This window comes from Vibrio sp. 2134-1, assembly GCF_033339495.1.
In genome coordinates this window covers 1-115,343 of sequence record NZ_JAWOUS010000001.1, presented here as the reverse complement: position 1 = coordinate 115,343, position 115,343 = coordinate 1, and the positions used below count along the sequence as shown (strand labels likewise).

The following is a 115,343-nucleotide window of genomic DNA, read 5'->3' as shown; positions in this document are numbered from 1 at the left end:
GGGTAACCATGAGACAAGTCCGACTCTAAAATTGAACCATCAGCAAACACCGCTTGTAGCGACAAAACATGATCGGATGTTTTTCCGTATTTCAGAGAACCTTGACCAGAAGCATCGGTGTTGACCATGCCGCCAATCGTTGCACGGTTACTGGTAGATAAGTCTGGAGAGAAGAAGTAGCCATAAGGACGAACAGCGTCATTTAACTGGTCTTTCACTACACCAGTTTGTACACGAACCCAGCCTTCTTTCTCATTAATCTCAAGCACTTTGTTCATGTGACGAGACATATCCACCACAATACCTTTGGTTAGCGACTGACCATTGGTCCCTGTGCCGCCACCACGAGGTGAAAAGGTAATTCGTTCGTACTTTTCTTTATTGCTCAGTTTCCCGAGGAGAGAAACATCTTCAGTCGTTTTGGGATGAACGACAGACTGAGGAAGTTGCTGGTAAACACTGTTGTCAGTGGCAACCGCTAGTCGGCTTGAATATTGGCTTTCGATATCGCCAGTGAATCCGGCGTGCTCAAGCTCTTTCAGAAAACTAAGAACAAGAGGATCGACATCAGTTTGCGAGTGTAATCTTGGTAACATTTGCTTCCTGCCCCTACGACGCTGATCCGATCAGCTGCGGGTTGTGTAATTATTTGCTCACTTCTCATACAAATTGGCGCTAAGCGAAAAAAAACACCACAAAAGAGTTAGTGAAGTAATATTCTTTGAATTTCGTCACTTTACAACATTTAAAAAGACGAGCAAATCAGAATCTCGATACAATAATTAAACTTATGCTTTATTTTTTCACGCTTGATGCCTTACATTGGGGAACGAATCGCGTTTCTAGATGAGTTTTCAGAATGAAAAAAAATAAAATTGTGACCACTGAAGATATCCTTCTCAAACTTTGCCAGTCTGTTTCTGGCGTACTTACTTCGGCGACATCTTCTCAAGTAAATTATTCAGCAATGGTGCAAAAAATCCACAAGACTAGCCTCAAACCAGATTTTGGCTGTTTTGTTCTGTTTGATGGCGGATTTACCGGGCTAGTTGTGATTAATTTTACGGCAAAAGCCGCACTGGAGATCTACACCAACTACATGCGTAATATGGGCATGCCAGAAGAAGAGCTGGCAATATCTCATACTTCTGACGAGGTAGGCGATGTTCTGGGTGAACTCATGAATCAACTGGTCGGAGACTTCACTAATAAAATTCGTAAAGACCTGCAAACGAACATCACACAAAACCAACCAAAAATGCTGGCGCTGAATAAGCAAGTTATCTTACAAGTTGATACCAACCTTGACCGCCCTCAAGCGCGCAGAGTGACATTCTCCACCGAAAACAACAATATTTTCTATCTCGAGCTAGCAATGGATAAAACTGAGTTCATCCAACTGGAAGAGTTTGAAGTTGCTGAAGACGAAAACCCAGACGACATTTTAGAGGCAACACGTAAACAGTTGGCTGAGAAAGAATCTAAATCGTCGGGATCAAACGATGATGCCGATGACTTGCTCAACCAGCTCGGGTTGTAATTCTAACGAATCTTAATGAAGAATGGCTTCTTAGACACAAGTACGACTTCATACTGATTACGACGAACTAAAACGCCAGCCTCGCTTAATGCGAGGCTTCTTTTTATGTGCAGAAATTATCTTCAGTCCCACCTTGTATTTCGTTTTTATGTCAAAAAAGGTAATATGTCTGACTTCATAAATTTTCTGCTTTCGTTACTGGTTGTCGATGGATAAACAAAAAGCTCTGAAAAAAATCGCCAAGTGCTTAGAACTGGGCAATTCCGCTAATGTTAATGAGGCTGCCAATGCTATCAAAATGGCACATCGCCTCATGCTTAAATATGGTCTCGATAAAGACGATATTGAGTTCATCAGAATGGGAAAAACACAATCTTCTCATCTGCTACCAGCGAACATCAGTTCTACCATATTGCGAGTGATTCGCGGCATTAACACAAAATTCGGTGTCGAAGCAGTATTGTTGAATCACAAAGGGCTCAAACGTGTCGAATTTATCGGTGAAGCAGATCGCGCTATTTTTGCTGCATTTGCTTTCGATATTGTTTATCGCGAGATGAACGAAAGTACCGGACAATTCCGAAACAGCTTTGCTGGCACCGGCACCTCTTCTCAGGAAGTGACTCGCCGTGTGAACTCATTTGTATCTGGCTGGGTGGAAGGCGCGATTGAAAAATTGCCAATTATTTCTCCAGATGAAGAGTCGGCCAATAAAATTAATGACTATATTGATAAAGAATTCCAAAACATTGACCGCGAAACGTTCAAGAAGCAATTGAAAGAAGCGATGAAAAACCTAACTGAAGACTACGAAGTGGGCTTAAAGAAAGGTAGAAAGGTTTCAGTTAACCGTGGAGTGGGCGGCGAACAAGCACGTAAAATGTTGGGCGATTCATCGAAATAGCCAGAATAGTAAAGGATTCACATAAGCAGCAATGACTTCGATGTCTATGGGGCTTACTTTGAGAGCTTTGGCAGTATTGATAGGAATTTTCTTACATAAACTCTTATCAATCTTACTTTCTCATAACAAATATTAATGCTTGTTTATTCATAATTCGCATCCCATTATGAGGCATGGTTTCGCCTCAGTTTTATACGGAGATTTTCCCTTGAAAAAGATGCCTATTGCACTAGCTCTAGTGCTAGCTCTTACTGGCTGTCAAGCCACTCAACGCCAAAATGCAACAACGGGTGAATACGAAACTAACTCCACCACGCAAGGCGCGCTTATTGGTGCGATCGCTGGCGCAGCAATCGGCCTAGCAACGGGTGATGATGCTAAAGAACGTCGTCAGCATGCACTCATTGGTGCAGCCGCAGGCGGAGCGACTGGCGCTGGCGTTGGTTACTACTTTGACCAACAAGAAGCGGAATTACGTCGCGCTTTGCTAAACTCTGGCGTACAAGTTCAGCGTGTTGGTGAAAATCAGCTTTTACTGCGTATGGAAAACGGTATCGGCTTCTCTTCAAGCTCTTACCAGCTTGATGCTAGCATCCATAATACTCTACGTGGTGTTGCTCGCATCCTAGTTGAGTACCCAGATACCAGTCTCGTTATTGATGGTTACACGGATAGCACAGGCAGTGAGTCATACAACCAAACATTGTCAGAGCGCCGTGCAGAGTCCGTACGTCAATTCCTAGTATCTCAAAACGTTGCACCTGGTCGTGCAATTGCACGCGGCTACGGCGAACGTAACCCAATTTGCTCAAACCAAACTTCTGAAGGTCGTGCGTGCAACCGTCGTGTTGAAATCCAGATCTTGCCACTGAAGTAATTTGGTTGCACCATAACGGTAATAATAAAAAATTACCGGAGCAGGCCTAACCATTATCGTTAGGCCTGACATATTAATGTCTGTCAAAACGTCTGCCCTACTCTGCTTATTTAGCCTCAGCTTTTCTGGCTACTCACTTGCCTCTCAAGCTCCAAATGACCCCATCGAACAATACGAGTACGCACAACAATTATTGGCATCAAACAAAGCTGAAGCCTCACCAGAAACGCGCTACTGGCTAGAGCAATCCGCCAACCAAGGTTACCTCCCTGCGCAAAAACAGCTCGCGAACGACTTTGCTAAAGGGATAAATGGCGAAAAAAATGAAACACAAGCGTTATATTGGCTAACCTCTATCGCACTCAATGACCCAACCGATCGTGGCTTTCTTCTCGCCGATTTTATTCAGCGCAATCCAGATAAGGTCACAACTGCTCAATTGACTGAAGCCTTGTATCAAATGGCTTCTCAGCATAATCCAGCAGCAGAACAAGCTTATAATCAACTGTTAGAGCAGCGCTTCAACCAACTGCGAGCTAAACAAGTCTCGCAAATAAAGTCGCTCGATAAAAAGGCTGAGCAAGCACAGGAAGAGAAAAGCACAGTTGCAAACCCCAAAGTTGAACACTCGCAGTTTTTATGGCTGATCTGGCTAGCGGCGATACTCATCATCAGCGGCTTAAGTTTTCTCGTAATCAAGAAACTTAAGCAGAATAGAAAAGCGCTTGAAGCCAAAGAGGAAAGCCAAAATCAACGAATGGCGAAAAAAATAAAAGAGCTAGAGTTTACGAACAAGCAACTGAAACGCCAGCTAGAGAAAGTATTCAAAGAATTTAAGAAATCCAAAACCCAGGCAGAGAACCATAAGCTAAGCGTCGCGTGTGCTATGTTTGGCTACACACCACAACACATCCCTGATTTACAAGCAATCAAGCTACGCTATAGACAGCTATCAAAGCTTTATCATCCTGACACAAGAGGCAGTGAAGAAGAAATGAAGCGACTCAATCATGCCTTTAAGCTCGTCTCACAAAATGTTACAAAACAGTAAAAATAGGTCAGGATACTTTGGCTAGCATGCTTTTAGACCTATATAATCAAGCGCCGCAATCGATCTCCCTCTCAAACAAATTAACAGACATTTAACTTAAGTCGCGCTTTTATGCCATAATGCCCGGCGCAAAATAACACCTAACGACTCAAATTAATCTAGGTGGGGAGAAAATCAATGTTCACTGAAGAAGGCACCTGTGATTGGTGTAAAAAACCTAGCCTTGTAACTCGTCACGATTATTTAGATGGCAAGCACCACTGCTCATGTAAAGCTTGTTACGACATGGCGAAAATCGACGTGCGCCTATTTAACCAAGGCGAATTACAAATGCGCGAACGCTTGCAACGAGCGAGCTAAGCAAGACGGAATCAACGGAACTGATTTTCAAAGGCGCCTTTTAAGGCGCTTTTTTGATCGGCCAAGCCCTATTTCCAATCTCTATCTCGTATTCCCTCCTATCTTACATAGCATGTCGCATCGGTTATCAGCCCTCTTCCACTGTATACAAACCACTGTCCGTGAAAAACACCTGTATATACAGTAGTAAACCCCTGTATGTCTCTCGTCCAACTTTCTACTCACCTCACATTTTTAAATTGATGTTAGACATATCAGAAATGAAAAATAAACAAATGAATTCAATTACTTAAAGTAAAATCCTTTTATTTCCTTCTCAAAAAACCGCAAATAACTTTTGAGAAACTTGTTGATCAGGTCGCCAAAACAAACTACTGTATACACATACAGCATGTATAAAGGAACAGTAAGATGCAGTTACAAAGTCAATCTCATACATACTCTCGCTACAACGTATTGGCACAAGCAACTAAGCCCATGGCCGTTTCGGATCAGCTTCTATCTAAGCTGGCTGTTTTATCGCAGCAGAAACAATGGATTTTGTTTACAGCAGACTGCCCTCGTCCAGACTTTGAACAACTCACTACTTCTAATATTTGCTGTAAAAACGTTATTCAAATGAAGCCCTCTCAACAGCTTTCAGAAGTCGAGATCGTGATAAAAGCTATTCAGTCTGGTAACGCTAGCGCTGTCGTCGCATCGAACAAGATTGCCCTAATGAATCAATCAATGCTTCGCGATATTGCTCAACGTTATCAGTGTGAAGTCTTTTTCGTCGAAGGCAGAGTTAATAAGTACCACTAACAAGATCGACGTTATCCATCCTGCATCTCGCCTCCTTTTTAAGGGGGTATTTTTTTGTATTAAAGAAAACAGGCAAACGTTTGCTTTTTCTCTGGCGAGTTAAAATAGTTCTGGTATGATGCCCACATTCGATTTATTCAGCGCCCACATTTTGCTGAATATCTTCTCTTTCTGACGTTTGATTAAGATGATAGGAATGTCGCAATGAGCCTTGCTAATCAAGTACTTGCCGTCAATGACGACCTGCCAATTCGCACCCATAAACCCGTTCATAGTGGAAAAGTTCGTTCAGTTTACTGGTTAACTGAAGAAGACAGCGCCCGACTGATCAAAGAAAAAGGATACAATGTCGCTCCAGATGCGCCTTTGGCTATCATGGTGATTAGCGACCGAATCTCTGCATTCGATTGTATTTGGCATGCTGAAGGTGGTCTTAATGGTGTCCCGGGTAAAGGGGCTGCGCTTAATGCGATTTCTAATCACTGGTTCAAACTGTTCAAAGAAAATGGCTTAGCAGATAGCCATATTCTAGACATTCCTCACCCTTTTGTTTGGATTGTACAAAAAGTCAAACCGGTAAAAATCGAAGCCATCTGCCGCAAATACATCACGGGTTCGATGTGGCGCGCTTACGCAAATGGCGAGCGCGAGTTTTGTGGAATCCAACTTCCTGAAGGGTTAGAAAAAGACAAAGCACTGCCAGAGTTGCTAATGACCCCATCCACAAAAGGCATTCTAAAAGGCATTCCCGGTGTGCCAGAAGCGGATGACGTTAATATTACTCGTCAAAATATCGTAGACAACTACGAAGCATTTAACTTCTCAAGTGCGGACGATATCGCACTCTACGAAAAACTGCTGAAAGAAGGCTTTAACGTTATCAGCCAAGCATTAGAAACAATTGACCAAATCTTTGTCGATACCAAATTCGAATTTGGTTATGTTCATGATGCTGCTGGCAATGAAAAGCTGATTTACATGGATGAAGTGGGTACACCAGACTCATCTCGTATATGGGATGCTAAAGAGTACCAAGCAGGTCACATCGTAGAGAACTCAAAAGAAGGTTTCCGCCAGTTCCTACTTAACCACTTCCCTGACCCAGATATCTTGCTAAATAAAGAACGTATGCCAGAGCGTGAAGCACTCGCTCGTGATAATGCTTTACCCGTCGAATCTTTGATGGCGATTTCGAGCACCTACATTGGTATTGCCGAGAAGATTACAGGCAAGCCGATTCATTTGAGTGAGAATCCGAAAGCGGAAATCATCGAAGTTCTGAGCAAAGAATACGGATTGATTGACTAGCACTGTCGCTAGATTGCTAAACGCTTTCCAATAAAAAGTCCGCACTAGCTTGCGGACTTTTTTCGTATTAGGCTCAGTTTAGCCGATATTTAACGTAGTGCCATCTGTTGTGGAGGCTGACTTGGTCGTCACCTGATATGTTTTGTCTTTAATCGTTGATACGAAATACCAGGTCGACTCTGCCTTGCCGGGCGTAAAAGTAACGCGCATAAAGCCACGCTGTTTGATGTCTGCCCACTGTAATTCTGACACTAAGTGCGGCAGCGTGTATTCCATTTGAGCGATCGCGACAGGGTCTAACGCGAGGTAGGCCTCTAACCCAGGGGAACTCACAGAGCTAGTCGCAAACTCTACCCCGATAGGATGCTTAGATACGTCTTTAAGCTCACTTGCCCATGCGTTGTGCGTATCTCCGGCCAAGCAGACAAAGTTACCACTGCTGGCTTTGACCAGTTGATAAACTTTCTCTCGCTCAACGTAGTAGCCATCCCATGCATCTAGGTTATATGGCAAAGCAATGGTATCTAAACTTGGGTCAGAGAGATAACCCGTAATCGCAGAGTTTACCGCTAATAACGCCTCTGTTTTTTGTTCTTCAGTGGCAGTAAACAATTGAAACATCGCGGTCATAACCGAACTTGGCAACTCCATACGAGACATTAACACTTGTTGCCCTAGCACATTCCAAGTTGCGTCGTGCGTACTGAACGCATCCATCAGCCAAGCGAGTTGGTCACCGCCTAACAGCTCTCGGTCTTGACTACGCGACTGGGCAACTAAACCGCCAATAGCTTCCATCGTTGGTGAGCTGAGCGAGAAATAATCCAACGGTTTATCACGCCCCACAAGTCGCGTGTCGAGCATCATCAAATTGACTAAACTTCCAAACGAAAACTGACGGTAAATCAGCATGTTTGAGAAAGTGTTTTCACGAACGGGCAACCATTCTGTCCACGCGGCAGCCGCAGCTGCACGACGATCATTAAAACTGCCTTCCTCTTCTTGATGGTTTTCCGCACCATTTTTCCAAGTATCATTTGCAAGCTCATGGTCATCCCAGACAGCAATCATTGGTAGGCTCGCATGTAACGCTTGCAGATCAGCATCTTGGCGATATTGCGCATACCGTTTTCGGTAATCATCTAAGGTAATGCATTCAGTGCCTTTGCTTGGCTCTCGCCCTAGATCCTCAGCATCTTCAATAGCGTAGCCACCAGCACCATACTCATAAATGTAATCACCGAGATGAAGCACCACATCAAACGGGTCTTGCTCATGTTGATTTAAGATCTCTCGATACACATGGAAATAGCCAGCAGGATAGTTTGCACAAGAAACAACCGCCATGGATGCCTTTTCTACACCATCCTCTGGTAATGTTTGCGTTTGCCCGACTTCGCTAGTGACATCTCCAACCATGAATCGATAGTAGTAGCGAGAATTTGCGTTGAGATTTTGAACATCGACTTTTACCGTGAAATCTCGGCTCGTGTCTGTGGCAAAAGTGCCACTTTGCACGATATCAGTAAAATTTTCGTTAGATGAAACTTGCCAGCTTACATCTGCGTAGCTCGCTGAGGTTGTAACACGAGTCCAAATAATTACTTGTGTTTGAGTAGGATCTCCACTCGCCACTCCGTGCTCAAAGGTAACCGCAACAGATTCACTAGCATCGCTACCACAGCCCACCAGCCCGGTAACAATCGCCGTTGAAGAGGCAGCTTTCATAAAGTCTCGACGAGACAAAGACATATTGACTTCCTTTCTTATTGTGTTTGTTTTTATGCCCAAATGACGTGGTGACTCGATCATCCTTGTGTGCCAATAAGGGACGTTAATTCGAACTTACAGTACCAACCACTTAGTCGGTAATTTGTCCTAAAAACACAAAGTTAGAAGCTAGTTATGACAATTGCATTTCCAAACGTTACATTTTTGTTAATTTAAGTGCAAATACTCTATATTCATCACACTTCCAAGACCTGTGACAAAAACCTCAAAATAAAAAAGCGACCTACTTTGAGGTCGCTTTTCATTGCACTATTGTTAAGTGGTACATCGATGAAGTGGAAATGCTCAGCCTAAAACTTGATGTTAAGGACATCTTGTTCTGACGTATCCACCTTCAACTGACTGCGAGATTCTATGTACTCGATTTGCTGAACATCGAGCGAATATGGCATAACGACTCGCAATTCATTGATCCCTTCATGTTTAGCTAGCTGGGTTAAGCGGACCAAATTGGATTCATCACTTTTACGAGAAGACATCGATTTTAATGCGGCATCCCACAACCGATCTTCAGGCTTGCTCAATTCCGCAATGTTCTGTTTCCACATCAAACCGAAAATAGGCGCGATGGTGGCAAATGCCTCTAAAAAGGTCCATTTCTTACTACCTGTCGCTCCTAAAAAGCTAGTGTAGTCGAATTCAATGCACGTCTTTCCTTGTTGATCCATTCTATGCCCCCGACACTCGAAAATGAGATATACCAAATATCGTTCAACTGTTTTGATATAGCAATGGGATATAAAACATTCGTCTTTTATGCCCTAATTTACATACAAAAGGAAATATTAAAACCAGCTTTGTAACAACTGATGTACAGCTTCGCCATATATAAGCATTCAATTGATTAATATTTCAATTAAGAAACTAAAAACAACACACAAGTAACGCTATCAATATGAAATAATTATAGATTCACCAAGAAAATATCAATTCTTGTCACAACGTCATCCGCCGACCTACTTCACATCAATCACTCGACTGGCCTTTTTATACTGTATCTTCCAACCAGCCCAGCGTGGCAGCTCCCAACGCTTCGGGTCTCCCTTACGGTTTCCCTCTCGATAAACGACCTGTACCAGCTTGCGAGACGCGTAATACTCGACATCTAGTTGGAGTTCTGGCAGCGAAAGTTCTAAAGGGTACTGCTCCGTGAAATCGTCGTATTCCCATTCTGGAACACCGTTAAATGTTAAGTCTTCTGGTTCAAACAACGCCATATCATCGATATTTTCAACGCCTAATGTTTCCAACTGATCCTTTAACCAGCTAGAAAATGTCAAGGAGGCCAAGCCGTTAACCTCTTCTCCTTCGGCATTAAGGCCCAATGCGTTATAGAGCTTCCAGTGTTGTATTTGCTGTTTTCTTTGAGAAGCAAAACCTGGTAACAGTGTCTCGTCTTCTATCATTTCGACAATAGACTGAACAGCAACATCACCTTTTAACGCTTGATGTTCAGTACAGATTGTTCGCCCGGCGTAGACCAAATGCATCGTTGCTCTTGGGGTCTCCTCTTCATAATTCGTCTCACCTTGTTGCCACTCCCCCACCTCAAGTTCGCGTAATAACGTCAGGGGAATAGGCATCATAACCGATGCGAGGTTTAGTGTTTGCTTAACACCTCGTCCTGGCACGCTATGGCTGTCTAGCACGATTGCCGCTTCTTCTTTGTCAGGAAAGCGGCTGTTACGCCCAACCAGCATCTCGACTACGCCATTTCCTAGAGCATCCCTTCGACGAGCTCGTCGGACAAACACAAGCTCAGGGTGCAATGAGGCGATGGAGAAAAAGAGCGCTTCACGTTTATATCGAGAGGCAACGTCAAGTTCCGGCAATTCAAACACTTCTCGCATTTGTTTCGCTAAACCTTGTGCCTCTTCGAGCGCGCTAGCATCAATGATAATGCCTGAGAGTTGCTCCCCCCGAACCAAACGGATCAGTAAAGAGGCATCACATCCGTATGGCTCATCTTGAGATAGAAGCTCAGCGACTTCACCACTTTGTCGCTGATAGAGCTGCGCAGGCACAGATAAGGCGGCAGCCAAATCAATCATTGCTTCCTTCTCTGGCTTCGCTTGAATTCTGGTAACGAGATCGGCAAACAGTGCATCAATAGGTAGTGGATATACTTTTCTCCCGTGCTGCGTGACATTGCCATCCTCATCAATCGCTTCCATGGATAACAACGTCGAATGAGATGCCTCTAGCGAATTTGGGGGAATTGAGTCGAGAAAATCGAGTGTTGAGAGACGGTACCCACAACAAGCCGCTGCCAGCATGGGCTCGACGAGCTCTTCTCTGTGTAATTCTGGAGGTGTCACCAACTCTAAAGGCGCGTGCTCACCATATAGACGAATACAAGCCCCTTCGGTAACGCGACCAGCTCGCCCCATTCGCTGCGCGGCACTGGCCTTAGAAATGTTGGTTAATGTCAGTGCTGTACGTCCATTTCGTTGTACAGTTCTGCGCTCTAAACCACTATCGATTACCACACGGATATTAGGAATGGTCAGAGAGGTTTCCGCGACGTTGGTTGCCAATACGACTTTCCGTTGCTTTTGTACCGTCAGCGCACGATGTCGTTCTTCATCACTGACCGAGGCATGAAGTTTAACCACCATGACATCACTGCTGCTTTGTAGCATCTGCGCGCATTGGGCGATCTCTTTACGTCCTGGGAGAAAAACAAGAATATCGCCATCTTCATCTTCCAGTGCTTCTTTTACCGCTCCGACAACCTCCTGTTCACATCCCTTTTTGTTCGGTAAATAGCGGCTGTCTGTAGAACGATGTGTCACCGTGACTGGAAAGCAACGTCCCTCCGAACTCAGGCGCTTAGCATTCAGGTAACGAGCAAGCTTTTCGCCTTCTAAGGTAGCGGAAGTGACGATCAATCGATGTTGATTTTCTTGCTTCAAAATGGCGGTTAATAGATCAATATCCCAGCGTCGCTCGTGAAATTCGTCCACTATCACGACATCAAAGTCTGCTAGCTTGTTTTCCGAAAACCAACGCAGTGCAACCCCCGGAGTCACAAATACAACTTCGGTTTTTTCATCAAAGTAGGCATGAAGCTTGATCGCGTAACCGACTTTGCGACCTATTGGCTCTCCAGATTGCTCCGCAAGAAATTCAGCCAGCGAGGTACAAGCAATTCGACGTGGTTCAATAACCAGAACGCGTCCGTGTTTTGCCGCCCACATGGGCAAGCGGGTAGATTTACCCGACCCGGTTTCGGCTTCCACCACAAGATGGTTAAGGCTTACATGATGGTCAAACTCGGCTTGCAGGCTGTCGATAGGTAGTTGAAACATAGAAATTGGATTTGATTTGATGATGCAAAACATTATACCCAAGTAAAAAAATCCTGCTTTAGGTATCTCTAAACAACCAATATTGCCGATATTTTCGTCGGTATCTGAATTTTTTTGCGACATTACATTGATGTGCATCAACGCATGTTTACAACTAAATAGTGAACCCGTTAAAATTTGGTGCGCATCCTTCAACCCTACATAAGGCACCCAATGAACAACGATAAACGCCCACTATATATTCCATATGCGGGTCCGGCTCTTTTAGCAACCCCTCTTTTGAACAAAGGCAGTGCATTCTCTGCTGAAGAACGTAGTTCATTCAACTTAGAAGGTCTGCTTCCAGAGTCGACCGAAACTATCCAAGAGCAGGTGGAACGTGCCTACCAGCAATACAAAAGTTTCGAAAGCGATATGGATAAGCACATTTATCTGCGTAATATCCAAGACACCAACGAAACATTGTATTACCGCCTAGTGCAAAATCACATTTCTGAGATGATGCCTATCATCTACACACCGACTGTTGGCGCAGCATGTGAAAACTTCTCTAACATTTACCGTCGTGGTCGCGGTCTGTTCATTTCATACCCAAACCGTGACCGTATTGACGACTTGCTGAACAACGCAGCAAACCACAACGTTAAAGTGATTGTTGTGACAGATGGCGAACGTATCCTTGGCTTGGGTGACCAAGGTATCGGCGGCATGGGTATTCCTATCGGTAAACTGTCACTATATACCGCGTGTGGTGGTATCAGCCCTGCTTACACGCTACCAATCGTGCTTGATGTGGGTACCAATAACCCGCAACGCTTAGCTGATCCGATGTACATGGGTTGGCGTCATCCTCGTATTACGGGTGCAGAATACGATGCATTTGTAGAAGAGTTTATCCAAGCGGTACAGCGCCGTTGGCCTGATGCTTTGATCCAGTTCGAAGACTTTGCTCAGAAAAATGCGATGCCTCTTCTAGAGCGTTACAAAGACCGCGTGTGTTGCTTCAATGATGATATTCAGGGTACTGCTGCTGTTACTGTTGGCTCTCTACTTGCAGCTTGTAAAGCAGCAGGAACTCAGCTTTCTAAACAACGTATTACCTTTCTAGGCGCAGGGTCTGCTGGTTGTGGTATCGCAGAAGCGATCATCGCACAAATGGTATCGGAAGGAATTTCTGACGAGCAAGCTCGCTCGCAAGTTTACATGGTTGACCGTTGGGGTCTGTTACAAGAAGGCATGCCTAACCTTCTTGATTTCCAACAACGCTTGGTGCAAAAGCATACCAATACGAAAGAGTGGGAAAATGAAGGAAATGGCTTCTCACTACTCGATGTAATGCGTAACGCGAAGCCAACGGTACTAATTGGTGTTTCTGGTGCTCCTGGCCTATTTAGCCAAGAAGTCATCGAAGAAATGCATAAACACTGTAAGCGTCCGATTGTCTTCCCACTGTCGAACCCAACAAGCCGCGTGGAAGCGACACCGAACGACATCATTCGTTGGACAAATGGTGAAGCACTGGTTGCAACAGGTAGCCCATTTGAGCCAGTGGTTCATGAAGGTCGCACTTACCCTATTGCACAATGTAACAACAGCTACATCTTCCCAGGCATTGGCCTTGGTGTACTTGCTGTCAATGCAAAACGTGTCACTGACGAGATGCTAATGGAATCAAGTCGCGCGTTAGCAACATGTTCTCCTCTAGCAATCAACGGTCGTGGGGCTCTACTTCCACCACTAGAAGAGATCCACTTAGTATCGAAAAAAATCGCATTTGCCGTTGGTAAAAAGGCAATTGAACAAGGTGTCGCATTAGAAATTACTGATGAAGCATTGAACGTGGCGATTGAACAGTCGTTCTGGCAACCTGTTTACCGCCGCTACAAACGCACTGCGTTCTAAGCTTGAGACAATTCGTTTAATAATTAGCCCCTACCATGTAGGGGCTTTTATTTTTTTATCATCCTAACCAGATTTTGGCATAAATGGGCTTCTCTCTTTTTGTTTCTATCAGATATGATGAGAACTACATTTTTAGTTAAGGATATAAAACGTTTTGTTGTTTTCTCGCATAAGATCAAAGTGGAAGCTGAAATTTTCCTGGAAGCGATTTGCTTTGATTTTGTCGATCTCTGCACTTAGTCTGCTTGTTTCTGTTATTGCCATCGACCGATGGGTGGTTTTACAAGCCAAAGAGAGCATTTTCACTGAATACGAGCAAATCCCTCAACATGAGGTTGCCGTAGTTCTTGGTACCAGTAAGTACATCGGAAAGATCCTCAACACTTACTACACTCATCGCATTAATGCGGCGATTGAGCTTTACAACCAAGGCAAAGTAAAACAGTTTTTATTGAGTGGCGATAACGCCCACCGTTCATACAACGAACCGTGGACAATGAAACGCGATTTACTTAAAGCAGGCGTGCCTGAAGAAGTGATTCACCTTGATTATGCTGGCTTTCGTACCTTAGATTCGATTGTACGAGCTAAAAAAATTTTTGCTTCGGAGCGATTTCTGATTGTGACTCAGCGCTTTCACTGTGAACGCGCACTGTTCATCGCTGATGCTTACAGCATTGATGCGCAGTGTCTCGCGGTAGCAGGGCCGACGGCCAACAAGCAAAAAACATCGATGCGTGTTCGAGAACTGCTAGCCCGTGTGAAAGCGTTTTTAGACCTGTATATTATCAATACGCAGCCTAAGTTTCTTGGCCCTCAAGAACCTATCGTTGCAGTAAAAGAACCAAATAAAACAGCTAACGAGCCCCTTCAAGTCCCCGTCGAATAGAGGAATAACGTGGCTCATAAGCCTAGTAACAGCCTAGTAACATTTCTATAAAACAAATGGGTAGTTTTCTACCCATTTCCAATTCTCAACATCACACTTTCTAATTTGCTCTACGATTCAGGCAAAACTCTTTTTCGCATTCAAAGTAACATTTCATCAATAAATAACTACAAGTCAGTTACTTTGCCATAAAAAACCGACAAAAGGCAATGCAAAAGGAGCACTACCCATGACCGCACTCGCTGTGACATTGAAGAATTGGTTCTTCACTCGCAACAGCATGATTTTGAACGCGAATATCCTATTGTTCATTATCTTGTTTAATACCTTACCCTTTGAACCACAAGTAGTAACCGGCCTGAGCATCTTAGTTTTTGTTGCTATTCTGTGGCTAACCGAAGCGATTCACGTCAGCATTACTGCGCTGCTCATACCACTACTTGCGGTATTTTTGGGTGTGTTCAACACTCAAGCCGCACTGAATAACTTTTCCAACTCCATCATTTTTCTATTTTTGGGTGGTTTTGCACTAGCTGCGGCTCTACATAAACAAAAGTTAGATCAAGCGATTGCAGATAAAGTACTATTGCTGGCAAGAGGAAAAATGTCTGTCGCTGTATTCATGCTATTTGGTGTGAGTGCTGGCCTGTCAATGTGGATTTCAAACACCGCCACCGCCGCGATGATGTTACCGCTTGTGCTGGGTGTGATGACAAAGCTAGACGCCAAGAAAAACCACAACACCTTTTTGTTCGTTCTACTCGGTATCGCTTACAGTGCTTCAATTGGTGGTATTGCAACACTGGTTGGTAGCCCACCAAACGCAATTGCAGCAGCTGAAGTTGGCCTTAGCTTCACTGAATGGATGAAGTTTGGTGTACCTATTTCCCTAGTATTAATGCCAATCGCTATCCTCGTATTGTACACGATGACTAAGCCTGACCTTAGCCACAAGTTTGACCTTGACCATCAACCAGTCGAATGGACAAACGGCAAAATGATTACGTTGGCGATTTTCTTACTGACCGTGACGTTGTGGATATTCAGTAAGCCTATTAACGCTATGCTGGGTGGCTTCGCGAAGTTCGATACTCTTGTAGCTATTGGCGCCATCCTTCTACTTGGTGCTTCTCGCGCCGTCGAGTGGAAAGATATCGAGAAAACAACCGACTGGGGTGTGTTAATCCTATTTGGTGGTGGTATCTGTCTGAGTAACGTCCTAAAAGCAACCGGAACAAGCGTATTTTTGGCTCATAGCTTGTCAGGCTTCCTTGAGCAAGCCGGTATTCTCTTAACGATTCTTGCAGTGGTTGCTTTTGTTGTCTTCTTAACTGAGTTTGCGAGTAACACCGCCAGTGCTGCACTACTTGTCCCTGTATTTGCGACCATTGCAGAAGCCTTAGGCATGTCTCCGGTTATTCTTTCTGCACTGATTGCCGTCGCTGCATCTTGTGCATTTATGTTACCAGTTGCAACACCTCCAAACGCGATTGTGTTCGGTACGGGTCATATCAAGCAAAAAGAAATGATGCGAATTGGTTTCGTATTAAACATTGCGTGTATTGCTGCACTAACGCTCTTCGCTTGGTTGTTCTGGTAAAAATAGCAAGTTCGATTAGCACTACACTGCTGCTCACGGTAATCGTATCGATAACCCAAACTTCCCCCCTAAGTGGTGTTCAGCAGTTTCCCTCTTGGTGGCCAGTTGGCCACCTTTTTTCTTTCCTTTCAGTGAACGGCTATCAGGCTTGCTTCTTTTCGCAAGCAAGTAAACCATAATGAGCTTCCACTCGGTTGCGGCCATTGCGCTTCGCCTGATACAACACTTCGTCAGCTCTCGCCATGGTTTCTGAGACGCGTTCATTCTGCATTTGGGCAACGCCAATACTGCAAGTTAATGAATCACCGTGCACCCACAAATGATCCTCCACATTTTTGCGAATCATTTCTGCCTTCTCTAACGCTTGTTCAATATTGGTATCAGGGCAAAATACGACAAACTCTTCGCCGCCCCAACGAACGAGTCGATCGTCTGAGTAAATAGAAGTCGCTACCACCATGACAAATTCGCGCAATATGTCATCCCCCATTTGGTGCCCAAATTTGTCGTTCATTTTTTTAAACTTATCCAAGTCCAAATAGAGAATACTGAAGGTGTTATGCCCCCAGCGAACCTGACGAGATTGTTGTTCCAGCCAGTGTTGCACAGCATATCGGTTCATCGCGCCCGTCAAAGCATCTCGATGCGCTAACTCTGCAAACTCATAGTTTTGAGCTCGCAAAGTATCATTCACCTTTTCCAAATGACGGTGACGCTTTTGCGCTTTTTCATAAGCCACTCTATTTTTTCGTAACTCATGCAGTGAAAAAGCCAGTCCAAGCGCCATCCAAGAGAGTAATAATGCATACAACAATGTTTCTTGCGCAAGGTAAGCGCCTTCAAACTCAATTTTATCAATCACAATTCTATGTTTACCAAGTGCCGCACCAGACCCAGTTGCAATATCAATACGTGTGATGTTTGAAAATTCAGGTGCAGAGTGCTCAATCGCGACTCCGTTATCTGCTAACCACCAGGTCATCACCTGAAGATTTTTAATCGGAATTTCGACAATATCGCTCGAACCCGACGGAGAAAACTGCATGCCATTATATTTAATGGTGTACTCGTCGTCCGGCTTGGAATACTCAGAATTATAATTGCGAAGATACAAACGTAGGTCGTGGCTAGGGTTAGCCCCTATTCCTGCCTCTTCATATCGCACCTTCAATCGAATCGTATGGTAGTTGGAAAGGTCAATACCCTGTGTTGGCGTTGCTGAATCGGTATAAACCGAGATTCCGCAGTAAGGCCAAGCATACGAGCTCTGCTTTAGTTCACAGCTAAGGACTAGGCTTTGCCGATCGTATGTGATATCTGCATCACTCACACCTCCTTCACTGGCATCTTTAGTTGCATAGATATTGAAATGCTCAGGTGTAATGGTCAGCTTTCGCGTATCGCCAAGCACACTATAAAGGGCAACCAAACTGATAGTGCAAATAGAAAGAGCAAAGATAAAGTTATGGATCCACTTCATGGGCAAGTGACCTGCTGAGATTATACAATACGTGGGGTTCAATAATTTCAAAAATGAAATCAAGGTGATTTATCAAGAAATAAAATCGCTTTTTCATTCAATTCTTAGTTTCGACACATGGTAACGGATTTTGAACCGTTATCACGTTTTAAAATTTCTAAAAAGTGCAGCCCAACTTCTATTTGCGAAGCATTTCACAGCCATAATTTTTAGAAAATAAAACACGATGCATAATAATTTAGTGCAAGACATTTACTTTAAAGCTCCTGTCAACCCTGCATCTCTTCTCCACTTCAGTATATACTGTGCAAAAACACAATAATGAGTAATGTCATGTCATTAATTGCAACTGGCACGCTAAACAAAATGCGTGCTTCTCTGGAAGGTGCCGTCAACTACCGTCTTCCTGTCGGTGAGGAAGAGATCGACTTAACTCCTTTTCTGGGTAAAACGCTCACACTGACTCACACTGGCAATATTTTTTGTTGCTCATGTGGAAAGAAAACGAAAAAGAGTTATTCGCAAGGCCACTGTTTTGTATGCATGAAAAAGCTAGCAAGCTGCGACATGTGTATCATGAAGCCAGAGACCTGCCACTACGATCAAGGGACTTGTCGCGAACCACAATGGGGTGAAGATAATTGCATGGTGGATCACTTTGTCTACCTGTCCAACACATCCAGCTTAAAAGTTGGTATTACTCGTCATACTCAAATCCCGACTCGTTGGATTGACCAAGGCGCGACTCAGGGCTTGCCAATTTTTAAAGTAAAAACTCGCCATATCTCCGGTTTAATTGAAGTTGAACTGGCGAAACATATCGCAGACAAGACCAATTGGCGCACACTGCTTAAAGGTGACGGTGAACCTATGGCATTGCAGGACCGTTTTGCTGAGCTATTGCCTTTAGTCGAAGAGAAAATTGCCGAGATAAAACAGCAATTCGGCGAAGATGCCATTGAAGTATTAAACGAAAGCATTACCGACCTTAGCTACCCGGTACAACGGCACCCAACGAAGATCACTTCGCATAACTTCGATAAAAACCCGGTTGTTACTGGCACTTTGCAAGGCATCAAAGGTCAATACCTCATCTTTGATACCGGCGTTATTAATGTAAGAAAATTCACTTCCTATGAAGTTGAAGTTAGTGCGTAATCGCTTGCAGAACGCGTTGATTCAAATAAAAACGAAAAAAGCTCGAGTTTGACCCGAGCTTTTGTTTTTCTATCAGGAAGAAATCGTTAGTTATGCGTCAAGGATGCTTTCAAGCACATCGAATAACATATCGACTTCTTCTATTGTGTTGTAATGCATACAACCAATTCGCACTACACCACCCGATTCTTCTAAACCAAGTTGACGAACTAAGCCCAACGCATAAAAGTGACCATTCCATACACAAATGTTATGTTCACCCAGTGTTTTCGCGATGAACTCTGGAGAATATCGGTCAAACGTTAGCGCAAAAGTTGGCGTGCGGAGTTGGCTATCTTCCTTTGCGATACCGAATAGATTGACACCATCTAATGCATTCAAACGCTGTAAGAAACGCTCACTCAAGCGCTGCTCATGTTGTTCATACAGTTGGTAGCTTTGCTCCAATCGTTGGCGAAGAGGTAAACCGACTTCACCAAATTGAGCCAGATACTCAACCGCAGAAACGACACCAGCAAGACCTTCAAAACTTTGCGTTCCTGTTTCAAATCGACCTGGGCCTATATTAGTGGCAGGCTCGACTTTGTAAGGGCGAATACTGTGGAGCCACTGATCGGCTATGTAAGCAATACCAACGTGCGGTCCGAAAAACTTGTAAGCTGAGCAAGCTAAAAAGTCACAACCTAACGCTTGAACATCAACCAAATGATGAGGCGCATAATGGACGGCATCCACATAAACTTGTGCCCCAACATTGTGCGCCATGCTGACTACTTGCTGTACATCCACAATAGAGCCCGTCGTGTTCGATGCATAAGTCACAGCGACAAGGCGCGTTTTATCAGAAAGAAGGCGGCTTAAATGCTCCATATCCAGCGTACAATCTTCTTCGTTGATACGAACTTGATGAACCGTAACGCCTTTATCTTCTGCCGCTTGCTGCCAGCTGGATACATTTGAATAGTGATCCAAAGCGGAAACAATGATCTCATCTCCTGCTTGCCAATCTCGACTAATCGCGCGACTAAGCTGAAAGGTTAGTGAGGTCATATTGGCACCGAAGACAATATTGCCAGATGAAGGGGCATTAAGTAGAACCTGAGCCGACTCACGCGCATTTTGCATTACGTCAACGGTCACTTGGCTAGAAAAATAATGCCCGCCTAAGTTAGCGTTGAAACGACCTAAATACCCTACCATGCTGTCTAGTACTGATTGAGGCACTTGTGAACCACCTGGACCATCAAAAAACGTCACGGGCTTGTCGTTGTGGTATTGAGCCAACGCCGGAAATTGCTCTCTGATCTGATTAAGATTGAAGTTCATTACGCTTATCCGTAGCAGTGAGTACAAATACATCCATATGGCCCGCTTCGTCATCAATAACAGAGCGGATTGGGCACGCGTTATGCCACAGCTTGCTATCAGCCAAGATTGCGACCTCTCCGGTTTCTAGCACTTTACGGAAAAATGGGGCTTGGTTATGGCTGCTGTACAGCATGATGTCGCCACCGATGATGTTATGGCGTCCCACACCAACCATTGCAATGTGATCAAAACCGTCTTGGTGCACACCTTCAGGTGCTACTTGGGTTTCTTCTTCCAGTGCCCTGATACGGATTTGGTGAATTTCTATTTCTTGACCGTTTGGCAGATGATTCGCATTGACAAACAATTCACACATTTCTCGAAAGCCATCGCTGGTAAGAATATCCTTCTCAATTGGCTCGAATTGTCTTACAACATCACCTTGAAATCGGTTGATATCAGAGGATTGAACAAAGCTATTTTTATTTAAGTCGATGACTTTGCCGTTATCAAAACCAACCACAGAATAACGTCGTAGTCGATACTGACCATCTGCATGTTCGGTACGAGGCAGTTCTTCAAACGATGGGGAAAGCTGCTCAATTGCTGCCATGCTGAGCTGTGTTAAATGTAGAGTATTCTCACGTGAATGTAACATCATTTGCTCCTTTAATGAGGCACATTAATTAACATTTAATTTACACACTAGGTTACGCAAATATTCTGCAATTACCAGTTTTTAACGTTGATAGCTTCAACAAAACGACGAAAACAACATAACAAACCAAACCAAGCCACAAAAACAGAGCCATGTTTCAGTTTTACGCTTTGACAATATTTGAAACTAGACTTCTCTACTACGAATAGAATTTTATGCTAGAAGTCAACGTTCTCAATCAATATTTAGTGGGTTCTAATCTATAACCAATTATTCGATCACAATCGTTGTTTATGCTTTTAAAGCACTAAGAATTTCCATACAATCGAGGGAAATGTTACGCCCTTTTTGGAGCCATAATGAGCGACGTAAAACACTGTAAATTATTAATTCTTGGTTCTGGTCCTGCAGGATACACAGCTGCCGTCTACGCAGCGCGTGCAAACTTAAACCCTGTGCTTGTGACGGGAATGCAACAAGGTGGTCAGCTAACCACCACAACTGAAGTTGAAAACTGGCCAGGCGATGCTGAGGGACTGACAGGTCCAGCATTGATGGATCGCATGAAAGAACACGCCGAGCGTTTCGAAACTGAAATCGTATTTGATCACATCAATGAAGTAGAGCTATCACAACGCCCATTTCGTTTAAAAGGCGACTCAGGTGAGTACACTTGTGATGCCTTAATCATATCTACCGGCGCATCAGCAAAATACCTTGGCCTTGAGTCTGAAGAAGCATTTAAAGGTCGCGGCGTTTCTGCTTGTGCAACCTGTGACGGTTTCTTCTACCGTAATCAGAAAGTTGCAGTTGTGGGCGGTGGTAACACGGCTGTTGAAGAAGCGCTATACCTATCTAACATTGCGTCAGAAGTTCACCTGATCCACCGCCGCGATTCATTCCGCGCAGAGAAGATCCTTGTGAAACGTCTGATGGATAAAGTTGAAAGCGGTAATATCGTTCTTCATACCGATCGCACTCTCGATGAAGTACTGGGAGACGATATGGGCGTAACGGGCGTCCGCATTAAAGACGTGAACAGCGGTGCGACAGAAGATATCGATGTAATGGGTGCATTCATCGCAATTGGCCACCAGCCAAACACACAAATCTTTGAAGGCCAAGTAGACATGAAAGATGGCTACATCATCGTTCAATCAGGTCTTGAAGGCAACGCAACACAAACTAGTATCGAAGGTGTATTTGCAGCTGGCGACGTAATGGACCACAACTACCGTCAAGCGATCACCTCTGCAGGTACAGGTTGTATGGCTGCATTAGATGCTGAACGTTTCTTAGACTCACTTGGTGACAAATAACTTTTCACATTTGTGTCATATCCTTAAAGCCCAGCGGTATTCCCGCTGGGTTTTCTTTTGTATACTACCGCCTCATTAAAACAATTATCATTAAGCCTTCACGATGGATAAGAAAAAGCAAAGCAGCTTGAATAAGTGGCTGAAGCAACAAAGTAAGTTAGCCAAGCGCTGGCTTATGATTGCGATAGGCCTAGGCGTACTTTCAAGCATGTTTTTATTGGCTCAAGCAGCCCTGCTCGCCTCCATTCTGCACCAGTTAATCATTGACCAAGTCGACAAAGCCGACCTCATCTGGCATTTTGTTGGGCTCGGTGGCACGGTTATCGGTCGAGCTGCTTGTACCTGGGGTCGAGAGCTTGCCGGTTACCGTTGCGGGGAGCAAATTCGAGTTTATATTCGCCAACTCATTTTAGATAAAGTTCATAAACTTGGGCCAGCTTACATCAAAGGCAAACCTGCTGGCAGTTGGGCAACGCTCATCTTAGAGCAGGTAGAAGATATGCAAGATTTCTTCTCACGCTACTTGCCTCAAATGTCATTATCGGTACTAGTGCCTTTCATCATTTTGGTTGTCGTATTCCCAGTAAACTGGGCAGCAGGCTTGATCTTCCTGGTCACTGCACCACTAGTGCCTATTTTCATGGCACTGGTTGGGATGAAAGCCGCAGAAGCAAACCGTAAAAACTTTAAAGCGATGCAGCGTTTGTCGGGTCACTTTTATGACCGCTTGCAAGCAATGACAACCATTCGCTTATTCGATAGAACAAAATCTGAAACTGAGACGCTAAAGGGTGCTTCAGAAGTCTTTCGTACTCGTACCATGGACGTTCTGAAAATCGCGTTTCTGTCTTCTGCGGTGTTAGAGTTTTTCACTTCTATTTCTATCGCAATTACCGCTGTCTACTTTGGCTTTAGTTATATCGGGGAGCTGGACTTCGGCTACTACGGCACAGGTGTTACGCTCTTTGCTGGTTTGTTCATTCTGATTCTTGCGCCAGAGTTTTATCAGCCATTACGTGATTTGGGCACGTTCTATCATGCGAAACAGCAAGCGGTTGGCGCAGCAGAAAGCATTGTCGAGTTTCTGGGTTTGGAAGTCGATCAAATCAAAGATGGTACCCAAGCGTTAGATAAAAACAGCCCTATCCATATTGAAGCGGACCAGTTAACCATTTTTAGTCCGGAAGGTAAGCAGCTCGCAGGTCCCCTATCCTTCTCTCTTGAAGCCAACAAAAGTACGGCTTTAGTTGGACCAAGTGGCGCAGGCAAAACAAGCTTGGTAAACACCATCCTCGGTTTCATGCCTTATCAAGGTAGCTTGAAGATTAATGGTTGTGAATTGTCGCGACTGGATCTAGCCACATGGCGAGAGGCAGTAAGCTGGATTGGTCAAAACCCGATACTATTACACGGTAGCATTCAAGATAACATCACACTAGGTAAGCACAATATTCAGGATGCAGACGTACATTCTGTGTTGAATGACTCTCACGCTGCTGAATTTGTTGAAATGCATGGGTTGGATTATCCGATATCTGATCGTTCTGGTGGTTTATCTGTCGGCCAAGCGCAGCGTTTAGCACTGGCTCGCGCCATGCTACAAAATGGTCGTTTTTGGTTATTAGATGAACCAACCGCAAGCTTAGATGCTCGCAGTGAAAAACTCGTGATGGAAGGCATTAACAAGTATGCGCATGCCACAACGAATTTGATGATTACTCACCAACTTGCGCCTTTACAAAACGTATCGCAAATTCTTGTTATGCAGGACGGCCAGATTGTTCAACGTGGTGATTACGCCACACTGTCGACAGAATATGGCTTATTTAAAGACATGTTGGAAGCGAACCTCGCACAACGTGAAACAGACAAGGGGAACTTAGATGCGTGATTTACTCCCTTATCTAAAACTCTATAAGAAACACTGGTTTGGTCTTTCGCTAGGTATGCTACTGGCATTTCTGACCTTAGCGGCGTCTATTGGCTTATTAACGCTATCAGGTTGGTTTATTTCAGCCGCAGCGGTGGCAGGCTTGACGGTTGCTCGTGAGACCTTCAACTACATGTTACCAGGTGCCGGGGTACGCGGCACTGCAATGGCTCGAACCGCAGGTCGATGGGGAGAACGTGTCGTTAGCCACAATGCAACGTTCAAGCTGCTTACCGATCTACGTATCTTCTTCTTTAAGAAACTTGCACCACTGATTCCGGGTCGTGTTTCTACGATGCGTGATGCCGATCTGCTCAACCGCCTAGTAGCGGACGTAGACGCGATGGATCACGTTTACCTTCGACTTATCAGCCCTGTCGTGATTGGTATTTTTGGCATATTGAGTTTAACGGCTGTCCTGGCTTTCTTTGATTGGCATCTCGCCCTACTGCTTGGCTCGATTCTTACCGTCATGTTGTTTGTATGGCCAGTACTGTTCTATAAACTGGGTAAAAACAATGGCGAGAAGCTCACTCATCATAAAGCGCAATTGCGAGTGGCGACACTGGACTGGCTTCAAGGCTACAGTGAACTGAGTATCTTTGGAGCAGAAGAACGTTATCGTAATCTCATTCTAGAGAAGCAGAAGCAGTTGCTGTCTAACCAATTTGTGAACGCGAATTTAACGGGCATGGCTTCAGGCCTGCTTATGCTGGTGAACGGCCTTACACTGGTTGTGATGCTTTGGTTTTCTGCAGACGGCGTAGGTGGTCGTGCTCCTGATCCTTGGATTGCGCTGTTTGCGTTTGCAACCATGGCGAGCTTTGAGATTCTGATGCCTATCGCGGGCGCATTCCAGTATCTTGGTCAAACGTTGACCTCTGCTCGTCGTTTAAATGAAGTAATTTTGGCTGAACCTGACGTTGTCTTCCCTGAGCAGTCGAAACATAAAGACACAACGTTAGACATTGAATTCGACAACATAGATTTTACTTACCCTGACGGTCAGCAAAAGGTACTGAAAGACTTGTCACTCTCACTACCGTTGGGCACTAAAACTGCAATTGTAGGTCAAACAGGTTCAGGTAAATCAACACTGATTCAGCTTCTTTGCCGCTACTGGGATGTTAACCAAGGTGAAGTTCGAATCGGTGGTACAAAACTGCAAGATTGGAGCGAGTCGGACCTGCGAGCAGCAATGACTGTGGTCAGTCAACGCGTAGATGTACTAAACGGGACACTACGTGACAACTTACTCATGGCCGCGCCGGATGCAAGTGATGAGCAACTGTCTACTATTTTACAAAAAGTCGAGCTTGGCGGACTTCTTGAAGAGCCGGGTTTAGACGCTTGGTTAGGCGACGGCGGTCGTCAGTTATCTGGTGGTGAGAAACGTCGAATCGGTATTGCTCGAGCATTGCTACGTGATGCCCCAATCCTACTCTTAGATGAACCGACTGAAGGCCTCGATAAGCGTACGGAACAAAAAGTGATGGCGCTTTTCAATGAACACTTTGCTAATAAGACAGTAGTATTCATTACACACCGACTGATAGAGTTAGAAAGTATGGATAGCATCTGTTTGATGGAACAAGGTGAGATCATCGAACAAGGCGACCATCCAACGCTACTCGCTCAAAAAGGTCGTTACTACCAGCTATTACAATCTCTATAATTCGATTTTCAGTGACGAGAAGGGCTCATCAAACGATGAGCCCTTTTGTTATTCCTGTATTATTAGTTACCTAATTAAGCACGTATACAGTGCTGATTTACCGACCAGATTTTTTGAGATAAGCCGCCATTTCATCTTCCGGAACCATGCCCCCACCTGTTGCCCAAACAAGATGTGTTGCGTTTTTGAGTTTTTCTTCGTCAAATTTCATTCGAGACTGATAAGCATGGTTATTCGAGACGTGCACTGCCCCAATCATACCGGCTAATGCAGAAGGCTCTAGATTAATACCTTCCAGTTCACTTAACTCACCCAAGTGGTGATACATACGAGCGTCATCAATGGTGTAAAAACCATCAAGTAGCCTTTCCATCGCTCTTCCGACAAATCCCGAGGCACGACCTACTGCCAAACCATCAGCGGCGGTGATGTTATCGATACCCAAATCTTGTACCGAAATATCGTCATGCAAGCCTGTATGTACGCCCAACAGCATGCACGGTGAGTGCGTTGGCTCTGCGAAAATACAGTGGACATGCTCGCCAAATGCTACCTTCAAGCCAAATGCCACGCCACCAGGCCCGCCGCCAACACCACAAGGAAGATAAACAAACAATGGATGATGCTCATCAACCACGATTCCCAAGTCATCAAATTGCTGCTTAAGACGCTCACCCGCAACAGAGTAACCTAGAAACAGCGTCCGTGAGTTTTCATCATCGATAAAGAAACAGTTGGGATCTTTTTCTGCCTCTTTACGACCTTGCTCGACAGCAATACCATAATCTTCTTGGTGCTCTACGACATTAACACCATGCGACCGGAGCTTATTTTTCTTCCATTCCCGCGCATCCGCAGACATGTGGACTGAAACTGAAAAACCCAGCTTCGCACTCATGATGCCGATGGACATACCAAGATTGCCGGTTGAGCCAACCGCAATACTGTACTGCTTAAAAAACTGCCGAAACTCATTGCTGAACAATTTTCTGTAATCATCGTTTTCACAGAGCAAGCCGGCTTCAAACGCCAACTTTTCTGCATGAGTGAGCACTTCATAAATACCACCTCTCGCTTTGATCGAACCAGAAATTGGCAAATGACTGTCTTTTTTGAGCATTAAATGGCCCAATATTGGTGTGTCGTATTGCTGCTCCAAACGCACTTTCATATTGGGAATATCCACCACTGGGGACTCAATAATGCCACGCGACGTTTCCGTTTCGGGAAACGCCTTCATCAAATAAGGCGCAAATCGTGTTAGCCGTTCACTCGCAACTTGAATATCTTGTTCACCTAACCCGACATGAGGTAAGCCTTCCTCCAAGGAAGTGATATGGGGGTTAAACCAACAAACCTCTTCAAGATCAATAAGTGCTGCCAAGAGTGGGAACTGCTTAGTCAGCGCTTCAATATTTGCCTTGGTCATTTTACCTTCCTGGAATGATGTGAGTTGAGATAAACAAAAGCGCCGCAATAGCGACGCTTTGGAGAACAACTATCAGTTTGAGCTTACGCGTAGTTTTTCTCAAACTCTTGCATGAAGTCTACTAACGCTTGAACACCTTCTAGCGGCATTGCGTTATAAATGGATGCTCGCATACCACCAACTGCTCGGTGACCTTTTAGCGCTTTCAGCCCTTTAGAGTCTGCTAGCTCAAGGAAGGTTGCATCTAGTTCAGGCTTAGCAAGTTGAAATGGCACGTTCATCAAAGAACGGTTTGCTGAGTGCACGCCATTACGGTAGAAATCAGACTGATCGATGTAATCATACAGTAGCGCGGCTTTAGCGCGGTTCACTTGCTCAATTGCTTTTACTCCACCCTGTGCCTTCAGCCATTTGAAAACAAGACCAGACAAGTACCATGCAAAGGTTGGTGGCGTGTTGAACATTGATTCTTTTTCTGCCAAAACAGTGTAATCCAAAATACTTGGTAGTACCTGCTTCGCCATACCTAATAAATCATCGCGCACGATAGCAATAGCAATGCCGGAAGGACCAATATTTTTCTGAGCGCCCGCGTAAATCACACCGTATTTCGACACATCAATTTCACGAGAAAGAATTGTCGAAGACATGTCAGCAACAATCGGTTTGTCGGTGATAGGAAGATCGTTAATCTCAATACCATCAATGGTCTCATTTGGACAGAAGTGAACGTAAGCCGCTTCTGGAGCAATTTTCCATTCACTTGCAGGTAGAACCGCGACTTTCCCGTTGATTTCTGTTCTTGCATCAAACACGTCTGGTTCGCAGTATTTTTTCGCTTCAGCTACCGCGCTTTCAGCCCAATAACCACCATCGATGTAAGTTGCCGTATCGGCATCACCAAGTAAGTTTAGAGGAACAGCAGCAAACTGAGCACGAGCACCACCTTGGCAGAACAGCACTTTATAGTTGTCCGGAATATTCAGAAGATCACGTAAATCCTGCTCGGCTTCTTCTGCAACTTTGATGAACTCTTTGCTTCGGTGGCTGATTTCCATGACCGAAGTACCAAGGCCTTGCCAATCGATTAGTTCCTGTTGTGCTTGCTGCATAACTGCTTTAGGCAGACCTGCTGGCCCTGCACTGAAGTTAAATACGTTGTCCGTATTTTGTTCCATGATGCTCATTGCTCCTGCTATGTAAATATTACGAAATTAATATCACGTTTTCGCAGTGATAAAAACAAGAAAAGAGGTCTTACGACCTCTTTTTAAAGACTAAGCGTTGAATTGGAACAAATTCGCAACAACACGAATTACTGTTGTTGCATCAAAGCAGGCATAAGTAGAGCCACCAATGGGAACTCATGCCCATTTTCGAACTTCAATTTGCCTTCACCAATTTCTGCTTTTAATTGATAACCGCCCTCTACTTTTTCGATCAACTCCATAATAAGGAGCTCATCAATCCCTTCTTGAATAAATGGGTAATGCGTTACTAATTCATCAGAGAAGTAAGTGCTAAGTTCACCAGTAGTGGCCGTCACCAACTTCATTGGATCTTGAGTAATATGCTCAGTACCTTCAGGGATGGATAGTTGCCACTCATTGTGGAACTTGCCGTCACCGAACGCGAGTGAAAGCTCGTTCACGGATAAATCAAAACCTTTGCTAAACAGCGTATCGACATGCGGCAATAAATTCGCAATTTCCTGCTCATCTAGCATAGGAGAGCTTTGATAGATAGACATAATTTGATCAAAAGACTGGCTATCCACATCTGCAATTGAGAAATCCAACTTAAAGTTATCGACATCCGTCCCATCAGTTAAACGTAGTTTCTTAGCATCTAGGTTTAATTGACTGTTCAGCTTATCACCAGACTCACTCATCGTAGTGTTACCACGGTAGCTCGCATTTTCAATCAAAAAGACAGGCGTTAAGTTCGCATCAACCACATCTAGCTTCTCTAGAGAGAAAGATTGCTCGCCTAACCAGTAGCCTTTTGCTTGCTTTCCTTTACCTTGCCCTGTCAATGCATTCAGATGAAGCTCTTCACCGTTTTCAAAATCCACTTGAACAGAAGGAACGGAAACTTGGTAATTGAGATCACCCAATACCGTCACATCACCTGTTACTTTTGCAGGGCTTGTAGAAACAGAAACACCTTGCGCTTCGTTACGATAATGCCAACTGTCTAGGTCGAGGATAAATGCTGTATTGCCATTTAGTTGAGTTTGGCTATGCATCGTGAGAGGCAAAAAGTCATTGTCCACCAATTTTGAATCAGCTGTTAGGCTTGTTAGACCGTGGCTAACATCACTGGTTACGTCAAACGTCGTTGGCATACCATCACGCTCTAGCTGCGTTTTAAGCTCAGGATCAACAACTGAATAACGAGTCAGCACGACTGAAGACAAATAGCCACGCTGATACTCGACCACTTCGCCTTTAATCATTTCATCATTCATATTGGTAATACCATCTTCAATGATGGACTGACCAATTTGTCCGACAGCCAATGGCCAACACAGCGCTAATGAGATAGCACCACCAATGGCGCCGATTTTTTTAAGATTTTGCATAACGTCACTTATTAGATATTTTCGGTCAGTCTACCCCAAACCACCTGCGGAGAAAACATTGAGACAAATCAGACTATTGATGCTTATTCTAGTCCATTAATCAGGAATCATACTTGGCTCCCACTCATCATGTCCTTTTATTGTTAAAGTTTGCGTGGCGAAGTTTTAACCGGAGCTAAAACATCTGTGAATCGTTATGCTGTGTTGTGTCTCGACAACAACCCAATCAGTGCTGAACAATTTCGATTGGAGCTGTCTGCCTTCTCAAGTAAGTTTGATATTTTTTCTGTCGAATCGATAGAAGAGGCTCAAAGCGCTTTAGAGTATCTAGAAGAAAGAGAACAGACTGTTGCTTTAGTTATAGCGAGCCATCACGCTCACTTTAACGGCGTGGATTTTCTTATTGGTTTAGACCGGATGCCGCATACCGAGCAAGCAAGAAAAATTCTGATTAGCTGCTCGTCTGATATAGAGGCAATTCTCACTGCCGTTAATGAGGGCAGGCTCGACCACTGCCTCACTAAACCTTTGCCAGATCACGTCTTATTTAACACAGTGCAAAAAGAGCTGACCCAATTTATCTTGCGAAATGGCAAAGAAGACCTGCTAAGTTACAGTCAGATATTGGATCATCACAGCTTGTTGCGAGCGCACATCAATAACCAGATGAGCCATTATCAAGCCGGATTCTTACACGACTACCACTCGATGTCTGATGCCGAGTTAGCCGAGCAAGTGATCTCCGCTCTCCAGCAATTTTTCAAAGACAATGACGAAACAAGAGCGTGCCGTACATACTCACCTGAACACTTATTAACCGTGGAAGGCGAGCCAAATTGCTTTTTGTGGTTTATCACCGAAGGTGAAGTGGCTCTGTACAAGCGCGATGAGCAAGGCATGCAGCGAGAGGTTGTACGCCATAACAAAGGGAATATTGTCGGAGGCATGTCGTTTGTTACTGGGGAATGTTCTTTCTCGACAGCTCTAACACTAACCAAAACAGAAGTTATCAAACTCGATCGCAACGTATTCAATAAAGTGATGCAAAGCGACTCAAACTTACTGCCTCTTTTTACAAACTTGCTTTTACGCCACTTCAACCGCCGATTGCAAAGAAGCATCAACACCAAACTGCAACTTCAAAAAACGCTCGAATCTTTAGAATCAGCCCACCAGCAGCTCATTGAAAGAGAAAAAATGGCGATGCTTGGTCAATTGGTTGCGGGAGTGGCCCACGAACTAAACAATCCAGTAGCCGCGATATTAAGGGGCGTAGAGAATTTAACGCATACGCTAGAACGATTACTTAACGATGCGCCCAGTTCCGATATACAAAGCAAAGGCATTGAATTACTGAACAAAGCGCAAACCTCAAAACCCGCTTCAACCGCCGAGCTCAGATCACGCGTAAAAGCGCTTAGCCATACACTTCCAGACCGAGCATTAGCAAAGAAAGTGGTGAGCCTTGGTTTAGAATCCGATCAAGAGCTACTTACCCAACTAACGAGAAAGCAGCAAGCGTCTTATCATGCTCTCAATACACTAGAGCAATACCACAAAGCAGGTTCTACACTTCGCTCAATTAATGTCTGTGCAGCACGAATTGCTGATATGGTAAAAAGCCTGAAAGGATATGCTCGGTCAGATGATGAGACCCTGCACTATGCCGATATTCATGAGGGTATTGAAGACACCTTGGTGATTTTCGAGAACAAATTAAAAATGCACCAAGTTTCAACCGACTATGCAAACTTGCCTTCCATCCTTTGTCAACCGATCGCACTCCAACAGGTGTGGACGAATTTGGTCTCTAACGCCATTGACGCATTTCCAGAAAAAGGGGTGTTAAACATACAAACACGCCTTGTAGAAAAAGAGCACACAAATTATGCCGTTATCTCATTTGAAGATAATGGATGTGGCATTCCTGAGTCGCAAAGAGACGCCATTTTCGAGCTAAACTTCACCACAAAAAAAGAAGGTAACTTTGGCTTAGGCATCGGGCTGTCCATCTGCCAGCAAATCGTAACAGCACACAGAGGGTGGATTGACGTCGAATCAGAGATCGGCCAGTTCACACGAATGACCGTCTGGTTACCAGTCATCGAAGAAGGAGATGAAACATGACCAAGTATCTAATTTTATGTGTCGATGACGAACGAGAAGTCTTGGATAGCGTGCTCCAAGATCTTGCTCCCTTCGAGGAGAACTTTGTTGTCGAAGGAGCGGAATCAGTGACTGAAGCTCGGCAAGTGATTGAGGAGATGGCGGAAGAAGAAGTTCAGCTTGCTCTCATTTTATGTGACCACATTATGCCGGAACAAACTGGGATCAGCTTCCTAATCGAACTCAGTCAAAATGGTGACACAAAAGCAGCGCGCAAAGTTTTACTCACAGGACAAGCCGGTTTGGAAGACACCGTAGAAGCCGTAAATAACGCGAGTCTCGATTATTACATTGCCAAACCTTGGAAAGGCGAAGCATTGAGAAAGGCAATCGTGTCTCAGCTTACCGCGTTTGTGATTGAGAATGATGATAACCTGCTATCCTGGACTCAAATCCTTGATTCTGAGGCAATCCTCAACGCCATGGCAAAAAGAAGAGCAAGCTTTGGCGAGTAATAAAGTGTTTAATTCTAACTTGAACTCAACGATGGTCATTGAACCACCTTACCTCGCATAGTAGAACGAGGTTAGAAAAACATCGTTACTTGTCCGAGTGAAATTCTCGGACACTACGTATATGGCGTAGTTTTTGCTTAAACCAAGGAACTATTAAGTTAATTGACAAAACATCGACACATTTTTGTTGGTCGTGGACCTTCCTTTTTATTATGATGTCGGACAAATCAGATTACGGTTCAAGTGGTTGCTTGAATCCATGGAAATAATGAACAAGGTTTATCGTTAGTTATGCGTAAAACACTATTAGCCGCTGCCTTACTAGTGGCATCAAGCCATGCCCTAGCTGCAAACGATCGCAATGCGCCAGCAACTATGAGCAACTTTAGCTACGACTATTTCGAAGCACGTATTGGCGCAAGTCCTGTGACATTTGGTGCTGGATTCAGCAAATCAATTCACCCGAACGCGCATGTTATTGCTCGTATTGACTCTGAGTTTGAAAGTGATTTTGACTCAGCTGCAGGCTTTGGCTTCCATTCTCCGCTAAACAACTGGGCAGATCTTACTGGTGAAATGCTAATGCGCGTTGTGCAACCTTCGAATGAGAGCAGCACAGATGTTGGTATGGAGCTGAACTTAGGTGTTCGCCAATGGTTGGGCCCTCAATTAGAAGTAGGCGGCAAAGTCGGCTACGTTTCTATCGATAACGATGACGATTGGACTGGCTCTGCCTACGCTCGATTCCACTCAACAGAGCTTTTCTCTTTGGGTGCTGAAGCACGTATCAACGATTTTTACGGTGATCAGGTAATGTTCACTACGCGTTTTAAGTTTTAAGATTTGTGCTGTAAGAAAAGAGCAAATTAAAAAAACAAAAACCGAGGTCTCTACCTCGGTTTTTTTGTCTAATTTAATGACTAACTCAATGAAGTGGTAAAAAACTTCAACGTCCTTTTTCCGCTTTTCACACTTGCCTTTACGACCCGCTAACTCCATCGAAACGAGTCAATCATTGTGCGATCAGCTTCGCTTAGTCACACAGTGCCAATAACTGTTTTTTACGCGGCTCTTGGATCAGTTTCCAATGTACGCCATCAGTTGCACCAGCAAATTTCCACAGTAGCTTTACATCAACATCATTACCGTAAGCCGTTTTAACTTTGTTGAAGACTTTTACAGGTCCAAGTTCTAAAAAGGTTTCTACGTCATCAACACCGGCTTTCTTGACCATACGTTCAAGGGTTAGTTGCATGTTGGGTAAGTCTCTTAAGCGTCTACTGGCAGAGGACTTTTGATATTTCCGTTCCTTAATTGAGTATTCAATTGATTTCTGTACCAGTTCATCAAGCCCTACATATCCGGATTCGAATAAATCGGTTACATCATAATAATTTACGGTTGCCGTCGTCTGTTTTTTGACGTGCTTATACTTCTCACAGCTCAGTTGAGTAAACACTTCATCTAGCCCATTACCACCACGTAAGTAGCAGCAATCATTGCTGACAAGCGCAAACATAGCATCATCGGTGAATAAACCAATACCACCGAACATAGAACGTTTTTGGTACTCACTGAAGGTGCGTACATATTTAAAAAAAGCTTGGTCTGTCATGTCCATTGACCTCTTTAATCTGAATAAATTACCCCGATTAGCGATGTCACCAGATAAACAGCAGCTTATAGCGAATTATAAATGTCGATTTGTTGGCGATATTTTTGTGAGTTGTGCTCACCAACTTGCTTAATCATACTTAACGTTGAAAAATAAGTTAGGACATAGGTCACATATAAAAAAGTATAAATTCTGCATACGTGATTAGTTTCACACTTATTGTTCGTGTGGTGATATTTTTTTGACGCATAGCATGCCTAAAACGCGCCATCATTATGATCTCGCTGGCAATTACGGGCACATAATACGCATTTAATTGATAAAGAATACGCTGTAAGGGTACACTGTACGAAAGATCTCAAGTACAGCGTCACAATGGAACATTTATCATTTTTTTGGCTGCCAAATAATAAAGATAAGCTTATAAACGCACTGGAATCCGAGTTTGCTCAGCTGGTAGAACAGTCCATCGCCACGGGTAAGATTTCGTTACCTCCTATTCCTGATGTCGTGCTTAAAATTCAGCAGTTATGTGTCGAAGAACACACCACGATTGCCGATGTTGCTAACTGTTTATTGGAAGATCCCGGATTAGCAGCGGTCGTTTTACGAGTCGCTAACTCTGTGATTTTCAATCGCAGAAATATCACCTGCAACGACTTAACTACAGCGGTATCTCGTCTCGGAATACTTCGTGTACGTGATATTGTTACCGCACAAGCGATCGAGCAACTTAAACACTCAGTTAATCTCACTAAAGAATGCAATGCCATCTTGGTGAAGAGTGCGGCGATATCTCGTGAGCTCGGTGCCGTCATGGTGATGTTGGTTCAATCGTTTCGTAGCCACGAGCCAGGCACTTATGGTCATCTAGAGCAAGAAAAGGCGTTATTGGTCGGTCTATTAGCCGATATAGGGCTATTTTGCCTAATTAATGAGTACCACTTGTACTTAGATAGGGGCAATTACCTAGACCCAGATATTGCATTGCAGATCTTCCAAACACGTTGTTCTGCCACAAGTAAACTGGTACTTGAGCGTTGGGGGTTTGACAACGACTTCAGAGAAGTATCCTCAAACGAAAAATACGAATTAACGCGACCAGAAGTGAGTTATCTCGACATCGCTAGAATTGCGCATCATTTATTGATGTTCCGCAATCACGATGAACGCATTGACGAACATGAAGTTGAATTCAACTTAACTGGTGCAGAAGTCTTGTATGAACTTAGTAACATGAGTGATACTGACTTCAATGATCAAATCCGTGCTGTACTCAATGCTAGCGGTTTGTAATTTATCGCTTTCTGATAATACCTTATCCGTGATAAAACGATTCGCTCAAGGCTGAGCTGTGTGTGGTGAAATGTCTTTAATTTCAACCGATAGATAATTTGATTTATGCGTGTTGATGTTATCTCAAAAAGGAATCATTGAGCTTTATGTTTTCAGGGATGCTATTTATTTTCGCTCCGCTTGTGGTGGGGTATCTAATTCCTATATCTCGATCTTCGTTATTGGAGAAGATCAATCAGTCAACGTCCTACCTTATTTACGTCATTTTGTCGTTGATGGGTCTTAGTTTGGCGGCGCTCGATAATTTAAGCAGCAACTTACAAAGTATTCTCCTCTATGCGAGTACGTTTTTTTTGTGTCTAAGTGCCTGCAACCTGTTGGCTCTGCCTATTATTGATAAAATTGTTCCACTTCAGACCAATCAGAATCAAAAGAAACTACCGTTATCTTCGATGGCTTTAGAGTCTGTTAAGCTTATCGTGGTCGTTGGCGGAGGGTTAGTGGTTGGCCTGCTGTTACCCATTGATTTGAGTTGGGTAGATACAGCAAGCGAATGGATACTCTTTCTACTTCTATTTTTTATTGGTATTCAGCTGCGCAATAGTGGACTTACTCTGCGTCAAATCCTATTAAATAAACAAGGAATGGCCATTGCGGCTGTTGTCATCGCAACATGTATGCTTGGTGGCGTTCTTGCAGCGGTGCTTTTGGATCTTCCTCTTTATCAAGCACTCGCAATGGCTTCAGGTTTTGGCTGGTATTCACTCGCAGGTATTTTAATGGGTGACGCTTTTGGTCCGGTATTTGGTGGCGCGTCGTTCTTGATTGAATTGATGAGAGAGTTAGTCGCACTGGTTGCCATTCCTCTCTTTATTCGTAGCTATCCGTGCACCGCAATTGGTTATGCCGGTGCAACAGCAATGGACTTCACCCTACCCGTTATTCAAACTACCGGTGGTGTGCGTTGTGTTCCTGTTGCTATCGTTAGCGGCTTTATTTTGAGTTTATTGGTACCAGTTATGATGCTTTTCTTTGTATCACTTGCTAGCTAGATCTCAGGTTTTCGCTTTAACATCCATTACAATACGGCAAAAATTTAAATACCCAGTTAACGTCAAAGTGGTCAATATTTTTTGGCAAGACCCCTCTTTCTTTTCGTCATTCAGCCCAACGATTTGTCACGACCAAATAGAAAGAAGGGAGAAACATCAACTGATGTGCATTGCGTTAATAAAGGGATAACAACCAGAAGGAAGAAGAATGAAACGCTTTGTCGTTGCAGCGCTCCTCGCTACAAGCTCAACTTTTACGCTTGCCGCAGATCAACAATGTCTTGCTAGCAAATACGATGGCTACGTCGATGCCTCACTACAGTGGTATCAAGATCTTGTTGATTTGACGGTTACCCAATATCCAGATCTGAAAGAAGTTAGTCAATGGTTCTTGGATGGACGTAAACATCACTTTGAATTAAACCGCGAAGCGGTTCACTACTTTCTAGAGAACGACCCTAGCCGCGTTGCGACGGAACAGCCAATCGAAGCATGGTTAAAACTAGAGCAACATGACGTTAAGCAGTTAGCGACCCGAAGCGATAAGTTAGGTGAAGTTGCAAAACAGACATTTAGCGACCGTCAATCAACTAACCACCCAAAAAACTACGAGCTTCGTTCAGCATTCGCTGATCTGCTTAGTCATCCCCAACAAATTGATACCGCACTTAATAAGTACAATCAGTCAATAGAAAAGATTGAAAAGCAGAAATGTGACTAAGATTGCTCACATTAGTCGTTGATTAGCATTCGATAACATCAGAGTGTTTTAACGTACTCAATCTAGAATTTTTTAATGTGAATATCGTAACCTTCACCTAAAATTTTCATTTCTACAACTTGGGTTTCAACAATTAAAACGGGACTTTGCGCCCGTTTTAGTTTAGATTGTGCCGCTCGCATTACCAAAATAACTACAAAGATTCTTTGCTATGGTTAAGGAACAAAAAGCCGCTGATGTTAGCTTTGAGAGCTTGCTAAAGATCTTCACTGTCCCAGAAGGTCCGGACTCAACGTTAACTAAAATTGACGAGAGCCTCTCGCGAAATCTAAATCAATTTCTTCGTGAACACATCGTGGCAGAAGAAAAGCCTTTACGCGAAATCGAAAAAGACTTTTCTTCTGCTCAGATTCCTGAGCAGCCAGAGTTCGTGTCAGATCATACAGAGCACTTACTCGACACTTTGGTGTCGCACTCAGTTCACACATCTTCACCAAGCTTCATTGGTCATATGACATCGGCACTGCCTTATTTCTTGATGCCACTGTCAAAGATCATGATCGCCTTAAACCAAAACCTGGTAAAAATAGAGACTTCCAAAGCCTTTACGCCACTTGAGCGTCAAGTTTTGGGTATGCTGCATCGCTTGATATATGGTCAGAATGATACGTTTTACAATCAGTGGATGCACAGTGCAAACCACTCATTAGGCGCATTTTGTTCCGGCGGCACCATTGCCAATATCACTGCGCTTTGGGTAGCACGTAACAAAGCGTTAAGAGCCAATGGCTCATTTAAAGGCGTTGAGAAGGAAGGCCTTTTTAAAGCCATGAAGCACTATGGCTATGATGGCTTAGCGGTGCTAGTGTCTGAGCGTGGTCACTACTCCCTTAAGAAAGCAGCCGATGTATTAGGGCTAGGCCAAGAGGGCTTGGTTGCGGTTAAAACCGATGCCAACAACCGTATTATTGTCAACGACCTGAAAGCGAAAATTGTTGAGCTCGAAAAACAAAATATCAAGCCTATTGCTGTTATTGGTGTGGCTGGCACAACAGAGACAGGTAATGTTGATCCATTGCCTGAAATCGCTGAAGTCTGCCAAGCTCACAGCTGTCACTTCCATGTGGATGCCGCATGGGGTGGCGCAACACTTATGTCTAACCATCACCGTCACCTTCTTAAAGGTGTGGAAATGGCAGACTCAGTAACTATTGATGCGCACAAGCAGCTCTACATCCCGATGGGCGCTGGTATGGTTCTGTTCAAAGACCCTGACGCAATGAAATCCATAGAGCATCACGCTCAATATATATTGCGAAAAGGTTCAAAAGACCTAGGCAGCCATACATTAGAAGGTTCACGTTCGGGTATGGCGATGTTGGTCTACGCCGCAATGCACATCATAAGTCGCCCAGGTTACGAGCTTCTGATTGACCAAAGCATTGAAAAAGCTCGATACTTTGCGGATTTAATCAAACAGCAAGATGATTTCGAGTTAGTTTCTGAACCAGAGCTTTGTCTGCTCACATACCGTTATTTGCCGCCATTCATCCGTGAAGCATTAGCACAAGCAGAAGGCTCACAAAAAGAACAACTGAATGAGCTGATCAATGAGTTAACACAGTTTATTCAAAAGCGTCAGCGCGAAACGGGCAAATCGTTCGTTTCACGTACAAGACTGAACCCAGACCAATGGCAACACATGAATACGATAGTGTTTAGAGTGGTTTTGGCAAATCCACTGACTACAAAAAAAATTCTGAGTTCAGTGCTTGATGAACAACGCGAAATCGCCAAGCAAGCACCAAATTTGATGAAAAGAATTCAACAACTGGTTGTTGATATTCAATCGTCTTAACAGCCAGATCGAGTTACATCAATTTGAAATTTTTTTTCGTTTTGATGTAACTCAAACATCATTATCGTGCGACTAGCGCAACAAAACTTCGTTTACACATCCAATTCTGTAGTTTTTACAACATTTTGTTTGAGGCCTGTCAAATTCTCACTAAATAGTACCCGTTATTGGTTTAGACTGATTGAAGATCAGGTTTATACTGATTCTATGGCGCTGGTTGTTTTCGTTAACGCCCCACTCTACTCCGGAATCTTCGTGTTTCCTTTCGTTAGCAGAGCCAGCGAGTTGTTCTCTATACCCTCGTGAACACTATGAATACATTAGAAAAAATTCAAAAAAACCTGGAGAATTTCAGTAAGTCAGAGCGCAAAGTTGCGGAAGTAATTATGGCGTCTCCACAAACTGCAATTCATTCAAGCATTGCAACGCTGGCTAAAATGGCCGACGTTAGTGAGCCCACTGTAAACCGCTTCTGTCGTCGTCTGGACACCAAGGGCTTTCCAGATTTTAAGCTTCACTTGGCACAGAGCCTAGCCAACGGCACCCCTTACGTTAACCGTAATGTGGAAGAAGACGATGGCCCAGACGCGTACACCCATAAGATTTTCGAATCGACGATGGCGTGTTTAGATGTCGCGAAAAATAGCCTAGATCCAATGCAAGTGAACCGTGCGGTCGATTTGCTAACGCAAGCGAAGCGCATTTCATTCTTTGGCCTTGGTGCATCATCTTCTGTTGCCCGAGACGCACAAAACAAGTTTATTCGCTTTAATATTCCAATTACTTGTTTTGAAGATATTGTTATGCAGCGCATGAGTTGTATCAACTGCAGTGATAATGATGTTGTGGTTCTTATTTCTCATACCGGTCGAACAAAGAGTCAGGTAGAAATAGCGAACCTTGCTCGTGAAAATGGCGCAACGGTTATTGCGATTACAGCGAAGGATTCTCCTCTAGAAAAGGCAAGCTCGCTGGCCATCACGCTCGATATTCCAGAAGATACCGACGTTTACATGCCAATGGCAAGCCGGGTTGTACAAATGACAGTGATTGATGTGCTAGCAACTGGCTTCACTCTTCGCCGTGGTACAGGTTTCCGTGAGAACCTAAAACGCGTAAAAGATGCGTTGAAAGACAGTCGCTATGACAAATTAAGCCAGTACTAAGCACTAAAGCATAGTCAATACTTTATCTAGGGGAGCTCAAGGCTCCCCTTTTGTTTTAATGCTGCTAAGGGAGCAATCACCCTAAGTCGTTGACACTCGATAAGTCCGTTCTTGATTCCAGTACTTCAACAGAACTGACATGTTGTGCACTCTCAGCTGCGCACTCTCCGCTACAATCACAGACTTGCTGCAATATGTGTATCAAACGTTCCTGATTAAGAGGTAAAGGATTCCCTTTGATTGCCATTGATTTAAGCGCATCATTCGCCACTTGCTCAAAAGAGGTTTGGCATACTCCAAATTGAGCCAGTAGCGGTAACGCTAACTTATCTAGCACCATATTTACCCAAAGAATTCCATCGTGTTCGTTCGCGTTTACTCGCTCAGTGACTAATTGGGCCAGCTTGCGATAACGACTTATCACATCATTCCTACCCGCGAGTTTAGCGGCGTTAATGTTCTCCTGCATCACGTGTGGAGCTAGGCGAGCCGTAATAACGCTATGAGGGGCGTCTAACTTGCCTCCTAACGCCGATGCTAACCCATGAGCGGCACCTAATTTGGCATTAGTAATCGCCATACCACCAAGCAATGCAGCGAACGATAAATCAGAGCGCGCCCTATGATTATCTTGCTTACAAGCGGCAATCACTGAACGGCTTAAACGGCGTAGCCCCTCTTCGCAGACCATATCAGTAAGAGGGTTTGGCTCACCACACACATACGCTTCCATTAAATGAGTGAACGCATCCATTGCGCCACGTCCAGATGTGTATTGGTCGGTCCCGTAAGTAAGTGTCGGGTCTACAATGGCAACGTCTGCGAGCATATCAGGGCTTCGAAGACTCACTTTCACTTTATCTTGTCCAGATTTCAGCACAGCATTTCTGGTCACTTCTGAACCGGTGCTTGCTGTCGTAGGAATTGCAATAAAATGAAGAGGCTTTGCTTTTAAAGGGACGCTTCTTCCTACCACTTCTACGTAATCGTAAACATTGCCTTGATTGGGAATAATGGCAGCTAAGGCTTTGCCCATATCGATGACGCTGCCACCACCTATCGCAACCACCATATCAGGTTGGAATTTTCTACCGAGCACTGCGGTCTCTTCTACCATCGTGATGTATGGTTCTCCAACGATAGCTACGTGCTGGTAACGCATATTTTGAGCTTTAAGATATTGGACAATGGGGGCAGCTCGTTGGGTGTCCTGCCCAGTAACCAGCAAAACACTGTAGCCAAATTGGTTAATAACGGATAATGAAGATTGAAGTGCACCTTCACCAAATATAATCCTTGTTGCAGTCATAAACTGAAACATACACACCCTCCCAAAAGAATATACCCAAATAACCTCTCGCCCTCTGATTTAACACTTATGTTAGAGTTGAAGTTATTTGCGTATAGCCAAAATAGATTGCTATTTTTTTAAACAAAAAAAATTGACCAATTCCACCTTGCCATCATTAACCCTTTAGAATGTATGTTTTTTATGCGTCACTTCACATACTTCAGAGCCGTAAAATAAGAACACGCGTTTAGTTTTTATTCGATAGATTTCACCTATAGAACCAAGAGGTAATTGCCGCTTTATTTCCGTATCTGGATCGGGCATAGTTACTCCAACAAAAGAAAGCGCACTCAGCCGCTATGTTTTGTACGCTTTCAAAAAAGAATAGATTTAGGAGAAATAAGATTATGTTCGTTGTTATCTTTGGTCGCCCTGCATGTCCTTTCTGTGTTCGTGCAAAAGAGCACGCAGAAACGCTAAAAGCAAAACGTGATGACTTCAACTACCGTTACGTTGATATTCACGCTGAAGGTATTTCTAAAGCAGATCTTGAGAAAACAGTTGGTAAACCAGTTGAAACCGTTCCTCAGATCTTTATCGACCAAGAGCACATCGGTGGCTGCGACGAGTTCGAAGCATACGCGAAAGAGCACCTAGGTCTATTTGACGAGTAATAAAGACTGTTTTCAAAAAAGCCGCTTCATGCGGCTTTTTTATTATTTTTCAGCTGGTTATTACGTTAAGTCAACTAATGGTAAAACCTAAAAAAATTCACTTATCTTTTTGCTATATTTAGTTACAATTCACAGTTCTTAATCTTTTTTGGCACACACTCTACCGAGCCACACAGTGAACATAGACGTCGTATACCTTCTCGAGCAAAACCCTATCCTTCTAATCTTCGTCGTATTAGCCATTGGCCTTGCCATCGGAAAAATTCGATTTGGCAAATTACAACTAGGCAACTCTATTGGCGTTCTTATTACCTCTTTGGTAATGGGCCACCTTGGTTTCTCATTTAATGCAGAAGCTTTAACCATTGGCTTTATGCTGTTTATCTACTGCGTTGGCATTGAAGCTGGACCAAACTTTTTTGGTATATTCTTCAGAGATGGTAAGCATTATTTTATTTTAAGCATGACCGTTCTCGTGTCTGCGGTCAGCTTAACGTATGGCTTGAGTCACTATTTCGGCCTCGATTTTGGCTTATCCGCCGGTATGATGGCAGGCGCATTGACCGCAACGCCAGTACTGGTTGGTGCACAAGATGCTCTTAACTCTGGCCTTGCGACTATACCGCGGAATATGGAATTTTCTCTGGTATTAGAAAATCTATCCGTAGGCTACGCGATGGCTTATCTGGTCGGCTTAATTAGCATGATCATGTTTGCTAAATTGTTGCCAAAACTGCAAAAACAAAACCTTTCTGATTCCGCGCAGCAAATCGCACAAGAACGTGGCCTTGGAAATTCAAGCCAGAGAAAAGTGTATTTACCCATTATTCGAGCTTACCGAGTGGGCCCAGAGCTAATTGACTGGACTGATGGTAAAAACTTACGAGAACTGGGGATTTATCGTCAAACTGGCTGTTACATTGAACGAATCCGTCGCAATGGTATTCTCGCCCACCCAGATGGTGATGCTATCTTGCAAGAGGGAGATGAAATTGCACTGGTTGGCTTCCCTGACAGCCATGCTCGCTTAGACCCTAGCTTCCGTAATGGTAAAGAAGTATTCGACCGTAACTTGCTTGATTTGCGCATCGTTGAAGAAGAAATCGTCGTAAAAAGTGACGCTATCGCTGGTAAGCGTTTATCGGATTTGAATTTGTCTGAGTTTGGCTGTTTCTTAAACCGCGTAGTTCGCGCTCAGATTGAAATGCCTATGGACTTAGACATTGTGCTCGCTAAAGGGGACGTCCTTCAAGTGAGCGGCGAGAAAAGCCGAGTACATGGACTGGCGGAAAAAATCGGTTTCATCTCGATCCACAGTCAAATGGCCGATTTGCTCGCTTTTTGTAGCTTCTTTATTTTGGGTATTCTGTTTGGCCTCATCACAATGACGTTCGGTCAGGTGTCTTTCAGTTTGGGTAATGCGGTGGGTCTTCTGTTGTCCGGTATTACGCTTGGTTTCTTACGAGCAAATCACCCTACTTTCGGTTATGTCCCACAAGGGGCGCTGAATATGGTCAAAGATCTAGGGTTAATGTTCTTTATGGTGGGAATTGGTCTAAGTGCAGGTGGAAAGATGTTCGAGCACCTAACGCAAGTAGGACCAAAAGTCATTGGTTTGGCATTTATTGTCAGTGTTGTGCCTGTGGTTCTGGCTTACTTAGTTGGCGCACACGTACTCAAGATGAACCGTGCCCTGCTCTTCGGTGCCATTATTGGCGCCCGTACTTGCGCTCCAGCTATGGATGTAGTTAACGACTACGCTAAGTCCACCATCCCAGCCCTTGGTTATGCGGGTACCTATGCGATTGCGAATATTTTAATGACGCTAGCTGGTACGATTCTGATAATACTAAGTTAATACTCACTTTGACTATGAAATACAAAAAGGCGCTCAATGAGCGCCTTTTGTTTATTGGTTATCTAGTCTGTGATTCGATTAGATTTGAATGAAGTCTGCTTCAACTGCTGGATTCACATCCGCTTCGTAATCTACGCCTTCAACGCCGAAACCAAATAATTTCAAGAACTCTTCTTTGTACTCAACGTAGTCAGTCAGCTCTTTTAGGTTCTCAGTCGTAATTTGAGGCCATAGCTCACGACAGTGCTGCTGAATGTCGTCACGAAGTTCCCAGTCATCCAGACGTAGGCGGTTCATCTCATCAACTTCTGCCGCGCTACCGTCTTCTTTGTATAGACGTTGGCTGAACATACGGTAGATTTGTTCCATACAGCCTTCGTGTACACCTTCTTCGCGCATTTTCTTGAATACCATTGCGATGTACAGTGGCATAACAGGAATTGCAGAACTCGCCTGAGTTACAACAGATTTAAGTACCGCAACATTGGCACTGCCGCCTGTTGCTGCTAACTTGTCGTTTAGCGCTTTCGCTGCACGGTCTAGGTCCATTTTTGCTTTACCTAGTGCACCATCCCAATAAATTGGCCAAGTTAGCTCAGTACCAATGTAGCTGTACGCGACGGTCTTACAACCTTCAGCAAGAACACCAGCATCAGACAACGCATTGATCCAAAGTTCCCAATCTTCACCGCCCATTACAGTGACAGTGTCTTTGATTTCTTCTTCTGTTGCAGGCTCAACGCTAGCTTCGATGATCACATCTTTGTTGGTATCAACAGCCGTTGATGTGTAAGTTTCACCGATAGGTTTAAGAGATGAACGAACTAATTCACCAGTTTCTGGCATTTTACGTACTGGAGATGCCAGTGAGTAAACCACCATATCGATTTGACCCAAGTCTTCTTTGATCAGCTCGATAGTTTTCTGTTTCGCTTCATTTGAGAAAGCGTCGCCGTTTAAGCTTTTTGCGTACAGACCTTCTTCACGCGCTAGCTTTTCAAAAGCAGCGGCATTGTAAAAACCTGCAGTACCTGGTTTCTTCTCAGTACCTTCTTTTTCGAAGAAAACACCGATAGTTGATGCACCGCCACCAAATGCCGCAGCGATACGAGAAGATAGACCGTAGCCACTTGATGCACCAACAACAAGAACACGCTTAGGTGCGTTTTTGATTGGACCTTGCGCTTTGGTGTACGCAATTTGTTCTTTTACGTTAGCTTCACAACCAACAGGGTGCGTTGTAGTACAGATAAATCCACGAATTCTAGGTTTGATGATCATATTCAACTTCCTTTAAAAAACCTTGTTAGGATAAAAGTTTCGTTGGGATTTCGCATCTAATTTCTGTAAAAATGCTCTTAAAAGGCAAGTGGTTGGAGCACTATCCCACCATCCACTCCCCAAGAATACAAAAAAGCACCTCATTGAGGTGCTTTTCTTAACATTAGTTGTCTATTATGCCGCCGGATTCAACTGCGACTTTTTTGGGCTATGAGTTCGAACTTCAGAAAAGTCATGACTAAAGTGGTCAACTTGAATCGCCTTGTAGCGCAATTTATCTGCAGCCATGATTTGATCAATTTCTTGCTCAGTTAACACGCCTGCTTCAAATGCTTGCTGCAAACGATCATGTAGCAGACCTTTACGAGCCACTTTACCATCCTTCGCAGCCTTCATAAGTTTACGCTCCAAAGGTTTAATGTCGTACATTGCAAGGAATGCATTCTCCATTAAGCCTACGCTGTCATTCTCTGATTTCCCGATGTAACAAAGATGCGTAAGTCGATCACGTTGCGCACCTGGCGTCATCATCGCTTCAGCCAAATTCACACACAGCTCATCACTTGGCTTATTGAAATGATTACCAAGCGGGAACAATAGCCCCTTAAGCACACCGCCAACGTATTTCACAGGGAAGTTGGTGTAAGCCTCATTTAATGACTTAGAAGCGTTATACAAACAGTGTTGAACAGCGTAATGAACGAAGTCTAGATCGCCTTGTTGACGGCCTTCATCTTCATACTTTTTCAAGGCAGCAGATGCCATGTATAGATAGCTTAACCCATCACCCAAACGTGCGGAGATCATTTCTTTACGCTTTAAGTCTCCACCTAAGGTTAACATCGCAAAGTCTGCACTTACTGCAAGTGCACGACTGAGACGAGTAATGTCTTTGTAGTATTGCTGCGTTGGGCCACTCATGTGCGCGTTGACAAATCGAGAACCAGTTAGTGCTGCACCAAATGCACCGAATGTATTACCGAGCGCGTGCTTGATGTGTTTAAAGAGTAAGTTGTCAAATTCTTTCGCACCTTGTTCAGAATCTGGATTCGCCGCGGCTTCCATTTCTTTTAGAACATATGGGTGACATCGAGTCGCACCTTGACCAAAAATCATCAGATTACGAGTCAGAATATTCGCGCCTTCAACGGTGATAGCAACCGGGATACCAAGGTAATGTTTAGCAAGATAGTTCATTGGGCCATCTTGAATCGCACGACCCGCATGGATATCAAACGAATCATTTAGAATGGTACGCGCGATTTCCGTCATGTGGTACTTGGCAATCGCGGTTACAATCCCAGGTTTTTCTTTCATATCGAGAGAAGTCGTCGTTAGCGTACGCGTCGCTTCTAGTAGGTAAGTAAGACCACCAATGCGCCCCATCGCTTCTGCGACGCCTTCAAACTTACCGATCGACATTCCAAACTGTTTACGCACGTAAGCATAAGCACCTGTTGTACGTGTAGTAAGGTGACCAATCGCTGTGCCAAGCGCTGGAAGAGATATACCACGACCAGCAGAAAGACACTCAACCAGCATACGCCAACCTTTACCTGCGTAATCAGCGCCACCGATCAACCAGTCCATAGGGATGAAGACATCTTCACCACGAGTTGGGCCATTCATGAACGCAGACCCCAGAGGATCATGGCGCTCACCTATCTCGACACCTTCATGGTCAGCGGGAATCAACGCACATGTAATGCCAACCTCTTTCTTGTCACCAAGTAGCCCTTCAGGATCCTGCAGTTTAAATGCTAACCCGAGCACTGTCGCAACTGGCGCAAGCGTGATGTAGCGTTTATTCCAACTAACTCGCACGCCAAGCACTTCTTTGCCTTCATGGGTGCCGTAACAAACCACGCCTTGATCAGGTATGCCACCCGCATCAGAACCCGCTTCAGGGCCAGTTAGGGCGAAACAAGGGATGTCTGTACCATCAGCTAAACGAGGCAACCAGTAATCTTTTTGCTCTTGCGTACCATAGTGCGATAGCAGCTCACCAGGGCCAAGAGAGTTCGGTACCATTACCGATACCGCGGTACTGATACTTCGAGTCGCAATACGAGAAACAATGGTTGAGTTCGCCAAAGCGGAAAATTCACGACCACCATATGCTTTCGAGATGATCAAAGAGAAAAATCGCTCTTTACGTAGGTATTCCCATACTTCAGGTGGTAAATCCCTGTCTTCTTTGACAATCTTCTGGTCATCAAGCATTTCTAGCAGGGTTTCAAGCTCATTATCCATAAATGACTGCTCTTCTGCCGTCAGTGTAGGCGTTGGATAATGATGCAATGTTGTGAAGTTTGGCTTGCCTGAGAATAGTTCGGCATCCCACCATACACTACCCGCTTCCATCGCCTCTTTCTCGGTGCTAGACAGAGGTGGCAATACTTTTTTGAACACTTTAAAAGCCGGGTCACTAATCCATTTTCTTCGTAGAGAGCTCATAGTTCAGATCCTTTTGTTCACGTAACCGCTCGGGGTATAATCTTATTATTGGTTTAACTTTCTTATTTGTCTTATGCCAACTGCTTTGCTGACATTCCTGCTGACAAATATGGAATCAGTAAATCGACGACAGATTTCACATCGACTTCCTTTTCAAACTTACTTTCTGCCAGCTCCGAAAGAGCCTGGCTTGAAGCCATCGTAAATACACAGGTTCCTAACGTGAAGTGCAATCGCCAAAACAACTGTTCTTCACATAGTTCCGGGTTCGCCTTCATTATCGAGAAAGTGAAAAGGTTCAGTACTTCTTCGTATCTGGTGGTAATGAACCAGCGTAGATGACCTTGAACGTCTGTATAACCGCGGCCAATTAACAACATAAATAGCGCAGTACCATTTGGGCGTACATCATTTAATGTACGTAAAGGTAATCGCAATGACTCAAAGACATCGTCCATGTTGTAGCTATCGCGCGTGTTTAGCTCAATTAATGAAGTCTTAATGCTCGGCATTAGTGCTTCTAAATACCTATCTAAAACCGCTCTAACCAGCGTTTTTTTATCGCCAAAGTGATAGTTTACCGATGCTAAGTTAACGTTAGCTTTACCTGTTATCGTTCTTAGCGAAGTATCATTAAAGCCATGTTCAGCAAAGAGTCCTTCTGCGACATCGAGTATTTTTTCTTTTGTTGATGTTCTCGGGGCCATTTTAATCACTCGTATTAAACAACTGTTTGAAAATATACTCCCGAAACTTAAGATTAACAAATGATTAACATCACACTTTAACCAATTGGTCTGACCAGACAGCAAAAGGTGTGATCTAATCTTTTGAAATTCAATCGAATACTCCAGTGAAGCTTGTCAGAAGAAAACGATCAAACTTCTCAGACCATCGCAATTGAAACGCTAACAATGCCTTGACGGCTCGGAGTAAGCGACGAGAGTATGAAATACATCTTCGGTTCTAGGGGAGATAAAATGAGAAACACAGAAGTTAGTCACTTCACCAAGTTGGTAATCCATCTCGACTTTTCTATTACTTTCGGGTGTGTAAGAAGCTAGAAAGCATTAAGTAGAAATTTTTTGAAAAAAAATGGAACTGTTTGGAAAAGGCTCGGTCTGAATATACGTAACAGTTAGGGCATTTGAAGTTTCACTGGCCGTCAAACTTGTTTCCATCTAATTGTTACGTTGCTGCTTTTTTCTTATTAACTCCTATGTTTGTATCCGCCCAGTCAAATTTTCGGCTGGGCTTTTTTTCGCCTGTAGATTTACCAAGCGCCTCTTTCGATGATTTGCCCCAACTCCATAAGCTAGACCTTAGTTGGTCACAAAAGTAACCACCCTGAAGTGGTTGATGTGCCGATCTGCAGACATAAAAAAGCCTCCCGAATGGGAGGCTTTACTAAACAGTGTGTATCTTACGCTTGCGCTTTCTTAGGCAAAGAAAAGTGCAGTAACGCGTAGCCAAGTAACGCGGCTGTCGTCGAGCCCATTAAGATGCCTAGTCGAGCATAGGTATCAAACTCAGGGCTTACATTTCCAAACGCTAAAGAGGAAATGAATATAGACATTGTAAAACCGATACCACACAACACAGAGACCGCAAAGATATGCTTGAAGTTAATGCCTTCCGGTAGCTTAGCTACACCCATTTTCACAGCAGCCCAACTAAAGGTGAAGATACCTAGAGGCTTACCAACCAGTAGCCCCAAAGCAATACCTAATGGCAGCATTGAAGTTAGGCCTGACATCGATACGCCTTCTAGCGAAATCCCCGCATTTGCAAATGCGAATAGAGGTAAGATACCAAATGCCACGTATGGATGAAGTGCGTGCTCCATGTGCTTAAGTGGGGAATGTTCGCCCTGTTTACCCTTAAGAGGAATAGCAAAGCCGATCACTACGCCTGAAAGTGTTGCGTGAACACCAGATTTAAGTACCGCAAACCATAAGATCGCGCCGACTATCATGTATGGTGTCAGTTTCGTTACTTCCTTCGCATTCAACATGAACAGGACACCAGTCATGATGAAGCCAACAAGCAGCGCCATGCTAGAAAGATCACCTGTGTAAAACAGTGCAATAATAACAACCACGCCTAAATCGTCGATAATAGCGAGAGCTAACAAAAACACTTTAAGGCTTACTGGTACGCGCTTACCTAGTAGCGCCATGATACCTAGAGCAAATGCAATATCCGTCGCAGCTGGAATGGCCCAGCCAGAAACCGCCTCTGGGTCGTTAGCATTAAACGCAACGTAAATAAGAGCAGGGGCTAACATACCACCAACCGCCGCAATAGCAGGGAAAATTGCGGTTTCTTTTGATTTTAGCGCTCCTTCAAGTAGCTCTCGCTTCACTTCAAGGCCAATAAGTAAGAAGAAAACAGCCATTAGGCCGTCATTAATCCAGTGAGAAACTGACATACCGAATACATAAGTATGCAGTACAGATTGATAAGTTTCGCCCAGCGGTGAGTTAGCAATGGTCATCGCAATTGCCGCTGCAATTACGAGAAGAATACCACCTGCTGATTCCATTTTGAAAAAGTCACGAATGACATCGTTCATGGTTTCGTCCTTATATTTATTATCTTAATAAACGATTAACAAAGAGTGATAAGAGTGTATAGCTGTCGAAAACTTTAGAATAATCGCTTCTTCAGAGTATAAACTTCGGTTTTTTCGATGTTAAGTTCACTATACATCGTATTTTCCAACATGACACTCAATTTTGATCGGAGATCGTATTTGTTTTTGTCGCACCAAATATTTATCAAGATGATGAGAAAATCAGCATAACACGGCTTGTACCATCATGATAACCCCGTACTTTTGAGAAAAAGCTAGGAAGCTTCGCGCACTAAAAAACCACCCGTAGGGGGTGGTTTTCTTCACAACTCAATAGCCTGTCAGCTGCATAAAGCCCCAAGCCTCATTGGAGCCGGAGGCTAAAGTAGGCCCTTCCCAGTAAGGTATTACAAAGGGTAGCCACATATCTGACTTGATAATGCGGGTAGTCAAATTAATTTGATGCTTCGGAATATTGATAATCCACTGCAAAGGTAACCTTCTTCCATTGGATAAACTGGTCACTTGCATTGGTTTAATACTGATATCATCGTCTGAGAGGTTGATGACTTTACCTGAGCGTGTCGACAACGTGCCAAATACGTGCGGTGTTTGCCCATGGTGACGATAACGGCTAACAGTTAATGCTCGACCATCATCTAAATTGAAAACAAACCAATCCCAGCCTTGTTGCCCCTCACCAATTAAGCCGCTGCCCCATTCTTTTTGCGCCCAAGCAGAACCCGTCACTGAGAATCGCTTACCATTTAAGCTTAAGCTACCTTTTACTTTTAAAAATGGAGCACTGAAGCTAAAAGAAGCAACAGATTGCAACGCATGTTTAACTTGGAAACCTTTGTCTCCATTCACGACAAAGGGGCCGCTTGTCATGGTATTGAGCTCAAGTCCAAACGTATCAGTATTCACATTCAAGTTGCCCGGGAAAGGCGTCGCACCGAGTGATCGCCAAGTCCAATTATCAATCCATAACCTGAAAGGGCGATTGATCATACCAGCTTGGCCTATCCCACCTCTAGCTACCCGTTGCTCTTTCCATACATGCGAGCCATGACTGACGACAACATGTGAAATGTACAATTGAGGGTTCTGCCAACCGCTGGTTTCTCGCTCGTCCGTCGCAACCCTAAAATAGCTCCATTGAACATTGTAGATCTTGCCTTGCTCATCTTTTAGTTTCGCAAAGTAGTGCCACCATTCATGCTGATACTCGGGATGAAAGCGAAAGTCTGAGGGTAAAGAGACATGCTCATTAGGTAGTACAGGCTCGAAAATCGTTTGATTTTCACGCGTTAAGATAGAATCAAGTTCGCTTTCTCGTGTTGCTGTCGCCTCTAACCAAAAAGTTGAGTAAAAAGCAGCCCCAGTCAGAAAAGCGAACGTAACAACAATGAGCGTTGAAACCAACAAGCGTTTTTTAGAGCCCATTTTTTTCATTACAACGCGTCCCTTAATGACTTCATCGGTGTACTTTTGATCATTCTAATAACTGGCAATGCGCCAGCAACCATAATGGCAAGCATCGCCCAAGCAATGGTTTGAGCATACTCCCATGGAATCGTTTGAAGCTCTAGAGACCAGCCAAATGATTGCTTAATGATAATATCAACGATCAAATGTGCGAGCGCCAAGCCGAGCGGCACTGCAATAATCGCAGAAATGGCTCCGAAGACGAATAGCTGCAAACCACCTAATACGACAAGTTCTTTTCCGGACACACCCATACATCTTAATAAGGAAAAATGCCGCTGCCGTGAAAGTTCTCCTGCCAACGTCGCAAAGAATAAACCAAACACGGCAATAATCAGCGTGATATTGCCCAAGGTTCCTGCTATAGCAAAGGTATGATCAAACACTCTCATTGCTTGGCTATAAATATTACCGTTATCAAACACACGATCTTGCGGAAGACGGAATACATTCTCTAAGCGATTTTTCAGCCCTTCTCCATTGACGTTATCTTTTAATACTACGCCAAGACCAACATTACCCGTACCTGCAAATGCATACAGCCAATTCCGGTGCGACATCATCACCTGGTTATATGGGTTTCCATAATCGTAGTAAACGCCTACGACTTGCCAATCACCACCAAGCGGTTCTTGCAAGTTAATGAAATCGCCAGGGCGGATATCCAGCTTCAAGGCCATCGACTCACTGACCATTAAGCTCTTGGTAGCGTGCAGTTGATACCAGTAATTTGGGACACCTAACTTGACGGTAAGTGAGTCTAACTCACCTTCAGAAGAGCCCGTACTCACAACTTGCAGAGCACCATGCTCGGTCGGCATATCTTTTTCCCAGCGCCACCAAACCGAGTTCACCTCTGGCTGATTCTGGAGCCATGCGCTCATCCTAGCGGCTGAATTGTTGGTCGGATAGATGTACACATCAGCCGCTAATCGCTGATTTAGCCACTTATCGGTTGTATCTCGAAAGCTTCCGACCATTGTTTCTACACCAATGTTTGCCGCCAGCGCTAACATAAACGCCATCGTAGCCACACCGCGATAGCTCATGCTGGCTGCTGCATCAGCAAAAAACCAACGGACACGAACCCATCGCATGGTATAAGAAAAACTTTGGAACATATGCCACATAATAAATGGCATAAACAACGCCACACTAACCAACATCAGCGCAATAATAGCAAAGCCGGTTTCTTGTGTTTTCGGCGCCTGATATACCGCTATTGCAGCGACACAAAACGCACATGCCGCAAGCGCCTGCCAAGAGAACTCTCTTCCAGCAAATCGCATTAGCGACAGTCGAGAAGAAAGGCGGATTGGTTGTGACTTCAACAAACGGATTAATGGCCACAGACACGATATCAACGCACCCATCGCTGCCATGATTAGACTGTATAAGCTAGATTGCCATGACCATCCTATGGTTAAGCCTACGTTGGCATCATACAAATCACTCAGGCTCGAAGACACTGCTGGGATAAGTTCATTTGCTAAGATCAAGCCAAAAAAGTTACCACACGCCCACGCAATAAAGACGAGCAAAGACAACTCTAGCAATAAGGCTTGCGCTAACTGTGTTCCGTTAACACCAGTCTGTCTCAAAATACCTACCAAACGTTGTCGCTGGATGAAAGACAGAGACATCGCTTGATAAAAAATAAACAACCCAACCAAAAACGAGAGCATTCCCATCGCGGTGAGATTCATATGGAATGCGTTAGTTAGCGACTCAAGCTCAGTACGCGTATTCCTAACGAGCGTCATTCCGTTTGGCAACATGTTTTTCAGTGCTATCAGCTTTTCCTCTGGCATTTCGCCACAAGAAATCGCAGACAAACCTGAGCTCCGCTTGAGCATACGCAACAACGATATATCAGTAACCAACCGAGTACCCGAAAGCATCTTGTCCTTATCTACTTGAATAGGCCCAAGACGGCTTCCGTCATTCATCTCAATGAAGTCCCCATCCTGCCAACTCATGTAAGCGGCTAAATCTTGACTAACGAGAATAGGATAAGGAGGCTTCATTAGAGATAAAACAGGCATCTCACCTAGCGATTTTCCTTGTTGTAGTGGGATCATCGCGACAGGATCAATCCCCACCAACATCAGGCTCATATCGGTCTTGGCATCTAGATGAAGCACGTCAAACGGTGCACATTGGTTAAACCCAGCTCGACGTAACTGAATATAAAAACCTTGAGGAATTTTATTGGCAGAGTGCTTCGTTCGGATTCGGTACGGCAAAGGATTGGAGAAAAGCTTTTCACCAGTGGCATAACTTTGTTTTGCATGCTGGTTGATAGAAGTAACACCAACAAGGAGGGACACGCCTAAAGTTAATCCCAGCCAGACAAGAATAATTTGTAGAGGGTAACGACGGTAATGACCGAGTAGTGCCTTAACTACGGGCCATAACATGTAGCTGCCCTCCTTGAAGTCGAATCTTTCCTTCCATATGGGCGGCCACTTTTTCACTGTGCGTCACTAACAGCAAAGTACACTCCAGTTGGCGAGCGAGGCTCGTTAGTAAGCGCATTACTGCTTCTGCGTTTCGCTCGTCTAGGCTACCAGTTGGCTCATCAGCAAGCAGGATTTTTGGCTCCATATAGAGTGCACGAGCAATCGCCGCACGTTGTTGCTGACCACCAGACGCCTCTTCCGGATAACGTCCTAGCAATGGCATTAAGTCCAAAGCAGAAAGAATTTGACGCCACAACTCTTTATCTTCCGGCAGACCTTTTAACTGACGACAAAAACGAATATTGTCGGCAATATTAAGTGTAGGAAGCAGGTTGAATTGTTGGAAGATATTCCCAATATTGTTACGGCGATAAAGGGTTCTTAAATGCTCCGGTGCTTCATGCATAGCAAAATTTGGAAACTGTACTTCACCAGAGTCGGCAGTATCTAATCCGGCGATTAAATTCAGCAGAGTACTTTTACCCGAACCACTTTCTCCCATCAGAGCAACTTGGTCGCCTTGCTGCAATGTTAATTCTGCCCCTTGTAATACAGGGTGAAACTCTCCCCCGTCTACATAGCCTTTACATAGGTCTGACAGTTTTAACATTGATTATGCCGCTCGGATGGTGTTTAAAAATTGGGATCAGAATCTACACTAAAATCCTGTTAGTAGAAAGTATTTTGAATGCTTGATCACACTATGGAAGTACAAATGCAACTCGATTCACTTTCTGTTGCTAATTTTGTTGACGTTTTGAGCAGATTTTTGCAGCCAAAATAAACTCTGTTCCTCCTTACTGGCCAATCAGGTTTTTCATCCATTTTCGGCTAACCATTCTTGGCAAGCAAATCACCCACTTCACAACTTCTTCTGTCAAAAAGAGTAAGTAAACCCATTGTGGGTCCCAATTGAGATAAATCGCTGCAAATGCTGCGAGTGGAATCCCGATCACCCACTGCGCCAAGATGTCTTGATACAAACAAAACTTAACATCACCGCCCGCGCGTAATACACCAACAATCGCCATCATCGGCACCGAGCGTAACACGACACCCAACGCTAGAATCACCATAAACTGTTCAGCTAGCTCGCGAGTGTCTGTTGTCAGTGCACTAAACGCATTAAGGATCCATTGATTTGACACTATCAACAAGACGGCGACCACAAATGCGATAAGCACATTCAAAATGACCGTAGCCCATGCTTGATAATAAACGGGTTCAAAATTACGAGCGCCGAGTTGGTTCCCGACTAGAACTGCAGCCGCATTCGATAAACCAATCATCATCGCCAATGCGATCGACTCAACAGGTGTCATTACGGAAAGTGCCGCCAAACCTTGTACACCTGCTTGCCCCATGATGGCGTGATAAGCAAACAGCCCACCAGCCCACGCCAAGAAGTTAAATGTGGTTGGCAAAGAGAGGCTCAAGAAACGCGTAATTTTATCTAAGACCAATCCTGCGCGTATATCATCCCAACCAAATGCGATTATGTGTTTTTTCAACCATAGATAACCAAACAGGCAACCTACTTCGATCGCGCCACTGATTACCGTTGCTATCGCTGCTCCCGTAATACCCAGAGCAGGAAAGCCTAATTGACCAAAAATTAAAACCCAGTTAAGAAACACATTAGATAAAATGCCTATACCACTAAAAAAAGTGCTTAAGCCTGGTTGGTGCATCGCCCTTAGGCCCACCGACATACTGGCCACACATGCAACAGCAAACATGCTAACCGACGAAATAATGAGATAGCTGGCCCCTAGCTCAATCACTTCTTGTGAATCGGTAGTCAAACTCATGATGGGCTGTGGAAAAACAACAAACAAAGCAACAGCAATCGCAGCAAACATCATTGCGATCATCCATGTTAAAGCGGTACTGCGACGCACCCCAACTTTATCGCCAGCCCCCCAATATTGAGCGGTTAACAACGCACCGCCCGTTGTCACCCCAACTAACATGATGGTGGTGACGAAAGTCGCGCGCGCAGCAACTCCAACAGCGGCAATTTCTGCTTCACCAAGTTGACCAAGCATAAGAACATCGACGAGGCTTCGGCTTGAAAACATCATGCTTTGCAGTGTAATTGGTAACGCGATTGCAAATAAACGACGTAAGAATGCTTTATCTGCGTGTATTGAGAGTTGAGAAAGAAAAGTCACAAGCGCTCCAACGACAACTTATTGATAGAATGGGGAAAGTGTCTCATGATTATACTCTGTGGTGTTTATTCCACCAACGATAAAAGGACAGATAATGAAAAAGGTGTTGGTACTAGGCGCCTCGGGTTACATTGGCTCTCAACTTCTTCCGTTACTTTTAGATAAAGGTTACGCCGTCACAGCAGCGGCGCGACATATTGATTATTTAGAGTCAAGAACTCAGCCTCACCCTAATTTAACGTTAAGGTATCTCGACTTGGCTGACGCAGAGACCACGAAGGCTGTAGTGAACGATTTTGATTTAGTATTTTTTCTCGTGCACGGGATGGCTCAAGGTGATGACTTTGTTGAGTACGAACTAAACCTTGCTTTGAACTTCAAATATGCGTTGGAACAAAGCTCCGTCGAGCATGTTATCTATTTGAGTGCCATTCAACCTCAAACCGGAAACTCTCGCCATTTAGCCGCTCGTAAAGCCACGGGAAAAATAATTCGACAGTCTGGTGTTCCAGTAACTGAATTGCGTGCTGGCGTTATCATCGGCCCCGGCTCTGCCGCTTTCGAAATCATGCGTGACTTTGTCTACAACTTACCTATTTTGATCGCGCCTAAATGGGTCGACTCAAAAGCGAACCCTATTGCCTTGCCCAATCTCAACCACTATTTATTGAAGTTAGCAGAAGCCCCCTCTCCAGAAGAAAGTCACATTTATGAAGTTGGTGGGCCAGATACACTTAGCTACCGCGAACAGTTCAAAGTCATTTGCCGAATCACGAACAAGCCGTATCGGCTGTGGTCGACCCCGCTACTTACTCCGAAAATGGCATCGTACTGGCTAGGTTTAGTTACCTCAGTGCCAACTAGTATCGGTAAAGCATTACTTGCGGGCTTAGAGCACGACTACATTGCAGACTCCAAAGCGATTGAAGAACGATTTCCTCAAACGCTGATCAGCTACGAGCAAGCGGTAACTGATACCATTCAAGATGAAGGCACATTTGTACGCAGTAATGTCTGGGGGTTTGAACCCGCAGCGCTTCGTCGATGGCAACCAGGATATGGCTATTACCCAAAACAAGCTGGAGCGAGCATTAAAACTCATGCCTCCGCTGCGGCATTATGGAAAGTGGCGCAAAAGATCGGGAGTCGCGAAAAAGGCTATTACTTTGCCAACATCTTGTGGCGTACACGTGAATGGCTCGATATCTTTTTTGGTGGCGGAAAACCGATTCGCGTTTCTCCTCCTGGACCAGAGCTTAAAGTCAGTGATTTTATTGACTCTTGGAAAGTGATTCGCTGCGATAATAATCAGTTTCTTTCACTGTTTTTTGGTATGAAAGGCCCAGGCCTTGGGCGTTTAGAAATTACCATCAAAGATCTCGGTGACGAACGAGAGCTGGATATTACCGCCTGGTGGCACCCGCAAGGGTTTCTTGGGCTGCTTTATTGGTTTGCAATGATGCCAGCCCATCTCTTCATATTTAAAGGCATGGTCAAAGCCATCGCGAAAGAAGCAAACCGTTTAGAAAACAAAAAGCCCCAATAACAGGGGCTTCTAAAAACTCAAAATGTCACTTTAGTCAGCTTTGAACGAGAGTGGAATTTCGGCTAACTGGTTGCCTTCGTTTGCTGGAAAAATAAGGTACTCGCCATGGTATTTCACCATCGATTTGTAGTCTGTTACCTTATGTACCATAAAGCCCGCTTGCGCTGCTTTCTCAACAAACTCAGCATGATTGCCACGTACAAACCAACTCATTGGCTTTACGAGCAACTCGCCATCAAAACAGCTTTCGCATTGGTCTGCACATAACGCTAAAGAGTTTTGACCTTCAGTGAAGATTTGTACTTTGCCGCACCCAATCAGTTGCTCAGACGTCGAGACTTCCCAGCCTGCTTGCTCCATCAAATCAAGAAAAGACTCAATATCTGAATCTTTGAACACTCTGGAGTCTTCACCTTCAGGGAAGAATTGCGCATAAAAAGCAGAAATACGCTTGAAGATAAACAACAAACCAGCATCGTTCCCCTTTGAGCGACCTGCTTTTTGCCAACGCGTTAAGTCATCGCCTACCGTACGTCCGAAACGTTGTGATTTTAGCGCCTTTGTTACCCAACGCACTAAATAATGGTTATTCGCAACAGGGGCATTGGCTAACTTACCTGAGCGATGCTCTTGATCTAACTCTTCAAGTGCTGAGTTAACCAAGTTTTGAATTTCTTTGGTGTAATTCGACATTACGCCTTTCTTCCTAAAGTCCAATAAAACAGTGCTGAAAGCACAGAACAAGCAAACATTACGATGATCATCGGCCAAGCAACATTCCCGGGCAGTGATGCCACCAGCGCACCAACCAATGAACCGATACCGAATCTTAATGTCCCCGCTAGAGACGACGCCGTACCCGCCATTGATGGGTAACCACTTAAAAGCAGCGCCATCGCGTTACTACCTATCGTCGACAATGTACCGATAAACAGCACAACAAAAGGTACAATGCCCCATAATCCGAAGTCCATTAACCAACTTACGAATAAACCAATCCCCGCCAAAAGTTGCACGAACAACCCAAAACGAAGCATGGCATGGGAACCAACTTTCTTCACCAAGCGACCATTAATACTGGTCATGATGATCATCGCCACAATGTTCAAACCAAATAGGTAACCAAAGTGGTCTGGTCGAACACCATATAAATCAATATAAACAAACGAACCCGCCGTCAAAAATGCAAACATTCCGGAAAATGAAAACGCACCTGAGAGCATCAAACCGATCGCTTCAGGATTGGAGCATAATCTGGCGTAGTTTCTCAGCGTCGTGCGGAAACGAAGAGGCTGACGATTTTCAGGCTGTAACGTTTCAGGGATTTTCCAAAGTACGAGAAAAATCACAACTACAGCGAAAATAGCTAGTACCCAAAAAATGGAACGCCAACCAAACCAAATCGCGAGATGGCCACCGATCATCGGTGCCACCAAGGGTGCCATTGTGATCACCAAGGTGACGAAAGACATTGCACGGGCAAAGTCTTCACGGTCAAACATGTCACGCACCACTGCTTGGATAATGACCGCCGCTGCCGCGCCAGCAAAACCTTGTGCCGTACGTACATAGGTCAGCGCATCAATGCCATTTGTTGTCGCACTCACAACAGCAGCCAAGCCGAAGAAAAGTACGCCTAAAATCAACACAGGTCTGCGACCAAAGCTATCGGCAAGCGGCCCGTGAATTAACTGGCCGATCGCAAAACCCGCGGTATAAGCCGTCAACGTAATCTGAACCGCGCCAGGCGCGACCCCCAAATCTTTCGCAATTGTCGGCATCGCAGGCAAATACATATCGATCGCCAAAGGCGTCAAAGCACCAATCGCTCCTAGTACCAGAAACAATAGAAAACTGATTTGGGATTGCGGAGCACTTTGAGCTTTTTCTGTCATTCTTTTACCTCTTGTTGGAGCCCTACCGTCAATACTTGCAGAACAAAGTGAAAATAACGGAAGTTCTCATATCGCTGAATGTAGAAGCCAAAAACCTGTTCTATCCAACGTTCGAGAATCATAAGGGCAAATATGTACCAAGGTGTGACCTTGACGAACTCGACATAGAAAAGCATGTGAAAGCGAAATGTGTTTATGGGAAACAAACACAATGCAGTAAAAATGATGGCGTTGACACCATCATTCCATTCACCGTAGCCGAAGGCTTTGCAATAAGAGTATGCATGCATCAGCTAAATGCAAAGGCATATCACTGAGATGAGTAAGCACACCGGAATTGTCTAGGCACTAATTTTGGTAGGAAAATTTATTTTGAGCCAATTCCTACCAAAAGACTAGTTCCTATTAGGAACTAAAGAATTTCCCATGCCGACAATTAATTCCAAATAGAATCAATTTCTTCTTGCGTGAGGTAGCGATAATCACCTGGTTCTAGTGCCTCATCAAGTTCGATAGAACCAATACGCTCACGATGTAAGTACTCAACTTTATTTCCTAACGCCGCGAACATACGTTTCACTTGGTGATACTTACCTTCCACGATAGTTAACAATACTTCATTCTCGGCCTCGTTCACGATTTCCAAACGAGCGGGCAATGTTGCTTCTGATTCATTGCGCAAAATGATGCCTTGTTCGAGCTTTTCCGCGTAATCTGGCTGAATAGCATCGACGAGCCAAACACGGTACGTTTTCTCACACTTATGCTTAGGTGAGGTAATACGGTGAGACCACTTACCATCATCCGTAATCAACACTAAACCAGTTGTGTCGACATCTAATCGGCCCGCAAAGTGAAGGTTTTCAATTTTAGGCTCATCAAGCAATGCGAATGCAGTTTGGTTGTAGCCATCTTCATGTGAACAAACAAAGTCAGCAGGCTTATACAACATAATGTAACGAGGACCAGGAGCACCAATAACACGGTCTTCCCACATCACTTCCGCACCTTTGGGTACTTTAAATGCACCACTTTTTTGAACCTCACCGTCAACGGTGATGTCTCCACTTTTGATGATCTTTGTTGCCTGTTTGCGTGTTGCACCCAGAGCGTCACACAAATATTTATCTAAACGCATGAATACCTCATTGAATTATACCCAAGTGATCTCTAAATCTTGGTTTAAAGGTCACTTGGGTATAAAAGTCAGGTATTATAGCGTTCCTCGTTCGAATAGTTGAGCAATTTCACATATTTTCATGTACACACTTCGTCCTTATCAAGCCGACTCGGTTAAAGCCGTTATTCATTACTTTCGTAAACACTCGACACCAGCAGTGATCGTGCTGCCAACCGGTGCCGGGAAAAGCTTGGTGATCGCAGAACTTGCTCGCCTTGCGAAAGGACGAGTGTTAGTCCTCGCCCACGTAAAAGAACTGGTCGAGCAAAACCACGCGAAGTATGAAGGTTATGGTTTAAAAGGTTCTATCTTCTCAGCAGGATTGGGACGAAAAGAAACTGACCAGCAAGTCGTGTTTGCTTCGGTTCAATCGGTCGTACGTAACTTAGATTCGTTCAAAAACCAGTTTTCTCTGCTCGTTATTGATGAGTGCCATCGTGTGCCAGATGACAAAAACAGCAGCTACCAAAAAGTTATTACTCACTTACGAGAACTGAACCCTGGTATTAAGGTGCTGGGACTAACTGCAACGCCCTATCGTTTAGGAATGGGCTGGATTTATCAGTATCACACCCGAGGTCAAGTGCGAACCGAAGAGCCTCGATTCTTCCGCGATTGTATTTTCGAACTGCCGATCCGTTACTTGCTCGACGAAAACTTCCTCACTCCAGCCCGCATGATGGATGCGCCCGTTTTGTCTTACGACTTCTCTCAGCTGAAGCCCGCTAACACCGGACGCTACAAAGAAGCAGAAATGGACATGGTGATCGATAAAGCCAAACGTGCGACTCCACAAATTGTTGAGCAAATCATGCAATATGCGAAAGAGCGTCAAGGTGTCATGATCTTCGCTGCAACTGTCCGACACGCACAGGAGATCCACAGTTTATTGCCAGAAGGCGAAACTGAAATCGTCATTGGTGATACACCTACGCCGGAGCGCGATGCGATCATCCAAGCGTTCAAGAATCGCCAAATAAAATACTTGGTCAATGTTTCGGTACTGACAACCGGTTTTGATGCGCCGCATGTCGATTTAATCGCGATTTTGCGACCAACAGAGTCAGTCAGTCTGTACCAACAGATAGTAGGACGAGGATTACGCTTATCAGACGGAAAATCAGAATGTTTAGTGCTTGATTACGCAGGCAACAGCTACGATTTATACCAACCTGAAGTCGGTGATCCCAAACCAGACTCTGACAGTGAAATTATCACGATTCCTTGCCCGGCTTGCGGATTCAATAACAACTTCTGGGGTAAGTTGGATAGTAACGGTTTCTTGGTTGAACACTTTGGCAGACGTTGCCAAGGTTACTTTGAAGATGAAGACACAGGCGAACGTGAACACTGTGGCTACCGTTTTCGTGCCAAATACTGTGGTGAATGTGGTGCGGACAACGATATCGCTGCACGAATTTGTCATGAGTGTGACGCGACGCTCGTTGACCCAGATAAAAAGCTAAAAGAAGCCCTTAGTCTCAAAGATGCATTAATCTTTGAATGCACAGAAATGGACCTATCTGTATTTAAGTCCAGTGATGGTAAATCTCAGCTAAAAGTGACGTATTCTGGTGAACCATACCAAGGCGAAGGCAATGCGTTAGTTCATGAGTTTTGGTCATTGCGTACCAAAAAACAAAAACAAACGTTTAAAGATCAGTTCGTACGTCCCCACTTAGCAGACAAGCATCGCCCTTTTGAAGAGGCTTCACCGACACGCGTTGTCGCTAATCAACATCGTTTCCGTTTGCCTCAGTTTGTTATTGCTAGAAAATCTGGTCGCTTTTGGAAGCTGCGAGATAAGATTTTTGAAGATGAGTTGAAATAACATCGACAACACATGGCAAAACTTAATTAGCTGATTCACTCTCTGTTCATCTATATCCGATATACTGCGGCTAACGCTCCAGAAAAGGTTTGACTATGTATAAAGCAACGACTTCTCTACATTCTGCGTTACTTTTCGGCCTTATCACGACATTCATGTGTGCACCAAGTTTTGCCAAGCATGGCAACGAGTACACATCACAAAATGGCCACGCCATCGTGCAAGATGTCGAAAAGCCAGGAACACGCATCGAATTCGATGAAGATCAAGATGAGGTCTATCGCGCGGTTCAACAAGGATATATACGACCATTTTCGGAACTTTACGCCGCAGTAGAAAACGACCTATACGGCCGCATCATCAAGGTCGAGCTTGAAGAAGATGATGATGCTTGGGTGTATGAATTGAAAATTCTGTACAACAATAGCGTCCTGAAAGTTGAGTACGACGCCGCCACGCTAGAAATGCTTGAGATCAAAGGTCGCAGCTTTAACAAAGCGTTAAAGCCGCAAAACAACTAAACTTGTCTAATGCGTCATCCAGACACGATGCGTAGCTTACTTCGATAAAAATCCAAACATAATAAGAATCATCAATATGAAAATACTTGTTGTTGAAGATGATCCTCGTTTAGGCGAGCAAATCATCGAAACATTAGAAAGTACCGGCTGGGTACCAGAATTGTCCCAAGATGGCATAGACGCTCTGTATCGCGCGACTTCGGAAGAATGGGACGCCATTGTTCTTGACCTCGGCTTGCCAAAACTGGATGGTCTTACCGTCCTAAAAGGCATCAGAGATGAAAACATTAATACTCCTGTCGTGATTCTAAGCGCTCGCGACACCCTAACGCAGCGAGTTGAAGGCTTAAACGCAGGTGCAGACGATTACCTAACTAAACCATTTGAAATGGTTGAGCTTATCGCTCGTATTCGTGCACAGCTTCGAAGAGCCTCTGGTAATGCCTCTCCTGTGATGCAAATTGGCGACTTGAGCTTGGATACACGCACTTCTAAAGTCATGTGGCAAGGTCAAGCGGTAAGCTTGACGGCGCTAGAGTATAAAGTGGTCGCTTACTTTATGCATAACCCGGAAAAAGTGATTTCTCGAACCGAACTCGTCGAGCACATTTACAAACAAGACTTTGATCGTGACTCCAACACAATCGAAGTTTTTATCGGCCGAATTCGCAAAAAAATCGCACCAAAGATCATCAAAACTGTCCGAGGGTTGGGATACCAATTAAATGCCGAATAGAAACAGGCTACCGTTGAACGCAATAAAACGACTGAGTATCAAAAGTCGCCTCGTTTTAGCGGCGATCGTTTGGTTAACGGCAATGATCCTCGCCGCTGGTGTGACGATACCGACGCAGGTCTACAACTATATGGTTGATGACACTCGCTCACAGCTCAGCATTTTTATGGATGAAGTCGCAGCTCAGTTAGAAGTCGATAACACCGGGCATCTTTCACTCGCAGCTCAGCTATCAGACCCTCGATTTAACCGACCTTACAGTGGTTTGTATTGGAGTGCCTCTACAGAGGCAAGCCTCGAACGTTCTCGTTCGTTGTGGGACAAAAAAATCGAATACAAAGGTTTGGATAAAGATGCGTATGGAGCAAGAGGCGAAAAACTAATTACGCTAGAAAAAGCACTGTACCTTCCTGATTACGATGGTCCTATTCACATTATTATTGGTATTGACGAAGAGCCCATTAAAAATACCCTTCAAACGTTAATCGGCCAACTTTGGCTTATTTTGGGTTTATTATTCGCGGGCGTACTTACCGTCATTTTACTGCAAATTGCTTGGTCATTGAGTCCGCTTACAAAGCTACAAAAAGAATTAGCCGAGCTGAAGTCTGGTAATAAAAAGAGTCTAGAAGAAACCTACCCAAAAGAGATTTCTCCTCTAATCTTCGACCTCAACGCTCTGCTGTTCCATTACCAAGAATTACTAGAGAGAGCTCGCAATCATGCAGGTAACCTATCTCATGCACTTAAAACGCCACTTTCTGTTCTAAAAAATGAAGTTCAGACGTTAGAACCTGAGGCACAATCCCGTCTCAGAGCTCCAATCAATCAAATACAAGACCATATCGATTACCATTTGGGTCGTGCCCGTATGGCCGGATCGATGAACATATTATCAGTGAAGTCGAACCCAGCAGATCGTGTGGATGCTATCTCAATGGCGTTTGATAAAGTGTATGCGAGCCGAAGCATTACCTTAATTAATGAACTTGATTCAGAGCTGAATGTAGCAGTAGAGCAGACCGATCTCGATGAAATGCTAGGTAACTTGCTAGAAAATGGCTATAAGTGGGCCAACAGCATGATTCGTGTGCACTCCTCTCAGGATAAGGAAAATATACACATCATTATTGAAGATGATGGGCCAGGCATCCCTAAAGAGAAACTGAGTCAAGTAATCAAGAGAGGAGTTAGATTGGATGAAACAACCCCTGGCTCAGGTCTTGGTCTAAACATAGTCAGTGAAATGGCACACAGTTACCGAGGTCAATTAACATTGGATACAAGCGCTTTAGGTGGATTAAAAGCATCTTTAGTCTTACATCTCAGCCGAACATAAAGCATATAACACATAAACTTTGTTTTTCGGACCATGATCAGTAAACCGATGAAAATGAAGTCGATGTGAACAAAATCCAAGCAAAGCGTTAAAAGGGATAGCCTTCCACCCCACTAAATCATACCTTTTTGTTGATTTGGATACGATTTGGGTTGCCCATTTATAATTGGAATGATAGTATCCGCGCTCGCTTGAACAGTTCCTGTTTCAAGCTTTACCACGAACAACAAGGTCGCATTGTTGATTGTGAACATTTGATTTTTACTAATTTGAGAGTAAATACTATGAAATTCGAAGCAGTAGTACGTACTGAACTAGGTAAAGGTGCGAGCCGCCGCCTACGTCACGCTGGCAAATTCCCTGCAGTTGTATACGGCGGTGAAGAAGCAGCAGTAGCTATCGTTCTTAACCACGACGACATCGTAAACCAAATGGACAAGCCTGAATTCTACGAAGGCATCGTTCTAGTTATCGATGGCAAAGAAGTTAAAGTTAAGCCACAAGACGTTCAACGTCACGCGTTCAAGCCAAAAGTTGAACACATGGACTTCATCCGCATCTAATTCCCTACCAAGGAATTAATCGGATTAAATCCAAACCTTTTGCATAAAAGATAATCGGACTTACCAACCGAGACATCTAAAAAATTTCAAAACCCCGGAGTCTTACCACCTCCGGGGTTTTACTATATTTAGCATATAGCATTTGATTTATGAGCGGGCAATATACTTCACTAAAGTGAGATCGGTCAGCGTCATACTCTCAATCACTTCCGACTCTTCCTCTCCAGTACGCACAAAACCACACTTCTTGTAAAAGTTAAGCCCCTGTTGATTAGTATCCAGTGCTTTCAAACTGATCTGCATAACTGACGTAGAGAGCAAACGTGTCTCTAACTCATCTAACAGTGCACTTCCTGCTCCTTGCCCATAATGTAGCGGCGTAACGTAGCAACATGTCACTAATGCCGTTTTATCTTCGCTGGTGTGGTTAGGTAACTCGTAACTTAAAAAGCCAACAATTTCTCCTTGCCTCTCAACTACGATCAATTGGGCCAGTTGCTCCGTCATCACTCGTGCCCACATCCTTTCTCGACGCTCAATCGTAAACTGCTCTATGTAGCTCTTTGGCATTAATCCTTTATACGCCACCAGCCAAGAATCAACGTGTATCTTGGCGATTTGGGCTGCTTCCTTTTTGAGTGCGTCCCTTACTGTGTATCTCATAAGCATCCTTTATTAGCGTTCACCACTTACAAATTCTTTTAACCCTACCCTTTAAACCAAAGCTCAAAGATAACGGCTACAGTCGCAACGCTTTACATTAATCTATTTCATTTTCATTAATTAAATGATAGTTCACATCATAATATTCGAAGAAGAACGATCCATTATTTACTTTTCATTTTGACTCATTAGGTTGAATCTATTTGTTTAAACACTCGAGTGTCAAATGCGGAATAAGCACGATAAGGTATCGGATGAGGATAAATAAACGATGCCTAAAGCATAAGGTTTCTAAACGATCGCAATTATAGTAAAGAGATAAATACAATTTTTGATAGAGTTTGGCAGAATAAAGCCATGATCAAATGAGTTTAAGCTCTGTGCTGTTCATTATGCATACAAACCGAGCCCCTCATCATTAGAGCGAAAATTTATAACGATTTGTGTCATACCTATTAGGAAAAACATAAACTTGGCAAAATAATCACCAAAATCAGCGTAATACTTCGCAAAAATGCGCATTGATTCACACAAACAACACACATTCAATTAACTACCTCACAAAAAATAGAGCTAGCGATACAAAATAAATACTAAATACCAATTCTGTTTATTTATAGACGTAGTTTGCAGGCTTATTAATTCATTTCTCCGATAGAAGTATAAATAAGAGATAGATCACTAAAGTTTCACATTAATTCCGTATATTTCACGCCGTAACAATAACAAAATCACAAAGAAAGGATCCCTTATGAAGTTTTCCAAATCTCTTTTGGTAGTGGCAGTGGGCGCTGCGCTAGCAGGATGCGGCTCAGACAGCGACAATTCTCCAGTAACCTGCGAGACTGCAGATTCTTGTACTAAGTTCACCGTTCTCCACACTAACGATAACCATGGTCGCTTTTGGCATAACAGCGACGGCGAATACGGCATGGCTGCGCGTCACACTTTAATCGAATCTATCCGCGCAGAAGTCGAAGCAAAAGGCGGTGAAACCATTCTGCTATCTGGCGGTGATATTAATACCGGTGTACCAGAATCAGACATGCAAGATGCGGTTCCAGACTTCGTAGGGATGAACCTACTTGGTTACGATGCAATGGCTGTCGGTAACCACGAATTTGATAACTCACTAGATATTCTCGATATGCAAGCCGAGCTAGCTGACTTCCCTATGCTGGCTGCGAATATCTATAAAAAAGATACAAACGAGCGTTACTTCGACCCTTACAAAGTATTTACTATCAACGGCCTTAAGATCGCTGTTATTGGTCTAACAACGCAAGACACTGCGAAGCTAGTCAATCCAGACAACGTATCAAACATCCACTTCGAAGACCCTCAAGTAGAAATCAAAAAGGTACTGAAGGAAATCGAAGAGAACGAAAAGGTAGACCTAGTATTTGCAACGACGCACATGGGTCACTACGAAGATGGCAAAAACGGTAGTGAAGCACCAGGTGACGTGAAACTCGCTCGCTCTCTTGAAGAAGGACAGCTAAACGCTATCATCGGTGGTCACTCGCAAAACCCTGTATGTATGGAACCAGGTACCAATGAGTATGCTGATTTCAAACCTGGGGATGATTGTGCCCCAGACCAACAAAAAGGCACTTGGATTATGCAAGCGCATGAGTGGGGTAAATATGTGGGTCGTGCAGACTTCGAATACTACGACGGCAAGCTTCACTTAGCGAACTACGCACTGATTCCTGTAAACCTTCTAGACGAAAACGATGAAGTTATCGGTGAACGAATTCAACAAGATGCAACAGTAAAAGCGTTACTACTGCCATACCAACAACAAGGTCAAGAGTTATTAGATGAGAAGATTTCTAATACGACGGGTAAGTTAGAAGGTGATCGTAACGTAGTTCGCTCTCAACAAACTAACCTAGGTCACCTACTCGGCGAGGCATACCGTACTTACAAAACGGTAAATGCTGACTTTGGTGTGATGAACTCTGGCGGCGTGCGTGATTCAATCCAAGATGGTGATATCACTTACCGTGACGTACTAACGGTTCAGCCATTCGGTAACTTCGTGACTAAAGCAACTATGACAGGTAAAGAAGTTAAAGAATACCTAGACGTGGTTGCGACGAAATCTGCAGGGTCTGGTGCTTACGCTCAACTAGATAACATCACTTTAGATGTAAATTGTGATGCTGGCTCAGTAACCATTACCGATATTAACAATAAAGGCTTCGATCTAGACGCAACGTACACATTCTCTGTAATCAGCTTCAGTGCTGCTGGTGGCGATAACTATCCAATCATCGATGTTCAATCTACACAGCTAACCGATGCATACGTTTTGCGCGAGTTCTTCGTAAACAACCCACAAATCTCTGCGGATAACTACAACAAGAACTTAGAGAACATCAAGTACTTCAGTAATGGCCAACCAGTAAAAGGTTGTCCTGCAACTGGTAGCTAATACTCAACACCTTCCCCCTGGCGCTAAGAGCTTTTACAAGCAATTTCGTCAGGGCTTTCCTTAAAACCGAAGCTTTGTGCTTCGGTTTTTTATTTTCGATAAATTACTGAAAACTCTCCACCTTCACAATATGTTCAAAAATTGTTCATTTGTGTTATTGACGCCCCTGTGTTGGGCTTCTATGTTTGATAAGGTCTTTTAAATATGCAGGTTCATCGGCTAAATTTCGCGAAACATTTTTAATAGCATAGTCAATGATTCTGAGAAAGATGTGAATGGCGTTACAAACACTGCTCTCAAACAATTTGTCTTTGGACTTCAAACGATGGTGATGTGCCTCCACGCGCACACTAATGAGCAGCGATCTGGACGTCAATGTGTTCAAACTGCTGCCATCGAGTTCTGGAGGTCAAAAATGAAACGAGCCAGCAATAGCTACAGACTCCAAATGATCAAAGAAGTAGTTACCCGTAGAGAGCGTGAAGCTTGTACGGATCCTATGGCGAGATATATTCATCAACTGATGGATGAACGCCCAACAAGTAAATTAGATGTTGAATTCAATCATAGATTTTCAGGAAATCACTTCGACGAACAAGCGGGAGGCTGGGTTAGCGACCGTTGGTCGATGAAATAACGCCAATTACCGCTCTATAGGGAAAATGGATAGGAGATTCCCGGTTCTTAAAGGACACCTTGCCGGACCGGGAATATGTAAAAGCCTAATCAGAACCGAAAGCGAAGGCGTAACCCCACAGACTGAACAAGAATTCTAGAATAAGTCTTGTTGAGGCGATGACTCATCTTGAAGCTGTTCTGGCTTCGTCTTCCCGGCCAACATCTTTCTTCTGTACCTTTGACGACACAACTTAATAACGTGCAACTGCTGAGCGGGGGTTAAGTTAAGCCAATTAAACCTTTCCTCTCTCTTTCTCATACACCCCTTGCAATACCCTTTTTCATCGGAGGTACATACTCCAACACAAGGGCTTGGGACAGTAAAAAACTCCAGTTGCTCCATACTAAAACCGCTCTTTCCATATTAGGGCGTATTGGCCTAGTTTAAATAATGAGAAGATTAGTCAGCAACAAAACTTGCTATATACTTCGTTATGTCAAAAACATACGAAACCATAACCTTATGCTGACAAAAACAGTGTTTTATTACTTATACTTACCGCGTTTATAAAAACGGAGTCTATAAAATGAAGCTTAGCCTAAAAACGTTAGTTACAGCAATCTCTCTCCCTGTTCTTATGACTGCTTGTGCTAGCAACGGTGATGATGTGAAAGAAATAACGGCTCAAGATTTGCAGCACCACAACTGGGAACTTGTTCAAGTTGATGGCAAAAATATCGTTCTAGACGAACACCAAAAAGCGGCTCGCCTAGAAATCGGTGAAAATCTAACCGCAAACGGCAACGCAGGTTGTAACAACTTCTTCGGTCAAGCCGAGTTGAAAAACAACCAACTACGCATCGAAAAAATGGGCATGACCATGAAGATGTGTATGGAAGATCAAATGAAGATCGAAAACGCAATGACACAAACACTATCTAACTGGAGCGATATCACGCTAACTAAAGATGGTCTTGTTCTGAAAAGTGCCGATCACGAATTGACGTTTACACTACGTGACTGGGTAAACTAATCCCAACTAAGTAAACCAGATAGTATCTTAAAGCAGCCAAACGGCTGCTTTTTTTATATCGATGAATCGTTAGTCATGCATGCTAAAGTCATTTAAATGGCCAACTTTCTTTCTCTTTTCGCCCTCAATTCCATGCTTTAGACATCAATTTTGCTCTGTAAAACAACCTATTCATATCTCTGGGGACAATAATTTTCAATTACTTGAAAGAATATCCTCAAACAAACGGTCCGCTCCTAAAATGACACCAAATTTGTCCTTTATTCGTTTTGCTTCACATTGAGAGTAATTCTTTGAATCAATGAGTGATTCCGTTTGGGATTGGCATTGATAATAGAGAGAGATGAATTACTATCCTTGTAACAGAGCGGAACGACTTGCGAAAACGTCAATAGAAACGAAAGCAAGAACCAAAAGACATAACACGGAATAGATATGAAAAAGCTACTCAGCAGCATTGGCATTTTAGCCACGACTTTTGCGACACCTTCTTTTGCCGATTCATCAGTGAATAGCGAATGGCAAAAAATCGAACAGCAAGCCGACGGGCAATCCGTCTACTTTCATGCTTGGGGCGGGAGCCAAGAAATTAATCGCTACATACAGTGGGCGAGTAGAGAGCTAAAATCACGTTATAACGTGACGCTAAACCACGTTAAAGTAACTGATATTTCTGAGACCACTACTCGACTTATCGCAGAAAAAGCGGCAGGCAAAAACAGCGGTGGTAGTGTTGATATGGTTTGGATCAATGGCGAAAACTTCAAATCAATGAAGGATAACCAATTGCTATTTGGTCCTTTTGTCGAAGGTTTGCCAAGCTGGCAATATGTGGATAAATCTCTACCAATTGATGTGGACTTCTCCGAGCCAACAGAAGGTCTAGAAGCACCTTGGGGAGTAGGACAATTAGTGTTTATCCATGACGAGCAAACCCTCCATAACCCTCCAAAATCATTCTCAGAAATGCTGAGCTATGCAAAAGCGTTCCCGAATCGCCTGACTTACCCTCGACCACCAGAGTTTCATGGCACAAGCTTTATCAAAGCATTACTCATTGAACTGTCTAACAACGCCCCTGAGCTGCAACAACCAGTTACCGATGACACGTTTGAACAAGTCACTCAACCGCTGTGGTCTTATCTAGATGAGTTCCATAAAGTCGCTTGGCGCGGTGGTAAGCAGTTTCCAGGCGGTACAGCAGAAACCCTTCAGCTACTAGATGATGGTCAGACTGACCTGGCGATTACCTTTAACCCGAACGCGGTTTTCTCTGCGCAGTCGAGCGGTAATCTTGCAGAGAGCACCAAAGCGTACGCAATGGACGCAGGAGCACTCTCAAATATCCACTTTTTAGCGATTCCTTGGAACGCAAATGCCAGTGCTGGTGCACAAGTTGCGATAAACTTTTTATTGAGCCCTGAAGCACAGTCTCGCAAAGGTAACCTAAACATCTGGGGCGACCCTTCGGTACTAAGCAACCAATACCTAACTGGTTCGGCCAAAAACACTCAACAATTCAAATCTATCGCTGAGCCACATCCAAGTTGGCAAGCGGCGTTGGAAAAAGAATGGTTGAAACGCTACGGGAATTAGTAAGAATCCATGTTAAGAGCGCTGTATTTAGTCATTATCGCAGTTTGTATTTTGCCTACCATTCCGGGACTACTTGGAGTGGTGGTCTCTGCGCTCGGTTATGTACCTCCTATCGGTCTACACCACTTTTCTTTTGATGGCTTCAATGCCGTCTTTGATTGGGAAGGTGTTTGGACATCCATCGGGCTTACTTTCTACTCCGCCATTTTCAGTAGCTACTTGGCTTGCTTCATCGCATTTGCAATTCTACAAGCCTCTTGGGGCAGTAAGTTTTGGCGAAAAATTGAAGTTAGCCTTTCCCCACTTCTCGCGATGCCGCACGTCGCGTTTGCGATTGGCTTTGCGTTCTTGTTTGCCCCAACTGGTATGGGCGTTAGGGTTCTCAACCAACTGTTTGGTTACGACCCGAATGCACAAACGGTGAATGACTTAGCATTGCTGATTAAAGATCCGCACGCACTCGGTTTGGTCATCATGCTTGCGATTAAAGAAGTGCCGTTTTTATTGTTGATGAGTATTCCAATTCTTCAGCAATTGAAAGTCGATAAGATTGAAAAAGTCAGTCATTCGATGGGCTACAGTTCGGCGCAAGCGTGGTGGAAATGCGTGTTCCCACAGTGGATAGCAAAACTGCGCTTTCCAATGCTGGCGGTATTGGCTTACAGTTTGTCCGTTGTCGATGTCGCCCTGATTATTGGCCCCACCAACCCGCCGACGTTTGCGGTTTTGGTATGGCAATGGTTTAACGATCCAGATTTATCGCTCCTACCAAGAGCGGCCGCTGGCGCAGTAATACTGTTTGCGATCGCAAGCCTTTTGATTGGATTTGCACGCTTAATGGAATGGTGTATTACCAAAGGCTTCAAACTCTGGCAGTACTCTGGTCGAAACGGGTTTCGTTTACCCGGTAAAACCCTATTTTCACTGGTCGCGCTACTTGCACTTCTAATGATTCCACTCATGGTGCTGTGGAGCTTTGCCCAACGTTGGCGCTTTCCAGATTTGCTCCCAAGCCGTTACAGCCTGCGTTTTTGGGAATACGAATGGCACAGTATTCTAGGGACTCTAGAACAAAGTATGTCAATCGCCCTAATCAGCGCGACTGTCGCGCTAGTTCTTGCTTTAATAGCACATGAGTATCGTCTCCGTTATCGCTGGCAGGTGCCCGGTTACATCATCGCCATCCCAATGCTGATTCCTCAGCTATCCGTGCTATTCGGTATGCAAGTAGTGACGCTGTACTTAAACAGTAATGCGTATTTCTTTTGGGTATGTTGGGCGCATGTATTCTTTGCGTTCCCATTTATTTACCTCTCGCTAGACGGTCCGTGGCGCAGCTTCGATAACGGCTTAACTCGCGTCGCACTCAGCTTGGGTAAATCACCGATGCAAGCTTGGTTAAAAGTGAAACTGCCAATCCTCCTGCCTGCAATTGCATTCGCGTGGGCTGTCGGTATTAGTGTCAGCCTGGCGCAATACCTACCAACATTGGTGCTAGGGGCTGGGCGCATTAGCACCATCACAACCGAAGCCGTTGCACTATCCAGTGGTTTTGACCGACGTGTCACCGCTATTTACGCCATTTGGCAAGCTCTGCTGCCATTCTTGTTCTTTTCTTTTGCGATACTGCTTAGCCACTTGCACAGGAAGTATCGCCGCTTGTCTATAAAAGGTTTACTACTGAATGAGTCTTTGTCTCGAAAACCTCGCCATCCGTAAAACCAATGGCGACGCGCTTTTTTCAGCGTTCAACATGACCGTAGAAAAAGGTGAAATCGTTACCCTGATGGGGCCTAGCGGTTGTGGTAAATCCACTTTGTTGGATGCCATTGCCGGGCACCTATCCGCCGAGTTCAACTACTCTGGATCCATTACGCTTGATAACGAAAAGTTGGATGCCCTCCCTGCCCATAAGCGTCAGGTCGGTATTCTATTCCAAGAGGATTTGCTCTTCCCTCATTTAACGGTGTGGGAGAACCTTGCCTTCGCGCTACCAAACTCAATCAAAGGTGAAGAGCGTAAAGCTCACGCTATGCAAGCACTGAAGAACATTTCATTGACCAAACTAGCAGAGTCCTTTCCTGACCAAATTTCGGGAGGGCAACGTGCCCGTATCTCATTGACTCGTATGCTGCTAGCAAAGCCAAAAGTTGCGCTACTTGATGAGCCCTATAGCAAGCTGGATAAAGACCTGCGCGTGCAATTTCGCAATTGGGTGGTCGAACAATTGCAGCAAGCGAACATCCCTACTTTGATGGTAACGCACGATGAAGACGATATTCCTGATGGCAGCCGCTGCCTAAACTGGCCGTGGGAGACAAATCATGCTTGATAGCCTGAGTATAAAGCTCATCCGCAAACCGCTGGCACTCAGTGCGAAATATCTCGATAAATGTGGTATCACTGCAAATCAGACGACAGTATTTGGTTTTGTGCTTGGCTGTTTTGCCCTGCCTGCTTTGATCGCCGAACAGTACTTGTTGGCGTTGCTGTTTATTTTGCTGAACAGAATCTGTGATGGGTTAGACGGTGCACTGGCAAGGATTCAAGGCATTACCGATGCGGGTGGTTTTCTTGATATCAGCTTAGATTTTTTGTTCTATTCGTTGATTCCTTTTGGCTTTGTGCTTGCCAACCCAGAGCACAATGCCGTTGCAGGCGCATTTTTGATTTTTTCCTTCATCGGCACTGGTAGTAGCTTTTTGGCTTTTGCCATCATGGCAGGAAAACAAGGCATCGATAATCCGGTATATAAAAACAAATCGCTTTACTACATGAGCGGCTTAACCGAAGGTACAGAAACCATTGGCTGCTTGGTTTTATTTTGTTTGCTACCGCAACACTTTGCCGTCATCGCGTATATCTTTGGCGCGGCATGCTGGTTTACTACTTTTACACGTATTTATTCAGGGTTTCATACGCTTAACGATCATTAATACTGCTTAGACAATCGCGTTTCCTTAAGGGACAAGCCGCTAAGCCACTGTTTTATAAAGCACCAAAACGCAGGTTAAATTGGGGTATATACTCTTTGAATGAAGAAACCATTCGGAGGCTATATGAAAAAACAGATTAATTTAGGCATGTTGCTCACCATTACTTGTGCGCTCGTGCTTGGCGGCTGTAGCTCACCTAACCCGTACGGAGATGCATACGGCTCATCCGACACTCGCAAAGTTCAGCAGGTTTACTACGGCACAGTAGAAAAAGTAGAACCCGTAACCATTGATGCCTCTACCCAATCCAATGCCATTGGCACCATCGCTGGTGCTGCCGTGGGCGGGATCTTAGGCTCAAAAGTTGGGGGCGGTTCTGGCTCGGATATCGCTGCCATTGGTGGTGGTCTATTGGGTGGCTATGCAGGCAGCAAAGCGGCTGAAGCAACCGCGAAAAGAAATGGCGTGAATCTGACCATTCGTTTAGAGGACGGAAAGATTATCTCTATTGTTCAAGAAGCAAATCCAAACATGATTTTCCAACCAGGCCAAGCGGTCCAAATCAATGTTTCTGGTAATGACGCTAGAGTCGTTCCTCGTTAATTCGGACAAACCAAACCTTTGGCCTGCTTTAATTCAAACACCTAACCCGCGCAAGCTTACATCACTGGCTTGTTAACTTGCGCGTTTCTTTTCGTATCAAACTTGATCGTCGTCAATGGAACATCAATCTCCCACACCTTTCGATGTTCAAATGACATCAAGTTGCTAGCATGAGCCCATTCCAGATAACTTTGGGCTTGTTATGACTCCGACTGTTGACCACGTACTCCTTAATATCGCGCTAAACCTCAGCTCAAATCGCTCTCACGAGCAGCAATATCAAAATCTCATTGATGGGGTCGCGCAAGTATTCCCATGTGATGCGAGCTGCCTGTTTATCTTCGATGAGGATGGTTTTCTAACTCCTGTCGCGGTAAAAGGCTTATCCAGCTCGGTCTTAGGTCGTCGCTATTTCCCCAAGGCGCACCCTCGCTTAGATGCCATTATTCATAGCCGTGAACCGGTGCGTTTCGATGCCGATTGTTCACTGCCGGATCCTTTCGACGGCACACTATTAACTGAAGACCAATGCATTGATGTTCACGATTGCATGGGCTTTAGCTTGTATGTCGAAGGCCAACTTGTTGGCGCACTAACGATGGATGCACTAACGGTGGGCGCGTTTGATGGCATCGATCCTGTCGCTATCGAAACCTTTGCGGCTTTGACCGCTGCGACATTGCGTAACATTGCGCAATTAAAAGCACTCAAAGCACAAAACCAGAAGCAAAAAAGCGTCACTCAAACCCTTATCCAGCAAGCCCGTTCTCAACATGGCGAAATGGTGGGTTTGAGTCCGCAGATCAACCAGTTACGAAACAACATTGCGACCGTTTCTCAATCAGATTACGCGGTACTTATCACAGGAGAGACCGGTACTGGTAAAGAACTGGTCGCGCACTCGGTGCACGCGCAATCTCATCGTAGCGATAAGCCGATGATTTACGTAAACTGTGCGGCCCTGCCTGAAGGTCTGGCTGAAAGTGAACTGTTTGGCCATGTCAAAGGCGCATTTACAGGTGCTAATAGCCACCGTGCCGGTAAGTTTGAACTGGCAGACGGTGGAACGATTTTCCTTGATGAAGTGGGCGAACTGCCTTTGATTTTGCAAGCAAAATTGCTGCGCGTAATTCAGCAAGGCGAGCTGCAACGTGTAGGTAGCGATCAGCATTTGATGGTCAATGTGCGCATCATCGCAGCGACCAATCGACAACTAGAAAAAGAGGTCGAAGCTGGCACGTTTCGAGCAGACCTTTTCCACCGTTTGAACGTGTTCCCAATCCAAGTCCCCCCACTGCGTGCCCGTGACGGGGATATTCCCGTTTTAGCAGGATATTTGTTGGAAAAAGTACGCCAACAATTCAATGCACCCAATCTGCACGTTCACCCTAAAGTGTTGACTCAATTGGAATCTTTACCTTGGTACGGAAACGTGCGCGAGCTCGAACACACTTTAACTCGCGCGGCTTTACACGCCATTCAACAAGGCGCAAGCACGATCATGCTTAACCATTTCGACACCTCATTGGCTCTCGATGATGTAAAAAACACATCGCATTATCTGCCTAAAGAAAGCCAACCAATGCGAGAGCTAATAGAAAGCTATCAACGTGATTTAATTGAACATGCTTTGAGCCAAACTGGTGGCGTTTGGGCAAAAGCAGCGGAGTTTTTACAAATAGATCGAGGGAACTTATATCGGATGGGTAAAAAGCTCGGGATCAATAAATAACCGACCACAAGAAGCCGATGTGATTAAGACATCAGCTGCGTTGTCTTAATCACATCAACCACTCTCCTAAATCTGATAAAATTCAATACAAATCAACAAGATAATAATTGGCACGCATTCTGCTCTCTAGTGGTCAACATCACGACTATTAAAACAATCACTGGAGAACCCAATATGTTCTGTATTCAATGTGAACAGACAATTCAAACCCCTGCTGTTAAAGGTTGTTCTTTTGCACAAGGTATGTGTGGTAAAACTTCTGAAGTATCTGACCTTCAAGACGTGTTGGTTTACACACTGCAAGGGGTTTCTTTTTGGGCATCAAAAGCACTTGAATTCAACATCATTAACGATGAAATCAACCAATGGGCACCAAAGGCATTTTTCTCTACATTGACGAACGTAAACTTTGACCCTGAACGTGTCCTAGAGCTAACTTCTCAAGCGGCAACGTACAAAGCATTGCTAAAAGAGCAAGTAATGTCTGCTGCAACACTCGCCGATACCGAAGTTGCTGACATCCCTGTTGTTGCTCACTTTGAGCTACCAAATAGCGCAGAAGCAATCTTAGCTTTTGCTCCTCAAGTCGCGGTTAACCGTGGTAAGGACCAAGTACATGAAGATGTGATTGGCCTACGCCTACTTTGCCTATACGGCCTTAAGGGTGCAGCCGCGTACATGGAGCACGCACGTGTTCTTGAGCAAACCAACAACGATATCTATGCCGAATACCATGAAATCATGGCGTGGTTGGGCACAGACCCTGAAGATCTCAGCGAACTACTTGATTGCTCAATGCGCATCGGCCTGATGAACTACAAAGTGATGGAAATGCTCGACCAAGGTGAAACAATGACCTTCGGCCATCCAGAACCAACCACGGTGAACGTCAAGCCAGTAAAAGGCAAATGTATTCTTGTTTCTGGCCATGATTTGCATGACCTAGAAAAAATCCTGCAACAGACTGAAGGCAAAGGCATTAACGTTTATACCAACGGTGAAATGCTGCCTGCACACGGCTACCCTGAGCTGAAGAAATATCCTCATCTTGTCGGCAACTACGGCAGCGCATGGCAAAACCAACAGAAAGAATTCGCAAACTTCCCTGGCGCAATCGTAATGACGTCAAACTGCTTGTTGAATCCAAATGTGGGTCAATACGCAGACCGTTTATTCACTCGTAGTATTGTTGGCTGGCCTGGTGTGGCTCACATCGAAGGCGATGATTTTAGCCAAGTGATTGAATGTGCTCTAGCGCAAGATGGTTTCCAACACGATGAAATCGAACACCACATCACGGTTGGTTTTGGTCGAAATGCACTGATGAACGCCGCCCCTGCGGTTATCGACCAAGTGAAGCAAGGCAACATCAAGCACTTCTTCCTAGTCGGCGGTTGTGACGGCGATAAAGCGGAACGTAGCTACTACACCGATTTTACGGCTGAAGCACCAGAAGACACGCTAATCCTGACCTTGGCGTGTGGTAAGTTCCGCTTCAACAAGAATACGTTTGGCGATATCAACGGCATTCCTCGCCTATTGGATGTGGGCCAATGTAACGATGCTTACTCTGCAATCCAGCTTGCACTTGCACTGGCGAAAGAGTTTGACTGTGACATCAATGAACTGCCACTCACGCTTGTGCTTTCTTGGTTCGAGCAAAAAGCGATCGTTATCTTGCTAACGCTATTTGCATTGGGCGTGAAAGGCATTTACACAGGCCCTACTGCACCGGCATTCCTAACGCCAAACCTAATCGCCATCATCCAAGAGAAGTTCGATATGCGCAGTATTGGCAATGTTCAGGATGATCTAAAAGCCATCCTAGCAGCTTAATAAACTTGCTTGTTACGCGCCTCCTTACGCGGAGGCGCTATCTATTTCGAACCAAAAATAGCCACAACCAAAGAGATTGTTATGTTTTTTGAATGGCAAGGTAACCAACCCGTCACACTCCGTTGCATCGACAAATACTTCGAAACACACGACACCGTCAGCATAAAATTGGCCGAACTAACCGAATCACTTCTGTTTCAGTTTAAGCCTGGCCAGTTTATTAACTTGGGCGTCGAAATTGATGGAAAAATGGAGTTTCGTGCCTATTCAATCAGCTCGATCAATGAAGACGATCACCTTCAACTCACCATCAAACGAGTATCTGGCGGTAAAGTATCGAACTACATCGTTGACTCGCTGCTGCTCGGTGATACTGTTCAAGCATTACCACCAGCAGGCGAATTTAACTGCATCGACCATCCACCCGTGTTACGTGATGGCGAAACAAAAGCCTTGCTTATCAGTGCAGGTTGCGGCGTCACGCCCGTATTTTCGATGGCAAAGCACTGGCTGAGTAATCAAGATGAAAACGACAACGATGTGGACATCGCATTTCTTCATATTGCACGCAGCCCAGAAGAGACGATTTACTACGATCAGCTAGAAACGTTAGACGCTGTGTATCCCAACTTCAATTTAAAGTTGTTGCTGAAAAACCGCGAAGGAACATCGCATCCACAAGGTCGTTTGAATGCCGACTGGCTTAAAGAGCTTGCTCCTGATTTCAAACAGCGCACCGTTTACCTGTGTGGTCCAAGCCAGTTTATGCAAGATGTTCACGGCTATTTGAATGACCTTGGTTTTGACATGACGAACTTCTACCAAGAGAGTTTTACGCCAGCGACTGGCGCAGAAACATCGGTCTCCGATGAAGTTGTTCGTGTTTCTGTTCCTGACTTTGCTCAAACCATCGATGCGCAAAAAGGTCAGGTACTGGCCGATGTGCTTGAAGGCGCAGGTTTACCATTAATCGTCGCTTGTCGTAGCGGCATTTGTGGCTCATGCAAATGCAAGGTTCGTCAAGGCAACGTCTCTTCCACCAGCCTAGAAACATTAACGCCAGAAGAAATTGAACAAGGCTATGTGCTCGCCTGCTCATCAACCATCGAAGCGGATCTTGAAGTGCAGATTGGTTAGTTTTCCAAATACAAAAAAGCGCCGCGATACGTCTGTCTAGTTGTTTCGCGGCGCTTTTTTTGATGTTACTTCTGTTGCAACAAAAGTCTTTTAGCTAAACAACAACACTTTCAATGCTGCTTCGCTGTCTACGTCCATAAACTCTGGTGGGTTATCCAGACGCTCACGGAATGTCAACTCTGGCGCTTCTTCTTTCATGCTTTCAATCAAGAAGTCGCTTGTCACAGATGGCGAGTTCACACATGCCATCACTTGACCGCCGTCTGCCAACAAATCCGGCAATCGACGTAGAATCTTTTTGTAATCTTTCGTCAGCGCAAAGCTGCCTTTCTGGAATGACGGCGGATCGATGATAATCAAGTCATACTGACCTGATTTTTTAATCTTACCCCACGATTTAAAGATATCGTGCCCCATAAAGCTTACCTGGTTGATGTTATGACCATTTAGCTTGTGGTTCTCACGGCCTTTAGACAACGACGCTTTCGCCATGTCGACGTTAATCACTTTATCTGCACCACCCGCAATGGCAGCGACAGAAAAGCCACACGTGTAAGCAAACAAGTTGAGCACGTTTTTATGCTTCGCATTTTCCCGTACCCAATCACGACCGTAGCGCATGTCCAAAAACAGACCGAAGTTTTGGTTGCGGCCAATATCCAATTGGTATTTCAAACCGCTTTCTTCAACGACAGGGCGAGCATCTAATTCACCGACAAGCACTTCTGAAGGCGCACCATCGGCATAACGGTGCTGAATAACCATAGTACGACCTTGCTTGTCTGCCCACAGTGGTGATTGTACCAACGCATTGAGGCCGCTTTTCAGCTCAGCGAGAAACACGTCGTCGACTTCTTTAAACAAGTTGATGATCAACTGACCTTGTAACCAGTCACAGGTGATTTGCTCTAGGCCCTCAAAACGACGACCACGACCATGAAACAGTCGACGAATTTCATTCGGAGCTTGCGCTAGCTCGGTTTCTAGATGCTGAAAAAACAGCGGAAGTTGTGATGCTTGCATCGAGTTCTCTTATTAGTTTTCTTTGTGACGGTTATTTGATCGTAGGCCAGTTCAGTTCCCAGGGGGAAAGCCAAGTATCCAAACCCTGAGAGACGATTTCACTGTGCCATTTGTTACCAAGCACTTTGTATTCTCGTGGATCGCAAACAAAGCGATATTGCTCATCTCGGTATTGGAAGCAAAGTGAAAATGCATGCAGATAACCGCGATCAGCCTCATTGCCTGCATTGTAAATCGGGTCGCCAACAATACCTGAGCCAACCGATTTTAATGCCACGCGGATTTGATGCGTTTTACCAGTGTGCGGCTTACATAAAAATAAACGCTCTCCGGGCTCTGCCGCAAGAGAGAAAAACTGGGTAACGGCTGGGTTATTTTTGCTGTTGACCAGCTTCCATGATGAACGGCGCGAACGCTCCATATCACCAACGACCAAACCTTGTTTCTTTTTCGGCTTTTTAGAGCCAATCGCCAGATAGAACTTTTCCACTTGGCGGTCAGCAAAAGCTTGCGATAACGCACTGCCCGCTTTGGCGTTGCGTCCGAGGAGCAGAATACCCGATGTCATTTTATCCAAGCGATGGATAAGATAGAGATGCTCATCACCACTCTGCTTAGCCACTTCTTGCAGCAGCATTGTGTCGCCATCGTCTTTATGAACAGAGACGTTAGGATGCTTATTGATGATCAGAAAATCGGGATGGGTATGTAGAATATCGAACATAAAAAACTGGCTCCACGTTTGGAGCCAGCAGTATACATAAGTTATCGGACAAAGCTATCGAGGCTTGCCCCCAAGGTATTTGCTAAAGCTTCTTCGAGAAAATGCCAGCAAGACCAATGATTGCGATACCCAGCAGCATGATTTCACCTTTGCCACTATCAAAGCCAGACTTAATCCCCATGAAGGCAACAATAGCAATCGCAACAGGAATCAGGTATTTAACTAGGTTGTACCACAATCCAAATAGCGGGAAGGATACTTCGCCGTCATTAGTGATCTCTTTTTCTAGCTCAGCACGGCTTAGGCGCCATCCTGCAAAGATACAAACCAACATACCACCAACCGCTAAGAAGATTTTGTCCGTTAGCAAGTCGAAGATATCAAAGGCACCGGTACCGAACAGCGTTGGCCCCATTCCACCTAAAGATAGTGACGCAAAAATACATAATGCCGCCATAACTGCACTTGCAGACAGAACAGCGTTAGAGCGCTTCATGCCTTTCTCGTCGATTAGGTAAGACACGACAACTTCCAATAATGATACTGAAGAAGTTAATGCCGCCACCGTCAAACCGATGAAAAATAGCAACGCGAATAGCAACCCAATCACACCGCCCATTTCAGCAAATAGCTGAGGAACGACAACGAATACAAGACCAGGGCCTGCTGCAGGCTCCATGCCAAAGGCAAACATTGCTGGGAACATAGCAACACCAGCAAGAATCGCGACACCTGTATCCATCGCAGTAACCATACCGGTTGTTTGAACTAGGTTCTCTTTCTTCTTCAGGTAAGAACCGTACGTCATCATACAACCCATACCTAAGCTAAGTGAGAAAAACGCCTGCCCTAGTGCAGCAAGAACTACGTTGCTGTCGACTTTAGAAAAGTCCGGCATGAATAAGAACTCAAGGCCAGCCATTGCACCTGGCAGCATCAAGCCTTTAACAGAAACAACGATTAGGATTAAGAACAGAAGCGGCATCAGAACCTTACCGGCTTTCTCAATACCACCCGAAATCCCTTTCATCACGATCATGACGTTAAGGAACAGGTAAACACCCATCCACATTAAAGGTTGAATCGGATCTGAGATGAAACCGCCAAAGCTGTCGCCAATTGCTTCTGGCGCGCTGAGTAGACCACCGCCCACTTTAAAGATGTAGGCCAATGCCCAACCACCAACCACTGGGTAGAAGCCCATGATCAAAAGACCACTGAAGACTCCCATAACGCCAGTGAACGTCCAGCGTCGGTCAGTTGTTTTGAATGCACCTACGGCAGAAAGACCTGTCTTACGACCAATAGCGAACTCTGTCAGCATCACGCTAAAGCCGATAAAAATTACAAAGATAAGATAGATAGCAACGAATGCACCGCCGCCACTCTCACCTGCTGTGTAAGGGAATTTCCATATATTGCCTAAACCGACAGCGGAACCCGCTGCTGCCATTACGAAGCCTAGTTTAGACCCCCACGTATCACGTGGTGCTGCTGTATTAGTTGTAGCCACGCTTTTTCTCCAAAATTAGTTTGTTGTGTATGCATAGAGATAGGCGTCTAAAAAGTTTATGTAAAAATTATTGTACACTTATAAAATAAGCGTTCGACGCACTATATCTAGAAAGTAAAGCAGCTCCCCTTTAAAATTGGAACCCCAAAAAAGTACATTTATCGCACAAGTGTCGAGTTACGCAGGTTAAATGCTGCTTTTTTGTTCAAAAGTTAAAGAATGACCTTATTTTTCACATTAAAATAACAGAATCAGCTGTTATGAAATTCGTTCCTCATATAAGGTCAATCCCACGTCTAAATGGGAAATCTATTCCCCCAACCCACTTTTATGCTTAATATCCTAGAAGGGCATATTACTCTGAGCGTATATGGACAAGTTTTATCACTTTCTTACTTTAGCTGGCATCGGGCTATATTGGTTACTGGTCGCAGGTGTGACCATTCGTGTCGTTTTAAAGCGCCGTGCAGTGAGCGTGTCTTTAGCTTGGCTAATGATCATTTATATCCTTCCCGTTCTGGGTGTCGCATGTTATTTCCTCTTCGGTGAACTGAACTTAGGCAGAAAACGAGCCGAACGTGCGAAAGAGATGTTTACACCATTCGAGAAGTGGTTCAGTCAGCTTAACGACTGTAACGCGCACAACCCAGAAACGATGGGAAGGCACATCTACCGAATTGATGAACTTTGTAACAACCGCCTTGGTCTTCCCGCATTGAGCGGTAATACATTGTCGCTGCAACAGTCACCTAATGAGATTTTGCATTCCATTATTGAAGACATCGAAAACGCGCAGAGCAGTATTCGAATGGTATTCTACATTTGGCATCCGGGTGGTTTGGCTGACTCTGTCGCTTCTGCACTTATCCAAGCGGCTAAACGCGGCGTAGATGTCAAGCTATTGCTCGATTCAGCAGGTAGTCCACGTTTTTTCAGAAGTCCTTGGTATCGAATGATGCAGGATGCTGGAATTGAAGTTATTCAAGCGTTAGAAGTGAAGATGTGGCGTATTTTCTTACGTCGTCTTGATCTTCGCCAGCATCGCAAGATCATCGTAATTGATGATGAAATTGCTTATACAGGTTCAATGAACTTGGTTGACCCGGCTTACTTCAAGCAAAATAGTGGCGTTGGGCATTGGGTGGACATCATGGTTCGCATTACAGGACCAACGGTAAACGTATTGAGTGCCATCCACTGTTGGGATTGGGAAGTCGAAACTGGCGAACGTCATTTACCAAGACTACCTGAATGCAAGATCGATGAGAGTGAATTCCAACACCCTATTCAGGTTGTGCCTTCTGGCCCAGGTATGCCGGAATATCTGATCTATCAAGTATTAACATTGGCAATAAACCAAGCCAATCGCTCGGTACGAATCACAACACCATATTTCGTGCCCAATGCTGATTTACTCGAAACGTTAAAGATGACAGCACAACGAGGCATTGACGTTGAACTCATTATTCCACATAAAAATGACTCTATGATGGTGCAATGGGCGTCACGCGCTTTTTATAGTGAGCTCTTGAGTGCAGGGGTCAAGATTTATGAGTTTTATGGTGGTTTGCTGCATACAAAATCTGTCGTAATTGACGACCAATTCTGTTTAGTTGGCACCGTAAACATGGATATGCGCAGCTTGTGGCTGAACTTCGAAGTGACCCTCGCCGTTGATGACGAAGAGTTCACCAAGCAAATGTCTTGGTTACAAGATAGCTATATTAAGCAATCTCACACTGTTGTATTGGAAGAATGGGAGAAAAGGAGCCTATTTTCTCGGTTCTTAGAGCGAGTGTTCTATCTCTTCAACCCACTCCTCTAATACCTCAAATACACAGGCTAAAAAACCTCCAGCACTACATGCATCCTGCTGGAGGTTTGTTCTTTTAGCTCCCTATCTACACGATACCTCTCGACAGCATTACCTGTTCATCTTGGCTGTTATTGGCTGATAGTTGACTTTTCCCTTGCATAACCTACGTCGTCCATGTTTTAAATATTCAAAACCGCAATATTTAAGACAGGGAACTTTTATGTCAGAGGGAAAAAAAACCAAACTCATTACCGCTGGCCGCGATAAAAAGTGGACAAATGGTGTTGTAAACCCACCCGTTCAACGCGCTTCAACCGTGGTATTCAATACCGTTGCAGAAAAGAACCAAGCCACCATTAATCGTGCAAACAAAACATTGTTTTATGGTCGCCGAGGCACCAACACGCACTTTGCTTTCCAAGACGCAATGGTTGAGATTGAAGGTGGAGCTGGTTGCGCGCTTTACCCTTGTGGAACGGCAGCAATTTCAAACGCCATCCTCTCTTTCGTTGAAACTGGCGATCATATTCTAATGGTGGACACTTGTTACGAACCAACTCGTGACTTTTGTAACACCATCATGAAGAAGATGGGCATCGAAACCACCTATTATGACCCAATGATCGGTGAAGGTATCCGAGACTTGATTCAGCCGAATACCAAAGTCCTTTTCTTGGAGTCTCCTGGTTCAATAACCATGGAAGTCCAAGATGTGCCTACATTAGCGCGCATTGCCCACGAGCAAGATATCATCGTGATGCTAGACAATACATGGGGAGCTGGCGTGAACTTCTCTCCTTTCGAGCATGGGGTAGACATTTCCATTCAAGCGGCGACTAAGTATATCGTTGGACATTCAGATGTCATGCTAGGTACTGCTGTTGCTTCTGAAAAGTATTGGGATCAGCTTCGTGAACAAAGCTACCTGATGGGTCAGTGCGTTTCTCCTGACGACGCATACCTAGGTCTTCGAGGTATTCGCACGTTGGATGTTCGCCTAAGACAGCACGCAGAAAGCAGTTTAAAAGTCGCTCAGTGGCTCGCTTCTCGCCCAGAAGTTGATCATGTCCGCCATCCCGCTTTAGAAACAAATCCTGGCCATGAGTTTTTCAAACGAGACTTCACAGGTGGAAACGGCTTGTTTTCATTTGTTCTCAAAACGTCTTATCCAAAAGCGACGACGGCTCTGCTTGATGGCATGAAACACTTCAGTATGGGTTACTCTTGGGGCGGTTATGAAAGCCTCATTCTAGCTAACGAACCTAAGAGCTTTAACAGCCTGAGAACCATAGCTCACCCACACTTTGAAGGTACTTTGGTTCGTATTCATATTGGCTTAGAAGACGTAAATGACTTGATCGCTGATTTAGAGGCTGGTTTTGCGCGTTATAACGCCTTAATGCTTGAAAAAGAAGTCTCCCTATAACAATGATTGAATCGCCCTGCATTGCGGGGCGTTTTTATAAACCCCTGACTTAATTAGAATTAACTAACATTCACCCGAGCCATTAATTGATGTTAATCATTTGTGTTGTTTTTCAATTGAGCAGTCACAGAATGAAATAATGTGCCACAAATAGGCTTTCCAAATTTAGAGTTTCTCTCCTACTTTTTATCATTCATAAGAGGTCATACCACAAGGAGATAGTTTTGAAACTCAAATTTATAGCGCTAATACTTTTTACCTTAGTTACCGTCCCAATAACCTCCGTATACGCTGCAACAGGTTATACCCAAACCAAGTATCCAATTGTTCTGGTTCACGGTTTGTTTGGTTTTGATACCCTGGCAGGCGTTGATTACTTTTTCGGAATACCACATTCCTTAACAAAAGATGGCGCTACGGTTTATGTTGCACAGGTATCCGCGACCAATAGCAGCGAAGTTCGAGGGGAGCAACTGCTTGCTCAAGTAGAAACCTTACTTGCAGCAACAGGCGCAGAGAAAGTCAATCTCATTGGTCACAGTCATGGTGGTCCAACAACGCGCTATGTTGCCTCTGTCCGTCCTGACCTAGTCGCATCAGTTACGAGTATAGGAGGCGTTAATAAAGGGTCTAAAGTAGCCGATTTAGTTCGTGGCACCGTATCTGAGGGTTCGGGTAGTGAGCAGCTCGCGGTAAAACTGGCGCAAGGCTTAACTACTCTTATTAATCTTCTATCAGGTGGTTCTGATCTCGACCAAGACCCTTTAGCCTCACTAGCAGCATTAACCACGGAAGGATCATTAGCGTTTAACCAACACTACCCGGAGGGAGTCCCTACCAGTGAATGTGGTAATGGTGACTTGCTGGCTTCAAATGGCGTTTATTACTACTCATGGACCGGATCATCCACTTTTACAAACGTTTTCGATCCGACCGACGCTGCCATGATGGTACTTGGCTTAGCCTTTGATGGGCCAAATGATGGCTTAGTTGGTGCGTGCAGCACACATTTGGGCAAAGTCATACGTGATGATTATCAAATGAACCATTTGGATGAAATTAACGGCCTACTCGGTATTCATCATCTTTTTGAAACCGATCCAGTCACGCTTTATCGCCAACATGCAAATCGTCTCAAACTTCAAGGTTTATAAGAGGTCATCACAATGAAGAAAGTCGCTCTCACCACTTTTATCCTGCTCTCGATATTTGGCGTGGGAGCGCTTTCTCTGTTGCAAAGCGACAAACAACAAGAGATAACCTCTAACCATTCGCAATCTCAGCAAGATATAGCCGCCGATGTCTCTTCTCCAAAAGATTTCTTCGAATATTCTCTTAGCCGGCTGGGCGAAGAAGATCTCGATACGATCAAAGCGGAAGTCAATGATGACACTTTAGCAAAGCAAACTCTGAATATTGATGCCACACTTTTTCAAGCCTACCTTTCCTACAAGCAAGCACTCACTGCATTAGAGCCTTTTGAGCACAACCACCTAACGCTTGAACAGTTAACCATGCTGAATGAAGCAATACTGAACTTACAGCTTCAATACTTTAACGAGGTGCAGATAACCCAATTGTTTGACGAAGAAAACCGACTTCGCCAACTTGCTTTAGAAAAGCTGACGATTAAAACACAGGCATCGGATATCGAGAGTCAAGCACACCTTCTCAATCAAGCGCTATCAGAACAACCGGATTACATACGAGAAAGTGAACGCAATAACGCATTAGCAGAGCAGCTCGAGCAAGCTTCTCAGCTTGATTCACAAGACAAGTACATCGCCCGTGTTGCTCTGGTAGGAGATGCCGGAGCGCAGAGGCTGCAAAAGCTTGATGAGCAAAGAGCATCATTTGAGACTCAACTCGCCACTTACTTAAAGCAGCGTCAAAATATTCTGAATAGGGATTTTCTAGGGCAAGACGAAAAACAGGCAGAAATCATTGCTTTAAGAAAACAAAGCTTCGATGCCACTCAATGGCGTCGAATCGAAGCTTTGGAACGTATTCATGATAGCCAGAACTAACAACATTAGCTTAATCGCCAAACGTTACTTATTCTGCTTTTTAGGACATCCCACGATATGGTCATCCACCATGCCGACGGCTTGCATGAAAGCATAACAGATGGTTTCACCGACAAACTTGAAGCCTTTCTTTTTTAGAAATTTACTCATGGCTTTGGATTGCTCTGTCGAAGCTGGTACGTCACTCATATGTTGCCATTGATTGACGATTGGTTCACCGTCCACGAACTGCCACAACGCGTCTGATAAACTCCCGTATTCAGCAATTAACGCTTTGGCCGCTTTGGCATTACTGAATACCGAGTTAATCTTTCCGCGATGTCTCACAACATCGAAGTTTTCCACGATGTATTCAGCGCGTTCTTCATTTCTTTGTTCCAACGCATCTAGATCGTAATTCTCGAACGCTTCTCTGTAACCTTCGCGCTTTTTAAGGATGGTGATCCAACTAAGACCAGCTTGCGCACCTTCCAAAGTAATAAATTCAAACAGGACTTGGTCGTCATATACTGGCACGCCCCATTCGGAATCATGATATTCGCGCTCTAATGGGTGATTCATCGCCCACGCACACGTTTTTTGTTCTGTCATTATTCTGCCTTAAAAAGCGCCTCTAACTGATGAGCTAGAGGCGCAATACTTTTCATCTTTATATCAGTAGCACTAAGCCTGTTTCGGTACTGCCACTTTATGGAACAAACGATACAACACTGGCACGACAATCAGTGTCAGGACTGTCGCAAAACCCAAACCAAACATAATCGTAACCGCCATTGGTTTGAAGAAAATATCTGGCAACAGTGGGATCATACCAAGGATCGTCGTGATAGCAGCCATACAAACGGGACGGACGCGACTTACCGCAGCATCAACAACCGCGTCATAAGCCTCTTTACCGGACTTCATTTCAATTTCAATTTGGTCCAGTAATACGATGCCATTTTTGAGCACCATTCCCGATAAGCTTAAGAAGCCGAGCAATGCCATAAAACCAAACGGCGTGTTGAGCGCCAACAAACCGGTAGTGACACCAATTAACGCCAGCGGCACGGTAAGCCAAACAATGAGTGGCTCTTTGATAGAGTTAAATAGGAATACAGTGATCAAGAACATGAACAAGTACCCCATTGGCATGGTAGTAAACAGCGACTCTTGAGCATCACCAGAAGATTCGTATTCACCACCCCACTCTAGTGAATAGCCAGGAGGCATTTGAATCGCTTCGATTTGGGGCTGTAAACGTTTTTGCAACGTCGATGCGGTTTCTTCACCTAGAATATCAGGGTCTGCCATCACAGTGAGCATACGCTTACGGTTCTTACGTACGATGATAGGATCCTCCCAACGCATGTCGTAACCCATTGTGACTTGTTGAAGTGGGATAAACTCACTCTGTGCTGGACTCCATATTTTCATGCCTTCAATGTTACGAATATCAATACGTTCATCTTCAGGTAAGCGAGCCACGATAGGCATGAGCGTAGTGCCGTCTCGGTAAAGGCCTATCGTCATTCCAGAGAATGACATGGACAAGAAGTCATCGACATCTGATTTTGTAATGCCATAGCGACGTGCCTGACTCTCGTTAAACTGCGGTTCAAGAACTTGGGTTCGTTCACGCCAATCATGCCTGATATTTGTTGCCTGAGGATCGGCGTACATGATGTCCTTGACCTGAGCGGCTATCGTACGAAGGACGGTTGGATCTGAACCAATAATCCGCGCTTCAATTTTTGCACCACCACCAGGGCCTAACTCGATCTGTTTGAGCTTGTAATTGATTTCTGGGTAGTTGGCTTTTAAATACTCTCGAAACTTCGCCATTAATGGTTTTAACGCTTCGTAGTTTTCCATACGAGTGGTTATCTCACCATAAGCCGCATAACTTTTCTCTGGCGCGTACGTTAACATGAAGCGCTGTAAGCCTTTACCCGCGGTCGTCGTGATATGGTCAACATGCTCATGCTTAGCTAACCAACTTTCTAACTCTTTAAGCGTTGTGTTGGTTGCTCGAATATCAGTTCCTTCTGGCATCCATACATCTAACTGAAAAATCGGCGTTGTCGAAGATGGGAAAAACGCTTGCTTCACAAAGGTGAACCCGTAAACACTTGCCGCTAATCCCGCAATCAGCACCACAACGGTAAACCAAGCACGACGCATACAAAACTGAAGAAACTTTTTATAAATAACGAAAATAACCCCGTTATATGGATCATTTTCTTCCCCTTCACCTTGTTTAATCTTCTGGCCTTTAAAGAAGATGTCAGCAAAGAATGGTGTCAACGAGATAGCGGTAAACCAGCTCAACATTAAAGAGATCAGCAGAACCGTAAATAAAGTGCCACAGTATTCGCCCGTCGAGTCTTCAGACAGTCCAATTGGCGCAAATGCAGTTACCGCAATCACAGTTGCCCCAAGTAATGGCCACTTGGTTTGGGTAACAATGTCGGTCGCTGCTTGGAGTCGAGTTCGCCCTTTTTGAGTACCAATCAAAATCCCCTCAACCACAACGATGGCATTGTCCACCAGCATACCTAACGCGATAACCAAGGCACCTAATGAAATCCGCTGTAAATCTATCGCGAGATACTTCATGAAAATGAACGTACCCAGCACCGTCAGCAGCAAGATTAAACCGATTAGTAGCCCAGAACGTAGCCCCATAAAGAACAGAAGTACGATAATGACGATACCGACAGCTTGAGCCAAGCTCACAACAAAACCGCTAACCGATTTATCCACTTCTTTCGGCTGACTATAGATTTCCGAAATTTCGATACCGACAGGTTGCTGGTACTTTAGCTCGGCAAGGCGATGATCAAATGCTTTTCCGACTTCAACGACGTTGACGCCTTCAGCAAAAGAAACGCCGACGTTTAGTGCAAGACTTCCGTTAAAATTAATAATATTATTCGGGACTTCTACGTAACCACGTTTTATTTCCGCCACATCTTTCAAGAAGATGAGCCCCTGAGCACCCGACTCAGTAATCAACAAATCGCCTAGCTCATCCACACTCTGGAACTCGCCAGTCGGCTGAATTCTGATGTACTCATCACCAATTCTGATCGCTCCTGCGTCAGAAACTACGTTTTGCGTCGAAAGAAGATTAAACACGGTATCCGGAGCAAGACCTATACTGCTCAATTTTTTCATCGATACTTCGATGAACACTTGCTCTTGCTGTTGCCCAGATACCGAAACTTTACTCACGCCATCAACCAGTTCGAGCTCTCGGCGTAAGTAATCGACGTAATCCAGTAGCTCTTTATAGCTATAACCGTCGCCAGTCACCGCTAACAAAATCCCGTAAACATCACCAAAATCATCGATCACTTGAGGTTCATTCACACCTGGAGGCAACGTCCCTTTAAGGTCGTTCACTTTACGGCGTAACTCATCCCAGATTTGTGGCAGATCATCAGGGCCATAATTGTTCTTCATCGTGACCGTGATTTGCGATAATCCTCGGCTAGAAATCGAATTCACTTCATCAACATAAGTAAGCTGCTGAATCGCTTTTTCGATTGGGTACGTCACTTCTTCTTCGACTTGTTGCGGTGTCGCACCAGGGTAAGAGGTCACTACCATCGCATCTTTAATAGTAAAAGCAGGGTCCTCAAGACGCCCTAAACCAAAGAATGCGGCGATACCACCAATCAAAAATATCAGTGCGACCATCCAACTGATGACGCGATTTCGGATGAAGTACGCAGCAATACCGGTCACATCATCATCACTTTGAGGCACTGATTTATTAAGGTCGCTCATAGACCAGCCTCCTGCATAGCCATTTCCTGTATCACTTCCACTTTCATGCCATCCCTTAATCGAGAAACACCGGCAATCACAACTTTGTCTTTGAGCATGAGACCATCAAGGATTTGAATGGACGTTTTAGATGCCTTACCTGCTCGCACCTGTTTGCGCGATACCGTATTGTCGCCATTCAGTACCCAAACAAATTTGTTTTCGCGCCCCAACTCGTCACCATCCGCATTAAAAATGGCTTCGATAGGGACATTAATTCCTAGGTTTAGATCAAGCCCAACATTCTCGTCTTTAGACGTTACTTCAACAGCCATCCCATCTAGGATGTACTCTTCTTCCGGCATAGGAAGCGACAGTGTGACAGTAAACGTACCTGTTGTTGGGTCGGGTTCGGTTGTAAATTCTTTTACCGTCGCGTTATATTCGTTACCGCTGGGCACGCGCACCAATGCTTTGATCGCGGTGAGTCTTTCTTCCGTTGGCGGTTGGTTCACATAGAGGCGGTCTGGAAGCTGAATCAACACTTCGACTCGCTCCAAGCTGTGAATATTAACGATATGCTGTCCGACTTGAACATTTTCGAATTGGTCGATATTAACTCGCGAAATAATCCCATCCACGGGCGCTTTTAAGGCAGTAAATGATAGACGAAGTTTGGCTAACTGAAGCTCTGCTAAGGCGATTTGTCGTTGTGCTGCAATTTCATCAAACTGAGACTTAGCTAATAGGCCTTTATCAACCAAAGGGCGTGAGCGGCGATACTGACTGTCGACAACAGAAAAACGCGCACTCGCATTATCTACATCCAACTCATAGTCCGTGGGATCTAGCGTTGCAATAACATCACCCTTCGTGACTTTGTCGCCCTCTTTTACCATGATGCGGCTGACTTCTCCTGCCACTCTGAAGCTCAAATGAGAGCGATCCGCTGCATTCGCAACCGCAGGGAAGTACAAGTTGTCGTCCACCTTGTTTCCCGCTAATGACGTAACTCTAACTCGTGGCGTTTCGAGCTCTTTTTCTGGCGCCTTATCCCCACAGCCAACGAGAAAAAGCGTTGAAAGTAAAGTCGCTAGAGAGATGATTCCTTTCATATTACAACCCTCTTTCCTTAATCCACGCTCTTACCTTAATTCCGGGTTCAATTACACTGACACCCGAGATAATGATTTGGTCGCCATCGTTAAGCCCAGCTAACACTTGATTTTTGTCATTCATCTCAATTGCGGCTTTGGACACAATGCCTTGCTCATCGACACGCCAAACGTATGTTTTGCCGTTCTCTACTAGCAGCGCAGAGTTAGGAATCTTTGTCGCTCCTGCACTTTTGGACAGGAGGTAAGCATTGCCAGACATTCCCGGCAAAAGGCCTATTTCTGCTGGCCGTTCCATGACCATCGTGACTTTGTAACTGCCTGTTTTAGGATCGGCTTCTGTATCGATTTCCTGAAAGGTTAAATCAAAGGCTCGCTCGGGGAACGCATCAAATATCATTCTGGCAGAGACATCGCTCCCCTGCGTGTAACGATTTAGAAGATAGTCTGGGATTTGGAATATCACTTTGAGGAGTTGGTTGGACTGAATATTCATCACCCCTTCTTTCGCGGCAACATATTCATGGTTTTCTGCTGGAATGTACGAAATGGTGCCATCATATGGCGCGACAAGTTTGGTATACCTTAAGTTTGCCTTTGCTTGATTCCATTGAGCTTTTGCCGAGTTGTGATTCGCTTTTGCCTCATCAAAATCTTGCTCAGATACTACTTGGTCTTTACGTAGCTTTTGGTATCGCTTGTATTGCACATCTGCGAGCAAAAAATTTGCCCGAGCTTGCTGTTCGAGCAGAGAATATTCATCTGGGTTTAATGACGCCAAAACATCACCTTTACTGACGACTTGACCTTCATTCACTTCTATCGTTTGAAGAAGCCCAGGAACTCGAAATGTCAGTACTGCTCTATCGCCAGCTTCCGTCGTGGCAGGAAAATGTCGCTCAAACTGGGCATTGCCAACAGATACTGTAAATAGCTTCGCAGGGCGCGATTCAGGTTCAGGAACAGGAGGAAGTTCTTTACCGCACCCCGACAAGACAGCCGAGATGGCAATAGGAATGAGCAATTTTCTCATTACATTCATCCATAAAAATTGGGGGATTATTTTTAAAGTAGATGAATTTTGAACGAACTTCCAGAGCAGAAAAGATTAATAGTGCTTTAAAATTAGTAATTTGTGATAAAAAAGCAGGCTTTATGCCTGCTTCAGTTAAATCTTCTTTGGATACAAAATGCCTAGAGCTTACTGAATTCTCTGTTCACCCTATATGTATCAGACGTAACATAAGCTTCCATGTTACGAATTTTGCCATCAAGACGGTCAAAATCCCTTTCCAACACACTGAGCAGTTGATCAGGGCTTTGCCCTTTCTGCCAAGGCTTACTTTTGAGCGTATGCTCTTGCTGAGCTCTGATATTTTCAGAATACGTTACTGGTTGCTTTTCTAACATAAACGCCATCGCGATGTACGCTAACAATACCAAAAACGTACCACCTAACAGCGCTGCAGAAATCACTACAATACGAATCAACCAAACTTCTGCACCAAAGTAGTTGGCAATTCCGGCGCAAACACCGGAGATTTTGCCATTTACTGGGTCACGATACAGTTCTCGATTATTCATACTTGCGTCTCCATGTTGGTGACTCAGCATCCAAGATGCGCTCCAATGTATCAACTCGGGACTGCATCGCTTCCGCTTTTTCAGATAGTACCTGAAGGCGCTCTAAATCCTGGCTCGACAGTGCACTATCTGTTTTGCGTTTGCTGCGATAGTGTAAGAAGAGCCATAGTGGAGCGACAAAGATTAAAAAGACAATCACTGGTCCTGCTATAAAAAATGCCGACATAAATGGCTCCTTTCTTATTTATCTTTCGATGACATCTGTTCTTTCAGTTTTGCCAACTCTTTTTCAATTTCGTCTTGTGCCTGCAACTCTGCAAACTCTTGTTCTAGCGATTTAGCATTACCGGTTTGAGCATACAGGTCTGCTTCCGCTTCCATTTCATCCACTTTACGTGAGTATTGCTCAAATTTCGCCATCGCTTCATTAGTACGGCTAGTGTGCAGGTGTTTTTGCACATCACGACGGTTAGATGCAGTTTGGTTACGAATTGCTAGTGCTTGCTGTTTTGCGCGCGTTTCAGCAATTTTGCTTTCCAACTTACCAATCTCGCCAGTAAGCTTATCGATCGTTTCTTCCACTAAGGTTTGCTCAGTGTGGAGGCCTTTAATCACTTGCTCTAGCTTTTGCTTTTCAATTAACGCTGCACGAGCTAGATCTTCACGCTCTTTAACTAATGCTAAGCTCGCTTTTTGGCCCCATTCGCCAATTTGCTCTTCTAACGTTTCAACCTTACGAGCCAACTCTTTCTTGTCTGCAATCGCTTTAGCCGAGTTAGTACGCACTTCAACAAGTGTGTCTTCCATTTCTTGAATGATAAGACGGATCATTTTTTCAGGATCTTCCGCCTTGTCCAGTAATGCACTGATGTTTGAGTTAACGATATCTGCAAATCGAGAAAAAATACCCATAACGGAACTCCTCTTTTTTCCTATTAAAACTCGACAAGGTGGTGATTAACCTTGTGTCTCCCTGAATATATAACAAGTAACGTGCCAACTTATAATTTTCTTTTAAATCAGAGCGTTATTCATTTTATTGTCGTTACACACTATTGTGCTATGATGTTTTTCACCAACTGTTGGTGAAATTTACCAACTCTATCTCTAAATCATGGCTCGGCTGTTAAATAAGAAGGACTTTATGAAGCAAAACCTGATTGGTGAATCACCTGCTTTTCTCGCTGTACTAGATAAAGTATCACAACTTGCACCCATTGAGCGCCCTGTCCTCATCATTGGTGAACGAGGTACGGGTAAAGAACTCATCGCTCAGCGTTTGCATTATTTATCAAGACGTTGGGATAAACCACTACTATCACTCAACTGTGCGACATTAAGCGAAGGGCTAATAGATTCCGAATTGTTTGGACATGAATCCGGCTCCTTCACGGGCTCTAAAGGTAAGCATAAAGGGCGTTTCGAGCGTGCCGAGGGCGGTACTTTGTTCCTTGACGAACTGGCAACCGCACCACTTTTAGTTCAAGAAAAGCTATTACGTGTCATTGAATATGGTGAATATGAGCGAGTTGGCGGTCATACCGCTCTCAATGCGGATGTTCGACTTGTTTGTGCAACCAATGCCGACCTACCAAAATTGGCAGAGCAAGGTGATTTTCGTGCAGATCTGCTCGACAGGCTAGCCTTCGATGTCATTATGTTACCCCCTCTTCGCGAGCGCAAAGAAGACATTCTCTCTTTAGCAGAGCACTACGCGATGAAAATGTGTCGTGAACTGCAACTGGAATACTTTGTCGGTTTTACCCCAAAAGCGCAGCAGTCGCTTATTGAATATGAATGGCCCGGTAACGTCCGCGAACTAAAAAACGTGATTGAACGTGCGATTTACCAACATGGTCTGAATGCTCACCCAATTGATGAACTGGTTTTCAATCCTTTTGAAACGGTTTGGCACAGCGCGCTTGGCCATAGTGCAAAACAAGCAGAACAACAAGAAGAGGAAGCATCAAGCAACACCATCCAATTCCCTCTAGACTATAAACAATGGCAAGAGGAACAAGATATCCATTTACTCAATCGTGCATTGGAAGAAGCCAAGTTTAATCAACGACAAGCAGCCGAGCTACTTGGCTTGAGCTATCACCAATTACGAGGGATGGTTAGAAAATATGGTTTGGTCGGACAAAGCTAACTTGACCGAGAGTACTCAATCAATACACGAGCTCGTGACTGCGCTCTAATTCGCATGCATTTATGGCATAACACCTTACAGTGTATGGATTTTATGTTTGGAGCGAGTTCACAAAGGTGATAAATTAGCGAGATCATTTTCGCTTGTTAGCTTTGAAAGAGTAAGATCAAACGAAACGAGCAAGATCCAATGAACATTTCATATTATGAATGCTTTTATAAGATTATCGCTGAGCCTTATTGGGATTAGCCTACTGACCGCTTGTGGCGATGAAATTGACCACAATGATATTCGCAAAGCTGGCTTTGTGTTTTGCGGACAAGGTAAGCCGACCACGTTTAACCCTCAGCTTATTGATAGCGGTATTACCGCAGAGGCTCTGAGCCCGCAGCTGTACGATACGCTGCTCACGCTCGATCCTAAATCACATCAGCCCGTGGCAAGCATCGCCGAGAGTTGGTCAGTAAATGAATCAGGGACGGAATACACGTTTAAGCTTAAACGTGGTGTTCAATTCCAAACCACGCCTTGGTTCACACCCACTCGCCCATTGAATGCAAAAGATGTGGTATTTAGCTTCAAGCGAATCATCGATGTAGACCATCCTTTTCACCAAGTAGGTGGTGGTTTTTATCCATGGTTTGCAGGGTTAGATTTTCAAAACCTACTCCAAGACGTGGTTGCAATAGATGAGCATACGGTAAGGTTTACGTTATCTCAGCCAAACTTTTCTTTCTTGGCCAATATTGCCACCAGCCATGCGGTTATCTTGTCTGCGGAGTATGGACAGCAATTGGCTGCAAAAGATCATAAAGAAGAAATCGACCAACTTCCTATCGGTACCGGCCCTTATCAATTAAAAGAGTACCAAGTGAACGATTTGATTCGATTAGAGCGTCATTCTAATTACTGGAAGTCACCAGCAAAAATGGAACAAGTGGTGTTCGATATCTCTCACAGAGGCACGGGTACATTAGCTAAACTTTTAAGAAACGAGTGTGACGTACTCTCTTCACCTATTTCGAGCCAAATACCTGTCATTCAAGAAAATGACAACCTTGAGCTGACGGCTACACCAGCTAACAACGTTTCCTTTATTGCGATAAACACAGAAACCACCGCGCTGAGTGATGCTCGAGTTCGCCAAGCTCTTAACTTAGCGATCAACCGTCAAAATATTTTAGATTCGGTTTACTACGGAACTGGCTCCCAAGCTTATACCTTGCTACCACCTAATTCATGGGCTTATCAAAAAGACAGCGTAAAAATTCGTTATGACCGGAATTATGCATTGGCACTACTTCGAGATGCAGGCTACGAAGACGGCCTAGAATTGACCATGTGGGTACCACTTGAACCACGTGCTTTTAACCCAAGCCCTCGTAAGACTGCGGAGTTAATCCAAGCGAATTTTGCCGATATTGGGGTTAAATTAACGCTACTGACCGATGATAGGTTTGAACGTGTGGATTTGGAGAACATCAACGATATCGATTTACTTTTAACAGGTTGGATTGGTGATACCGGGGATCCTGACAACTTTTTCCGCCCTTTATTATCTTGCGAGTCTGACCGCGTTGGCCTTAACGTGTCCATGTGGTGTAACGATGACTTCGATTTCTTGCTCGATTTGGCGTTAGAAACTCAAGAACCGCGTTACCGTTTGAACCTATATCGCCAAGCACAGAACATTTTGAATCAAGAGTTCCCGGTTATTCCTCTGGCGCATGGCGTGCAGTTCCGTGTGCACGACAAATCGCTGACAGGCTTCAAATCAAGCCCTTTCAATGCCCAACCGTTTGATAGAGTTGAGAGAATTCACTGATGTTTTGGTATACCGTTCGACGCTTTAACCTATTTATCATCACTTTGATGATCCTTACATTAGTGGGCTTTTCTCTGCTGCGCCTTGACCCTCTCTCGCACTGGGCAAACGTTGATTTTTGGTCTGGCTGGCAAACTTACTTAATCAACCTTTCTCAACTCGATTTTGGCATAAGTAAAAACGGCAATGCGATTTACGACGAGCTCGCCGTTGTATTCCCAGCCACTTTGGAATTGTGTTTCTTTGCCTTTTTGGTGTCCCTTTTGATCGGTATTCCACTTGGAACCGTGGCTGGGATGAAGCAAGGTAAATGGCTCGATACCAGCATTTCATTCATGTCAATGTCTGGTTATTCCGCCCCAATCTTTTGGGTAGCTCTTTTACTTATCATGGTCTTTTCATTGGAATACCAACTCTTTCCCGTTGCGGGACGGTATGATTTACTTTACGAAATTGATCATGTAACCGGTTTTGCCATTATCGACGCATTCATGGCGAAAGGCGAATACCGCGCTCACGCACTGCAAAGCGTTATTGAGCATATGGTGCTGCCATGTTTGGTGCTCGCTTTGGCTCCAACCACCCAGGTTGTCGGACTAATGCGCTCCTCGGTAGCGGAAGTGATGAGCCAAAACTACATCCGTGCAGCGAGAATCAAAGGTCTTTCTAACCGCGAAATCGTAACTCAACATGTATTGCGGAATGCGATACCGCCTATCATTCCCAAAGTTGGTGTTCAACTTTCGAGTATGATTACCTTAGCTATCATCACGGAGTCTATTTTTAACTGGCCAGGTATTGGTCGTTGGCTTTTAGATGCGCTGGCAAGCCAAGACTATGCATCTATCCAAGCTGGCGTGATGGTACTTGCGACTTTGGTTCTTACCGCTAACATTCTCTCGGATTTGATTGGCGCGATGATTAACCCTTTAGTTCGAAAGGAATGGTATGCTAACAAATAACGTTTATCAGGAAGAGCGCATTCCAACACAGTTTGAGCGTTTTTGGCGAAGCTACCGCGCCAACGGACTAGCCATGTTTGGCTTGTGGTGCTTGGTGTTTATCGTCCTTATTACCATTTTTGCCCCCCTACTTGCACCATTTGACGCCCAAGCACAGTCAGGTGAGTTGCTTGTGCCGCCATCATGGGCCCCAGCAGGAACGGTTGATTACTTTTTGGGGACCGATGACTTAGGTAGAGATATTCTTTCGCGCCTGATTATGGGCTCTCAGCTAACATTTGGCGCTGCTGTCGCCATCACCGCAATTGCTGCCGTTGTAGGCTGTTTAATTGGCGTATTGGCAGGTATGACGAAAGGCTTACTGTCGAGTACTCTCAACCACTTGCTCGATACCGTCATGTCGATCCCGTCGCTCTTATTAGCAATCATTTTTGTGGCATTTCTCGGCTTTGGTGGGTTCAATATTTTACTCGCGATCTGCTTGGCTTTGATTCCGCGTTTTATTCGCTCCGTTTATATCGCAGTCCACACCGAAGTTGAAAAAGACTACATAATGGCAGCACGCCTTGATGGCGCTAATGATTTCTACTTACTGTGGAGTTCAATTCTTCCTAACATTCTGACGGTCATTGCCGCTGAAATCACACTCGCGCTCTCTGCTGCGATTTTAGATATTACGGCACTGGGGTTTCTTGGCCTAGGCGCACAGGCCCCAAGCACCGAGTGGGGAGCAATATTAGGTGACTCTGTCGAGCTTATTTATATTGCACCTTGGACAGTGACCCTACCCGGCCTGACCATCATGTTTACTGTTATTACCCTAAACTTAGTAGGTGAAGGTGTACGTCAAGCGCTTAATGCGGGGATCGAATAATGCCGTTGTTAGATATTCGACATTTGACCATTGAGATCGAAACCCCTCAAGGGTTGGTCAAAGCCGTGGACCGAATGAGCCTAACTTTGAATGAAGGCGAAATTCGTGGTCTTGTAGGTGAGTCTGGTTCAGGGAAAAGCTTAGTTGCAAAAGCGATTGTCGGGGTAAGTAAAGATAACTGGCGCATCACCGCAGACCGTATGCGCCTTGGCAATATTGACTTGCTTCAGCTTACACCAAAAGAGCGTCGGCGCGTCATTGCTCGTGATATTGCGATGATTTTCCAAGAGCCTTCAACTTGTCTTGACCCTTCAGAGGAAGTCGGGCGTCAATTGATTGAATCCATTCCATCTCGCGCATTTGAAGGGAAATGGTGGGAGCGATTTAAATGGCGTAAAAAACAGGCCATCGCGCTTTTGCATAAAGTGGGTATTAAAGATCACAAGCGTTTAATGGGTAGCTACCCTTATGAACTGACTGATGGTGAGTGTCAAAAGGTCATGATTGCCATGGCGATTGCGACCAAACCTAAATTGCTGATAGCAGATGAACCAACCAACGACTTAGACCCGATTACCCAATCGCAAATTTTGCGTCTGTTGAGCCGCATGAACCAACTTAATAACACAACCATTTTGCTTATCGGCCACGACTTAGCGACCATAACACAGTGGGCAGGACGTATTACGGTAATGTATTGTGGTCAGTCGGTGGAGTCTGCCGATACCAGTAAAATCATTGCGGCACCCAAGCACCCGTACACCGATGCCTTGCTTAAAGCGATGCCTGACTTTAATGATTGGGTACCACACAAGCAAAAACTCCAATCCCTACCGGGCTCGATTCCGCCATTGCAGCATCTGCCTATCGGTTGTCGCCTCGGACCACGTTGCCCATATGCGCAGAAACAATGTGTAGAAATTCCACACACCAGACGAATTAAGAATCATAAATTTAACTGCCACTTTCCATTGAACACGGAGAAAAAGTCATGAGTGCGTTACTTGAAGTCGATAATTTATCGAAGCAATTTGTTACGCGCTCCCGTCTGTTCAAACGTCAGGTTAATGAGGCAGTTAAACCGGTAAGCTTTACTTTAGAGCCAGGACAAACTATTGGTTTTATTGGTCAAAACGGGTCAGGAAAATCCACACTAGCTCGTATGCTTGCTGGCGTTGTTGAACCAAGCTCCGGAGAGATCCGTGTGAATGGCGAACGATTGGAGCACAAAGATTACGCGACACGCTGCAAGCTCATCCGCATGATTTTCCAAGATCCAAACACATCGTTAAACCCACGAATCCAGATTGGTCGTATTTTAGAAGGTCCGCTAAAGCGAAATACCAACATGCCGCCAGATGCGCGCATGCAGCGTGTAAAGAACACCCTACTCCGCGTAGGATTGCTGCCTGAGCACGCCTATTTTTATCCACAAATGCTAGCTGCCGGTCAAAAACAGCGCGTGTGTTTGGCTCGTGCACTTATTCTTCAACCTTCCATCATTGTCGCTGATGAGGCGTTAAACGGTTTGGATATGGCAATGCGCTCGCAGATCATTAACTTATTCCTCGAGTTGCAAGAAGAGATGGGATTGTCATTTGTGTACGTGTCTCAGCACATTGGCATTGTTAAGCATATTACTGATAAAGTGATGGTGATGCATGAAGGTGAAGTGGTCGAGTTTGGCGAGACCAACCAAGTACTGACTCATCCCGAGCATCCTATTACTCAACGACTAGTCGAAAGCCACTTTTATAAAGCGCCAAGCCATCAAACAAAATAGTTATCAAAGATGTAATCGTGCAAATGTAAAGAAGCCTGCTTTAACGCAGGCTTCTTTATTGCATGGGTACTAATCAAAAAACTAACGGCGGCTCGCTTGTTTGCGCAGTTCAAAATCAAACTCGTCAGGAAACAATACGACCCCTTCTTCATTTTGATTTGGGAATACAACAATCGATAGCTCGTCATCCTCTAGACCAGAGGTCCAACGGCTGTGCCACTTGTTTAAAGAGATCGCCTCAGGCTCGCAATCTTCCCAATCACCATTCGCCCATTGCAAAGCGAACTCTTCGTTTGGCCATACTGGTACACAATCATCATCTTCTGTATTTAACATGACACAGCCATGTTCGTCTTTCAGAATCCAAACCTTACGATTCGCCACAATCTCTTTTACGCAGTACTTTAAACGTTGCTCTTCGTTGTAGCGATTAATGGTATCCATCTGCTCTTGGGTCAGTTGCTCAGACATATTCGTCTCCTATTTCCCATAGAAAAATGCCCGCAGCTAGGCGGGCATTTAAAGTATATGCTAGAAAATTAAGCTAGCTCAGTTTGAAGCCAAGGCCAACCTTGCTTCTTACGGCTTAGCGTGTTTTCCATCATTAGCATGCCGTCTTTTTCGTGCTTAACAAGCTTCTCAGCCCACTCACCTTTGTATAGAAGACGAGTTTGAGCAGTCGTGATGTCTGTTAGCATTACAGCAGCGAACGCTAGGTTATCTTTCTCACAACGAGATTCTAGGTCTGCTTCTAGTGCTTCGATCATACCGTCAACTTGCTCAAGAGTTGCAAGTTCAACTTGACCAACCACTACGTCACGACCGTTGAATGGGTAACCTTTAAGGTCTTTCTCAACAAGCTCAGCCGCTGATAGACCTTCGATGTTTGTTTTAGCAATTAGAAGATCTTTAGTGAACGCGTCAACATCTTGTACGTCTGCGATTGCCGCTAGTTCAGCAACGGCATCTTTGTCTTTTTGTGTACAAGTTGGAGAAGCAAAACCTACTGTGTCAGATAGAATTGCTGACATCATTAGCTTAGCAATTTGTGGAGTAATCGCGTGACCTTCAATCTTGAACATGTTGAATAGAACAGTGTTGGTACAACCAACAGGCCAGATCCATGCTTCCATTGGGTTTACTGTCATCACGTCACCTAGACGGTGGTGGTCAACAATACCCGCAATTTCAGCTTCTGCGATATCGTCTGGTGCTTGTGCTAGATCTGAGTAATCTACTAGCCAAACGGTCTCACCCGCAACTGATGTGCGAAGCTCAGGAACTTCAGCGCCAGCAACTTCTAGGATGTGCTGAGTTTCACGGTTGATTTCGCCTTGGCGAATTGGCATAGCTTCAACGCCACGCGCTTTTAGAAGTTCAGTTGCAACGAGTGCACTACAAATACTGTCACTGTCTGGGTTCTTATGACCTACAACTAGAATCATGTTTCTTCCTATTCAAGTCAATTTTATACGCCGCCTAATACAGTTAATTAGGGCGTGTTTGCTCACAAAGGCCGATACTTTACCTGATTTCAGAGAGTTTGACACGAAGAAAAGTTCACAATGCTATTGCGAATAAATCTCATTTACATATAATGATAATTATTCCTATTTGCATTTGAGTAAACGATGAACGCGACCCAATTATTACACTCTGCACAACAGTTGTTTCAGCCTACTCAGTTTCGTTTAGCTTATAAGCGATTGCTGATCCCTATCGTCATGCTCATTTTGCTAGGCAATGAAAATACACGTGACGTAGCCGTACAGACGCTATCCGACTCATTCTGGGCGGTGTCATGCTATGTTGCTGCCACATTGGCTATTTATCATTATCTTTCAAACTTTATGTCGAAAACCAATCGAATTACCGAGCTATATCATCGCTCGCGTAATCATCAGGTTTTCTTTGCTTCTTTGTTGGGTGCTTTGCCTGGCTGTGGTGGCGCTATTGTTGTGACAACGCAATTTATTAGTGGCCGAGTAGGATTTGGTGCGATTGTCGCGGTACTTACTTCAACAATGGGTGACGCTGCCTTTTTACTTCTGGCCGCCAAACCAAGTGTTGGATTAGGCGTGGTTGGATTAGGCATTATCGTGGGTACTCTTTCAGGGTTAGTCGTTAATGCTTTTCATGCTGATAACTTTCTGCGACCAGAACCAAAAGAAGCACCTCAGACACATGCTTGTTGCCAACACCAGACAGACCGACACACACCCCTTGAACAACGTGCAATCAATCTACAAGGCGCATTTTGGAAATGGCTTATTGTGCCTGCTAGTGTCGTTGCTGTGTTAATGTCTTTCCAAATCGATATTAATCAGCTGTTGTCTTTGCAGGCCAATACCATTGAATGGCTGGGCGCTATCTTCGCGGTGATCACAATGTCGTTGTGGGCTATGACAAAAGAGCTCGGCGATTATCAGTCAACGGTCTCTGAAGATGAAAAAATCGTGGACTCACACCCGATTCAAAAAGCAGCACAAGATACGAATTTCGTCAGTGCTTGGGTGATCGTGGCGTTTCTGGCGTTTGAACTGACGACCTATTTTTCTGGACTCGACCTTGTAGAAACCTTTTCTCATTGGGGAATTTGGATGCCATTAGCTGGCCTAGCCATTGGTATGTTGCCTGGTTGCGGACCGCAAATTTTAGTCACTAGCCTATACATTTCTGGTGCAGCGCCACTTTCTGCGCAACTGGCCAATGCGATTTCTAACGATGGTGACGCCCTATTCCCCGCCATTGCAATGGCACCGAAAGCTGCTTTGGTCGCGACAATTTATTCGTCCATTCCTGCGTTTATTGTTGGATACGGGTATTACTTTTTATTCGAGTTCTAACGCCCAGAGCATCAAAACGAGAAAGGAGCCGCAATAGGCTCCTTTCTTGATCTCGGTATTGGGCGATTTACTTCACGCTATGCTGTAACGATCGCTTTCGCATTGAGCCCTTTATCCACGCTCACCATTAACAACTGGCAAGGTTCTTGGTTTAGCTTTTCCCCTGTCCAGTAATCATACCAGTCCACCGGTTGATCAGACGTCAGCGTAAATTCCATCGCTCCGTAACTCGCATAATTAAACAAACAATGGAGGTCATTCTTCGTCGTTAGTTTTAAAAACGCGTGATTTAAACTCAAAGCGGTAAACTTTGCAGATTGTTGGTTACGTTGTTGACGTAACATGAGCTTAGACAGTGTCTTCTTAGCAAACGGCGTAATCTCAGGGAGCGGGTCACCAGACAGCAGCAAACCACCACTCGCTAATAACACCGTGCGATGAAATTCATACTCTTCTCTGGATGCAGATTGATTAGCTAATGAAGTGAACGTGGCGCAATCCGGGTCAATTTGCCACAATTTTCGATGCTGCCAACTACGGTAAAAGGTTTCTTTGGCTATCTGCTCGAATCGACGACTATGACGCTCTACATCGTCAGAAACACGCATTGCATCCACAAGTCCCAGAGATGGCCACATTGGCGCGTTACAGCCTAACAGCCATGCATCCCCTGCCCCTTTAGCGATCGCTTCCATACCCATGCGGTAGGCTTCTACACCGGTGACACCCGGTTGGCTTCGTTTACCTTTTAACGTGCCCCAGTAGTTTGCGTCTAATTTGAATAGCTCAACGCCCCACTCTTGACGCATAACAGAGACCACATGAGTTAGGTGATCTTGCACTTCAGGGTTTGAAGTATCGAGAATGTACCAAGGCGTGCATCGCCAACCACCGTATGTGACATCTTCTGCTTTAAGTAAGCCACCATCCTTGTGGCGAACAAACCAATCTGGATGCTGTTTGAAGATCTCCGACTCAGGCTGTGCAATGAAAGGCGCCATCCAAATTGCAGGCTTTTTTCCTTTTGCACGGATATTATGAATGAGCTCTTTTACGCCACCAGAAAACTTATCCGATGGGATTAACCAATCGCCCATAAAGGCTTGATAGCCATCATCCAGAAGTACCCACTCTAGGTCTTCGAGCTTATCTTGCATGCAATCTACGTTCTGCATGATGTTTTGCTCTGTCACGTCTGCGTAGTACGCGTACCACGAACACCAGCCAACAGGCGCATCTTGTGTCACACCTTGGCGAACAGGATGATGCTTTGCAATCATCTCGCCATAGGTTTGATAAAGCTCGGACAGCGATTGACCGCAGAGTACCGCCACGGACTCAAGTTGATTACTTTCCCAATCCGCCACTTGAGTCAACTCACCATCAATTGCGGCTGATAAAACCCAATGCCCATCACGCAGCACAACATCAAAATAGCCTGCAAAGCGATGACATGATGTGAAGCCAAATAATGTGTAGCCCGCTGAACCTTCCACCACTAAATAGTTGTAATAACGCTTAGGGGCATCTTTAGGGTAGATTCGATAAGAAGGATTATTGTCTGGGCAGCGACCAATATCAACGGGGTGATTGATCGTTCCCGCCGTTTGCGCCAACATTTGAAAACCATCCCCAATTACGTTGGCCTCGTGCTCGTACAAAAACGGCATTTCGAATAACACTTCACGGTCGGTAAAGGTTTTATTGTGAAGACCGGCAAAAGAAAAATGTAATTGATTACCCTTGACTTCAACTTGGAAGTCATTGTTATTCACAGTGATCTCAGTGTGATTTGCTAATTGAATGCTCTGAGCCATAAAGAGTCTACTCACTTAATTATTATTGTTTAGCTTGGCGCATTATCTCCTGCTTGTCTCACCCAATTCGTTACCATCATCACGAATACCAGTCTTGTTTAACGTTATGAAGTTACTATTGAGACAACGCTCACTGAAATTTTGATAAAAAAATACCAGCCCTGAGGCTGGTATTTCGATTTATGCAAACTGCACTAATTAAGCAACTTCGATCGGACCACCAAATGAAGTGACTGGCGGCACTTTACCTGTGAACTTCTCGAAGTCTACGATACATGTGTTCGCAGAAGTCGCCTGTGCAAGCTCAGAAGAACCGATGTCTTGCGTCAGCGTGTTAGGATCACCGTAGGTACAGATTGCGCCCTCTTTCTCGTTTAGAGGACCGTACCATGCACCTTCTTCGATACGAACAACGCCACGTGGGTAGCTGTCAGTCAAAACAGCACCAGCTAACAGCTGACCACGACCGTTGAATACACGTACCAAATCACCATCTTTGATGCCTTTTGCTTTGGCATCCGCTGGGTTGATGTAAACCGGCTCACGACCTTGTACCGCGTAAGTCGCGCGGAACTCTTCAGACTCACACATTTGAGAGTGCAGACGCTTATCAGGGTGGCAAGACTGCAACCAGAATGGGTATTTATCTGAACCAGGACCACCGTGTGAACGCTCTGATTTTTCGAACCACATTGGGTGCTCTTGACAGTGTTCGTAACCGTAACGGCCGATCTTACGAGACGTGATCTCGATGAAGCCAGACGGCGTACCTAGTGGATTCAGCTCAGGGTCTTTACGGAAGTCCGCATGACGAACCCAAGGTTTACCTTCACCGAAGTCTAGTACGCTCTTCTCCCAGAACTCGTTGAATTCTGGCATTTCAAACTTACCTTCGTTCGCTTTTTTACAATCGTTGTAAAGGCTTTCGATCCATTCCATCTCACTCATACCACGAGTGTATTCTTCGCGGCGACCAAAACGCTGAGTGAGTTCACTCATGATTTGGAAATCAGGCTTAGATTGGAACAATGGATCAACGAGGCGATGCATCGCAATCAGACCTTTGTTCGAGTATGAACCGTATACGTCGATGTCGTTACGTTCCCATTGCGTACACGCCGGTAGAACGATATCTGAGAAACGACATGTCGCAGTCCAAGCAAACTCGATCGTTACAACCGTTTGAAGTTTGCGGAACGCTTTCTTCATGCGGTTACGATCTTGATGGTGGTGCCATGGGTTACAACCCGAGATCACCATCATCTTGAAGTCTGGCAGTTTCACTTTACCGCCGTTGTAGTTGATCTCTTTGCCTGGCTCAAGCAGACAGTCGATCCAACGTGCAACTGGGATAGTACGGCTGTAACCGTTAAAGTCGTTGTTGTCCCACTTCGGCTTCATACCTTGGTCAAGGTTGCGAGGGAAACCACCAGGGCCAGCGAAACCAGTTGAAGGTACACCGATACTTGAGTAGTGGTGACCGTAAGAGATACCACCGCCAGGTAGACCGATTTGACCAACCATTGCAGCAACCACAGCCGCTGCCCAGTATGGCTGCTCACCGTGCTCTTGACGCTGGATACACCAACCCATCAGGATCTGTGTACGACCACTTACTAGCATACGCGCGAATTCGCGAATCTTGTCCGCTTTCACGCCACAGATAGCCGCAGCCCACTCTGGTGTTTTCTCTACTTTATCTTTTGTCTTACCTTGAACGTATTGAATGAACTCTTCAAAGCCTAGACAGTAAGTATCAATGAACTTCTTATCGTACAAATCTTCGTTGTACAGCACGTGCGCCACAGCAAGCATGAATGCTACGTCTGTCAGCGGGTTGATGTACAAGTGATCGTTCTCTAAGTAGCGCTGAGTCTTGTTCTTCACTGGGTCTACAGATAGAACGTTGATCTCACCTTTCGCTACTTTTTCTTTTAGTTGTGCTAGGTACTTGAACGACTCATGCGTTTCACAGTTCCAACCTACTTGAAGGTTTTTCACTGGGTCGTTAGCCCAGAGAACGATGTTGTCAGAGTTCTCTAGGATTTCAGACCAAGACGTACCTTGTGCGTAAACTTCGGTTGAACCAAGTACGTAAGGCATAATGGTTTGACCTGCACCCGTCGAGTAGTCACCTACTTTCGTGATGAAGTTGCCGTGCATACCTACTGCACGTTGCATGTGCGCGGTACAGTTGTTGAATGAACCTGTTTGGTTCCAACCCGTTTGACCTGCGTGTAGCGCCCATGGACCGTAGTCTTTTTGAATACGTTCTAGTTCGCGGTAGAACAAGTCTAGCGCTTCATCCCAAGTTACTCGAATGAAACGGTTGTTACCACGCGTATCTGCGCTGTATTTATGTTTCTTCAACCAATCTAGACGAACCATTGGGTAACGCACACGTGAAGGGCTGTAAATAATGCCCTTGATACCGTTCAACATTTCTGTTGGGTTTTTGTCTAGCTCTAGCGGCTTGATCTCTTGAACTTTACCCGCGTAGATGTGGGCGCGGAACGCGCCCCAGTGAGAACCGGTTACTTTCCAAGTACCTGTCGTCTCAACGGCATTTGCAGAGGCGGACGCCAATAAGCTAGGACCAATTACTGACGCTGCACTTGTGGTTGCTACACCTTTAAGAAAACTTCTTCGTGTAATAGCCATTTAAAATTACTCCAATCCGACGCTTATTAGTGGTGACCTTCAGCATAATCTGAAGAGTGTTTCTGTAGATACTTCAAGATCAGTGCTTCACTGTCTGTATCTAGGTTAACGAACGCCAACATACCGTCGAACATACCTGGCCAGGTGTTCGCGTCGAAGTGCGCTTCCGCAGGTTGAGTGTGACATACAGAACAATTGGTCTTGTAGGCTTCACGAGATTTTTCCCAAACAGGATTGATGTCGTTCAGCATAGACTCTTTCTTAATCCATACTTTCGCCGCTACTTTTTCCCAAGGAAGGCCTGTTAGCTCATCCACTTTTTTCTCACCAGTCGTCACAATGTTGCTGTCTGTTGCTGCTTCTTTCATCAGAGACGCAGTCGCAATGTTCTTACCGAAGTCTTCTTGAATTACACGACCAAAACCTTTTGCTTTGCGCCAACCGTCAATTTCGATCTCAACAAACTCGCCTTTGTCTTCAAGAACTTTAACGGTCGATGCAGGATTAAGAAGACCAGCTTCTTTACTGCCTTGCGCATCAAAGTAAATTGGTAGGTGACGAACGCTCACGAGTTGCTGACCAACGCCGTAATCCGTGTTAGAAGTCATACCCTCTAGATCACCCACGATACCGCCAATGCTGTCCATGCCTGCTGGTAGGTTGTGCGCAATACCCTTGTGACAGTCAACACAGCTTTGATCTTTCTCAGCGGCTTGCTTCATTTGGATACGAGCCGTAGGAGACATTTGCTCGAAATCCATCGATTCATAGTTGTGACAGTTTTTACACTCCAGAGATTTGTTTGCCGAGAAACGATCCCATTCGTGTTTAGCAAGTTCGATACGACGCTCTTCGAACACACCCGGTTCGTCGTAGTTGCCAAATACTTGTGCAAATACTTCTTTAGAAGCTTGCATCTTACGAGCGATCTTATCTGTCCAGTTATGTGGAACGTGACAATCAGGACAGGTAGCACGAACACCAGAGTGGTTTTTCCAGTGCACCGTTTCTTGTAGCTCAACGTATACGTTGTCACGCATTGTGTGACAACTAATACAGAATTCTTCTGTGTTGGTTGCTTCTAGAGCGGTGTTAAAGCCACCCCAAAAGATAACACCAGCAATAAAGCCGCCCATAGTCAGCACACCTAGGCTGATATGTACAGCTGGGCGCGTCATGGTACGCCACAGTTTAATGATTAATGATTTCATTATTTGCTCTCTTAAAATCTTTTCAAAAGTGTGGTTATGAGCGCACTGGCTTACATGCCGTGTGCGCCTGGAGGCCCAAAGAAGAAGACTTGCAACATCCAAACGATGAACCCGTAGCCGCCAACAAAGGCCACACTCAGAATTGGGAAGAGAACAACTGCAATGAAGAGGAACGACTTCCACTCCAGGGAGCGTTTTTCACCACTCTCAATTTTATTAACATCACTCATACATTTGCCTATTTTGTATCTAGTGTTATTGAAAAGCCCGCGTAACCAAGCTTAAGTTTTTTACAATCTCTAATGGAAAATGTTAGACCATACTAATAGTAGGGTTCAATCAAATAAGCGACCTCAGACCTTGTAATTCAACACTTTTTTGAGCTCATCCAGAGATATGATGGATTGATGTTATTTATTAAAAAACATGAACAGATGTGACAAAATAAGTCTTTTAAGGAGTTGTTAAATAACCAACATTTAAGAAACATCGATCACATTTAAATCGTAATTACCATGCCATAAATCGACTTAAAAACTCCGAAAAAGATAACCGTTTGTAAACAAAATGCTGCGTATTAATGTCGAAAATAGCACTCAAGATTTACTTTAAGAACAGCAAAAAGTGCACGTAGTGGTTCATATAAAGGAGAGGCTTAGATACAATTATTCGCGTACTTTCAAGGAGCGATTATGGATAACGTGGTGGATATAAGCTGGGTCAAACTGGCACTGTTTGGTTTGATTTTATTGGTCCCCTTTTTTATCAATGCCCGCTACAAATTAGGGATAGCAAAAGACACGATAATCAGTGTTATCCGAATGACACTTCAGCTCATATTGATTGGCGTGTATTTAGAATATCTTTTTCAATTAAACAGCTTACTTGTCAATATACTTTGGCTTGCCATCATGCTACTGATTGGTGCCAGCTCAATTGCGGGAAAAGCTCACTTACCTAAAAAGCCACTTATGCTTCCGCTACTAACGGGCCTTACCTGTGGTCTAATACCACTTCTGATAGCAATTACAGCAGGCTTAGTGCAACCATCCCCTATTTACAATGCGCAGTACATGATCCCACTTGCTGGTATGTTATTGGGTAACAGCTTGAGTAGTAATATCATCGCTCTTCAGAATTTGTTTACGGCTTTTGAGCAGAGACAAGCAGAATATGAGGCTGCAATCTCACTTGGAGCCTCTCCTCGCTACGCATCCTTCCCCTTCATTCAGGAGGCTCTTAGAAAGTCCCTTGCCCCGACTTTAGCTTCTATGGCCACTACAGGGCTGGTTACCTTACCGGGTATGATGACCGGTCAAATTCTAGGTGGCGCGAGCCCGATGGTTGCGATTAAATACCAGTTAGTAATTATGCTGGCTATTTTCGTTATGTTGAGTGCCTCCGTAACCATAACGTTAGAAATGACATTGCGCTGGGTACAAACCAAAGAAGGCCGAATCAAGATAAAAATCGAGCAACCCGAATCGACCAAAACTCACGGTTAGTTGGCGCTTGTGGGTAAAGCCCGTTAAACAACTTGTGTTGCCAAGTCGAACGTACTTATAACTGAATAACTCAACTATTCTTCGAGCACTCATCAAGACGCTTTCAGATGAAAAGTCAGGCAGAATTCTTTTTGATATAAGCCTCTAATTTTATGAAATTTTCTTTGCAAGTTTAGATACGCACGATCTTTGATACAGGTTATCCACAGAAAATGTGGATAAGCCCCCAAAACCCATACGCAACCAGAAACATAGCAACATAAGTGATCAATCTAATCTTCATGCATTGATCACGTGACTGACATGTTCTAATTTTAAAGTAAAGGCAGTGACCACAAACTTGGAGAGACGTACATGGATGTCTTAATGATCAAAGAAAATTACGATGAACTCCTGTCCGATGCACCTCTGGATTGGCTCGTTCAAGAACCAAAGGAAGTAACTTCTCATTGGCTCCCAACCGATTTTGGCATCAACGAAGAGTTGATTTAGCATGACTCGACTTATTTGACACTTGCAGAGACAAGTAAAAAGAAAGGCGAACCATCTGGTTCGCCTTTCTTGTGATCTTCTAAACTTATCGCAAATGGTTATCTTCATCGCGTAGATAAATCATCCAATACCACGTGCCAACAAATACGCCACCACCAATAATGTTTCCTATCGTAACAGGAATTAGGTTGTTTACGATGAACCCCATCATGTTTAAGTCCGCATAGTTTGCAATATCTGCCCCTGTCATTTGCCAAAACGCTTCTGGCGCAAAGTACTTAATACCAATCGCCATAGGTACTTGGAACATATTCGCAATACAGTGCTCAAAACCTGCCGACACGAACATAGCCACAGGCAAAATCATGACCGCTATTTTATCTGTCAATGTTCGCCCACTAAACGTCATCCAAACTGCAATACAAACTAATACGTTACACATGATGCCAAGCGCAACAGCAGCAAAGAAACCATGATGTAATTTGTGTTGGGAGATCGCCATCGCGTTGAGACCAACTTGGCCATGATCAAACATATATTGCTTGGTAACTAGCATACAGGCCACGAGCAAAATGGCCCCAACCATATTGCCAAAATAAACCACCAACCAGTTTTTGATAAGTGCTTGCCAAGAGATTTTTCCACTCGCACGCGCAACTAGTGTCAGCACAGAGCTAGTGAAAAGCTCGCCGCCAGTAACCACCACCAAAATCAAACCAAGGCTAAATGCCAGACCACCAATGAGTCGTGTAATGCCCCAAGGCAGCTCGCCTGCGCCTGTCGTTACTGTGGTATAGAAGATGAAAGCAATACCAATATGAAGCCCCGCAGAAATGGCGAGCAGAAAAGATTTGATTGGAGCTTTCGTTGCTTTGCCTACCCCCACTTCAGCCGCGCGTTCCGCAGCTTGTGGCGGTAATAGTGAGTCAAACTGATTAAAGTTCATTCTGGTGTAACATTTAGAAACATTTAAAGAGGCGCGGATAATCGCTCTATTTCCCTATTTTTTCAAGTGCTATTTGGCGTGTTTACTAAAATCGTTGTTATTGGGAGATAAAGCAATAAATAGCGCCTATCATTCGCTACCGTAAGTATCATTGATACTTAACAAGTATTCGACCTTTCGAACAAAGATCCTGCGTTATATCAGCCTGATAGCGCCATACTTAACACTTCTTGTCGTTGAATGTTGCCCAACGCTACTTTTCAGACTAGCTTGGTAAAAAAAGCGCAAAGGAATCATTTATGAAATATTCAGCTGAACATATCGCCGAATTGAATCTACTTCTTCAGTTCGACCTAAGTAGTGCTGCAACTGGTATTAAAGTTCATACAGACGCGTCAGAAGAAATGCAGGCAGCCGTTGCTCGTCTATATAAGAAGCAACTTTGTACACAGCCTGACGGTGGTTATCTAACAGACGAAGGCATTGAAGTTGCAGAACATGCAGATAAGATTTTAAGAGTTTTGTCTGTGTAATTTGAGTAAATTACCACCTTCTAAAGAAGGTGGCTTTGTGTGAGCCCCCTAAAAGGGGGCCTTTGTTTAGTCCAGCGCCAAT

97 protein-coding genes (1 of these 97 running past the window's edge) are annotated in these 115,343 nt (G+C 44.5%); 55 read left to right on the top strand and 42 right to left on the bottom strand.

The features are described 5' to 3' along the window. Window positions 1-596 carry the start of an FAD-binding and (Fe-S)-binding domain-containing protein gene (locus R7R78_RS00485; RefSeq protein ID WP_213868404.1) on the bottom strand. It extends 2,440 nt beyond the left edge of the window, so the window shows 596 of its 3,036 coding nt (coding positions 1-596); the start codon lies at window positions 594-596; its stop codon lies off the left edge, out of view. A 263-nt stretch (window positions 597-859) separates the two neighbouring features. Between R7R78_RS00485 and R7R78_RS00480 the strand changes: the two genes are divergently transcribed. The 7 genes from R7R78_RS00480 (at window position 860) to R7R78_RS00450 (ending at window position 6,844) form a co-directional block, all read left to right on the top strand. Continuing rightward, window positions 860-1,540, top strand: a complete 681-nt coding sequence (locus R7R78_RS00480) for a DUF3334 family protein (RefSeq protein WP_005388843.1) — start codon at window positions 860-862, stop codon at window positions 1,538-1,540. A gap of 208 nt (window positions 1,541-1,748) precedes the next feature. Next, on the top strand, window positions 1,749-2,444 hold the full coding sequence (locus R7R78_RS00475; RefSeq protein WP_005377954.1) for a DUF2786 domain-containing protein: 696 nt from the start codon (window positions 1,749-1,751) through the stop codon (window positions 2,442-2,444). Between the two features lie 217 nt (window positions 2,445-2,661). After that, window positions 2,662-3,321, top strand: a complete 660-nt coding sequence (locus R7R78_RS00470; RefSeq protein WP_005377956.1) for an OmpA family protein — start codon at window positions 2,662-2,664, stop codon at window positions 3,319-3,321. Window positions 3,322-3,397: 76 nt separating this feature from the next. Next, window positions 3,398-4,372: a molecular chaperone DnaJ gene (locus R7R78_RS00465; RefSeq protein ID WP_054577920.1), complete on the top strand. Its 975-nt coding sequence runs from the start codon at window positions 3,398-3,400 to the stop codon at window positions 4,370-4,372. Window positions 4,373-4,549: 177 nt separating this feature from the next. After that, the gene (locus R7R78_RS00460) at window positions 4,550-4,732 is read left to right on the top strand and encodes a hypothetical protein (RefSeq protein ID WP_213987233.1); all 183 of its coding nucleotides are present in this window, start codon (window positions 4,550-4,552) and stop codon (window positions 4,730-4,732) included. A gap of 411 nt (window positions 4,733-5,143) precedes the next feature. Then, window positions 5,144-5,536 carry a SulA-like leucine-rich domain-containing protein gene (locus R7R78_RS00455; RefSeq protein WP_225472794.1) on the top strand — a complete coding sequence of 131 codons (393 nt, stop codon included), beginning with the start codon at window positions 5,144-5,146 and terminating at the stop codon, window positions 5,534-5,536. A gap of 204 nt (window positions 5,537-5,740) precedes the next feature. Further along, a complete protein-coding gene (locus R7R78_RS00450) occupies window positions 5,741-6,844 on the top strand; it encodes a phosphoribosylaminoimidazolesuccinocarboxamide synthase (RefSeq protein WP_225472793.1) in 1,104 nt (367 codons plus the stop codon). A gap of 78 nt (window positions 6,845-6,922) precedes the next feature. Here R7R78_RS00450 and R7R78_RS00445 read toward each other — a convergent pair whose 3' ends face one another. The 3 genes from R7R78_RS00445 to R7R78_RS00435 all read right to left on the bottom strand — a co-directional run bounded on the left by R7R78_RS00445 (window position 6,923) and on the right by R7R78_RS00435 (window position 11,946). Then, window positions 6,923-8,596, bottom strand: a complete 1,674-nt coding sequence (locus R7R78_RS00445) for an alkaline phosphatase D family protein (protein WP_225472792.1) — start codon at window positions 8,594-8,596, stop codon at window positions 6,923-6,925. A 329-nt stretch (window positions 8,597-8,925) separates the two neighbouring features. Continuing rightward, the gene (locus R7R78_RS00440; RefSeq protein WP_005377965.1) at window positions 8,926-9,303 is read right to left on the bottom strand and encodes a hypothetical protein; all 378 of its coding nucleotides are present in this window, start codon (window positions 9,301-9,303) and stop codon (window positions 8,926-8,928) included. 288 nt (window positions 9,304-9,591) lie between these two features. Continuing rightward, entirely contained in the window at window positions 9,592-11,946 is a 2,355-nt protein-coding gene (locus R7R78_RS00435; protein ID WP_225472791.1) for a helicase-related protein, read from the bottom strand. A gap of 213 nt (window positions 11,947-12,159) precedes the next feature. On the opposite strand from R7R78_RS00435, the gene R7R78_RS00430 reads away from it, so the two are divergent. From R7R78_RS00430 to R7R78_RS00420, 3 genes are all read left to right on the top strand, one after another. Beyond that, window positions 12,160-13,848 (top strand): NAD-dependent malic enzyme, encoded by a 1,689-nt coding sequence (locus tag R7R78_RS00430; protein ID WP_005377977.1) that lies wholly within the window; start codon window positions 12,160-12,162, stop codon window positions 13,846-13,848. 154 nt (window positions 13,849-14,002) lie between these two features. After that, the gene (locus tag R7R78_RS00425; RefSeq protein ID WP_151514699.1) at window positions 14,003-14,737 is read left to right on the top strand and encodes a vancomycin high temperature exclusion protein; all 735 of its coding nucleotides are present in this window, start codon (window positions 14,003-14,005) and stop codon (window positions 14,735-14,737) included. A gap of 229 nt (window positions 14,738-14,966) precedes the next feature. Further along, window positions 14,967-16,337: an SLC13 family permease gene (locus R7R78_RS00420; RefSeq protein ID WP_017634863.1), complete on the top strand. Its 1,371-nt coding sequence runs from the start codon at window positions 14,967-14,969 to the stop codon at window positions 16,335-16,337. A gap of 142 nt (window positions 16,338-16,479) precedes the next feature. Here the strand turns inward: R7R78_RS00420 and R7R78_RS00415 are convergent, their stop codons facing one another. Beyond that, window positions 16,480-17,817: a GGDEF domain-containing protein gene (locus R7R78_RS00415; RefSeq protein WP_225472790.1), complete on the bottom strand. Its 1,338-nt coding sequence runs from the start codon at window positions 17,815-17,817 to the stop codon at window positions 16,480-16,482. A gap of 333 nt (window positions 17,818-18,150) precedes the next feature. On the opposite strand from R7R78_RS00415, the gene R7R78_RS00410 reads away from it, so the two are divergent. Further along, on the top strand, window positions 18,151-18,975 hold the full coding sequence (locus R7R78_RS00410) for a DUF2797 domain-containing protein (RefSeq protein WP_225472789.1): 825 nt from the start codon (window positions 18,151-18,153) through the stop codon (window positions 18,973-18,975). Between the two features lie 90 nt (window positions 18,976-19,065). Here the strand turns inward: R7R78_RS00410 and R7R78_RS00405 are convergent, their stop codons facing one another. Both R7R78_RS00405 and R7R78_RS00400 read right to left on the bottom strand, forming a co-directional pair. Then, window positions 19,066-20,301, bottom strand: a complete 1,236-nt coding sequence (locus R7R78_RS00405) for a cysteine desulfurase-like protein (protein ID WP_054576433.1) — start codon at window positions 20,299-20,301, stop codon at window positions 19,066-19,068. Then, window positions 20,285-20,941 (bottom strand): 2OG-Fe dioxygenase family protein, encoded by a 657-nt coding sequence (locus R7R78_RS00400; protein ID WP_005377989.1) that lies wholly within the window; start codon window positions 20,939-20,941, stop codon window positions 20,285-20,287. The genes R7R78_RS00405 and R7R78_RS00400 overlap by 17 nt, the downstream gene beginning before the upstream one ends. A 359-nt stretch (window positions 20,942-21,300) precedes the next feature. Between R7R78_RS00400 and trxB the strand changes: the two genes are divergently transcribed. The 3 genes from trxB (at window position 21,301) to cydC (ending at window position 25,865) form a co-directional block, all read left to right on the top strand. Beyond that, on the top strand, window positions 21,301-22,260 hold the full coding sequence (gene trxB, locus R7R78_RS00395) for a thioredoxin-disulfide reductase (RefSeq protein ID WP_005377991.1): 960 nt from the start codon (window positions 21,301-21,303) through the stop codon (window positions 22,258-22,260). Between the two features lie 103 nt (window positions 22,261-22,363). Beyond that, complete coding sequence (gene cydD / locus R7R78_RS00390) at window positions 22,364-24,151, top strand: heme ABC transporter permease/ATP-binding protein CydD (RefSeq protein WP_225472788.1); 1,788 nt, start codon at window positions 22,364-22,366, stop codon at window positions 24,149-24,151. Then, on the top strand, window positions 24,144-25,865 hold the full coding sequence (gene cydC / locus R7R78_RS00385) for a heme ABC transporter ATP-binding protein/permease CydC (RefSeq protein ID WP_213876550.1): 1,722 nt from the start codon (window positions 24,144-24,146) through the stop codon (window positions 25,863-25,865). Before cydD ends, cydC begins: the two co-directional genes overlap by 8 nt. Before the next feature lie 97 nt (window positions 25,866-25,962). On the opposite strand, the gene R7R78_RS00380 is transcribed toward cydC, so the two are convergent. From R7R78_RS00380 to R7R78_RS00370, 3 genes are all read right to left on the bottom strand, one after another. Continuing rightward, window positions 25,963-27,294 (bottom strand): D-serine ammonia-lyase, encoded by a 1,332-nt coding sequence (locus tag R7R78_RS00380; protein WP_213871582.1) that lies wholly within the window; start codon window positions 27,292-27,294, stop codon window positions 25,963-25,965. 83 nt (window positions 27,295-27,377) lie between these two features. Continuing rightward, window positions 27,378-28,472 carry a 3-phosphoserine/phosphohydroxythreonine transaminase gene (serC, locus tag R7R78_RS00375; RefSeq protein ID WP_213871581.1) on the bottom strand — a complete coding sequence of 365 codons (1,095 nt, stop codon included), beginning with the start codon at window positions 28,470-28,472 and terminating at the stop codon, window positions 27,378-27,380. Between the two features lie 137 nt (window positions 28,473-28,609). Next, the gene (locus R7R78_RS00370; RefSeq protein WP_005389614.1) at window positions 28,610-29,878 is read right to left on the bottom strand and encodes a DUF945 family protein; all 1,269 of its coding nucleotides are present in this window, start codon (window positions 29,876-29,878) and stop codon (window positions 28,610-28,612) included. 186 nt (window positions 29,879-30,064) lie between these two features. Here R7R78_RS00370 and R7R78_RS00365 point away from each other — a divergent pair, with 186 nt between their 5' ends. From R7R78_RS00365 to R7R78_RS00355, 3 genes are all read left to right on the top strand, one after another. Continuing rightward, window positions 30,065-32,005, top strand: a complete 1,941-nt coding sequence (locus tag R7R78_RS00365; RefSeq protein WP_206957344.1) for an ATP-binding protein — start codon at window positions 30,065-30,067, stop codon at window positions 32,003-32,005. Continuing rightward, window positions 32,002-32,499 carry a response regulator gene (locus R7R78_RS00360; RefSeq protein WP_213874708.1) on the top strand — a complete coding sequence of 166 codons (498 nt, stop codon included), beginning with the start codon at window positions 32,002-32,004 and terminating at the stop codon, window positions 32,497-32,499. The genes R7R78_RS00365 and R7R78_RS00360 overlap by 4 nt, the downstream gene beginning before the upstream one ends. Window positions 32,500-32,790: 291 nt before the next feature. Further along, on the top strand, window positions 32,791-33,339 hold the full coding sequence (locus R7R78_RS00355) for a hypothetical protein (RefSeq protein ID WP_005378006.1): 549 nt from the start codon (window positions 32,791-32,793) through the stop codon (window positions 33,337-33,339). Window positions 33,340-33,532: 193 nt separating this feature from the next. On the opposite strand, the gene R7R78_RS00350 is transcribed toward R7R78_RS00355, so the two are convergent. Continuing rightward, window positions 33,533-34,120 (bottom strand): TfoX/Sxy family DNA transformation protein, encoded by a 588-nt coding sequence (locus R7R78_RS00350; RefSeq protein ID WP_005378007.1) that lies wholly within the window; start codon window positions 34,118-34,120, stop codon window positions 33,533-33,535. 369 nt (window positions 34,121-34,489) lie between these two features. Here R7R78_RS00350 and R7R78_RS00345 point away from each other — a divergent pair, with 369 nt between their 5' ends. The 5 genes from R7R78_RS00345 to R7R78_RS00325 all read left to right on the top strand — a co-directional run bounded on the left by R7R78_RS00345 (window position 34,490) and on the right by R7R78_RS00325 (window position 40,207). Beyond that, the gene (locus R7R78_RS00345) at window positions 34,490-35,410 is read left to right on the top strand and encodes an HDOD domain-containing protein (RefSeq protein WP_005378009.1); all 921 of its coding nucleotides are present in this window, start codon (window positions 34,490-34,492) and stop codon (window positions 35,408-35,410) included. Window positions 35,411-35,556: 146 nt separating this feature from the next. Then, window positions 35,557-36,462, top strand: a complete 906-nt coding sequence (locus R7R78_RS00340) for a lysine exporter LysO family protein (protein ID WP_033905125.1) — start codon at window positions 35,557-35,559, stop codon at window positions 36,460-36,462. A 208-nt stretch (window positions 36,463-36,670) separates the two neighbouring features. Next, window positions 36,671-37,183 (top strand): hypothetical protein, encoded by a 513-nt coding sequence (locus tag R7R78_RS00335; protein ID WP_017634875.1) that lies wholly within the window; start codon window positions 36,671-36,673, stop codon window positions 37,181-37,183. 211 nt (window positions 37,184-37,394) lie between these two features. Then, entirely contained in the window at window positions 37,395-39,041 is a 1,647-nt protein-coding gene (gene panP, locus R7R78_RS00330) for a pyridoxal-dependent aspartate 1-decarboxylase PanP (RefSeq protein ID WP_213973301.1), read from the top strand. 311 nt (window positions 39,042-39,352) lie between these two features. Next, window positions 39,353-40,207, top strand: a complete 855-nt coding sequence (locus R7R78_RS00325) for a MurR/RpiR family transcriptional regulator (protein ID WP_005378021.1) — start codon at window positions 39,353-39,355, stop codon at window positions 40,205-40,207. Between the two features lie 76 nt (window positions 40,208-40,283). On the opposite strand, the gene R7R78_RS00320 is transcribed toward R7R78_RS00325, so the two are convergent. Beyond that, window positions 40,284-41,528, bottom strand: a complete 1,245-nt coding sequence (locus R7R78_RS00320) for an iron-containing alcohol dehydrogenase (protein WP_213973302.1) — start codon at window positions 41,526-41,528, stop codon at window positions 40,284-40,286. A gap of 377 nt (window positions 41,529-41,905) precedes the next feature. Between R7R78_RS00320 and R7R78_RS00315 the strand changes: the two genes are divergently transcribed. After that, window positions 41,906-42,172, top strand: a complete 267-nt coding sequence (locus R7R78_RS00315; protein ID WP_005378026.1) for a GrxA family glutaredoxin — start codon at window positions 41,906-41,908, stop codon at window positions 42,170-42,172. Between the two features lie 175 nt (window positions 42,173-42,347). After that, the gene (locus R7R78_RS00310) at window positions 42,348-44,030 is read left to right on the top strand and encodes an aspartate:alanine antiporter (protein WP_005378028.1); all 1,683 of its coding nucleotides are present in this window, start codon (window positions 42,348-42,350) and stop codon (window positions 44,028-44,030) included. Window positions 44,031-44,108: 78 nt separating this feature from the next. On the opposite strand, the gene fabV is transcribed toward R7R78_RS00310, so the two are convergent. The 8 genes from fabV to R7R78_RS00270 form a co-directional block, all read right to left on the bottom strand. After that, window positions 44,109-45,311 carry an enoyl-ACP reductase FabV gene (fabV, locus tag R7R78_RS00305; RefSeq protein WP_005388648.1) on the bottom strand — a complete coding sequence of 401 codons (1,203 nt, stop codon included), beginning with the start codon at window positions 45,309-45,311 and terminating at the stop codon, window positions 44,109-44,111. Between the two features lie 174 nt (window positions 45,312-45,485). Next, window positions 45,486-47,768 carry an acyl-CoA dehydrogenase gene (locus tag R7R78_RS00300; protein WP_005378031.1) on the bottom strand — a complete coding sequence of 761 codons (2,283 nt, stop codon included), beginning with the start codon at window positions 47,766-47,768 and terminating at the stop codon, window positions 45,486-45,488. A gap of 71 nt (window positions 47,769-47,839) precedes the next feature. Further along, a complete protein-coding gene (locus R7R78_RS00295; protein ID WP_005378033.1) occupies window positions 47,840-48,475 on the bottom strand; it encodes a TetR/AcrR family transcriptional regulator in 636 nt (211 codons plus the stop codon). A gap of 716 nt (window positions 48,476-49,191) precedes the next feature. Next, window positions 49,192-50,343, bottom strand: coding sequence for a Na+/H+ antiporter NhaA (gene nhaA, locus R7R78_RS00290; RefSeq protein ID WP_225472787.1), 1,152 nt, complete (start codon window positions 50,341-50,343; stop codon window positions 49,192-49,194). A 330-nt stretch (window positions 50,344-50,673) separates the two neighbouring features. Next, the gene (locus R7R78_RS00285) at window positions 50,674-51,798 is read right to left on the bottom strand and encodes a lipocalin-like domain-containing protein (protein ID WP_042521997.1); all 1,125 of its coding nucleotides are present in this window, start codon (window positions 51,796-51,798) and stop codon (window positions 50,674-50,676) included. Beyond that, window positions 51,798-54,251 carry an ABC transporter permease gene (locus R7R78_RS00280; RefSeq protein ID WP_005378038.1) on the bottom strand — a complete coding sequence of 818 codons (2,454 nt, stop codon included), beginning with the start codon at window positions 54,249-54,251 and terminating at the stop codon, window positions 51,798-51,800. Before R7R78_RS00280 ends, R7R78_RS00285 begins: the two co-directional genes overlap by 1 nt. Next, window positions 54,232-54,903, bottom strand: coding sequence for an ABC transporter ATP-binding protein (locus tag R7R78_RS00275; RefSeq protein ID WP_005378040.1), 672 nt, complete (start codon window positions 54,901-54,903; stop codon window positions 54,232-54,234). The genes R7R78_RS00280 and R7R78_RS00275 overlap by 20 nt, the downstream gene beginning before the upstream one ends. Window positions 54,904-55,090: 187 nt before the next feature. Beyond that, window positions 55,091-56,467, bottom strand: a complete 1,377-nt coding sequence (locus R7R78_RS00270; protein ID WP_225472786.1) for an MATE family efflux transporter — start codon at window positions 56,465-56,467, stop codon at window positions 55,091-55,093. A 94-nt stretch (window positions 56,468-56,561) separates the two neighbouring features. Between R7R78_RS00270 and R7R78_RS00265 the strand changes: the two genes are divergently transcribed. Further along, on the top strand, window positions 56,562-58,013 hold the full coding sequence (locus R7R78_RS00265; protein ID WP_225472785.1) for a DUF2867 domain-containing protein: 1,452 nt from the start codon (window positions 56,562-56,564) through the stop codon (window positions 58,011-58,013). A 30-nt stretch (window positions 58,014-58,043) separates the two neighbouring features. Here the strand turns inward: R7R78_RS00265 and R7R78_RS00260 are convergent, their stop codons facing one another. The 3 genes from R7R78_RS00260 to rsuA all read right to left on the bottom strand — a co-directional run bounded on the left by R7R78_RS00260 (window position 58,044) and on the right by rsuA (window position 61,046). After that, on the bottom strand, window positions 58,044-58,706 hold the full coding sequence (locus R7R78_RS00260; protein WP_225472784.1) for a DUF2913 family protein: 663 nt from the start codon (window positions 58,704-58,706) through the stop codon (window positions 58,044-58,046). After that, window positions 58,706-59,908 carry a Bcr/CflA family multidrug efflux MFS transporter gene (locus tag R7R78_RS00255; RefSeq protein WP_225472783.1) on the bottom strand — a complete coding sequence of 401 codons (1,203 nt, stop codon included), beginning with the start codon at window positions 59,906-59,908 and terminating at the stop codon, window positions 58,706-58,708. Before R7R78_RS00255 ends, R7R78_RS00260 begins: the two co-directional genes overlap by 1 nt. A 436-nt stretch (window positions 59,909-60,344) precedes the next feature. Further along, entirely contained in the window at window positions 60,345-61,046 is a 702-nt protein-coding gene (rsuA, locus tag R7R78_RS00250; protein WP_005388670.1) for a 16S rRNA pseudouridine(516) synthase RsuA, read from the bottom strand. 121 nt (window positions 61,047-61,167) lie between these two features. Here rsuA and R7R78_RS00245 point away from each other — a divergent pair, with 121 nt between their 5' ends. The 5 genes from R7R78_RS00245 to rplY all read left to right on the top strand — a co-directional run bounded on the left by R7R78_RS00245 (window position 61,168) and on the right by rplY (window position 66,078). After that, window positions 61,168-62,919 carry a DEAD/DEAH box helicase gene (locus R7R78_RS00245; protein WP_225472782.1) on the top strand — a complete coding sequence of 584 codons (1,752 nt, stop codon included), beginning with the start codon at window positions 61,168-61,170 and terminating at the stop codon, window positions 62,917-62,919. A gap of 155 nt (window positions 62,920-63,074) precedes the next feature. Next, window positions 63,075-63,440, top strand: a complete 366-nt coding sequence (locus R7R78_RS00240; protein ID WP_372008595.1) for a PepSY domain-containing protein — start codon at window positions 63,075-63,077, stop codon at window positions 63,438-63,440. Window positions 63,441-63,516: 76 nt separating this feature from the next. Beyond that, on the top strand, window positions 63,517-64,176 hold the full coding sequence (locus R7R78_RS00235; protein ID WP_005378073.1) for a response regulator transcription factor: 660 nt from the start codon (window positions 63,517-63,519) through the stop codon (window positions 64,174-64,176). Next, entirely contained in the window at window positions 64,166-65,515 is a 1,350-nt protein-coding gene (locus R7R78_RS00230) for an ATP-binding protein (RefSeq protein WP_005378071.1), read from the top strand. Before R7R78_RS00235 ends, R7R78_RS00230 begins: the two co-directional genes overlap by 11 nt. A 284-nt stretch (window positions 65,516-65,799) precedes the next feature. Then, the gene (rplY, locus tag R7R78_RS00225) at window positions 65,800-66,078 is read left to right on the top strand and encodes a 50S ribosomal protein L25 (RefSeq protein ID WP_005378066.1); all 279 of its coding nucleotides are present in this window, start codon (window positions 65,800-65,802) and stop codon (window positions 66,076-66,078) included. A 147-nt stretch (window positions 66,079-66,225) separates the two neighbouring features. Here the strand turns inward: rplY and R7R78_RS00220 are convergent, their stop codons facing one another. Further along, a complete protein-coding gene (locus tag R7R78_RS00220) occupies window positions 66,226-66,741 on the bottom strand; it encodes a GNAT family N-acetyltransferase (protein ID WP_005378065.1) in 516 nt (171 codons plus the stop codon). Window positions 66,742-67,492: 751 nt separating this feature from the next. Here R7R78_RS00220 and ushA point away from each other — a divergent pair. Next, window positions 67,493-69,181, top strand: a complete 1,689-nt coding sequence (ushA, locus tag R7R78_RS00215) for a bifunctional UDP-sugar hydrolase/5'-nucleotidase UshA (RefSeq protein ID WP_005378064.1) — start codon at window positions 67,493-67,495, stop codon at window positions 69,179-69,181. A 415-nt stretch (window positions 69,182-69,596) separates the two neighbouring features. Further along, window positions 69,597-69,818 (top strand): hypothetical protein, encoded by a 222-nt coding sequence (locus tag R7R78_RS00210; protein ID WP_005386686.1) that lies wholly within the window; start codon window positions 69,597-69,599, stop codon window positions 69,816-69,818. A 135-nt stretch (window positions 69,819-69,953) separates the two neighbouring features. Here R7R78_RS00210 and R7R78_RS00205 read toward each other — a convergent pair whose 3' ends face one another. Then, entirely contained in the window at window positions 69,954-70,202 is a 249-nt protein-coding gene (locus R7R78_RS00205; RefSeq protein WP_005378062.1) for a DUF1289 domain-containing protein, read from the bottom strand. 184 nt (window positions 70,203-70,386) lie between these two features. On the opposite strand from R7R78_RS00205, the gene R7R78_RS00200 reads away from it, so the two are divergent. From R7R78_RS00200 to R7R78_RS00160, 9 genes are all read left to right on the top strand, one after another. Continuing rightward, on the top strand, window positions 70,387-70,833 hold the full coding sequence (locus tag R7R78_RS00200; RefSeq protein WP_005378077.1) for an META domain-containing protein: 447 nt from the start codon (window positions 70,387-70,389) through the stop codon (window positions 70,831-70,833). A 435-nt stretch (window positions 70,834-71,268) separates the two neighbouring features. Further along, a complete protein-coding gene (locus R7R78_RS00195) occupies window positions 71,269-72,429 on the top strand; it encodes an ABC transporter substrate-binding protein (protein WP_005378079.1) in 1,161 nt (386 codons plus the stop codon). A gap of 9 nt (window positions 72,430-72,438) precedes the next feature. Beyond that, the gene (locus R7R78_RS00190; protein ID WP_225455378.1) at window positions 72,439-74,148 is read left to right on the top strand and encodes an ABC transporter permease; all 1,710 of its coding nucleotides are present in this window, start codon (window positions 72,439-72,441) and stop codon (window positions 74,146-74,148) included. Beyond that, window positions 74,114-74,761 carry an ATP-binding cassette domain-containing protein gene (locus tag R7R78_RS00185; protein WP_042522013.1) on the top strand — a complete coding sequence of 216 codons (648 nt, stop codon included), beginning with the start codon at window positions 74,114-74,116 and terminating at the stop codon, window positions 74,759-74,761. The genes R7R78_RS00190 and R7R78_RS00185 overlap by 35 nt, the downstream gene beginning before the upstream one ends. Further along, complete coding sequence (locus tag R7R78_RS00180) at window positions 74,754-75,365, top strand: CDP-alcohol phosphatidyltransferase family protein (RefSeq protein WP_054577935.1); 612 nt, start codon at window positions 74,754-74,756, stop codon at window positions 75,363-75,365. The genes R7R78_RS00185 and R7R78_RS00180 overlap by 8 nt, the downstream gene beginning before the upstream one ends. Before the next feature lie 123 nt (window positions 75,366-75,488). Continuing rightward, a complete protein-coding gene (locus R7R78_RS00175) occupies window positions 75,489-75,968 on the top strand; it encodes a glycine zipper 2TM domain-containing protein (protein ID WP_005386695.1) in 480 nt (159 codons plus the stop codon). Between the two features lie 202 nt (window positions 75,969-76,170). Beyond that, window positions 76,171-77,700 (top strand): nitric oxide reductase transcriptional regulator NorR, encoded by a 1,530-nt coding sequence (gene norR / locus R7R78_RS00170; RefSeq protein WP_054577936.1) that lies wholly within the window; start codon window positions 76,171-76,173, stop codon window positions 77,698-77,700. Between the two features lie 174 nt (window positions 77,701-77,874). Then, window positions 77,875-79,536: a hydroxylamine reductase gene (gene hcp / locus R7R78_RS00165; protein WP_225472781.1), complete on the top strand. Its 1,662-nt coding sequence runs from the start codon at window positions 77,875-77,877 to the stop codon at window positions 79,534-79,536. 81 nt (window positions 79,537-79,617) lie between these two features. Then, window positions 79,618-80,673, top strand: a complete 1,056-nt coding sequence (locus tag R7R78_RS00160; protein WP_225472779.1) for a hybrid-cluster NAD(P)-dependent oxidoreductase — start codon at window positions 79,618-79,620, stop codon at window positions 80,671-80,673. 90 nt (window positions 80,674-80,763) lie between these two features. On the opposite strand, the gene R7R78_RS00155 is transcribed toward R7R78_RS00160, so the two are convergent. From R7R78_RS00155 to R7R78_RS00145, 3 genes are all read right to left on the bottom strand, one after another. Next, window positions 80,764-81,696 (bottom strand): class I SAM-dependent methyltransferase, encoded by a 933-nt coding sequence (locus tag R7R78_RS00155; RefSeq protein WP_225472778.1) that lies wholly within the window; start codon window positions 81,694-81,696, stop codon window positions 80,764-80,766. A 31-nt stretch (window positions 81,697-81,727) separates the two neighbouring features. Beyond that, complete coding sequence (locus tag R7R78_RS00150) at window positions 81,728-82,420, bottom strand: TIGR01621 family pseudouridine synthase (RefSeq protein WP_033905107.1); 693 nt, start codon at window positions 82,418-82,420, stop codon at window positions 81,728-81,730. A gap of 82 nt (window positions 82,421-82,502) precedes the next feature. Continuing rightward, window positions 82,503-83,873, bottom strand: coding sequence for a sodium-dependent transporter (locus tag R7R78_RS00145; protein WP_042522154.1), 1,371 nt, complete (start codon window positions 83,871-83,873; stop codon window positions 82,503-82,505). A gap of 430 nt (window positions 83,874-84,303) precedes the next feature. Here R7R78_RS00145 and cls point away from each other — a divergent pair, with 430 nt between their 5' ends. From cls to R7R78_RS00125, 4 genes are all read left to right on the top strand, one after another. Then, entirely contained in the window at window positions 84,304-85,758 is a 1,455-nt protein-coding gene (cls, locus tag R7R78_RS00140; protein WP_005378105.1) for a cardiolipin synthase, read from the top strand. A 211-nt stretch (window positions 85,759-85,969) separates the two neighbouring features. Beyond that, window positions 85,970-87,175 carry a cystathionine beta-lyase gene (locus tag R7R78_RS00135; protein ID WP_213872601.1) on the top strand — a complete coding sequence of 402 codons (1,206 nt, stop codon included), beginning with the start codon at window positions 85,970-85,972 and terminating at the stop codon, window positions 87,173-87,175. A 224-nt stretch (window positions 87,176-87,399) separates the two neighbouring features. Continuing rightward, on the top strand, window positions 87,400-88,329 hold the full coding sequence (locus tag R7R78_RS00130) for an esterase/lipase family protein (protein WP_213968609.1): 930 nt from the start codon (window positions 87,400-87,402) through the stop codon (window positions 88,327-88,329). A gap of 12 nt (window positions 88,330-88,341) precedes the next feature. Next, entirely contained in the window at window positions 88,342-89,202 is an 861-nt protein-coding gene (locus R7R78_RS00125; RefSeq protein ID WP_213893744.1) for a lipase secretion chaperone, read from the top strand. Window positions 89,203-89,226: 24 nt separating this feature from the next. Here the strand turns inward: R7R78_RS00125 and R7R78_RS00120 are convergent, their stop codons facing one another. The 7 genes from R7R78_RS00120 to pspA form a co-directional block, all read right to left on the bottom strand. Continuing rightward, window positions 89,227-89,793 (bottom strand): DNA-3-methyladenine glycosylase I, encoded by a 567-nt coding sequence (locus tag R7R78_RS00120; protein WP_005378109.1) that lies wholly within the window; start codon window positions 89,791-89,793, stop codon window positions 89,227-89,229. Window positions 89,794-89,865: 72 nt separating this feature from the next. Then, a complete protein-coding gene (vmeI, locus tag R7R78_RS00115; protein WP_225472776.1) occupies window positions 89,866-92,976 on the bottom strand; it encodes an efflux RND transporter permease subunit VmeI in 3,111 nt (1,036 codons plus the stop codon). Then, window positions 92,973-94,070 (bottom strand): efflux RND transporter periplasmic adaptor subunit, encoded by a 1,098-nt coding sequence (locus tag R7R78_RS00110; RefSeq protein ID WP_171344589.1) that lies wholly within the window; start codon window positions 94,068-94,070, stop codon window positions 92,973-92,975. Before R7R78_RS00110 ends, vmeI begins: the two co-directional genes overlap by 4 nt. Window position 94,071: 1 nt before the next feature. Continuing rightward, on the bottom strand, window positions 94,072-95,103 hold the full coding sequence (locus R7R78_RS00105) for an efflux RND transporter periplasmic adaptor subunit (protein WP_054577943.1): 1,032 nt from the start codon (window positions 95,101-95,103) through the stop codon (window positions 94,072-94,074). 161 nt (window positions 95,104-95,264) lie between these two features. Next, complete coding sequence (pspC, locus tag R7R78_RS00100; RefSeq protein ID WP_025766867.1) at window positions 95,265-95,654, bottom strand: envelope stress response membrane protein PspC; 390 nt, start codon at window positions 95,652-95,654, stop codon at window positions 95,265-95,267. Beyond that, complete coding sequence (pspB, locus tag R7R78_RS00095; protein ID WP_005378117.1) at window positions 95,647-95,880, bottom strand: envelope stress response membrane protein PspB; 234 nt, start codon at window positions 95,878-95,880, stop codon at window positions 95,647-95,649. Before pspB ends, pspC begins: the two co-directional genes overlap by 8 nt. A gap of 14 nt (window positions 95,881-95,894) precedes the next feature. After that, window positions 95,895-96,566, bottom strand: a complete 672-nt coding sequence (pspA, locus tag R7R78_RS00090) for a phage shock protein PspA (protein WP_005378119.1) — start codon at window positions 96,564-96,566, stop codon at window positions 95,895-95,897. Between the two features lie 232 nt (window positions 96,567-96,798). Here pspA and pspF point away from each other — a divergent pair, with 232 nt between their 5' ends. The 6 genes from pspF to R7R78_RS00060 all read left to right on the top strand — a co-directional run bounded on the left by pspF (window position 96,799) and on the right by R7R78_RS00060 (window position 103,250). Continuing rightward, on the top strand, window positions 96,799-97,806 hold the full coding sequence (gene pspF / locus R7R78_RS00085; RefSeq protein ID WP_017820869.1) for a phage shock protein operon transcriptional activator: 1,008 nt from the start codon (window positions 96,799-96,801) through the stop codon (window positions 97,804-97,806). 205 nt (window positions 97,807-98,011) lie between these two features. Next, window positions 98,012-99,631: an ABC transporter substrate-binding protein SapA gene (gene sapA / locus R7R78_RS00080; RefSeq protein WP_005387652.1), complete on the top strand. Its 1,620-nt coding sequence runs from the start codon at window positions 98,012-98,014 to the stop codon at window positions 99,629-99,631. Continuing rightward, on the top strand, window positions 99,631-100,593 hold the full coding sequence (locus R7R78_RS00075) for an ABC transporter permease (RefSeq protein WP_005378122.1): 963 nt from the start codon (window positions 99,631-99,633) through the stop codon (window positions 100,591-100,593). The genes sapA and R7R78_RS00075 overlap by 1 nt, the downstream gene beginning before the upstream one ends. Then, entirely contained in the window at window positions 100,580-101,467 is an 888-nt protein-coding gene (locus R7R78_RS00070) for an ABC transporter permease subunit (RefSeq protein WP_005378123.1), read from the top strand. The genes R7R78_RS00075 and R7R78_RS00070 overlap by 14 nt, the downstream gene beginning before the upstream one ends. After that, the gene (locus tag R7R78_RS00065) at window positions 101,467-102,462 is read left to right on the top strand and encodes an oligopeptide/dipeptide ABC transporter ATP-binding protein (RefSeq protein WP_005378126.1); all 996 of its coding nucleotides are present in this window, start codon (window positions 101,467-101,469) and stop codon (window positions 102,460-102,462) included. Before R7R78_RS00070 ends, R7R78_RS00065 begins: the two co-directional genes overlap by 1 nt. Beyond that, window positions 102,459-103,250 (top strand): ATP-binding cassette domain-containing protein, encoded by a 792-nt coding sequence (locus R7R78_RS00060; protein ID WP_005393308.1) that lies wholly within the window; start codon window positions 102,459-102,461, stop codon window positions 103,248-103,250. Before R7R78_RS00065 ends, R7R78_RS00060 begins: the two co-directional genes overlap by 4 nt. Before the next feature lie 81 nt (window positions 103,251-103,331). Here the strand turns inward: R7R78_RS00060 and R7R78_RS00055 are convergent, their stop codons facing one another. Further along, window positions 103,332-103,721, bottom strand: a complete 390-nt coding sequence (locus R7R78_RS00055; RefSeq protein ID WP_005378129.1) for a DUF2750 domain-containing protein — start codon at window positions 103,719-103,721, stop codon at window positions 103,332-103,334. 68 nt (window positions 103,722-103,789) lie between these two features. Further along, on the bottom strand, window positions 103,790-104,695 hold the full coding sequence (locus tag R7R78_RS00050; RefSeq protein ID WP_017634678.1) for a manganese-dependent inorganic pyrophosphatase: 906 nt from the start codon (window positions 104,693-104,695) through the stop codon (window positions 103,790-103,792). Between the two features lie 186 nt (window positions 104,696-104,881). Here R7R78_RS00050 and R7R78_RS00045 point away from each other — a divergent pair, with 186 nt between their 5' ends. After that, window positions 104,882-106,096, top strand: coding sequence for a putative manganese transporter (locus tag R7R78_RS00045; RefSeq protein WP_017820871.1), 1,215 nt, complete (start codon window positions 104,882-104,884; stop codon window positions 106,094-106,096). A 77-nt stretch (window positions 106,097-106,173) separates the two neighbouring features. Here the strand turns inward: R7R78_RS00045 and R7R78_RS00040 are convergent, their stop codons facing one another. The 4 genes from R7R78_RS00040 to torE form a co-directional block, all read right to left on the bottom strand. Beyond that, the gene (locus tag R7R78_RS00040) at window positions 106,174-107,913 is read right to left on the bottom strand and encodes a glycoside hydrolase family 36 protein (RefSeq protein ID WP_225472774.1); all 1,740 of its coding nucleotides are present in this window, start codon (window positions 107,911-107,913) and stop codon (window positions 106,174-106,176) included. 198 nt (window positions 107,914-108,111) lie between these two features. Beyond that, complete coding sequence (torA, locus tag R7R78_RS00035) at window positions 108,112-110,574, bottom strand: trimethylamine-N-oxide reductase TorA (protein WP_225472772.1); 2,463 nt, start codon at window positions 110,572-110,574, stop codon at window positions 108,112-108,114. Window positions 110,575-110,600: 26 nt separating this feature from the next. Beyond that, window positions 110,601-111,785 carry a pentaheme c-type cytochrome TorC gene (gene torC / locus R7R78_RS00030; RefSeq protein ID WP_005378139.1) on the bottom strand — a complete coding sequence of 395 codons (1,185 nt, stop codon included), beginning with the start codon at window positions 111,783-111,785 and terminating at the stop codon, window positions 110,601-110,603. Window positions 111,786-111,835: 50 nt separating this feature from the next. Next, window positions 111,836-112,015, bottom strand: coding sequence for a trimethylamine N-oxide reductase system protein TorE (gene torE, locus R7R78_RS00025; protein WP_005378141.1), 180 nt, complete (start codon window positions 112,013-112,015; stop codon window positions 111,836-111,838). 462 nt (window positions 112,016-112,477) lie between these two features. Between torE and R7R78_RS00020 the strand changes: the two genes are divergently transcribed. Both R7R78_RS00020 and R7R78_RS00015 read left to right on the top strand, forming a co-directional pair. Then, complete coding sequence (locus R7R78_RS00020) at window positions 112,478-113,290, top strand: ABC transporter permease (protein WP_017634681.1); 813 nt, start codon at window positions 112,478-112,480, stop codon at window positions 113,288-113,290. Window positions 113,291-113,644: 354 nt separating this feature from the next. Then, a complete protein-coding gene (locus tag R7R78_RS00015) occupies window positions 113,645-113,782 on the top strand; it encodes a hypothetical protein (RefSeq protein ID WP_005378145.1) in 138 nt (45 codons plus the stop codon). Between the two features lie 85 nt (window positions 113,783-113,867). Here the strand turns inward: R7R78_RS00015 and focA are convergent, their stop codons facing one another. Then, window positions 113,868-114,728 carry a formate transporter FocA gene (focA, locus tag R7R78_RS00010; protein WP_225472770.1) on the bottom strand — a complete coding sequence of 287 codons (861 nt, stop codon included), beginning with the start codon at window positions 114,726-114,728 and terminating at the stop codon, window positions 113,868-113,870. A 299-nt stretch (window positions 114,729-115,027) separates the two neighbouring features. Between focA and R7R78_RS00005 the strand changes: the two genes are divergently transcribed. Continuing rightward, the gene (locus R7R78_RS00005; protein WP_005387662.1) at window positions 115,028-115,261 is read left to right on the top strand and encodes a TIGR02647 family protein; all 234 of its coding nucleotides are present in this window, start codon (window positions 115,028-115,030) and stop codon (window positions 115,259-115,261) included. The last annotated feature ends 82 nt before the right edge of the window (window positions 115,262-115,343 follow it).

What these genes read in the sequence shown, in the direction of transcription:
- R7R78_RS00480 (WP_005388843.1), top strand. Translation starts at nt 860, where the DNA reads ATGAAAAAAAATAAAATTGTGACCACTGAAGATATCCTTCTCAAACTT.
- R7R78_RS00475 (WP_005377954.1), top strand. Translation starts at nt 1,749, where the DNA reads ATGGATAAACAAAAAGCTCTGAAAAAAATCGCCAAGTGCTTAGAACTG.
- R7R78_RS00470 (WP_005377956.1), top strand. Translation starts at nt 2,662, where the DNA reads ATGCCTATTGCACTAGCTCTAGTGCTAGCTCTTACTGGCTGTCAAGCC.
- R7R78_RS00465 (WP_054577920.1), top strand. Translation starts at nt 3,398, where the DNA reads ATGTCTGTCAAAACGTCTGCCCTACTCTGCTTATTTAGCCTCAGCTTT.
- R7R78_RS00460 (WP_213987233.1), top strand. Translation starts at nt 4,550, where the DNA reads ATGTTCACTGAAGAAGGCACCTGTGATTGGTGTAAAAAACCTAGCCTT.
- R7R78_RS00455 (WP_225472794.1), top strand. Translation starts at nt 5,144, where the DNA reads ATGCAGTTACAAAGTCAATCTCATACATACTCTCGCTACAACGTATTG.
- R7R78_RS00450 (WP_225472793.1), top strand. Translation starts at nt 5,741, where the DNA reads ATGAGCCTTGCTAATCAAGTACTTGCCGTCAATGACGACCTGCCAATT.
- R7R78_RS00445 (WP_225472792.1), bottom strand. Translation starts at nt 8,596, where the DNA reads ATGTCTTTGTCTCGTCGAGACTTTATGAAAGCTGCCTCTTCAACGGCG.
- R7R78_RS00440 (WP_005377965.1), bottom strand. Translation starts at nt 9,303, where the DNA reads ATGGATCAACAAGGAAAGACGTGCATTGAATTCGACTACACTAGCTTT.
- R7R78_RS00435 (WP_225472791.1), bottom strand. Translation starts at nt 11,946, where the DNA reads ATGTTTCAACTACCTATCGACAGCCTGCAAGCCGAGTTTGACCATCAT.
- R7R78_RS00430 (WP_005377977.1), top strand. Translation starts at nt 12,160, where the DNA reads ATGAACAACGATAAACGCCCACTATATATTCCATATGCGGGTCCGGCT.
- R7R78_RS00420 (WP_017634863.1), top strand. Translation starts at nt 14,967, where the DNA reads ATGACCGCACTCGCTGTGACATTGAAGAATTGGTTCTTCACTCGCAAC.
- R7R78_RS00415 (WP_225472790.1), bottom strand. Translation starts at nt 17,817, where the DNA reads ATGAAGTGGATCCATAACTTTATCTTTGCTCTTTCTATTTGCACTATC.
- R7R78_RS00410 (WP_225472789.1), top strand. Translation starts at nt 18,151, where the DNA reads ATGTCATTAATTGCAACTGGCACGCTAAACAAAATGCGTGCTTCTCTG.
- R7R78_RS00405 (WP_054576433.1), bottom strand. Translation starts at nt 20,301, where the DNA reads ATGAACTTCAATCTTAATCAGATCAGAGAGCAATTTCCGGCGTTGGCT.
- R7R78_RS00400 (WP_005377989.1), bottom strand. Translation starts at nt 20,941, where the DNA reads ATGTTACATTCACGTGAGAATACTCTACATTTAACACAGCTCAGCATG.
- trxB (WP_005377991.1), top strand. Translation starts at nt 21,301, where the DNA reads ATGAGCGACGTAAAACACTGTAAATTATTAATTCTTGGTTCTGGTCCT.
- cydD (WP_225472788.1), top strand. Translation starts at nt 22,364, where the DNA reads ATGGATAAGAAAAAGCAAAGCAGCTTGAATAAGTGGCTGAAGCAACAA.
- cydC (WP_213876550.1), top strand. Translation starts at nt 24,144, where the DNA reads ATGCGTGATTTACTCCCTTATCTAAAACTCTATAAGAAACACTGGTTT.
- R7R78_RS00380 (WP_213871582.1), bottom strand. Translation starts at nt 27,294, where the DNA reads ATGACCAAGGCAAATATTGAAGCGCTGACTAAGCAGTTCCCACTCTTG.
- serC (WP_213871581.1), bottom strand. Translation starts at nt 28,472, where the DNA reads ATGGAACAAAATACGGACAACGTATTTAACTTCAGTGCAGGGCCAGCA.
- R7R78_RS00370 (WP_005389614.1), bottom strand. Translation starts at nt 29,878, where the DNA reads ATGCAAAATCTTAAAAAAATCGGCGCCATTGGTGGTGCTATCTCATTA.
- R7R78_RS00360 (WP_213874708.1), top strand. Translation starts at nt 32,002, where the DNA reads ATGACCAAGTATCTAATTTTATGTGTCGATGACGAACGAGAAGTCTTG.
- R7R78_RS00355 (WP_005378006.1), top strand. Translation starts at nt 32,791, where the DNA reads ATGCGTAAAACACTATTAGCCGCTGCCTTACTAGTGGCATCAAGCCAT.
- R7R78_RS00350 (WP_005378007.1), bottom strand. Translation starts at nt 34,120, where the DNA reads ATGGACATGACAGACCAAGCTTTTTTTAAATATGTACGCACCTTCAGT.
- R7R78_RS00345 (WP_005378009.1), top strand. Translation starts at nt 34,490, where the DNA reads ATGGAACATTTATCATTTTTTTGGCTGCCAAATAATAAAGATAAGCTT.
- R7R78_RS00340 (WP_033905125.1), top strand. Translation starts at nt 35,557, where the DNA reads ATGTTTTCAGGGATGCTATTTATTTTCGCTCCGCTTGTGGTGGGGTAT.
- R7R78_RS00335 (WP_017634875.1), top strand. Translation starts at nt 36,671, where the DNA reads ATGAAACGCTTTGTCGTTGCAGCGCTCCTCGCTACAAGCTCAACTTTT.
- panP (WP_213973301.1), top strand. Translation starts at nt 37,395, where the DNA reads ATGGTTAAGGAACAAAAAGCCGCTGATGTTAGCTTTGAGAGCTTGCTA.
- R7R78_RS00325 (WP_005378021.1), top strand. Translation starts at nt 39,353, where the DNA reads ATGAATACATTAGAAAAAATTCAAAAAAACCTGGAGAATTTCAGTAAG.
- R7R78_RS00320 (WP_213973302.1), bottom strand. Translation starts at nt 41,528, where the DNA reads ATGTTTCAGTTTATGACTGCAACAAGGATTATATTTGGTGAAGGTGCA.
- R7R78_RS00315 (WP_005378026.1), top strand. Translation starts at nt 41,906, where the DNA reads ATGTTCGTTGTTATCTTTGGTCGCCCTGCATGTCCTTTCTGTGTTCGT.
- fabV (WP_005388648.1), bottom strand. Translation starts at nt 45,311, where the DNA reads ATGATCATCAAACCTAGAATTCGTGGATTTATCTGTACTACAACGCAC.
- R7R78_RS00300 (WP_005378031.1), bottom strand. Translation starts at nt 47,768, where the DNA reads ATGAGCTCTCTACGAAGAAAATGGATTAGTGACCCGGCTTTTAAAGTG.
- R7R78_RS00295 (WP_005378033.1), bottom strand. Translation starts at nt 48,475, where the DNA reads ATGGCCCCGAGAACATCAACAAAAGAAAAAATACTCGATGTCGCAGAA.
- nhaA (WP_225472787.1), bottom strand. Translation starts at nt 50,343, where the DNA reads ATGAACGATGTCATTCGTGACTTTTTCAAAATGGAATCAGCAGGTGGT.
- R7R78_RS00285 (WP_042521997.1), bottom strand. Translation starts at nt 51,798, where the DNA reads ATGAAAAAAATGGGCTCTAAAAAACGCTTGTTGGTTTCAACGCTCATT.
- R7R78_RS00280 (WP_005378038.1), bottom strand. Translation starts at nt 54,251, where the DNA reads ATGTTATGGCCCGTAGTTAAGGCACTACTCGGTCATTACCGTCGTTAC.
- R7R78_RS00275 (WP_005378040.1), bottom strand. Translation starts at nt 54,903, where the DNA reads ATGTTAAAACTGTCAGACCTATGTAAAGGCTATGTAGACGGGGGAGAG.
- R7R78_RS00265 (WP_225472785.1), top strand. Translation starts at nt 56,562, where the DNA reads ATGAAAAAGGTGTTGGTACTAGGCGCCTCGGGTTACATTGGCTCTCAA.
- R7R78_RS00260 (WP_225472784.1), bottom strand. Translation starts at nt 58,706, where the DNA reads ATGTCGAATTACACCAAAGAAATTCAAAACTTGGTTAACTCAGCACTT.
- R7R78_RS00255 (WP_225472783.1), bottom strand. Translation starts at nt 59,908, where the DNA reads ATGACAGAAAAAGCTCAAAGTGCTCCGCAATCCCAAATCAGTTTTCTA.
- rsuA (WP_005388670.1), bottom strand. Translation starts at nt 61,046, where the DNA reads ATGCGTTTAGATAAATATTTGTGTGACGCTCTGGGTGCAACACGCAAA.
- R7R78_RS00245 (WP_225472782.1), top strand. Translation starts at nt 61,168, where the DNA reads ATGTACACACTTCGTCCTTATCAAGCCGACTCGGTTAAAGCCGTTATT.
- R7R78_RS00240 (WP_372008595.1), top strand. Translation starts at nt 63,075, where the DNA reads ATGTGTGCACCAAGTTTTGCCAAGCATGGCAACGAGTACACATCACAA.
- R7R78_RS00235 (WP_005378073.1), top strand. Translation starts at nt 63,517, where the DNA reads ATGAAAATACTTGTTGTTGAAGATGATCCTCGTTTAGGCGAGCAAATC.
- R7R78_RS00230 (WP_005378071.1), top strand. Translation starts at nt 64,166, where the DNA reads ATGCCGAATAGAAACAGGCTACCGTTGAACGCAATAAAACGACTGAGT.
- rplY (WP_005378066.1), top strand. Translation starts at nt 65,800, where the DNA reads ATGAAATTCGAAGCAGTAGTACGTACTGAACTAGGTAAAGGTGCGAGC.
- R7R78_RS00220 (WP_005378065.1), bottom strand. Translation starts at nt 66,741, where the DNA reads ATGAGATACACAGTAAGGGACGCACTCAAAAAGGAAGCAGCCCAAATC.
- ushA (WP_005378064.1), top strand. Translation starts at nt 67,493, where the DNA reads ATGAAGTTTTCCAAATCTCTTTTGGTAGTGGCAGTGGGCGCTGCGCTA.
- R7R78_RS00210 (WP_005386686.1), top strand. Translation starts at nt 69,597, where the DNA reads ATGAAACGAGCCAGCAATAGCTACAGACTCCAAATGATCAAAGAAGTA.
- R7R78_RS00205 (WP_005378062.1), bottom strand. Translation starts at nt 70,202, where the DNA reads ATGGAGCAACTGGAGTTTTTTACTGTCCCAAGCCCTTGTGTTGGAGTA.
- R7R78_RS00200 (WP_005378077.1), top strand. Translation starts at nt 70,387, where the DNA reads ATGAAGCTTAGCCTAAAAACGTTAGTTACAGCAATCTCTCTCCCTGTT.
- R7R78_RS00195 (WP_005378079.1), top strand. Translation starts at nt 71,269, where the DNA reads ATGAAAAAGCTACTCAGCAGCATTGGCATTTTAGCCACGACTTTTGCG.
- R7R78_RS00190 (WP_225455378.1), top strand. Translation starts at nt 72,439, where the DNA reads ATGTTAAGAGCGCTGTATTTAGTCATTATCGCAGTTTGTATTTTGCCT.
- R7R78_RS00185 (WP_042522013.1), top strand. Translation starts at nt 74,114, where the DNA reads ATGAGTCTTTGTCTCGAAAACCTCGCCATCCGTAAAACCAATGGCGAC.
- R7R78_RS00180 (WP_054577935.1), top strand. Translation starts at nt 74,754, where the DNA reads ATGCTTGATAGCCTGAGTATAAAGCTCATCCGCAAACCGCTGGCACTC.
- R7R78_RS00175 (WP_005386695.1), top strand. Translation starts at nt 75,489, where the DNA reads ATGAAAAAACAGATTAATTTAGGCATGTTGCTCACCATTACTTGTGCG.
- norR (WP_054577936.1), top strand. Translation starts at nt 76,171, where the DNA reads ATGACTCCGACTGTTGACCACGTACTCCTTAATATCGCGCTAAACCTC.
- hcp (WP_225472781.1), top strand. Translation starts at nt 77,875, where the DNA reads ATGTTCTGTATTCAATGTGAACAGACAATTCAAACCCCTGCTGTTAAA.
- R7R78_RS00160 (WP_225472779.1), top strand. Translation starts at nt 79,618, where the DNA reads ATGTTTTTTGAATGGCAAGGTAACCAACCCGTCACACTCCGTTGCATC.
- R7R78_RS00155 (WP_225472778.1), bottom strand. Translation starts at nt 81,696, where the DNA reads ATGCAAGCATCACAACTTCCGCTGTTTTTTCAGCATCTAGAAACCGAG.
- R7R78_RS00150 (WP_033905107.1), bottom strand. Translation starts at nt 82,420, where the DNA reads ATGTTCGATATTCTACATACCCATCCCGATTTTCTGATCATCAATAAG.
- R7R78_RS00145 (WP_042522154.1), bottom strand. Translation starts at nt 83,873, where the DNA reads ATGGCAGCAGCGGGTTCCGCTGTCGGTTTAGGCAATATATGGAAATTC.
- cls (WP_005378105.1), top strand. Translation starts at nt 84,304, where the DNA reads ATGGACAAGTTTTATCACTTTCTTACTTTAGCTGGCATCGGGCTATAT.
- R7R78_RS00135 (WP_213872601.1), top strand. Translation starts at nt 85,970, where the DNA reads ATGTCAGAGGGAAAAAAAACCAAACTCATTACCGCTGGCCGCGATAAA.
- R7R78_RS00125 (WP_213893744.1), top strand. Translation starts at nt 88,342, where the DNA reads ATGAAGAAAGTCGCTCTCACCACTTTTATCCTGCTCTCGATATTTGGC.
- R7R78_RS00120 (WP_005378109.1), bottom strand. Translation starts at nt 89,793, where the DNA reads ATGACAGAACAAAAAACGTGTGCGTGGGCGATGAATCACCCATTAGAG.
- vmeI (WP_225472776.1), bottom strand. Translation starts at nt 92,976, where the DNA reads ATGAGCGACCTTAATAAATCAGTGCCTCAAAGTGATGATGATGTGACC.
- R7R78_RS00110 (WP_171344589.1), bottom strand. Translation starts at nt 94,070, where the DNA reads ATGAAAGGAATCATCTCTCTAGCGACTTTACTTTCAACGCTTTTTCTC.
- R7R78_RS00105 (WP_054577943.1), bottom strand. Translation starts at nt 95,103, where the DNA reads ATGAGAAAATTGCTCATTCCTATTGCCATCTCGGCTGTCTTGTCGGGG.
- pspC (WP_025766867.1), bottom strand. Translation starts at nt 95,654, where the DNA reads ATGAATAATCGAGAACTGTATCGTGACCCAGTAAATGGCAAAATCTCC.
- pspB (WP_005378117.1), bottom strand. Translation starts at nt 95,880, where the DNA reads ATGTCGGCATTTTTTATAGCAGGACCAGTGATTGTCTTTTTAATCTTT.
- pspA (WP_005378119.1), bottom strand. Translation starts at nt 96,566, where the DNA reads ATGGGTATTTTTTCTCGATTTGCAGATATCGTTAACTCAAACATCAGT.
- pspF (WP_017820869.1), top strand. Translation starts at nt 96,799, where the DNA reads ATGAAGCAAAACCTGATTGGTGAATCACCTGCTTTTCTCGCTGTACTA.
- sapA (WP_005387652.1), top strand. Translation starts at nt 98,012, where the DNA reads ATGAATGCTTTTATAAGATTATCGCTGAGCCTTATTGGGATTAGCCTA.
- R7R78_RS00075 (WP_005378122.1), top strand. Translation starts at nt 99,631, where the DNA reads ATGTTTTGGTATACCGTTCGACGCTTTAACCTATTTATCATCACTTTG.
- R7R78_RS00070 (WP_005378123.1), top strand. Translation starts at nt 100,580, where the DNA reads ATGCTAACAAATAACGTTTATCAGGAAGAGCGCATTCCAACACAGTTT.
- R7R78_RS00065 (WP_005378126.1), top strand. Translation starts at nt 101,467, where the DNA reads ATGCCGTTGTTAGATATTCGACATTTGACCATTGAGATCGAAACCCCT.
- R7R78_RS00060 (WP_005393308.1), top strand. Translation starts at nt 102,459, where the DNA reads ATGAGTGCGTTACTTGAAGTCGATAATTTATCGAAGCAATTTGTTACG.
- R7R78_RS00055 (WP_005378129.1), bottom strand. Translation starts at nt 103,721, where the DNA reads ATGTCTGAGCAACTGACCCAAGAGCAGATGGATACCATTAATCGCTAC.
- R7R78_RS00050 (WP_017634678.1), bottom strand. Translation starts at nt 104,695, where the DNA reads ATGATTCTAGTTGTAGGTCATAAGAACCCAGACAGTGACAGTATTTGT.
- R7R78_RS00045 (WP_017820871.1), top strand. Translation starts at nt 104,882, where the DNA reads ATGAACGCGACCCAATTATTACACTCTGCACAACAGTTGTTTCAGCCT.
- R7R78_RS00040 (WP_225472774.1), bottom strand. Translation starts at nt 107,913, where the DNA reads ATGGCTCAGAGCATTCAATTAGCAAATCACACTGAGATCACTGTGAAT.
- torA (WP_225472772.1), bottom strand. Translation starts at nt 110,574, where the DNA reads ATGGCTATTACACGAAGAAGTTTTCTTAAAGGTGTAGCAACCACAAGT.
- torC (WP_005378139.1), bottom strand. Translation starts at nt 111,785, where the DNA reads ATGAAATCATTAATCATTAAACTGTGGCGTACCATGACGCGCCCAGCT.
- torE (WP_005378141.1), bottom strand. Translation starts at nt 112,015, where the DNA reads ATGAGTGATGTTAATAAAATTGAGAGTGGTGAAAAACGCTCCCTGGAG.
- R7R78_RS00020 (WP_017634681.1), top strand. Translation starts at nt 112,478, where the DNA reads ATGGATAACGTGGTGGATATAAGCTGGGTCAAACTGGCACTGTTTGGT.
- R7R78_RS00015 (WP_005378145.1), top strand. Translation starts at nt 113,645, where the DNA reads ATGGATGTCTTAATGATCAAAGAAAATTACGATGAACTCCTGTCCGAT.
- focA (WP_225472770.1), bottom strand. Translation starts at nt 114,728, where the DNA reads ATGAACTTTAATCAGTTTGACTCACTATTACCGCCACAAGCTGCGGAA.
- R7R78_RS00005 (WP_005387662.1), top strand. Translation starts at nt 115,028, where the DNA reads ATGAAATATTCAGCTGAACATATCGCCGAATTGAATCTACTTCTTCAG.